Genomic DNA, 92,658 nt, shown 5'->3' with positions numbered 1-92,658 from the left:
GCAGCCACCACATCCAAGCCTGCCAAACCAGCCTGAACACAACCCATTAGGCCTCCTTGAGGGACCCAGAGTCCCTCAAGGAGGCCTTCACGGACCGGAGCGGGGTGGCGGGTACTTCGTTGGCGGTCTGCGTGCAGAGCACCACCGGCTCGTCGGCGAACCAGTCGAGTGCCGCCGCGCAGGCCTCGGTGGCGTATCCGCGTCCCCACGCCCGCGGCAGGAGCAGGTATCCGAGTTCGGTCTCCCCGGCATCCGGACGGAGATGCCCCGGGCGCTCCGCGTCACGCTGATCGAGCGTGATCATGCCGATCAGCGACCCGTCGAGCTCGATGAACGCCGAGCGGTCACGGGCTTCGGACCCGCGGAGGACGAGCCGCTCGGTCTTGATCGGGGCAGGTGCCAGACGACGTGACCGAGTTGGGTCATGGCCGGCAACCTATCGCACGCCGTCGCCCGGCGACTCGAAGCCGCCGATCTCCCGTTCGAGCAGTTCGGCCAGTCGCAACGGGGTGCGGTCTTCGAACATCGGACCGACGAGCTGCACCCCGACCGGCAGGCCCTCGGGAGACCGGCCCGCCGGTATGGCGGTGGCAGGCAGTCCCGGCATGGTGGCCAGGCCCGCCCAGACGAGCTGATCGAAGTACGGGTACTCGACGCCGTCGATGTCGATGCGCCGTTCCATCGGATTGGGGTGGTGGTCGTGCGGGAACGCCGGGGTGGGCGTGATCGGGCACACCACGGCGTCGAACTCGGCGAACAGCCGCCGCCAGCCGTGGCGGTGGACCTCCCGGCGCTTGTCCGCCTCCAGCCAGTCGCGGTGACTGAACAGCATGGCGTCCAGCCGAACGGCGTCAAGGCTCTTGTCGCCCGCCTCGGCCCGCAGCTGCTGGAGCGATTCGATGGGAAAACGCGCTACAGAGCCCGAAATCAGCAACTCCATGTAGAGCTTCGCGGCCTCGGCCAGATCGGGCAGCAGCGGACTGCGCCACGCGACGCGGGCGCCGACGCCGACGAGCGCGTCGGCCACCCGGTGCACGCCCGCCCGGACGGCGGCCCCGGTCGGGATGAGCGGATGGTCGTCGATGACCAGGACCCGGAAATCGCGGAGCCGCTCGTGACGGGCGGGCGGCAGCGCCGCGCGATGGGCCACGCCGTACGTCAGCGGGTCCGGTCCGGCCATGACGTCGAGCAGGAGCGCGAGGTCGCGCGCGGTGCGAGCCATCGGACCGACGACGGCGAGGTCGAGGTCGGCCGGGAAAGCAGGCTCGGACGGCGGGACCATGCCGCGAGTGGCCGCGAGTCCGAGCGTCGGCTTGTGCGCGTAGACGCCGCAGAAATGCGCGGGCGTGCGCAGCGAGCCGGCGAGGTCGGAGCCGATGGACAGCGCGCCGAACCCGGACGCCAGGGCCGCCGCCGACCCGCCGGAGGAGCCGCCCGGCGTGCGACCGTGATCCCACGGGTTGACGGTGGTGCCGTAGATGTCGTTGAAGCTCTGGATGTCCTGCAGTCCCAACGGCACATTGGTCTTGCCGAGCACCACCGCGCCCGCGGCCTTGAGCCGCGACACCTGAACCGCGTCTTCGGCGGGCACATGGTCCCGGTGCGGCGGCATGCCCCACGTCGTGGGCAGCCCGGCCATGTCGTATGACTCTTTGACCGTCACCGGGACGCCGAGCAGCGGCCGGTCCTCACCACGCGCGCGTGCCCGGTCGGCACCGTGCGCGGCGGCCCGCGCGCGGTCGAAGTCCGGCACGCAGATCGCGTTGATCACCTTGTCGTCGCGCTCGATCCGGGCGATCGCCTCGTCCGTCAGTTCCGCCGATGTGACCGCACCGGCGCGCAGCGCGGCGATGATTTCTTCGGCCGTCCGAAAGCTCCATTCCATGAATTCGACGCTATCGGCGTGCTTTCGGGGGCACGAAATTCCGGGTCATGCAACAGAACGGGGCCTATGCGGACTCGTTCTGTCGTTTCAGGTTGATCGTCGCAGGTCACGGCGCTGATGGCGAGTCAGCATGGCTTGCGCAGGCCATGAATTGCCGTCTTGTGCAACGGGATGGATGTCTCAGTTCGCGTCGAGTGCTTCCAGAAGTCGTGCATATGACTCGTCCTCACCGGCGCCGGTCGTGTCGAGCTGGATCGCGTGCGGACGCTTGGCCAGATACTCGTCGAGGTGACCGCGGATCCTGTCGACCAGGTCGGAAGCGGGATCTTCCAGAACGGCCTGGAGCTGTGCCTCGACAGCGTTGATCGGACGCTTGGCTCCGACCGCACGGGCTGCCGCTTCGAAAGCCGGATCCGGATCGCGGTCGTGAACGGTCACCAGTTGCGGGAGAACCACGTCGTATCCACGACGCAGGTGCCGCGTGGCCAACTCCCGCCCGTGGCCGCGGGCCATCTCCAAGGCCGCGAAGAAGTTTTCCTGCCACCCGCCGATCAAGCCCGCGAGTACGTCCAGATCGAGTGCGAGCGTTCCGGGATGCTCGTGGGCGTAGCGGCGGGCGAGAGTCGACTTTCCCACGCGTGAAGGACCGTTGAGATGGATCAGGCGCGCCATGACGCGACCCTACGTCGACACGCCAGGGGCAGAGAACGTACACGTGGTTGGCATGACCGATCGTGTTCCGTGGCAAGCCGCCGCCTATCTCGACCTCACCCGCCGGGCCTGTTTCGTTTGCGAACTTCTCGCCGGCAACGCCGAATACCCTCATCACGTCGCGTACCGGGATGCCGACGCCGTGGTCTTCGCCAGCCGTTTCCCCGCCGTGTTCGGGCACTTCCTCGTGGCCCCGGTCGAGCATCGCGAGCACGTGGTCGGCGACTTCACCGTCGACGAATACCTGGCCATCCAGCGGATCGTGCACCGTGCGGGCAGTGCTTTGAGTGCCCTGCTGTCGATCGAACGGCTCTACGTGCTGTCCTTGGGCAGTCAGCAAGCCAACCGACATGTTCACTGGCACCTCGCGCCTCTGCCGCCCGGCGTCCCTTACGACCAGCAGCAGACCGCGATATTCGACCCTGCGCGCGGCTACCTGGACATCCCTGGAGAAGACCTGGCAGACCTCGCGCGCCGCCTCGGCGAACGTATGACCGGCCAACCGTGAGCGGGTGCGGGGAAAGGGCTTCCCACACACCCGTCACCCAGCGGACCTCAGAGCGGGTTGTGCGCCCCCAGCGGCGCGGTGCAGAACGGCCCGCCGACGTACTCCGCCGCGACCCCGGTCGGCGCGGGCATGTCCGCGAGCTGGTCGGCGTAGGTCTCCGCGTTGTCGAGCGACTTGTAGCCCAGGGCCTCGGCTTCGGCGAGCGAGTAGACCCGGCGCGTGTTGTCCGAGACGCCCCAGATCAGCCGGTAGCCGGGGGAGGGGTAGCTCAGGCACGCCTCGAACAGGCGCGCGCCGTCGTCGGGGGAGAGCCAGGTCGTCAGGCCGCGTGGGCCGAGGACGAGCGGGCTTTCGAAGCAGGAGCCGATCCGGATGACGATCACGTCCATGCCGAACCGCGAGTGGTACAGGCTGCCGAGCGCTTCGATGGCCGCCTTGCTGACGCCGTAGTAGGTGTCGGGCCGGGGCGTGGAGTCGGCGGGGAGGCCGTCCTCGCCCGCCTCGTCGTTGCGGCGGAAGCCGACGGAATGGTTGCTGGAAGCCAGGATCACGCGCGGCACACCGGCGGCCCGCGCGGCTTCGAGGACGGTGTGCGTGCCGTTGATGTTGACGTCGAGGGTGGCTTCCCACGAGTTCTCGCGGCTGTGCCCGCCGAGGTGGATCAGCGCGTCGACGCCGGCGCAGGCATCCGCCATCGCCTCCGGGTCGGTCACCGACGCGGTGATCAGCTCGACGTCCTCGCCGCCCGCGGCTTCGGGTTGCGCGGCCAGGTCCAGCAGCCGCAGCACCCGGCCGGAACGGCGCAGCCGCGACCGCATCAGGGTGCCGACGATACCCGCCGAGCCGGTGATCAGGACGCGCTGGTCTGCCATGGGAACCCCTTGTCAGTGAAGGAAAGTACGAAACAGGTCAGCGGATGCCGGCGCGGCGCAGTTGCTGGCCGAGTTCCGCGGTGATTTCGGCGAGGAGCTCGCCGACGCGCCGGGCGTCGGCGTCGGTGACCTCGGTGACCGGCATGGAGCAGCTGATCGCGTCGGTGCCGGGGATGCGATACGGGATCACGGCCGCGACGCATCGCACGCCGAGGCTGCCTTCCTCGATTTCCGCCGCATAGCCGCGTTCGCGGGTCTTCGCGCATTCCGCGTGCAGCGCCTCGACGGTGGTGATGGTGTTCGGGGTGAGCGCCGACAGCTCTCCGGTCAGGAGCCCGTCGATCTCGTCGTGCGTCAGTTCGGCCAGCAACGCCTTCCCCAGCGCGGTCGCGTGGGTGGGCAGCGTGCGGCCGACGCGGGACACGAGATGCGTCGAGTGCCGTGACTCGCGCGTCTCCAGGTAGACGACGTCGGTGCCTTCGCGGCGCGCGAAATGCGCGGTGTAGCCGGTCTTCTCCCGGATCCGCTCCAGTGCCTCGGTCGCGTACGGGACGACCGGGTCGCGGTCCAGATAGGCCGTGCCGCAGATCAGCGCGCGGACGCCGAGGCGGTAGCGGGCGGTGTTGGTGTCCACTTCCAGCCAGCCGGCTTCGAGCAGCGTACGAAGCAGGCCGTGCAGGCTCGACCTGGGGAACCCGGTGCGTGCGTGGAGATCCGAAAGCGAGAGCCACACGTCGTTCGCGGCGAAGGTCTCGATGAGATCGATCGCCCGCCGGGCCGATTTGACCCCGGCGGGTTCGGCGGCTGGCGCGCCGTTCGCCACGGTGACAGCGGCTTCCTGCTGTGGCATCCGCGCTCCTCCATCCGGCCGTTGACTTGTGACTCCGGCCATATTAGCGTCCCGAACAGCGTTCTTATGGATGAACATAATCACTATAACAGACTCCGTTCATGGATGTGAACAGGTCGGGCTGGGCCTTCGTGAACGCGGAAAGGAGTCAGCGGTGCACGTACTCGACTGGGCGATGGTCTGCGCGTATTTCGCGTTGATGGTCGTGATCGGCTGGTGGTCGCACAAGCGGATCCACGATGTGAAGGACTTCTTCACCGCCGGGGGCCGGATGCCCTGGTGGCTGACCGGGATCTCGCATCACATGTCCGGCTACAGCGCGGTGCTGTTCGTCGCCTACGCGGGCGTGGCTTACACGAGCGGGATCACCGTCTACTTCTGGGGCATGGCCAGCATCGGCATCGGCGTCGGTATCGGCAGCTGGCTGTTCGCCGCACGGTGGAACAGGCTCCGGTCGAAGCTGGGGGTGGCCTCCCCGCTCGAGTACCTCGCGCGGCGGTTCAACGTCCCGACGCAGCAGGCGCTCGCGTGGAGCGGCAGCCTGCTGAAGATCTTCGACATCGCGGCGAAGTGGTTCGCGATCGCCACGATCCTCAACGTCTTCGCCGGGGTGGACTACACCTGGGGCATCATCATCACCGGCTCGGTCACGCTGGTCTACTGCACCGTCGGCGGTCTCTGGGCCGACGCGCTCACCGACTTCGGCCAGTTCGTGATCCAGGCCATCGCGGCCATCGCCATGCTCTGGGTGGTGCTGGGCAAACTCGGCGGCGTCTCCGGTCTGTGGACGATGTGGGGCGACCTCCCGCCGAGCCACCTCAACCCGACCACGTCGAAGTTCACCACCGTGGTGTTGCTCGTCTACGTGCTGGTGAAGACCCTGGAGTACAACGGCGGTATGTGGAACCTGGCGCAGCGCTACATGGCCGCGCCGGACACGCACGCGGCACGCCGGGGCGCGCGGCTCTCCTCGATCCTGTACCTGGTGTGGCCGCTGTTCATGATGTTCCCGATGTTCGCGGCTCCGCTGCTGATCCCGAACATCGAGAACCCGGACAACGCCTACGCGATCATGACGACGACGTTCCTGCCGCCGGGCCTGATCGGGCTGGTGCTGGCCGGCATCTTCTCCCACACGATGGCGATGGTGTCGTCCGACGCGAACGCGATCTCCGCGGTCATCACCCGCGACATGCTGCCGGTGCTGATCAAGAAGACCCGGCGGTGGACCGAAGCGCAGGGCCTGCTGGCCGCCCGCATCACGACCGCGATCTTCATCGTGCTGACCATGGCCGTCGCCACGCAGGCCCCCAAACTCGGTGGTGTGCTCGGGATCGTGGTGCTCTGGGTCGCCGCCTTGATGGGCCCGATCTCGGTACCGCTGCTGCTCGGCATGCTCCCGTGGTTCCGCCGTTCCGGCTCCCGCGCGGCACTGATCTCGTGGGCAGGCGGTCTCATCGCCTACGCGATCGCCTACTACGGCTACAACGCCACCCTCGCGGTCACCGTGTCCACCCCGATCCTGGTCTCGCTGGGGTTGTTCATCGGGCTCGGCTTCCTCATGCCCGAGCGCACGGCCGCCACCGACGAGATCATCGACACGATCGACCGTGACGACGACGTCACACCCAGCAAATCGCAGGACGGCACCACCGTGCCGGTCTGACCGGGGCCCTACCCGGGACCATCCACAGAGAACGAAAGAGAAATCCATGGCACAGCCCAAGATCGAACTCGACGGCCTACTGGCGTTCCCCTTGACCCCCTTCACCGAGGGCCTGGAACTCAACCTCGACGCGTTCGCGGAAACCGTCGAGAGCCACGTGGCCGCCGGAGCCGGCGCGCTGTTCGTCGCCTGCGGTACGGGCGAATTCAGCTCGCTGTCCCCGGACGAGCACGCAGCGATCCTGCGTAAGGCTCGTGAGGTCGTCGCCGGGCGGGTGCCCGTGTGGGTCGGCGCGGGCGGAGGCGCGGCGTCGGCCCGCGCCGGGATCGCGGCGGCGGAGGCGGGCGGCGCGGACGGCGTCCTCCTCCTGCCGCCGTACCTGGTCACCGGACCGCCGTCCGGCCTGGTCGAGCACGTCCGGTACGCCGTCGGGGACTCCTCGATCCCGGTGATCGTCTACCACCGATCCACCGGCGTGTTCACCCCGGACTCGGCCGTGGACCTGCTCGGCATCCCGTCGGTGGTCGGCATCAAGGACGGCTTCGGCGACGTCGAGCTGATGAGCCGGATCATCACCACGATCCGCTCCGCCGGCACCGACCGGGCCAAGGATTTCCTGTTCTTCAACGGTCTTCCGACGGCGGAGGTCTCCGCGCGCGCCTACGCCGCGGTCGGCGTGGCGCGGTACTCCTCGGCCGTGCACTGCTTCGCCCCCGAGATCGCGGCCCGCTTCCACCGCGCGCTCGCGGAGAACGACGACGCCGTCATGGAGGCGCTGCTCGCCGGGTTCTACCTGCCGCTGGTGGCGCTGCGGGACGAAGGACGGGGCTTCGCCGTGTCGCTGGTCAAGGCCGCCGCGCGCCTGCGGGGTGACAAGGTCGGCTCGGTCCGGCCGCCGCTGGTCGAGCCCACCGCGGACCAGATCGCCCGCCTGGAGAAGATCATCGACGACGGGTTCGCCGTCCTCAAGTCCGTCGAGGCCGGTGCCTGAAGATGAAGGTTCTCGACGTCGTCCTGACCCCGGTCGCCTTCGCCGACCCTCCGCTGCTCAACGCGATGGGCGTGCACGAGCCCTTCGCGCTGCGCGGTGTCGTCCAGCTGATCTGCGAAGACGGCGTGGTCGGCCTCGGCGAGTCCTACGGTGACCTCGCGTTCCTCGAACAGGTCAGGAAGGTGCTCCCGGAACTCAAGGGGCACGACGTGTTCGACCTGCCAGGCCTCCGCCGGAAGGTCGCGACCACGCTGGGCGAGGTCGTCTTCGCCGACGCGCACGGGCTCACCGGCGGCTTCTCCGTCAGCAAGACCGTCGCCAGCGTGTACTCGCTGTTCGAGGTGGCCGCGCTCGACGCGCAGGGCCACTACCTCGGCAGGCCGGTGGTGGACCTGCTCGGCGGCAAGGCGCGCGACGCCGTCGACTTCTCCGCCTACCTGTTCTACAAGTTCGGCGCCCACATCGGTGCCGAGGAGGATTCGTGGGGCGAGGTGACCACGCCGGACGCGCTCGTCGGCGAGGCACGCCGCATGGTGGAGGAGTACGGCTTCGGCTCCATCAAGCTGAAGGGCGGCGCCTTCGACCCCGGCCAGGAGATGGACGGGATCCGCGCGCTCGCGGACGCGTTCCCCGACCACCCGCTCCGCATCGACCCGAACGCGGCGTGGACGGTCGAGACCGGGATCCGGGTCGCCGAAGAACTCGACGGCGTCCTGGAGTACCTCGAAGACCCCACGCCGGGCATCGAGGGCATGGCGCGGGTCGCGGAGAAGGCGAACATGCCGCTGGCCACGAACATGTGCGTCGTGCGCTTCGCGGACATCGAGCCGGCGTTCCGGCAGCGGGCGGTCGGCGTAATACTTTCGGACCATCATTATTGGGGAGGTCTGCGGGACACCCAGGCCCTCTCGACCACGGCGGAATGCTTCGACGTGGGGCTTTCCATGCACTCGAACAGTCATCTCGGGATCAGTCTGGCCGCTATGGTGCACGTGGCCGCGGCGACGCCGCACCTGACCTACGCCTGCGACACCCACTGGCCGTGGAAGACGGCCGACGTCATCGCCCCGGGTGCGCTGGAGTTCGCCGACGGTGCGGTCGCGGTGCCCGACAAGCCCGGGCTCGGGGTCGAACTCGACCCCGACGCGCTGGCGCGGGCCCATGAAGACTATGTCCGGAGTGGACAGACCAAACGGGATGACGTGACCTATATGCGGAAGTTCGTCGGAAGCTTCGAACCGAACACGGCACGGTGGTGACGAGGTGAAGGTCACCGGATACGCCTACCCCTGGGACGTCGTCGACGATCCCGGCTTCGTCGAGCGCGTGCGGGAACTCGGCGTCGACGAGGTCGCCGTCGCCGTGTCGTACCACAGCGCCAGGGCGGCGACGCCCTGGTCGCCCGAGCGCACCTCGGTCGTCGCGCGCCACGCGGCGCTGTACCGGCCGGTGCGCGAGGAGGCGTGGGGTGAGCTGAAGCCCGCCGAGCCGGACTGGGTCGAAAGCCGTGACAGCGCGGGCGACGCCGTCCGGATGCTGAACGACGCGGGGATCCCGGCCGCGGCGTGGCTCGTGCTGACCCACAATTCGCAGCTGGGCACGGAGTTCCCGGATCTCACCGTGCGCAACTGCTTCGGCGAGCGGTACCCGTGGGCGCTGTGCCCCGGCCAGCCCGCGGTCCGCGAGTACGCGGCGAACGTGACGGCGGAGAGTCTCGCCGGGCTCGACTTCGCCACGGTCGTCCTCGAAGCCTGCGGTCCGCTCGGCGCCGTGCACCAGCACCAGCACGAGAAGACCGACGGCGTCTGGTCGCCCGCGGTGGCCCGGCTGCTCTCGATCTGCTGCTGCGACGAGTGTCTCGACGCTTGGGCCGCGGCGGGGCAGGACCCCGCGAAGGCGCTGGGCAAGCTGCGGGCCGAGGTCCGGCGGTTGATCGACAGCGGGGACCTCCGGGCGACCGAGGACAAGATCCTGCCCACCCTGCGGCAGGTCCTGCTCGACACGCGGCAGCGGGCGACCGACGCCCTCCGGCGCGAGGTGCTCGCGAAGATCCCGTCCGGGCCCCGGATCGTGCTGCACGGCGCGATGGACCCGTGGGTCACCGGCGCGTTGCCGGGGCTGACGCCGTCGGCGCCGGACGACGTCGACGCGGTGGTGCTGCAGAACTGGGCACCCGGCCGTCCCAGCGTGGGCGCCGTCGCGGCGGCACGGGCGAAACTGCCGGAGAAGGTCGCCGTCGGCAGTTACATCACCGCGGTGGCGGCCAGCCCGGTGCCCGACATCGAGGCCTACACCATCGAACTCGGCAAAGCAGGCGCCGCCGAGCTGCACCTGTACCACCTCGGCCTCGCCGGCCCGGGGCGCTGGGCGGATCTCATCGCCGCCGTCAGCGCCGCGCAAGAACTCTAGGAGACGCAAGAAAATGAGCCAGGCAACGGATCCCGCCACGCTCGACCAGATCCTCGCGGCCGCCGCCGATGCGGCAGGCACGACGGCGGCCGCGACCCCAGCCCAGCGCGCCGGATGGCTGAACGCGGCGGCGGACGCCCTCGACGCGGCCGCCGACGAGCTGATCGCGCTGGCCAACCGGGAGACGCATCTCCCGGCCTCGCCGCGACTGCAGGGCGAGCTGAAGCGCACGACGTTCCAGCTGCGCCTGTTCGGCGAGGTGCTGGCCGACGGAGCGTTCCTCGGCGCCACGGTCGACCACGCGGACGCCGCGTGGCCGATGGGACCGCGGCCGGACATCCGTCGGCTGCTGACCCCGATCGGGCCGGTGCTCGTGTTCGCCGCCAGCAACTTCCCGTTCGCGTTCAGTGTCGCGGGCGGGGACACCGCGTCGGCGCTGGCCTCGGGCTGCCCGGTCGTGCTCAAGGCGCACTCGGGGCATCCGGAGCTGTCCGCCCGCACTGGCGAGGTCCTGCGTGAAGCGCTGGTCGGGGCCGGTGCGCCGGAAGGGATCTTCGCGGTCATCTATGGCCAGCAGAACGGTGTCACGGCGCTGAAGGACCCGCGGATCCAGGCGGCGTCGTTCACCGGTTCCGTGCCGGGTGGGCGCGCGCTGTTCGACATCGCGACCTCGCGGCCGTCGCCGATCCCGTTCTACGGCGAACTCGGCAGCGTCAACCCGGTCGTCGTCACGCAGGCCGCGATCGACGCGCGCGGTGAAGCGATCGCCAAGGGCTACGCGGGCTCGTTCACCCTCGGTGCCGGGCAGTTCTGCACCAAGCCGGGGCTGCTGTTCCTGCCCGAGGGCCACGGCCTCGAAGACACGCTGCGCGAGGCCGTCGCGGCGATCCCGGCGCAGCCGATGCTCAACGAGCGGATCGCGGCCGGATTCGCCGACGGGCTGGCGAAGCTGAGCGAGGTCGCCGGTGTCGAGGTGCTGTCGGAATCCGGTGGTACGGAAGGGATCTCGCACGGCGCGACCCTGCTCGCCACCACCGCCAAAGCCTTCCTTGCCGACGCCGGCACCGTCCGCGAGGAATGCTTCGGCCCCGCTTCGCTGATCGTCACCTACGCCGATCAGGACGAGCTGATCAGCCTGCTCGGCGTGATGGAACCGGGGCTCACCGCGACCATCCAGGGTGAAGAGTCCGATGTGGACTGGATCCGCCCGGTGCTCCCGTCGCTGACCCGCGTCGCCGGCCGTCTGCTGTGGAACGACTGGCCGACCGGCGTCACGGTCACCTGGGCACAGGAACACGGTGGTCCCTACCCGGCGACCACCGCGCCGACCAGTACCTCGGTCGGCACCGCCGCGATCGAGCGGTTCCTGCGACCGATCGCCTGGCAGGGCTTCCCCGACGCGCTGCTGCCGGAACCGTTGCAGGAGAACAACCCGTGGGACCTGCCCCGCAGGACCGACGGGAAACGCCAGTAAACCTCGTGAGTGGTAAGGACGGTTAGAACCGTCCTTACCACTCACGAGGCCCCAGCACCCGCCGCCGCCCTTGATCCCGTCTCGACCCCTTTGGGAGGCACTGTCATGCCCGGATTCGGTTACTTCGACAGGAGAACGGCTTTGCGGGGAGGCGCGGCAGCGGCCGCTTCGGTGGCGCTCACATCCGCCCTGGCGAGCCCTTCTTCGGCGCAGCCGGCGGCTCTGGGCTCGTCGTCCATCGTGAGCGGCTATCGCGAGCTGCAAACCGGTATCGACCGGCCGTCGGCGGAGCGCACGGCCGCGCTGGCGAATCTCGACAGGGTCGCGAAGGCGTACCACGACAGCATGACGGTCGGCGAAGGTCCACTGTGGAAGGATCTCCCGCTCGGCCCCGGCAGCGAGTTCACGACGTCGATGTACGCGCGGCTCCGCGCGATCGCCGTCAACTGGGGCACCCCCGGCGGCACGCTCGCGGGCGATCCCGCCGTCCTCGCCCGGATCAAGGGCGCGCTGGAACTGCTGTACACCAGCGATCAGTACAGCGAGAAGACCGCCGAGATCGGCAACTGGTACACCTACGAGATCGGTATCCCGCTCTACCTGCTGCACATCCTGTCGACGGTCGCCGGCGAGCTCACCCAGGACGAGCTCGGCAAGTACCTCAAGCCGGTGCTGAAATTCTCGGGCGACCCGAACCGCCGCACCAACAACCCCGGCGTCGTCGAGACCGGCGCCAACCGCGCGGACAAGTCGATGATCTCGATCGTCTCCGGCGCGATGCTGGGTGACGGCGAACGGATCCACCGCGGTGTCGGGGCGTTCACCGACGTCGAAGGCGGGGGAGCGGCGAGCGTCATCGCCAAGCTCCACCGGGCGGCGGGCGACGGTTTCCACACCGACGGTTCCTTCCTGCAGCACGATTCGGTGCCGTATCCCGGGCATTACGGGATCATCCTGCTCACCGCCGTCGCGTCCGCCATCCACGTCACCCAGGGCACGGAGTTCGCACTGCCCGCCGACGTGCGCGACGCCGCGTACGCGCTGGTCGCCGACACGTTCGCGCCGTTCGTCCACGCGGGCGCGCTGATGGAGTCCGTCCGCGGCAGGTTCCTTTCGAGGCAAGGGGAATCCGCGCACGACATCGGACACCAGCTCACCGGCGCCGTGGTCCTGCTGGCGCGGTCCGCGAGCGGGAAGCGCAAGGACGAGCTCGGCGGTCTTGCCGCGAAGTGGATCACCGAAGACACGTTCGCGCCGTACCTGGAGATCCCCGATCCCGAACGGTTCGCACCCGGGCCGGACCTCGTCGGCATCCCCGGTATCGAGTTCGCGCAGGAGCTGCTGGCGACCGGGATCCGGCCGGCGCGGACGGTCGCGACGCATCGCGTGTTCGGCCAGCAGGACCGGATGGTGCACATCACCGAAGGCTGGTCGGCCTCGCTCGGCGTCGCCTCGACCCGGATCTCGCGGTACGAGTCGATCAACTCGATGAACCTGCACGGCTGGTATGTCGGCGACGGTTCGCTGTATCTCTTCCTGCCCAAGGCGAAGGGGCACTTCACCGACGCCTATTGGCCGACGGTGGACCCGCTGCTGCTGCCCGGCACGACCACCAAGACCGGTCCGACCCCGAAACTGGAGTCGGTGCCGCTGACGAGCAAGGATCACTGCGGGGGTGTCCGCTGGGACGCGCGGCACGGCGCGCAGGCCCTGGACTTCGTTTCGCAGGACGGCACACTGACCGCCAAGAAGTCGTGGTTCTTCACGCCGTCGGGCGTGCTGTGCCTCGGCGCCGGGATCACCGACACCTCCGGCGAGCGGATCCGCACCACGATCGAGAACCGCAATCTCGGTGAGAACGGCTCCGGTGTCCTGCTGGCCGACGGTCATCTCGTCGGCGGCTCGGAGTCCTTGCGGCGCAAGCGATGGCTGCACCTGGAGAAGGTCGGCGGCTACGTCCTGCTCGACGACGCCGAGGTCACCGCGCTGCGCGAGGACCGGACGGGGACCTGGCGCGACATCGACAAGGGCGCCAACACCAAGGGCACGACCGTGCCCTACACCCGGCGCTATCAGAAGCTGGTCATCGAACACGGGGCCAAGCCCTCGAACGCGAGCTACGCGTACGCCGTCCTTCCCGCCGCGTCGGTGCTGGAGACGATCGCTTCGGCCTGGTCGTGGCGCGTACGGTCCAACACCGCGACCGTGCAGGCCGTCCGGCTCTGGGACGCGACGCTGCTGGCGAACTTCTTCGCCGCCGGCTCCGTCGACGAGGTGTCGGTCTCCGGTCCGGCGTCGGTGGCGTTCGGCCGGACCCGCGACGGCTGGCGGCTGGCCGTTTCGGACCCGACGCAGCGCCAGGAAGTCCTGCGCGTGACCGTACGGCGCAAGACAGTCGAGGTGCCGGTCAAGGACACCTTCGGCGCCACGCAGGTCGTCCGCGTTTAGTCGACTAACTGCGGGGGCCATTTAGGTCAAGAAGTGACCTGAATGTCCCCTACGGTCGCCTCATGACCGACATCGAGCAGTTCCGTATCGACATCCCGCAGTCCGATCTGGACGATCTGACCGGCCGGCTGGCCCGCACCCGCTGGCCGTCGGCGCTGCCCGGTGCCGAGTGGAGCAGGGGCGTTCCCGTCGCGTACCTCAAGGAGCTGGCCGAATACTGGCGAGACGGCTACGACTGGCGCGCGTACGAGAAGCGGCTCAACGAGTTTCCGCAGTTCACCACCGATATCGACGGGCAGCGGATCCATTTCCTCCACGTCCGGTCGCCGGAACCGGACGCGATCCCGCTGATCATGACGCACAGCTGGCCGAATTCGATCGCCGAGTTCCTGAATGTCCTGGGACCGCTCACCGATCCGCGGGCCCACGGTCTCGACCCGTCGCGGGCCTTCCACGTCGTCGCGCCGTCGCTGCCGGGTTTCGGCTTCTCGCCGTTCCCGGAGCCGGCCGACCAGCGCCCGTGGGACATCGCGCGGGTGGCGCGGACCTGGGCGGAACTGATGAGCCGTCTCGGTTACGAACGCTATGGCGCGCACGGGAACGACGCCGGAGCGCTGGTGACACCCTGTCTCGCGGTGCACGCGCCCGAGCACGTCATCGGCTCGCACATCACGTCCGGGCTCGGCGTGCCGACCGGCGATCCGGCCGAGTTCGAGGGGCTCACCGAGCGGGATCAGGCTGATCTCGCGGGGCTGTGGGAACGCTTCGCGGGCGGCAGCGAATACGCGCCGTACCTGACGAAACGGCCGCAGACGCTCAGTTTCGGCTTCCTCGATTCGCCTGTCGCGCAGCTGGCCTACCTGGTCGAACGGTTCAAGGAGTTCGACGGCTGGCCCGAAGGCACGGAGCCCGCCGAGCCGATCGACCGCGACCTGCTGCTCACCAACGCGACGTTGTACTGGCTGACCGGCACCGGCGGCACCTCGCTGTGGCCGTACTACGAGGGCGCCGCCGCGATGCCGATCGACCAGACCGTGGTGCCGACCGGTGTCTCCCACGGCGGGCCGTCCGCGCTGCGCACGATCGCCACCCGCAAGAACGACATCGTGCGCTGGGCTGATCACGAAAGCCCCAGCCATATGGTCGCGATGGCCGTCCCGGACGACGTGGTGGCCGAACTCCGGGAATTCTTCGGAAATCTCGTGAAGTGATGTCGAGCGGTGGTCGTCGGCTCCGACCCAGGGACGAAGCTAAAGTGCGAAAGACCCCTTGGAGGACCTGATGACCACCTCGTTCGAGACCGTGACCTCGGCCGACGGCACTCCGATCGCGTTCGATCGCACCGGGCAGGGCACGCCGGTGATCCTGGTCGGCGGCGCGTTCAACGACCGGACGACCGTCGCCGGTCTGGCCGCGACGCTGGCGCCGCACTACACCGCGATCGCCTACGACCGGCGCGGACGGGGCGGCAGCGGCGCTGGCGCGGTCTATTCGGTGGAGCGCGAGGTCGAGGATCTCGCCGCGCTGATCGAGCACGTGGGCGGTTCGGCGGCGGTGTTCGGGCATTCGTCGGGTGCCGTGCTGGGGCTGGAGGCCGCGGCCAGAGGCGTCGCCATGACCAGCCTCGCCGTGTACGAGCCGCCGTATGTCGTCGACGACAGCCGTACACGGCCCGCCGCCGATCTCTTCGATCGCGTCCGGGCCCTGATCGCCGACGGCGACCGCGACGGCGCGGCCGAGCTCTTCCTGGTCGAGGGAACAGGCACCCCGGCGGAGGTCGTGAAGGGCATGCGGGACGACGCGATCTGGGCGTGGTTCACCGGACTCGCCCACACACTGCCCTACGACCTCGCGCTCTGCGGCCCCGGCAACGTGCTGCCCGCGGACAGGCTGGCCAAGATCCAGGTCCCCACGCTCGTCATCGACGGCGGCGAGAGCGACGCCTGGATGCGGGCGGGCACCCGCGCGGTCGCCGACACGGTCCCCGGCGCCCGCTACGCCACCGTCGAGGGGCAGGACCACGGCGTTCTCCACCAGCCGGACACCTTGCGCGACCTGCTCACCGGATTCCTCAGGTGACGACCTTCAGTGGCTCGGGGGACAGGCCCATCGCCGCGTAGTGGTCTCGCGCGGCGCGGGTCTGTCCCAACCCGGCCAGCGCCCGGGCCTCCTGCAGCCGGTAGCCGATCCGCCTCGCCGTTTCCAGCGCGAGCCGGTGCCGGCCGAGGCCCGCCGCCGTCTCGCCGAGGGCGAGGAAGGCGGTGCCCAGGCTGTTCGCCGCCATGGCCAGCAACAGCGGATGGTTGAGCCTGGTGAGGATCGCGCACGCGCGTTCGGCCTGGTCGCGCGCGTCGCCCGGCCGGCGGGCGAGCAGCAGCGCCTCGGCGAGGTCGATCCGGCTCCACGCCTCGCCGAACAGGTAGCCGAGATCCCGCGAGGTGGCGATCGAACGCTGGATGGTCTCGAAAGCTTCGTCGAAGTGGCCGAGCCGGGCGAGGACGAGACCGAGCTGGGCTGAACTCAGGATCGTGCCGCGGTCGTCTTCGCGCAGCGCCACCGACCGCCGGGCCGACTCGAGCGCGTCGTCCAGGTCGCCGAGGACCTCCTGCGTGTTGCTGAGGTTGGTCCACAGCGTCGCGGCGGCGTCGGTGCCGCCGTCCGAGACGGCCAGGCCGTCCCGATAGAACCGGATCGCTTCGGCGTAGTGGCCGAGCATGCTGTGCAGGGCACCCGCCCGGGACAGCGCGAGCGCTTCGGCCGCACGATCGCCGGATCTCCGGACGACGTCGAGCCGCTCCATGGCGCAGTCCATCCCCTCGGTGAGCCGCCCGTTCTCCCAGCACGCCAGGGTGAGGTTCGCCAGGCTCAGCTGGATCGCGTGCGGATCCCCGATTCGGCGGGCGGCGGCGATCCCGGTCCGCGCCACGGCGAGCAACTCGTCGAGATACCCGTTCTCCCGGAGGTGTTCCGTGGTGTCCCCGGCGATCCGCCAGGCGTACTCGTCGAGACCGGCGTCGAGCGCGTGGCGCGTCACCGCGACCAGGTTCGCTCGTTCCCCGCGGTACCAGCCGGGGCCGCCACCGTCGCGGTAGTGATCGAGCAGCCTGGTCATCGCCGGGCCCGATTCCTCGTCGCGCGCGACGCTGCGGGCGTGCTCGGCGATCAGGTCGTGGAACGCGTAGCGGCCCAGCGCGGGCTGCCTGAGCAGATGCGCGTCGAGCAGGTCCTCCAGCAGCCGTTCGGCCTCGGGTTCGCCGGTGCCCGCGAGCGCGGCCGCCGCGGGTACCCCGATGTCGGTGCCGGGATTCCGCCCCAGCAAACGGAACATACGCTGCTGCGCGGCATCGAGCTCCCGATAGGACAGTGCGAACGCCGCGGCCACGTCGCGTCCGGCGACCTTCAGTTCGGCCAGCCTGTCGTGTTCGGAGCCCAGTCGCTCGGCCAGGGTCTCCACGGTCCACTGTGGACGATTCTGGAGCCGTGCCGCGGCGATCCGGATCGCCAGCGGCAGGTTTCCGCACAACGCGGCCACACCCGAATCGGGGCGTCCGGACGCGGTCGCGAACAGGGCGCCCGCCTGTTCGTCGGGCAGGACTTCGAGACTGATCGACGCGGCACCGTCCACGGCGGAGAGGCGGCGCCTTCCGGTGACCACGAGCGCGACCGTGGCGGAACCCGGCAACAACGGCCTCAGCTGTTCGGCACTCGCGGCGTTGTCGAGCACCACGAGCAATGACCGGCCCGCCGTTCTGGCGCGCCAGAGCTCGGCCCGGCGGTCCACGCCTCCGGGGAGTCTGCTCGCCGGAACGTCCAGCTGGCCGAGCAGCGCTTCGAGCGCGGCCTCGGGCGAGAGTGGTTCTCGCGCGGGGGAATGTCCGTGCAGATCCACGAACAGCTGCCCGTCGGGGAAGTCGGCGGCGAGCCGGTGCGCGACATGGACGGCGAGCGCGGTCTTGCCGACGCCGGCCATCCCGTCGACGGCCACCGGGCGGCCGAGGCGGAGGGCGTCGAGCAGACGGCCGATCTCGGCCTCCCTGCCGGTGAAATCCGGGACGTCGTAAGGGAGGAAGCAGCGCGTCTTGCCGTATTCCGGCTCGTCGCGGAGGATCCGTTCGTAGAGTTCGCGGAGCTTCGGCCCGGGTTCGATCCCGAGTTCCTCCACCAGCCGCGTCCGCGCCTGCCGGTAGACATTGAGCGCGTCGGCCTGCCTTCCTTGCTGATGCAGCGCGCGCATGAGCAGTCCGGCGAACGGCTCGCGGAGCGGGTGTTCGGCGACCAGCGCCGTCAGTTCCGCGACGGTGTCCTCCCCGGCGGAGATCTCCTCGTCGAGGCAACGCTCCACAACGGACAGACGACGCTCGTCGAGCTCTTCGGCCTCGCCGCGCAGCGCCATACTGTCCACACCGGACAGAGCCGGTCCACGCCAGCATCCGAGCGCTTCACGGAACTCGCCGCGCGAGACGTGCTCCTCGAACGAGCGCAGATCGAAGGCTCGCGGGTGCAGGACGAAGCCCGGCCCCTCGGCGGTCAGGACGTCATCGGCGGCACCCTCGGCGACGAGTGCGCGTTTCAGCGCGGTGGTGAGATTGCGGATCTGCCGGACGGCGGTGGCAGGCGGGTCCTCGTCCCAGACGACGTCCACCAGCCGTGAGACCGAGACGACGCGATCGGCGCCGAGCAGGAGCGCGGCCAGGATCCGCTCCTGCCGTGAGCCCGCCAGTTTCAGCGCCCGCGCGCCGCTGCGGCACTGCACCGGACCCAGAATCCGAAACTCCATCGCACCCCCTCCCGCGAGGTTAACCGTCCGCACGCGGGCGCCGGTGCGGAAGTGATGCAGCTGTGATGCGCCGTCCGGCGAACCTGCTGAGGACGGAATACGGGACGTGATGAGGAGAATCCCATGCGCAAGCGGTATTACGCGGCGTTGGCCGGGGTGGTCGTGGCGGCGGCGGGAGTCGCCGTGCCCGCCGCGGCGGCGGCCAGTGACCAGCGGGCGGAGACGGAGCGGCAGGCCTGCCAGCGCGCGTTCGACCGTGCGGTCTGGGAGGACATGGACAGCTTCAACAAACGCGACGAGGCTCGTTACCGGGCGATCATCCACCAGAACATGGTGACCGTCGGGCGCCGGGGTCAACTGTTCATCGGCTACGACGCCAACGTCGACCCGGTGGTCAACGAGCAGTTCAAGGTCCCGTACGAGTACAGCATGCCGTGGACGGTGACCCACACCGTCGTCGAGGACTGCAAGATGGGCTTCGCGATCCTCGACGCTTACTACAAAGTGCCGTCGCAGAACATCAACAGGCACTACACGATCAGCCTGACGCTGGTACGCGAGCACGGTAAGTGGCAGGTCATCAAGGACACCGTGACCGACGTGCTGCCCTGAGGGGGGTCGTGAGTGGTAAGGACGGTTCTAACCGTCCTTACCACTCACGAGGGTGCCTCAAGGTTTCCGGCCCACCCCGGCGTACGGCAACGCGTTGATCTCCGGGTCCTCGGACATGTCGCCGGCGCCCTGGGGGTTCCACATCGCGCAGCCGACGACGCCGGGTTCGATGACGTCGAATCCGGCGAAGAACGAAAGCACCTCGTCGTGGGTGCGGGGGATGGGGTCGTTCTGGGTGCTCTTGTACGCCTCGATGGCCTCGTCGAGGCCACTCGAGTTCGCGTCGGCGGCGACGTGCGAAAGGGCGAGGAAACTCCCGGGCGCGACCCGCTCCCGGTAGCGGGCCAGTATCGCGTGGGGATCCCACGAGTCCGGCACGAAATGCAGCAGTAGCAACATGAACAGGCCGACCGGCTGGTCGAGGTCCAGCAGTTCCCTCGTTTCTGGCGCGTCGAGGATGTCGTTGACGTCGCGGAGGTCGGCCTGGATCGCCGCGCACCGGTCGTTGCCGCGCAGCAGCAGTTTGGCGTGGGCGACGGCGACGGACTCGCGGTCGACGTAGACCACCCGGCAGGACGGGTCGATCCGCTGGACGATCTCGTGGAGGTTGCCGACGGTCGGGATACCGGAGCCGATGTCGAGGAACTGCCGTATGCCCGCGTCCACCATGTGCAGCGCGGCGCGCCGGAGGAACGCGCGGTTGAGCCGGGCGGCGTCCCGGATGCCCGGCATGATCTTCAGGATCTGGTCGCCGAGGACCCGGTCGGCCTGGAAGTTGTGGTCGCCGTTGAGCCAGTAGTCGTAGACCCGGGCGGGATTCGGCACGGTCGTGTCGACCTCGGGGGGTACCCAGCTCGGGTTCGAAGTCACCGTCGTCGCCGCCGTTCGGGTTGGGATCCGTTGGGGCACAGGAGTCTAGCGGGCTCACGGGAGCGGGCCGCCATCGTCCGATCGTGTGGATGTCCGGCGGTGGAACCCCGTCCGCGGTCCCGCGGCCCTAAAGTGGCCGGGTTCAGCGCCCAGGCACCGGGAGACGAGCACGATGGCACCACCTCCGGACGTCGCCGTCGCACCAGGCCGCTGGCCGGTGCTGGGGCATACCGTGCCGATGCTGCGTGATCCGGTGGAACTGTTGTCCTCGCTGCGATCGCACGGTGACGTCGTGCGGCTCGACTTCGGCCCGATGCCGGTCTATCTGGTCACCACACCGGAACTGGCCTGGCGCCTGCTCGCCGTCGACGCGGCGAAGTTCGACAAAGGCATCGTGTTCGACAAGATGCGGCCGTTGTTCGGCGACGGGCTCGCGACCTCCAACGGCGCCTTCAACCAGCGGCAACGACGGATGATGCTGCCCGCCTTCCAGCGAAGCCGTCTCGAGCTCTACGCCGAGACGACGATGACGAAGGCCGCTGTAGAGCTTGCGGACGCGTGGAAACCGGGCGAGGTGGTCGAATTCGACCGGTGCATGCAGGATCTCGCGCTGACCGTCTCCGGGCGCACGCTGTTCTCCACCGAACTCGGCGACGACGCGCTCACCGAGATCCAGCGATCGATCCCGATCATGCTGAAGTACGTCATGGTCAAGGCGTTCTCGCCGAAGTTCGTGGAACGCCTGCCGATCCCGGCCAACCGCGAGTTCGACGCGGCGGCCGCGCGGCTGCGGCGGGTCGTCGGCGACTCCGTCGTCCGGGCACGCGAGAAGGGCGGCGATCAGGGCGATCTGCTGTCGATGTTGCTGCTGGCCGAAGACGACGAGACCGGCGAGAAGATGACCGACCGCCAGGTGGCGGACGAGGTCATCACGATCCTCACCACCGGCGCCGAGACGACGGCCGTCGCGCTCGCGTGGTTCTTCCACGAAATCGGGGCGCGGCCGGAGATCGAGCGCCGCTTCCACGCCGAGGTCGACGAGGTGCTGGCAGGCGGGCCCGCGCGGTTCGACCACCTGCCGCGCCTGGTCTACACGCACCGGATCATCAACGAGGTCGTCCGCCGCACCCCGCCGGTGATCCTGATGCGACGGGCGCGGGAGGACGTCGAACTCGGCGGCGTGCGGATCCCCGCCGGGGCCGAGGTCGCGGTCAGCCAGCACACGCTGCACCGCGATCCGCGCTGGTTCCCCGATCCCGGCCGCTTCGATCCGGATCGCTGGGTGCCCGAGCGTGCCGCGGAGCTGCCGAAGGGTGCGTTCATCCCCTTCGGTGCCGGGGCCCGGCTGTGCCCCGGACATCAGTTCGCTCCCACGGAGATCGCGTTGGTGGCGGCGACGATCGGCGCCCGGTGGCGGCTGGAACCGGTGCCGGGCGTGAAGGTCTTTCCCAAGATCAAGGCGACGATGCAGCCGAACCGGTTGCCGATGATCGCGCGGCCGAGAACCTCGGGCTGATGGTGAACGCTCGTTCACCGCGTGTAAGGTTCATCCTCCTTCCGAGCGTCCCGATTCCGGAGAGGGTTCTGTGAGAATGCCGCTCAAACTGGCCACGGCGGTGGCCGCCTGCTGCGTGCTCCTCGGTGGTTTCCTTGTCGCGGCCCCGGCCGAAGCCGTCGACGTCCGCTGTTCCGATCTGGATCTGCCGGTCACGGGCCCGCTCGGCGAACCCGCCACGGTCCACGGCCGGTTCTGCCTGCCCGCCGGTCCGGCGCCCGACGCGGTGCAGCTGCTGGTGCACGGCGGTACCTACAACAGCGCCTACTGGGACCTGCCCTACGACCCGGATCGCTATTCGTACCAGCGGGACATGGCCGAACACGGTTACGCGACCTTCGCCGCGGACCAGCTCGGCACGGGCGGGAGCAGCAAACCGCCCAGCCTTCCGCTCTTGCTGCCGGTGCTGGCACGCTCGATGCACGAGGTGATCGGCCATCTGCGTGCCGGCCGGGTCGGTGGCACGCCGTTCGGGAAGGTCGTCATCGTCGGGCATTCGGTGGGTTCGGGCATTGTCGCGGCCGAGGCCTCGACGTACCAGGACGTGGACGGCGTGATCCTGACCGGAATGACGCATCTGCCGTCGGTCCCCGCCTTGACCCTCGGCGTGCTTTTCGGCCTGCAACCCGCGTTCACGGACGGCAGGCTCGGTTCGCTCGGCAGCGATCCGCTGTATTTCACGACGAAACCGGGAGCGCGTGCCGGACTGTTCTACGCGACGGAAAATACCGACCCCCGGGTCATCGAAGCCGACGAGGCGACCAAGGATCAGGTTTCGGTCCCGGGAATGGGAACGGTCGCCGTGTTCGGGATCGTGCTGCCCGCGACGAAAGCGATCCGGGTCCCGGTTCTCCAGGTGGTCGGATCGAAGGACGTCCTGTTCTGTGGCCTTTTCGCGCTTCGGGACTGTTCGAGCGCCGAGACGCTGCGGCCGGCGGAAGCGCCGTTCTACGGGCCCGAGGCGCAGCTTTCCACGTATGTTCTGTCCGGTGCCGGACATTCGCTGGCCTTGCATCGCAACGCGGGTGACTACCGGGACGCCACCCGCGTTTGGCTGAGGGACAAGGTGGGAGTTGCAGTACCGTAGGGTGACCACCCGATTGGATGATCGGTGAACCGTGAATACGGTTAGAGAATCGTGGAAGATGTTTCTCCACCACGGAATACGAAAGCGACCCCAGGACCGGCGGACGTGACTGCCCCACTTCCGGACGGCGATGAGTTCCCCGTATCGCCGGACGCCCCGAAGAGAACTTCCTCATCCGCATCCCCGAAGCGGAAGAACACCGCGCCGAGCCGTGCCACGCTGGCCCGCAAGTGGGCCTACCTGGTCACCGGTACGGCGTATCTTCCGTATACCCACGCGCAGATCGAAGAGCATTTCGCCGCTCTGCTGGACGAGGTCTTCGCGGCGGTGCTGAGCGAAGACGCCGAGCCCGCGCAGGCATCCGAAGCCGGCGCGCGGCTCGTGGCGCTCAGATGCGTCGGCCCGGACAGCCTCCGCCGCACGATGGAGGTACTCGGCAAGGGACTCTTGCACGAACCGGAGTTGCGGAGCGTGAAGTCTCTCCCCGAACGGGTGTTGCAGGTGCTCGGCGCGCTCGCGGCCGGTTACGGCGAGGCGTTGCGCGAGAGCATCCAGACGCAGCAAGAGGATCTGAGCCGCACCGTGGTCACGCTCGAACGCGAGACCCGGCGTGAACTGGTGCTGACCCAGGCACGCTTCGAGCAGCTCTTCACCGGTTCGGCCACCGGCGTGGCCGTCACCAGGGTCGATGGCCGCGTCCAGCGGGTGAACCCCGCGTTCGCCGAAATGCTGAACCGGCCCGTCGCGGACCTGACCGGGCTCAACCTCTACGACCTCGTGCACCCGGACGACGCCGACGGGCTGCGCGAGGGCTACCGGAAGCTGCTCGAAGGCGAGAGCCAGCGGCTCGAGCTGTCGCGAAGACTGGTGTCCGAGGACGAGGAACCGACGTGGGCCGGATTCACCGGCGCCGTCATCCGGGACCCGGCCGGCGAAGCCCAGCAGTTGATCACCCTGGTCTCCGGCGACACGGACGTCTCGTTGCTGCAACGCCAGCTGAGCCGTCAGGCTCTGCACGACCCGCTGACCGGCCTGCCCAACCGGCAGTGCTTCGGCACCCGCCTGGAACGGGCGCTACGGCACGCCGACCCGTCCTTCGGTGTCACCGTCTACCACCTCGACCTGGACGGTTTCTCCCTGATCGCGGGCGGGCTCGGCCAGAAACAGAGCGACGACCTGCTGAAGAACGTCGCCGCGAAGCTGCGGGCCGTCGTCGGCGGCGAGGACGCGCTCGTCGCCAGGATCGGTGGCGACGAATTCGGCATCCTCATCCAGAACACCGCGGCCAGCCCGGACGTCGCCACCGTCATCGGCATGATCAACCAGGAGCTCTCCGAACCGGTCTACCTCGAAGGCGGCAGCGGGGTGGCGGTCTCGGCCTGTATCGGGGTCGTGCACCGGCCACCGAGGGACATCGCGCCGAACGAACTGCTGCGCGTCTCGGGTATGACGCTGCGCCGGGCGCAGGCCAACGGCTACCGCCAGTGGGCGTTGTCCGACTCCGTTCTCGACACGAGGGAACGGCACGAGTTCGGCCTGGCCGTCTCCATGGCGGGTGCCTGGGAGACGGGCCAGCTCGAGGTCGGCTTCCGGCCGTTGACGTGGCTTGCGGACAGCAGGCCTGCGGGTATCGAGGCGAGACTCGCGTGGAACCACCCGCGCCACGGCCGGATCGGTCACGACACCTGCGTCCGCTTCGCCGACGAGACCGGTCTCGTCGTGCCGCTGGGTGAATGGCTCATCCGCACCGCCTGCGAGGAGTCCGACGACCGGCTCCCGATGGTCGTGGGACTGACCCCGCACCAGGCCGCGGACCCCGATCTCGTCGGGTCGGTGCGGACGATCCTGACCTCGACCGGGCTCGGGCCGTCGCGGCTGCGGCTGGGCTTCCCCGCCGGCGCCGTGCTCGCCGAACTCGGCGAGACGGTCGACAACCTGCATCTGCTCGCCGAGATCGGCGTGGACGCGGAACTGCAGGACTTCGGCGCGGCCGGCGATGTCGTCTGTCTCGTCGACGTGCCCGTGCGGGCGGTCCGGATCGCGCCCCGGCTGGCGGAGCGGCGGACCGAACCACTGGCGGAACGGTCGCTGCGGAACCTCATCGACACCGCGACCATGGCGGGCGCGGCGGTGATCGCGGACGGGATCGACTCGACCGGCGACGCCGGATGGTGGCAGAACGCCGGTGCCCACATCGGTGCCGGACGGTATTTCGGTTGAGCCTTTCGGCCGAACTCGCGTGATCAGAGCCGTAACTCGCGTGATTGGAGCCGTAACTCACGAGTTACGCCTCTGATCACGCGAGTTACGTGTTTGATCACGCGAGTCACGAGTTCGGTTAGGCCGTTTGCCGCAGCGGAGGGCGCTAAGTTACCCGAGGGTTGACGTTCGCGGGCGGATTGGGCAACATCCCAGGTCCTCACCCCGCACCTCGGAGGCATGCACATGCAGGTAGGCCCGAGGCGTGGCGGGCGTTTCAACGCGCCCGTCGTCGTCTTGAGCCTGTTGCTGGTGATCGCGCTCGGCGCCTGGTGGGGCGTGGACTATCTGCGGGCCCGGTTGGCGGGCAACGGTTGTGACGCCCTGACGCCGGTCGAGATCACCGCGGCGCCCGACGTGGCACCAGTGCTCACGCGGCTCGCGAAGACCGTGCCGCAGGAAGAATGCTTCAGCGTCAACGTGACCGCGAAGGAATCGGCCGCAGTCGCCGATCTGCTCGGGACCACCGCCTCCGGCGGGCCCGACGTCTGGGTTCCCGAGTCGAGCACGATGTTGTCGCAGGCGAGGGACGCCGGCGCGTGGAACCTGCCGGAATCCGGTCAGTCGGTGGCGAATTCCCCGGTGGTGCTGGGACTTTCCGACGAAACGGCGCGGCGGTTCGGCTGGCCGGGGAAAGCGCCCTCATGGCAGGAGATCCTCGATGGTTCCCCGGTCGGGATCCCGGATCCGGCGCGTGATCCGCTCGGCGTCGGTACCCTGCTCGCCCTGCGGAAGCTGACCGAGAAGGAGCCCGATCCGGCCGCGGCCTTCACCGCCGCCATGCGAAAGCTGACCCCTGCGTCGGGGCAGGCCCCGATGACCGAACAGGCGGTACTCGCGCGGAACCTGGTGGCGGCCTACCCGGGCGTCCCGGTGCAGGGGTTCGACTATCCGTATGTCGTGCTGCCCAAGGCCTCCGAAGCGTCGAGGACCGCGGCGGAACGTTTTCTGCGGCTGTTGCTCGATCCGCTCGCCGGCAGCATCTTCGCCGACGAGGGATTCCGGTCGCCCACCGGTCAGTTCGCCTTGCCGCGGGCGAAGGACAGCCGGACCGACCCGGCGCCGCAGCCGCCGGGGCCTCCGCCGGTGACGGATCTCTATGCCGCGCTCCAGGCCTGGGCGGGGACGAACCTGAGCGCGCGGGTCCAAGTGCTGCTCGACGTTTCCGGTTCGATGGCCGCCGCCGTGCCGGGGGCGGGGAAGAGCCGGATGGAGCTCACCCTGGAGGCCGCGACGCAAGGCCTCGGACTGTTCAAACCCTCCACCGAGCTGGGATTGTGGCTGTTCTCGACCAAATTGGACGGTGACAAGGACCATCGGGTCCTGCTGCCGATGAAGACGATCGCCGAGCAGAAGTCGTCGGGCGGCGTCGAGCGGCTTCAAGCCGTGCGGCCGAAACCCGGCGGGGCGACCGGGCTCTACGATTCGATGCTCGCCGCGTACCAGAACGCCAGGCAGAACTGGAAACCCGGCCGGATCAACCTGGTCGTCGTCCTCACCGACGGCCGCAACGAGGACGGCGAGACGATCGGGCTGCCGCGATTGCTGGAGGAACTGGGGAAACTCCAGGACCCGAGGAAACCGTTGCCCGTCATCGGGATCGGCATCGGGCCGGATATCGACGCGTCCGAACTACGACAGGTTTCCACCGCCACCGGCGGGGATTCGTTCACCACCCCCGATCCGAGGAAGATCTCGGACGTCTTCTACCAGGCGCTGAGCAAGATCATGTGCCAGCCGCCGACCTGCAAGAATTGAGGCGATCCGTGCTCCTCCGGGGGAAAAGACCTTCGCCGGTCACGCTCACCGCGTTGGCCGCCGGCGTGCTCCCGTTCGTCCTGCACGCGTGGGCCGCGCTGCGTGGCAGCCTCGCACAGGACGATTTCGTCATCACCTACCACGCCGCGAAGTCGGGACCGTTCGACTTCGGCTACCTCTTCCAGGACTACCACGGTCATCTCGCGCCGGGCGGATTCCTGCTCGCCGATGTGCTGACCGCGTTGGCGCCGCTGAACTTCGCCGTGCTGATGGCGCCGGTCCTGGTGATGCAGGCGGCGTCCTCCGTGCTGTTGTGGGCGGTGCTGGTGCGCTGTTTCGGGCGCCGGTGGGGGATTCTCGTCCCGTTCACGGTGTTCACGACGTCGACCTTGCTGCTCGTCCCGACGCTGTGGTGGGCGTACGCCATCCAGATCGCGCCCGTGCTGCTGGCCGCCACCGCCGCCCTCCACGCGCACGTGCGGTATCTCGCCGAAGGCGGGCGCTGGGCGATCGCCACCGTGGCCTGGACCGTGTTCGGGCTGGCCTTCTACGAAAAGGCCGTGTTCATCCCGGTGCTGATCGCCGGGATCACCGTGCTGCTCGGGATTTCCTTGCGCCGCCACCTCGTGCTGCTGGGCGTGCTGGCCGCCGTCCTGGCGGGCTACGCCGTCGTCTTCCTGGTCCTGACCACGAGTCAGGTCGGCCAGGGCGGCGGCGCGGTCACCGTCGGCACGGTCGCGGACATGACCGCCCGGATGCTCGGCGACACCTTGATCCCCGGACTCGTGGGCGGGCCTTGGTCGGGTCCGGGTCCCGGTGCGACGTTCGCCGCTTCACCCGTGGCGGTGCGGATTCCGCTGCTGCTCGCGGCGGCCGCGGTGCTGGTCTTCGGAATCCGCGTGGGCGGGCTCCGGGCCAGGAAGGCGTGGCTGCTGCTGGGGCTGGTGTTCGTGGCGGACATCGGGCTTTCGGCGTCGACGCGGCTCACGGAGGTCGGCCCGGAATTGGGCAGCGATCCTCGCTACGTCGCGGATCTGGCGCTCGTCGTCGCGCTGTGTCTCGCTTTCGCCTTCCTCGAGCCCAAACCGCTCGACCGGCCTTCCGATACCGTGGCGTCCACGGCGAAACGCCCGGTCGCCTTGGCCTTGTGTCTTGCCCTGCTCGCGAGTTCCGCCGTGGGGTTCTCCCGGCTGGCGCCCGGGCTGCGATTCGACCACTCCCGGGAGTTCCTCGCCAACGCGCGGGCGTCGATCGAACGGGATCCCGATCTCGTGCTGTTCGACACTGCGGTGCCGAACGACGTCCTGCACGGCTGGTTCGGCGAAAACGCCAGCACGTCAAGGGTGGTGGGCCTGATCCCCGGCTTCCGGTTCGACCAGCCGGCGAGCCGGATGTCCCTTTTGGACGATTCGGGCACCGCGCGGACGATCACCGGCGTGGAGCCGGTCTCCAGGGGCGTGCCCGGTCTGGTGGCGGGCTGCGGGTACGCCGTCGGCGAGCAGCTGGTCCGCGTTCCGTTGGACACCCCCGTTCTCGGCCGCTACTTGCTGCGGATCGACTACTTCACCGCGGACGGCGGCGAAGGGTTCGTGGACCGCGACGGCGCACGCGTGCCCGTGTGGTTCCAGCCCGGCCTGCACACGATGTACCTGCCGATCGAGGGACTCTTCGACAAGATCGGCTTTCAGCTGTCCGCGAAGGGAGCTCCCGTCTGTCTCGCGAAGGTCGACGTCGGCAAGCCGCTGACTCAGTAGGGGTCGTACGGGCTGTCGTGGCCGAAGACCCTCGCGACGGGTGCCAGCCGGAGCCGCAGCAGGATCTTGATCCCGACGTTGCGCAGGAACCACGGCAGTTGGGCGAGCACACGCAGTCTGTCCTTGAACGACGGCGGAGAGAGCCGGAACCGCGCCAGCGACGTCGCGCGGTCGAGATAGGTGTAGCGCCGTCCGAAGAGGACTTTCGCGATCGTGCCGAGGGTGACGCCGATCGAGGAAAAACAGTCGTGGACCAGGATTTCCCCGCCGTCCACCAGGTCGGCCGACCAGCGCAGGTCGTCGGTGTAGGTCCAGTAGTCGTGTTTGCCGTCGATGTAGAGGAGCTGGATCGGACGATCCCAGCTCGGGCGGAGCTTCGTGCTGTACTCCGCCACGAGCTCCACGACGTCCTCGACGCCCGCCTTCCGCAGGTTCGCCTCGAACCGTTGGCGTGTCGGCGATCCGCCGAACAGGCGGCCGTCGACGAACGGGTCGACGGCGACCACCCGCGCGCCGACCGTGCGGGCCGCACTGGCGAGCACGATCGTCGAACGGCCCTGGTGGCTGCCGATTTCGACGACGAGGTCGCCCTTGTCCAGCCGGCACGCCGCGTTCCACAAGGCAAGGCCCTGTTCCCGCGTCATCCAGCCCTTGACGGGTTCGGCGAGCGACCACGCTTCTTCGAAACCGTCTGTCATAGGGCGCATAGTAGCCACGTTTCCGCCTAGTATCTACCGGATGGTAACCCCCGGGGCGCTTGCGAAACGGCCGAGCACGTGGATCGTGCTGGCGCTCACCGTGCTGTCCTTTGTGCAGCGTCCCGGCAGGACGACGTTCGACACGAAACTCGATCTCGCCGTGGATCCGCTCGCCTTCCTCGGCCGGGCGCTGCACCTGTGGAATCCCCAGGCGACGGCGGGGGAGTTGCAGAACCAGGCGTACGGCTACCTGTTCCCGATGGGGCCGTTCTTCGCACTGTGCCAGGCGGCCGGGATCCCGGTGTGGATCGCGCAGCGGTTGTGGTGCGCGATCCTGCTTTCGGTCGCCTTCGGGGGCGCGCTGCTGGTGGCCCGGGCGCTGAAAATAGGGAACGAACGGACTCGGCTGATCGGAGCAGTCGGTTACGCCCTCGCGCCGAGGATGGTCACCGAAATCGGTTCGCTGTCCTCGGAGATGCTGCCCGCCGTCCTGCTGCCGTGGGTGCTGCTGCCGCTGATCCTCGCCGACCGCATCGGTTCGCCGCGCCGTGCCGCCGGGCTGTCCGCGCTCGCCGTGCTGTGCATGGGCGGGATCAACGGCGCGATGGTCGTGATGGCGCTCGTGCTCCCGGGATTGTGGTTGCTGAGCCGGAAATGGCGGAGCACGCACGTCGCGCTGGTCATCTGGTGGTTCGTCTTCGTCGTCGGCGTGGTGCTGTGGTGGTTCCTGCCGCTGGTGCTGCTCGGCCAGTACAGCCTGCCGTTCCTCGACTACATCGAATCCGCGACCAACACCACGGCGCCGATGTCGCTGTTCGAAGTGCTGCGCGGCACGAACCAGTGGGTCGCCTACGTCGTGCAAGGCACGCCGTGGTGGCCGTCGGGCTGGGCGCTGATCGACAATCCCGTGCTGATGACGGCCACCGGGCTGGTGGCCGCGGTGGGGCTGCTCGGTCTCGCGCGGCGTGGCCTGCCGGAACGCCGTTTCCTGGTGCTCGGCGTCCTGACCGGGTTGACGCTGCTGACCGTCGGCTATGTCGGCACGCTCGACAGCCCGCTGGCGGAACCGGTGCGGCATCTGCTCGACGGGCCGCTCGCGCCGCTGCGGAACGTGCACAAATTCGAGCCGGTGCTGCGGCTGCCGTTGATGCTGGCGTTCGTGCACGGCATCACGAGCGCCGCGCCCGCGCTGCGGCGAAATCTGCGGCCCGCGCTGGGCGCCGTGCTGGTGGTGGCGATGGCCGCGCCGGTATGGCTGCTGACCTTGCGGCCCGGACCGGGCTGGGACGAAGTGCCGGGATATTGGTACGACGCGATGGGGCATGTCGCCAAGGCCGACGCCACGGCGCGCACGCTGCTGCTGCCCGCGACCGGGTTCGGCGAGTACGACTGGGGCCGCACGGTGGACGAACCGGCGCAGGCCATCGCGGACAGTCCGTGGGCGGTGCGCAATCAGGTCCCGTTGGGTTCGGAGGGCAACACCCGCCTGATGGACTCCGTCGACGCCGCTTTGGCCGACGGCAGAGGGGATCCCGGGCTCGCGGCGCTGCTGGCGCGGTCGGGCTACCGGTTCCTGGTGCTGCGCGGCGACATCGACCGCGCCAGGGTCGGCGCGCCCGACTTCACGACGTTGCGGGCCGGTCTGGCGGGGTCGCCGGGGATCGAGAAGTCGGCCCAGTTCGGGCCGCTGGAGATCTTCGAAGTGAAGCGGCCGGTTCCGCTCGTCACCGCGACGTCCGCGAAGGACGTCCCGACGGTGAGCGGCGGCCCGGAGAACCTGCTGCCGCTGATGAACTCCGGGCAGCTCGACCCCGGCACGCCGACGGTGCTGACCGGCGACGGCGGCTCGCCGACCGGGCCGCGGCTGGTCACCGACGGGCTGCGGCGTGCCGAACGCAACGTCGGCGGCGTGCGGGACAACCTGAGCCAGACCCTGACGGCCGGGGAATCCGCGCGGCAGCAACGAGCCGCGCTGGACGTGTTGCCGTTTCCCGGAGAGCAACATCAGACCGTGGCCGCCTACCGGGGGATCCGTTCGGTCGACGCGTCGACGGCGGCTTCGTTCGCGGACGCGTTCGGCGGTTCGGACCCGAGCCACCAGCCGTTCGCCGCGCTGGACGGGGATCCGCGTACTGCTTGGCATTCGTCGAGTTTCACCGGTCCGATCGGCGAATGGCTCGAAGTCGAACTCGATACGCCGAGGCTGGTGAACTCGGTCGATCTCGCGATGGTCGACGACATCCGGGTCGGCTGGCCGCCGACCCGGATCCGGATCACCACGGACAACGGTTCCGTCGATCACCAGGTCGTCCGGGGTGCGGGGGCGCACACCTACCCGGCGCCCGCGGGGGTGACGCGCAAGGTGCGGATCACGTTGCTTTCGCTCGTGGTCGGCAGGCAGGACGGCAACGTCGGGATCTCGGAACTGAAGATCCCCGACGTCGACCCGCAACGCGCGCTCGAAGTCCCCGCCGACCTCGGCCCCGGTGCGGCTCCGGGCTTCGCGTTCACCCGGGGCCCGCAACCGCGTTACGCGTGCGTGCCCGACGGAGGACGCGTCCGCTGCGATGCCAACGCGGGCCGCGACGGTGAAGAACCGGACGGCATCCGGCGGCTGTTCTCGACGACGTCGCGGAGCGCCTACGAGTTCGGCGGCACCGTGCTGCCCGCGGTCGGCGGCCGGTTCCCGGTGGCCCTGCCCGGCGTGCAGGTTTCGGCGACTTCGCAACTGGGCGGGGATCCCTCGGCGAGCGGCTTCGCCGCGGTGGACGGGAATCCGGCGACCACGTGGCTGCCCGACGTCACCGATCTGCGGCCGACGTTGACCCTGGACTGGGCGAAACCCCAGACGATCTCGGGGATCCGCGTCGCCGCCGACACGGCCGCGCCCGCGCGGCTGGAACTGACCACGCCGACGTCGAGCCGTTCCGTGGAACTCGACTCCTCCGGCGCCGCGACCTTCGCCCCCTTGGAAACCTCGCAGCTGAAGATCGCGTTCGCCGGTCTCGACGACGACCAGCGGACACGGCACTCGCTGGGCATCGGGAGCCTGTCCCTGACCGGTGCCGAACTTCCCGCCCCGGCCTCGGAATTCACCCTGCCGTGCGGATCGGGTCCGAACGTCCGCCTGGACGGCTTCGACTATGACACGTCCGTGCGCGGCACCCTCGCCGATTTCGTCGCACACCGGCCGCTGACGCTCTCCGCGTGCCCTGATTCGGCGGGCGGCGTCGACCTGGCGGCTGGTGGACACGAACTGCGGACCGACCGTTCCGAGTCCTTTGTGGTCCAAGACCTCTGGCTGAAGCCTGTCGGGCGGGTTTCTGGAGTCGCCGGACACCGTGCCGTCACCGTGGACTCCTGGGACGCGACGTCCCGCTCGGTCACCGTCGCGGGCGGCGACGAGTCCATTCTGGCCGTTCCGGAGAACGCGAACGCGGGCTGGACCGCTTCGCTGAACGGGACTCCGCTGGTGAAGACACGCGTCGACGGCTGGCAGCAGGCGTGGATCCTGCCCGCCGGCTCCGGCGGTGTCGTACAACTGGAGTTCACCCCGGACTGGAAGTACCGCTCCGGCCTGCTGATCGGGGCGGTCGCGATCCTGCTGGTGCTGATCGGCGCCCTGTGGCCGGTCCGGCGGCGACGTATTCCGGTGGAGGCGGGCTCCGGGCGGGTGGTGCCGATGGTGCTCATCGGCCTGCTGGCCGTCCTGGGCGGGATGCTGCCGATCGTGCTGCTGATCGCCGTCTTGCTGGCACGGCAATTCAGCGAACGCGCGCCGCGCTACCTCGCTTTCGGCGGCATGGTCGTGGGAACGCTCGTCGCGGTGGTGGGACGGCTGCTGGGGCACGGGCAGGAGTGGGCTTACGGTCCGGTGACGCAGGCTTCGCTGCTGCTGGCGGCGGCGGCGATGGTGGCGACGTGTGTGCCCTGGTTCGCTGGACGCGAGCCCGAAGGTGACAGAACGTGAGGGGTGTGTGGAAATAGGGACGTTGAATGTCCCTATTTCCACACACCCCCGCTTCACCGGACCGGTCACGACATGAACCTGCGGTTTCTGTCGGTGGCCGGGTTCAAGCTGATCAGGTGCGAAGAGGGGAGTGGGCACAGCACCCACTGATGACGAGCGGCCCGGCAGTGGCGGGGGTCAAACGACTCGAAGAGCTCGGCGTGCCCAGGAGGACCATCTGGCGCCGATGTGAGCCCGGTGGTGTCTGGCGGATGCTGCTGCCCGGAGTCGTTCTGCTCGGAAACGGCGAGCCGACCGACGAGCAGCGGATCGAAGCGAGCCTGGTTTTCGCTCGTGAAGGTGCGGTGCTCACCGGAGTGCCAGCGCTCAGGCGCTACGGCATGCGAAGACTCCCGGATTTCGGCGACGTGCATGTCCTCGTCCCGGCGGGACGGGCTATCACCAGTACCGGGTTCGTCCACGTCGAACGGACGCGGCGCCTGCCCACGCCACTGAGCAGAGCCGGTGTTCCCACCGCTCCTGTGCCGCGGGCGGTGATCGACGCGGCACGCCGAACACGCGATTCGGACTCGATCGTGGCGATGATGGCCGAAGCGACGCAAGAACGTCATTGCCTGCCGCAGGCACTCGCCGCCGAAATCGACGGGCGGTCCCGGTTCGACGGGAGACTGCTACGGGCGCTGGTGCCGATCCTGGGCGGTGCGCATTCGGTCGCCGAGGCCGACGCGTGGCACCTGTGGCGGCGTTCGGGCTTGCCGGAGTTCCGATGGAACGTGAAGGTCTTCGATGCGGAAGGCCGGTTCGTCGCGAAACCGGACGGGTGGTGCGACGAGATCGGGTTCGCCTGGGAAGTCGATTCCCGTGGCTATCACGCCGACGGCGACCACTTCCGCGCGACCCTCGCGCGAAACGCGCGCTACGCCGCCGCCGGGATCGTCGTTCTCCAAACCTTGCCGTCCCGTATTCGTACCGAACCGGACGTGGTCCTGACCGAACTCAGGGCGGCTTTTCGCAGTGCCCAGCGACGTCCTCGACCTGACGTGCACATCGGATGAGCCGGTCACGCCCGCCGCGACCGCCACTCCAGCACGGCTCCGGACAGAGCCAAACCCCCGGCACAACAAGCGGCCACGGTCACCACCTGAACGGCCGAAGAGTGCAGCCAAGCCGTCACCAGCACCGTCTCCACGACGACGGTCGTCCACATCAGCACGGTCACCCGCCGGTCGCCGGCGGCGAGGCGCGAGAACAGCAGGATCTGCACCAGCGCGAGCATCGAGCCGGCGAGGGCGAACGGCCAGACCGGCATGGTGCTGGCGGCATAGCCGGAGCCGCCGATGAACGAGAGCAAACGGGGGCCGAAGACCAACGAGACGAGAAGGACCAGGGAATCCAAGGCGGCGCAGACGGCGAGGGCGGCGGGCAGGATGCGGCGCCGGTCGTCACCGTTCGCGAAACGGGGGAGCACCAGGACGCCGACGGCTTGGGGGAGCCAGTAGGCGATCTTCGTGACGATCGCGCCGAGCGCGTATTCACCGGCCTCGGTCGCGGGGAGGGTGTGGCGCGCCAGCACGAGGTCGAGGTTCACCAGCAGGACCAGCGCCAGCATCGCCTGCGCCGCGTGCAGGACTTCGCCCGCGTGCCAGCCCGTCTTCCGCGGGCGCTGCCGTCCACAGAGGATCCAGCCGCAGAAGATCACCAGGTACGAGCCGAGCGCGGTCCCGGCAAGCGCGCCGGTGGCGTCGCCGCCGATCAGCAGGCCGATCAGCGAGCCGCCGACCTTGCCCGCGCCTTCGAGTGCCATGAGCCCGGCCAGGCGGGCGAAACGGCCGCTGCCCTGCAACAGGCCGTGGAACAGGCCGAGCAGCGTCAGCGGGCCGAGCGTGACGGCGAGCAGCAGCGCGGGCACCACGGAATCCAGGTGCAGCACGAAGACCAGCACCGGCGCCAGGAGCAGGCCGATGGTCGCGACGATGGCACTCGTGGTGAGGCCGAGCGCGAGGAGTGTCCCGCTGTCCTGCGGTTTGCGGGCCACCCGCAGCGCGACGACGGTTTGCAGACCCATCGCGGGGACGACGCCGATCACCAGCACCGCCAGCAGGGAGCTCAGCTCACCGAACGCGCTCGGCGCGAGCAGCCGGGCGGCGATGATGCTCAGCGCGTAGGCGCCGGCGTTGTTGGCCGCCAGTGCGAGGGAAACGAGGATCGCCGCGACACGCTTGTCGGTCCTGGTCTCGCCGACCTCGACGTCTACGCTCAACGGTGCTCCCATTACCGGCGGGTAATCTCCGCGACCATAACCGCGATCGAGGCGGAAAGGGAAGAGCAGTTGGACGCACGGCGCGCACGTCTCGTACTGGCCGCGGCGTCGGCCGGGCTGGCGACGCTGGTGTTCCTTCCCGTGCTCGGACGCGGCTTCGTCCTGAGTTACGACATGGTGTTCGCCCAGCGTCAGTCGCTGATCCCGGACGCGCTCGGGCTCGGTTCGGCCCTGCCGCGCTCGGTCCCCGCCGACGCCGTGATCGCGCTCGCGACCACGGTGGTTCCGGGCGACATCGTCCAGAAAATCGTCTTGCTGCTCTCGCTGTTCCTCGCGGCATACGGCGCAGGACGGCTGGTCCCGACGGAGCAGCTCGGTACGCGGATCGTCGCGGCCACCGGTTACGCGTGGACGGCCTATTTCGCGGAGCGGTTGTTCATCGGGCATTGGCCGCTTCTGCTCACCTACGCCTGCCTCCCGTGGATCGTGCGCGCCGCGCTTTCCCTGCGCCGGAACGAACCGAGGGCGCTCGCGGGACTGGTGCTCGCCTGCGCGCCGGCGGTGCTCACGCCACCCGGTGGTGTGTTGGCCGCGCTCACCGCGATCGCATTGGCCGGCCCACGGAAACTCGGCCACACCCTCGGTCTCGCCGTCGTGCTCAACCTGCCGTGGCTCGTCCCGACGTTCCTGCACGACGGCGGCACGCTGTCCGATCCCGCCGGGGTGGCCGCCTTCAGCGCCCGCGCGGAAAGCTGGGGCCCGGCGATCCTGAGCGTGCTCGGGCTCGGCGGGATCTGGAACGGCGACGTCGTTCCTGGCAGCCGGGGCGCGCCGATGGCCCCGGTGCTGATCCTCGTCACGGTCACCGTGGCCTTGGCCGGGCTCCGCCCGCTGGCGCGAAAGTGGGGGACGCCGCCGGCGAGAGCGTTGCTGCTGCTGGGAGTTCTCGGTGTCGTGCTCGCCGCGCTGGCGACCCTGCCGTTCGGCGAACCCGTGCTCTCCTGGGCGATGGGGCACGTCCCCGGCGCGGGACTGCTGCGGGACGCGCAGAAATGGGTGGCCTGGTGGGCGCTTCCGGTCGCGCTCGGGTTCGCGCTGGCGGTCGAGGCCGCCGCCGCGCGCCTGCGGACGGGGGCGGCGCGCGGGGCGCTCGTCGCGGCCGCCGCGCTCTTTCCCTTGCTCACCATGCCCGATCTCGCCTGGGGCGGCTGGGGAAGGCTGGAAGCGGTGCGCTACCCGGACGACTGGAACGCCGTCCACCGGATACTCGCCGACGACGACCGGCCGGGCGACGTCGTCACGTTGCCGCTGTCCACATTCCGGAGTTTCGCCTGGAACGACCACCGGACACAACTGGACCCGGCGCCACGTGCACTCCCGGAAACCGTGCTCGTCGACGACACACTGCGCGTCGGCGGCGAGGAGATCACGGGCGAGGATTCCAGAATGGACCGTGTCCGCGCCGCGAGGTCGCCGGAAGACCTGTCCGCGGCGGGAATCGGCTGGATCCTGGTCGAACGCGGGACGCCGGGGCGGGTCGATCCGCGGTTGCTGACCGGCGCGGAACCGGTGTGGTCCGGTGACTGGCTCACGCTTTACCGCACTCCCGGTGAGCCCGCCGTGACCGGAGTGCGATCACCGATCCCCGTGGTGCTGGCAAACGGAGTAGCGCTGGTGTCGATCGCGGTCGCACTGTTGTGCCTCAAGTTACCGGTGCGTACATTGAGCCGACGCAGGAATTCCCTGTCTCGGAAGGAGTAGGTCTTGGGCACCCTCATCGGCGCGGCAGCCGCCGTCATCATCGGGCTCGCGACGGCCGCGGGCGGGAGTTACGCGCTGACGAACACCGCGGATCCGGACGCCGCACCCCAGGTGCAGGCGAAGATCAAGGAGCAGTTCAACCCGAACTCGAGCCCCGAGCACGTCATTTACGGCAACCGCTGAGCCGGTGTCCGAGCTCGCTTCCGACCATGCCGGCCGGGTCGTCGGGCTCTACGGCGACCCCACCGTTTCCTGGAGCATCCTCCTGGAAGCGAGACTGGCTTCGTCGCTGACGCCGGAAAAGGCGCGCATGCGGCTCGCGGTCGCGGTCGAGGAGCGGCCGTGGCTCGGCGCCGCTCCCGAAGTCGTGGCCGTTTCCGGTGAAGAACTTCCGGCGATCCGCGATCGTTTCGCCGAGACCTCGTACGAGCGCGGCGCGCCGTTGCTCCGGGTCGCGGTCGGCGTCGACGAGCCCGTCGTGCTGATCGCCGCGCACCACGGCGCCCTCGACGGTCTCGGCCTGCTCGCCGTCCTCGGGCTGGCCCTGGACATCCCGATCTCGTCCGCCGCCAAGGGAATCGGCGCGCGCACGGCCGATCGATCCTTTCTCGTTTCCGCCTTCCAGCGTCTCGCTGAAGCGCTTTTCACGCCTCCGGCGAGGATCACCCCGGAACGAGCCGAAAGTCGCCCAGGAGACGTGTTCGCCGCCAGGATGCTCCCTCGCTCACGGCTCGGGTCCTCGGCCTTCGCCGCGGCAGCCGCCAACCTGACCGAGACGTGGAACGCCCGGCACGGCGAAGAAGCCGCCAGGGTGGTGGCCGCGGTCGGCGCGTCCTGGCGAAGTGGAGCCGCGCCGGAACCCTTGCACGACAGCGCGTTCTTCCGGTTGCGGCTCGGCGCGAAACCCACGGTCGCCGAAGTGGGCGCGCTGCTGGCCGCCCAGCCGCCGGAACCCGATTTCCCCGCCCGCAGCAGCAGGATCGCCCGGCTGGGTACCCGGCTGCTGGCGAGCAGGCTCGGTTCGACCTATCTGGTTTCCAATCTCGGCGTCGTTTCTGCGGCGGACGCGGTCACCTCGATCGCTTTCTATCCCGCCGCCAGCGGCCGCTCAGGCGTGGCGTTCGGCGCCGTGACCGTCGGCGAGACGAGCACCGTCACCGTGCGCGCACGCCGCAAGGACTTCGACGACGCCGCCACGGCCGACCTGGCCGACGGGCTCGTGGAAACGCTGCGGTGTCAGGACCCTGGGATGGGGGATGGCCACCCCGGCCACGTCGCGCACGAGTGATTCGAAGCGATTCACGCTGTGTTCCCAGTCGAACAGGCTCGCCCAGGTGATGCCGGCCTTGCCCATCTCGTCCCGCCGTGCGTGGTCGGCGAGCAGCCCGTCCACCTGTGCGGTGAAATCGGCGAAGTCGTCTGCCAGCAATCCGGTCTTGCCCTCCACAATGGATTCGGCCACCCCGCCGGCCGCGCGGTAGGCCACCGAGGGCACGCCGTGCGCGGCGGCTTCCATGATGACGATTCCCCAGCCTTCCTTGACCGACGGGCACAGGTGCAGCCAGGACCGTTCCAGGATCTCGTGTTTCTCGTGCTCGCCCACCCAGCCGTGCAACCGGACGCGGTCTTCGACACCCCGGTCGCGGGCGTGCCGGCGCAGGACCTCTTCCCACGGGCCCTGGCCCACGACCTCGAGCCGCAGCGTCGGCCAGCGCCGGCTCAGCTCCGCGACGACGTCGATCGCGTGCTCGATCCGCTTGTGCGGCACCAGCCTGCTGACCGCGACCAGCGTCGGCTCGGTTTCGCGGACGGCGTTGCCGCGCGGGGGAGTGTCCAAGCCGTTGGGTACCACGGTGATCCGCGAGCCTTCGACACCGAGCCCGGCCAGTTCGCCCTTGGTGATCTCGGAAACCGTGACGTAGCGGCAGTGCCGGAACAGCCACGGCGCCAGCCGCGACTCGATCCACCAGCCGATACGGCCCAGTGTCTCGCCGAGCGCGCTGATCCACTGTTCCTTGTGGACGTGGTGCACCAGCACGAGAACCGGGCAGCCCGCGACCAGCCTGGCGAAGAACGGCATCCCGTTCTGGACGTCGACGACGAGGTCGGCGTGCGCCTTCCGGATCGCCCGGAGCGCATGGAGATAGACACCGAACTTGTTGCCACGACGGCGATAGCGGACCCCGTCGCGCCATTCCCCGGCGTTCGCGCCCGGGTACGCGGCGCACTGGATCTCGACCCGGTATCCGGCCTTGGCGAGCCCTTCGGCCATCCGCTCGACGTACCGCTCGGAGCCGCCGCCCTCCGGATGCCCGGTGTCGCGCCAGTTGACGAGCAGCACACGTGGCCGTTCCATCGTGGTTCTCCCAACCTGTTAGCGACAATGCTAGGTTACCGGTGCGTACACGGTAGATGAATCATTCTCGGAAAGCGATGGTTCGATGGTCGGTAATCGGTCGGTGACCCCAGCAACGATGCCTCATCGCGCCACTTTGCGCAGATCGGTGACGCTGTTCCGGGCCTTTCTCACCGAACAGACGGATCCCGACGGTTTCTACTCGGTGCTCGCCGACGACTCGGTCCGGCAATTGGCGCAGCACACTCCGTTGAACGGCCGAACCATCGTCGACGTCGGTGGTGGCCCTGGCTATTTCTCCGACGCGTTCCGCGCCGCCGGAGCCACGTACCTTGGCATAGATCCCGACGTCGGAGAGCTGACGGCGCGAGGAGAGGCCGGGGAGAACATGGTCCGCGGCAGCGGGACGAAACTGCCGGTGCGCACCGCGTCGGTGGACGTCTGCTATTCGTCGAACGTCCTCGAACACGTTTCCGAACCCGATGTCATGCTGGCCGAGATGTGCCGGGTGACCAAACCCGGCGGCACGATTTTCGCCTCGTTCACACCGTGGTATTCGCCGTGGGGTGGGCACGAGACGGCGCCGTGGCATTTCCTCGGCGGCCACTACGCCCGGCGGCGTTATCTCGGAAAGAAGGGCAAGGAGCCGAAGAACAAATTCGGGGAGAGCCTTTTCGCCTTTTCGGCGGGCGCGGCCATCCGGTGGGGGAAGGCCGCGCCGCACGCCGATCTCCAGGAGGTCTACCCGCGCTACCATCCCTCCTGGGCCCGGTGGATCGCACACGTCCCCGGCGTCCGGGAAGTCGCGTCGTGGAATCTGGTGATGGTGCTGCGCAAGCGTCAGTGACGCGAGGGGGCGGGGCGCCGCTTCACCAGCAGGAAGACCCCGAGCGCCAGGAAGGCGGCGCCGCCGATCCCGAGCACGATCGGCCCGGTGCTGCCGATGAAGTCCAGCTTTCCCTTGTTCTCGTCGACCTGCTTGACCATCGCGTCGACGGTCGCGTCGGTGAAGGCCAGCTTGCCGTCGAAGACCACCGTGGGCGTGGGGTTCGCGGCCGACCGCAGTTCCTGGTGCGACCGCTGTTCCTGCTTGACCTGGATCCCCGTCACCGGCTCGATCCAGCTCGTGATGGTGCCCTGGTAGAACTGGCCTGCTTCGACGGAGTCGCCGGTGGCGCCGATGAGCGAGCCCGGCACCTTCTTCGTCGAGATCTTCGTGGCGGGGATCTCCTGGACGAATTTGTAGACCTCGACGCCCTTGATGTCCTCGACGCCCTGGAACCGGGCCTGGACGGCGCGGCCGGTGTTGTCGTCGTAGACCTGGTAGTCCTTCTTTTCGGTGCCGAAGGGGAACTTGAAGTTCAGGCCGGGCTGCGGCTTGTACTCCTGGATCTCCTCAGGCTTCTCGCCCTCCTTTTCGGGCTTCTCCTTGAGTTTGGTGACGAAGCTGCTGTTGGCCGAGCACTTCGCCTCCTGGTCGCCGCCCGGCGGGACATAGCCCTCCGCGGTGCGGCGGTCGAAGCAGACCTGGCGTTTGCTCGCGCTGACCACGGTCTGGTCGCTCGTGTCGACGACCGAGACGGCCATCAGCCACACGGCGACGTCCGTGCCCTCCCGCATCTCCGGCGGCGAGAAGTTCGCCACCACGCGGGCGGTCGCCCTCAGCTTGGCGTCGTCGCGGATCTCCGTGACGGTCTTGCCGTCGACGGTCTTCACCGCGAGCACCTTGGACGCGGTGCCTTCGAGGACCGACGTCGATTCCTGGTTCAGTGGCACCTTGGCGAGTTCGGGTTTGACGTAGGTCGGCAGCAACACCGCGCCGGCGATGGCGAACACCCCTAATGCCAAGAAGATCAGGCTCAACGCTCGACGCAACGGTCCTCCTGGTGAGACACATTACCCATCGGTAATCAGTCGCCAGATAGTGGCCCGCGGGCAGGTCGGCGTCAAAGGTGTGACCGAGGGTCACAGGTACGCCGTGCGACCGGAAGGCGGTACGTGCGCCGCCGTTCGGCGCAGGCAGCCAAACATGTTTGTTCCCGGGAACAAGGTTAGCGGGACCACCATCGGACGACTTCCGGTGCATGGAAAGGAACTTTGTGCCGCAGGACCCGAACGATCCCCGCGCGCTGGACATCGGCGCCTACTCGGATTCGATCACCGACGTCGAGCTCCGCGACGCCGTCGCCGACGTCGCAACGCTGCTTTCGTTGCACGGCAACGTGATCCGTGATCTCGACGCCAGGAGATCACGGTGGCGCCCCGGGCGACGGTCCCCGCATCCCGATATCGTCCTGTCGGCGGCCGGAAGACGTCCACAGTGGACGAGATCGGCGAATCCCGAGGTGACCCTGCCGGTCGCCACGACCGCGCGCGGCCGGACCCTCGCGGTGCGGCTCACCGCGCGGCCCGGTCTCGGGCACACGCTGCTGGACCTAGCGAGGATCATCGACGCCGACATGGCGCCGGAGAGACGGAGCTAGGCGCCGTCCGGCAAGTCGTGTTCGCGGTCTTCGCGCCCAGTCGGCCCTGACGGCGCCTAGGCGTCGCCCGCCAGCCGGACCGCCTCCAAAGCGACGTAGAGCTCGCCGACGTCGACCGGATCGGACAGGTCGCGTCTGGTCAGTTCCTGCACGCGGCGCAGCCGGTACCGGACCGTGTTCGGGTGGACGATCAGCCGGTCCGCGGCCTCCTTGGCCGAGCCGTGTCCGGCGAACCACGCGACCAGCGTGTCGAGCAGGACCTGCCGCTCCGGCTTGGGCAGCACCAGGAGCCCGGTCAGCACCGAGCGCAGGACGTCCCGCGACGTCTCCGGTGCGCTCGCGACCAGCGTGGTGACCGGGGAGTCGCCGAAGACGGCGACCCCGGCGGCGCCGGTGGTCAGTGACCGGCGGGCGATCCTGGCCCGGTGGACCGCGTCCGGCACCTCGAGGAACCCGTTGAACGGTCTGCTCATGCCCACCGCCAGCGGCAGGGTGCCCAGTACGTCGCGCAACCGCCGGACGTCCTCGACGCGGTCGATCACGACCAGGCCGACCTCGGCACCGGGCCGCCAGGCCGACTTCCAGCGCCGGGCTCGCAGCAGGGCTTCGACGCCGGGCCGTTCGTCCGGATCGACGGACTCGGTCACGACGGCGACGAAAGTGCCCGCCGCCGGGAGATCGAGTTCCTTGGCCGCGTTCTCGAGTTCGGTCTGGGTGGCGAACCGGCCTTGCAGCAGGCCGTCCAGCAGGGCGAGCTTCTCCTGGGAGAGTTCGGCGGCGACCTCGCTGTACGCGGTGGTCAGCGCGTCGGAGTAGAGGTCGATGGTCTTCCAGACATTGGAGTTGATCTCCACCGTGCGGGCCGGATTGATGAAGCCGGGGCCGGCCAGCTCCAGCAGGCGCTCGTAGACGAAGATCCCGCCGATGCGGAACGCGCGGAGCACGGACGGCAGCGGAATACCCTGCCTGGCCTGGGCAAGCCCGGTCTTGCGGGCCGCGTCGAGCGGGAGCCCCCGCCCCTCGACGAGCGCGGTCAGCGCCCGTTCGAGATTGGCCCGGCAGACCTTGCGCAACTCGTCCGGCGCGGTGCTGTCCACCTGGTGGTAGAACTCGTCCTCGTCGCTGAGGAGCTGGGCGAGGCGGTCACTGAACTCGGGCAGCCGGGTGAGCATCGCCTGCATGAGCACACGCTGCTCCCGGGGTGCGGGAGTAGCGAGAGCTTCGGTGCCCATCCGTCAACTCTAACCCGCATCCGTGGCCGCTTTTTATCACGATGCGACGAAAGGGCGGTTTCACGAGCTGAGCGCGGTTGACAACCTGCGCAGGGTGTCTCGGGCTTGCCGCAGCTCATCGGGGGTGACGCCGCTGTCGGCGAGCATGTCGCGACGCCGGGATCCACTCGCGTCCCACAGTCGCTCCAGCAGCCGTGCGCCCTCGGGCGTGATGGCGTACAGGGGTGAGCGGCGATGGGCGGGATTCGGCTCCGCGCGAAGCTGGCCCGCCTCGGCGAGGTCGTCCGCGACGCGTTGCACGGCTTGACGGACCTGGCCGAGCCGTCGCGCGATGGCGGGAACGGCGAGCGGTTCTTCGGACACGGTGCTGAGCACGTGCCAGCGGGCGACCGTGGTGTCCTGTCCGGCGGCCTCCCGCTCGCTGATCCGGCGGCTCAGTCCCGCCAGTTCGTAGACGTCGGCGATGAGCAGCCGGTAGTCGCGGACGAGGTCGGTCATATTTGACAGCATACTGTCAAATAGTCATCCTGGCCGGATGGACGTCATGGAACGGATCGCCGCCGTCTTCACCGCCCCGGGACCGCGTCCCGAACTCGCCGGACGGCTGGCCGTGTTCGAGCCGCTGATCGGTAGCTGGGACCTCGTGGTGCACAACTACGCCGAGGACGGGACCGTCCGGACCGTCGACGGGGAATGGCATTTCGGCTGGGCGCTCGACGGCCGCGCGCTGGCCGACGTGTGGATCAGCCCCGCCAGGCCAAGCCGGGGTGACGGGGTGGACGGCGAGTGGGGGATGAGCCTGCGCTTCTACGACGAAAAGATCGACGCGTTCCGGTCGACCTGGCTCGGCCCCGGCAACGGCTGGGTGATCCCGTTCCTCGGCAAGCGGACCGACGACGGCTTCGAGATCGAAGCCGACACCGACACCGACGGCGTCCGGCGCCGGTGGATCTTCTCCGAGCTGACCCACGAGAGCTTCTCGTGGCGGGCGGAGGAAACGCTGCCGGACGAGGACCCCTTCGTCCGGCAGCGTTTCGAGGCCACTCGTGCGGTCAGTGGTTGATCTTGAACCACGGCTGCGACCAGCCGAGATAGGTGTAGCCCCAGGTGTTCTTGATCTCCGCGATCGTGGTCTCGGTGAAGCTGCCGGGGCCGTGGATGTCGTTCGACAGGAACTTGCCGCCGCCGATGGAGAACATCGCGTGCCCGGTACCGCCGTTGCTGAAGAAGGCGAGCCCGCCCGCGGGGACCTGGGTGTCGCCGGGGTGCTTGAACGAACCGGGGATCTGGGTCCAGTGGACGTAGGCCGTTTCCGAACCGCTCGCGTTCCAGCCGTAGGCCCACGCGTTGATCCGGTCGCACCAGCGGTAGTAGTCGGGGTCGTTGTGGGTGTGCACGTGCGCCTTCGCCCATGCGATGGCTTCGGCGCAGGTCCGCGGGTTGCCGGTGCCGGCGGTGGAGCAGGCGAGGGTGCCGCCGGCGCAGTCCGGGGCGACCCTGCCGTCCGAACCGGTGTAGACGTAGGCGTCGCTGATGTAGCCGCCCTTCGACGGCACGTAGTCCCAGATGTCGGTGGTGCCGTACTTCCCGGTCACGGTCGAGCCGTTCGTCTGGCAGTCGATCGTGACGGCGGTGCCGCTCGCGACGGTGCCGACCGAACTCGCGCTGGTGCTCGGGCTCGATCGCACGGTCACCGCCACCCCGGAGTCGGTGTTCACCGTGCCCGTCGCCGCGAGCGCCTCACCCGCGCCGCCGAGCATGATCGCCCCGGCCAGGGCGATCGTGCCCACCGCGCCCTTCAAGCCGCCGGCGATCCTCGATCGGATCTTCATCTCTGTCCTCCAGTGGTTTCCCCGAATAGGGGGACAGGATGGTGGATCCCCGTACAAGGCGCGTACAAGAACTCGATCGTCCTAAGTGGACGGTTCTATACCGGGACGAGCTCCGGTTCGGCGACCTGTCCGATGATCGGGACATCGGTCGCGTACCGGGCGTTCCGCTCGGTGAGCAGCGCCCGAAGCCGCGCGAGCGCGCGGAACTGGGCCGCGCGGACCGCTCCGGCACCGGGCAGGCCGAGCCGTTCGGCGGTCTCCTCGGCCGAGAGCCCGAAAACGAACCGGAGTGCGAGCACCTGCCGGTGCGGCATCGGCAGTTTCGCCAGCAGGACGCCGGCCTGCAACCGGTGTTCCAGGCGTTCGATCTCGTCCGGGTCGCGGCGGGCCCAGAGCGGCAGCCCGTCGCCGATCTCCGGGACGGAGGCGACCGGTTCGCGGGAGCGGCGCCGCTGCAGATCCGCCACCTTGTGCCCGGCGATCCCGAGGACGAACGCGAGGAACCGGTCCGGGCGATACCGGTAGCGGGGCAAGGCGATCAGGACCGCCTGCAACACCTCCTGCGCGCAGTCCTGCGCGTCGCAAGCGCCCGTTCCGCCGCTCCCGAGCCTGCTCGCGCAGTAGCGGAACACGTGCGGGCAAAGGAAACGGGCCAATTCCCGGATCGCGTCCGGATCACCGGCCACGGCCGCCCGGACCACCCGGCTGTCCGGGTTGGGCAGCCGTCCCGCCGTGGCCGCGGCACGGGAATCCGCGGGGACCGTCGATGGCGCTACCTCGTCCAAGTCTGCACTCCTGGTTCGGGGGAACTGGCCGCCAAGGTGCGCCCGTCATCGGGGACTGGGACTTCGTGCGCGGTGGTCCAGCTTGCCGTTCCCCGCGAGGGATGTCCACACGACGGGCCGGAAGTCATCCGAACCGCTCAATGTCTACTGTGGACTCTGGTCGGAGGTCACCCTGAAGCAGGACAGCACCGGGGGATAGGCGGTGGTGTCGGTGCTGAGCAGGTCCGACGTCCAGACCAGGCAGTGCGCGAGAACCCGGATCCGCTGGTCGAGATCGGCGTTCTCGCAGGCCTCGCCGATCTGGTCGGCGCAGGTGTCCCGGTCGTCGCGGACGTTCGCGGCGATCGCGCGGACGATCGCGGCCACGCCCGGATCGAGCCGGTCCGGCCGCACCGTCATGCCCGCGTGATCGCGCAGGCGCAGGGTGAACGGCTCACCGATCCGCAGCGACCGGCGACGATCCTTGGCCGCCAAGGAGAACGTGTCGACCAGCCGTCCGACGACGTCGCCGAGCGCCGGTGCGCGCCGGGTGGAGGAAGCGATGGACACCAGCGCGGTGGCGAGGCGGTCGGCTTCGCCCGATCTGGTGAGCGAAAGGAGGTCGCGGGCGACGGTGTGCGCGCGTTTGGCAGTGGGTGTCATGTCGGGCCCCTCGTTGGTCGGTGCCGACTCCCGATACCCCGGGGGACGAGCGGTAAACCCGGATTGGGGCGGGCAGCGGTCCGGATTGCTCCGTTCGGCTCAGCCCGTTGGACCCTCTCCGACGCGCAAGTAGCCGCCCACGGCGGCGACGACCTGATCCGCGCGGGACGGCTGGAGGTTCCGCACCCATGCCCGGAGCGCGTCGAGAAAACCGGCGAGGTCTCGGTGCACACCGTGGAGAAGGCCGGAGAGGTCCTGACGCCGGATCTCCAACCGCCGTCCTGCGGGGGACTCCCAGTCCTCGTCGTCCACGTCCGGCCAGAACCGGATGATCTCGCCGTCGAACTCGAACATCGTCCCCGGCCCATGCCCGAGGTCGGGTCCGTTCCCGTCCGGCAGCCCGTGCCAGTCCGGCCAGTCGGTCAGGTCGCAGCAGCAACCTGGAGTCACGGCGATGTCACCGACTTCGAGCAGTAGACCGCCGGAGAGGAAGGGAGTCTCGAGCCGCACCAGCTCGTCGAACGCGGTCCCGACGTCGGGCTGGGTGAGCTCGCCGCTCGCGCTGTTCCCGAGCAGGGAGAGCACGACCGCGCCGACGTCGTCGGAGGGCATTTCGCGGTGCAGGGGGATCCACTCGCCGTCGTGGCCGCGAAACGGCCACAGCGCGAAGGACGAATAGCTGGGCGGCAAGGATTCCACCACCGGGAAGAGCTCGGGCATGCGATGACGATAGGGGCCGTGACCCTGCCGGAGCCACGGCCTTTCCACCTAGCGTGTCAACAGGTCCCGCAGCGCCTTCACCACCTCCGCCGGTGATTCCTCGGCCATGAAGTGGCCCGCCGTCACGGTCCGGTGGTCCAGATCCGTCGCCCACGCCTGCCAGAGCGCGACGGCGTCGTAGCCCAGCGCGGCGCCCCAGTCCTGCTGGAGCACGGTGAGCGGCATCGTGAGCCGGTTGCCCGCCGCGCGATCCGCCTGGTCGTGCTCGACGTCGATGCCCGCCGACGCGCGGTAGTCGGCGACGATCGAGGTCACCGCGTTCCGGGACGCCTCCAGGTACGCGGCCCGGACGTCGGCGGGGATCGCGTCACCGCGCTGGGTCCACGCGTCGAGGAAGTGACCGAAGAAGGCGTCGGGCGCGGCGCCGATCAGCTGTTCGGGCAGTCCGGGCGGCTGAGCCATCAGGTAGAGGTGGAAGCCGACCGCGGCCGTGGTGCCGTGCAGGACGTCCCACATGTCCAGCGTCGGCAGCACGTCGAGGATCGCGAGATGGCTCACCTTGTCCGCGTGGTCGAGGCCGGCGCGCAGCGCCACCAGCGCGCCCCGGTCGTGCCCGGCGAGGGCGAACCGGTCGTGACCGAAGGCCTTCGCGACGGCGACGACGTCGGCCGCCATCGACCGCTTCGAGTAGGTCGCTCCGGTGTCGGCGGGCTTGTCGCTCTCGCCGTATCCTCGCAGGTCAGGGCAGAGGACGGTGTGATCGGCCGCCAGATCCGCCGCGACGTGCCGCCACATGAGGTGCGTCTCGGGGAAACCGTGCAGCAGCACGATCGGGCTGCCCGTCCCGGCGACGGCGACGTTGACCGCCACGCCGTCCGCGACGGGTACACGCTGGTAGTCGAATCCGGTGATGCGCATGGGTACCTTCCTGGTCGTTCCGTGACGATCGCCAGCGTCCCCTGGCCGAATCAGCACCCGGTCAGCGGCGACCGAGCGGCCGGGGCACGATGATCACCGTCTGTGAAGCGAGGAGGTGACGATGCGGTTCGGGGTGCTCGGCCCGCTCGTGGCCGAGGACGCGCGGGGTGAGGTCGGGCTCAAGGGCCCGCGGCACCGCGCGGTGCTGGCCAGGCTGCTGATCGCCCGCGGCCGGGTCGTGCCGGTGGAACGCCTGGTCGACGACCTGTGGGAACGCCCGCCCGAGGGCGCGGTCGGCGCCGTCCAGACGTTCGTCGGTGCCCTGCGCCGGGCGCTGGAGCCGGAGCGCGCGCCCCGTGAGCCCGCGCGGCTGCTCGTCACGGTCGCCCGCGGCTATGCCCTGCGAGCCGAATCCGTCGACGCGTGGGACTTCGAGGCCGCCGTCGCCGCGTCCCGTGAACTGCTCGACGCCCGGCGGCCGGACGCCGCACTGTCGCAAGTGGACACCGCGCTCGCGCTCTGGCGTGGTCCCGCGTACGCCGACTTCGCAGAGGAGGGCTGGGCCGTCGGCGAAGTCTCCCGTTTGACGGAACTCCGTTCACTGGCGGGAGAACTCCGTGCCGAGGCGCTCCTCGCGCTCGGGCGCGCCGCCGAGGTGATCCCGGAACTCGAACCGCTGGTGCGGGCACATCCGTTGCGCGAGAACGGTTCCCGGCTCCTGGCGCTCGCGCTCTATCGCTCCGGGAGACAGGGTGACGCGCTGGCGGTGTTGCGAACGGCGCGCGACCATCTCGCCGACGAACTCGGCGTCGATCCCGGAGCCGGCCTGCGGGATCTGGAAGCCGACATCCTGGCGCAGGCGCCCCGTCTGGAACAGGTCGCGCCCAAGATCGCCGAGCGGCCGCTGATCGGGCGCGACGCGGAGTTGGCCGAGCTGGAAGAAGCCGTGACGCGATCGCGGCTCGTGCTCGTCTCCGGTGACGCCGGGGTCGGTAAGACCGCGCTCGCCGAAGCGTTCTCCGCCCGTCTCGCCGCGCGGGGCTGGACGACGGCTTGGGGAAGCGATCCCGACGACGAGGGCGCGCCGCCCGCCTACGCCTGGACCCGGATCCTGGCTGCACTCGCCGAAGCCGGGTACGGCCCGGCGCCGACGGCGGAGCAGGGGACCGAAGACCCGCTGGCCGCCCGCTGGCGGTGGCATCGCGCCGTCGCGTCTCATCTGTCCGGTGCGGCGCCGCTCCTGCTCGTCCTCGACGACCTGCATTGGGCGGGCGAAGAGACCTTGGCACTGCTGACGTCCGTGCTGGCCGAGCCGGTGTCGATCATCGCGACCTATCGCGGCACCGACCCGCCCGCACGGCTGACGGACTTCCTCGCCAGGGCCGCTCGCCACGAGCCGGCACGGATCTATCTCGGCGGCCTGCCCGAGAGCGAAGTCGCCGACCTGGTCCGTGCCACGACCGGAGAAGAGATCGATCCGGGAACCACCGCGGTGCTTCATCGACGCACCGGCGGGAACGCGTTCTTCGTCCGTGAACTCGCCCGTCTGCTGGCCACCGACGGCGCGGCCGCCTTGGATTCGGTGCCGCCGGGAGTCCGCGACGTCGTCCGGCACCGCGTGGACGCGCTGCCGGACGGGGTCCGCGGTGTGGTGCGGCGGGCGGCGGTGATCGGGACGGACGTCGATCTGGACGTTCTCGAAGCCCTGGTGGGGAAAACCGCGCTCGATGCCGCCGAGATCGCGGTCCGGCGCGGATTTCTGACCGAACGGGCGCCGCGCCGGTTCCGGTTCGCGCACGCGCTCGTGCGGGACACGCTCTACCACGATCTCTCCCGTTCGCGGCGCGCCCGCGAGCACGGGGAGATCGCCGAGGCGCTGGAAGACCTTCGCCCGGACGACGTCGATGCCCTGGCGCACCATTTCCTCCTGTCGGAGGAGCACGACGACCGTGCCGCGCGGTACGCGCGGGCCGCCGCCGAGCGCGCCGAAAGCCGTTTCGCGTCAACGGAAGCGGCACGCCTCTGGGACGCGGCACTCGCCGCTTACGACCGCTCCGGCGGCTCCGATACGGCGAAGCGGCTGGAGCTGATCATGGGCAAGGCCCGGGCTTCGGCCGTCGCCGGCGGGCTCGGCCAGTCGCGGCGGCATCGGGCCGAAGCGTTGGAACTGGCGGAAAAGCTGGACGATCCACTGCTGACCGCGCGGGTGATCGGTGCCTTCGACGTCCCCGCCAACTGGACCGAAAGCGACGACAGGGAACTCGCTTCCCGGATCGCGGAAACCGTCGGGCGCACCCTCGCCGCCTTGCCCGCTGAACGCGTGGCCGAGCGGTGCCGCCTACTGGCCGCACTCGCTGTCGAAACGCGGAACGCGGGTGGACAGTGGGCACGCGAGGCGGCCAGGGAAGCCGAAGCGATCGCGCGGACGCTGGAAGATCCGGCGCTCCTGGCGTTCGCGCTCAACGCCCGGTTCCTGCAGTCCTTCGATCGCGCCGGTCTCGCTCCGGAGCGGGCCGCGATCGGGGCCGAGCTGGTCGACCTCGCCACACGGCACGGGCTGGTGACGTTCGAGGTGCTCGGGCATCTCGTGCTGTTGCAGGCGAAGAGCGCGCTCGCGGAACTCGGCGCCGCGGACCGGCATGCCGCGGCGGCGGACGAACTCGGCGAGCGCTACGGCCTGCCGCTCGTCGGCGTGTTCACCCGGTGGTATCACGCGATGCGGACCGCGATGACCGGCCCCGGCGGGGAAGCCGCCTATCGTGCCGCGGCGGCGGGCCTCGCGGGAACCGCCATGTCCGGTGTGGACAACGGGATCCTCGCGCTCGCCCTGTACTGCGACCGGCTCCAGCGTGGTTTGCCGCAGGAAGCGCTGGAGGACGACTACGGCGCTTACGAAAGCTGGTGCCGCCCGGTGCTCCCGATCCCGGATTCGCCGAGGGACCTGCTGTTCGAGGCCCGCACCTGCCTGCACGCCGTCGTCGCGATCGAACTCGGTGAGCGGACCACGATGGAACGCCTGTACGACGAACTCCTGCCCGCCGAAGGAGAGATCGCCGGTGCCGGGAGCGGGATGCTCACCCTCCGCCCGGTCGCGTACTACCTCGGCGAGCTGGCCGCCGCCCTCGGCCGGCGGGAAGCGGCCGCCGAGCACCATCGGAAGGCACGGGCCATCGCGGTGAAGGCCGGTTCACCGCATTGGGGTTAGCTCACTGCTCCCGCATCGCGCGGCGGATCTCGGCCAGCTTGTCCTTGGCGGCCTTGTCGCGGTCGGCGATCTTCTTGTCCAGCGACGCGACGTCTTCCTTGCCGCCGAGTCCGGCGAGCTCGGTCGAGCCCAGCGAGGTCGTGTACCGCTGCTCGATGCGGTCCCGGACGTGGTCGAACGAGGGCACGCCGCCCTCGCTGTAATCCGGCTCCGGGACCTCGACGGGCGCCGTCGGGGGCTCTTCGACGATCTCGGCGTCGAGGATTTCCTTGTCCGGTTTCTTCTCGGTCATCGTCCACTCCGTCCTGCGTGCCACGGCACGGCTTCGGTCATCAACCCGAGCATGCCCGAAACCAGCCGCATCTGGTCGACTGTGCGGATGTCGGCCTCGACCAGCCGTGGCGAGCAGACCACGACCGCGAGCGCCTGCGCCCGCGAGAGCGCCACGTTCAGCCGGTTGCGGGAGAGCAGGAAGTCCAGGCCACGAGGCAGATCGACCGCCGAGGACGAGGTCATCGTGGTGATCACCACCGGCGCCTCCTGCCCCTGGAACCGGTCCACGGTGCCTACCCGGACATCGGGGTGCCCGGCCTCGTCCAGCGCGCGGGCCACGACCCTGGCCTGCAGGTTGTACGGCGCCACGACCAGGATGTCCTCGTCGCCGAGCGGCCGGGGCTCGCCGTGATCGGTCCAGGCGCGGCCGTGGAGTTCGGAGACCAGGGCGGTGACCGCCTCGGCCTCCTCGACCGACCGCGTCGTGTTGCCGTGGTGGTCGACCTCGGCGAGGTACAGACCCGCCTCGACCCCGTCGATCGCCCGCTCGGCGGCCGAGGGGTGCGAGTGCAGGCGGCCCGCGTAGGACAGCCGCGACACCGGCGCGCAGACGGCCGGATGCATGCGGCGGGTCTCGTCGAGGAAGTATCCGAGCTCGGCCGGGATGATGTCCGCCTCGCCGATCAGGTGCCCCAGCGCGGAGGCTTCGGCTCCTGCGGGATGCGTACCCTGCACGACCTGCGGCAACTGCTGCGGATCGCCCAGCAGCAGGAGATTCTTGGCGCACATCGACACCGCGAGCGCGTCGGCGAGGGCGAACTGGCCCGCCTCGTCGATGATCAGCAGGTCGAAGGGCTCTTCCCGGATCGCGGCGTTCGCGAACGTCCAGGCCGTCCCACCGACCAGATGGCCGGTGTCGTGCTCCTCGCGCCATTTCACCAGCGCGGGATTGGTCTTCGGCTGCTCCCACGGCGCCGCCGGATCCGGGGTCCGCTTGGCGCGTTTGGCGCACGGCAGGTCCGGCGCGTTCTTGAGCGCGGCGGACAGGACGTTCTCCACGGCCTTGTGGCTGGTCGAGGTGACGGCGATGGTCTTGCCCGCGCGCACGAGTTTCGCGATGAGCCTGCCCGCGAGATACGTCTTGCCCGCGCCGGGCGGGCCCTGGACGGCGAGTGTGGAGCCGTCGAGCGTCTCGACGGCCTCGATCACCGTGTTCACCAGGTCCACCCCGGGTTCGGGCAGGTTCCGGTCGTCGCGCAGCCGCGGCGTCGTACGCCGGAGCAGATCGACGCCGGGATGCGCGGGCAGCGCCGGCAGGGTGTCGACGACGAGGCGGGCGAGATCCGCGACCGCGTCGTCCTTGGGGGAAGGCCGGACCGGGCTCCCGGGCAGCACGGCGACCGGCCGGTCCGCGGTGGTCTCGTCGGGAGGGCAGCTTTCTTCCAGGGTCAGCTCGACGGCGGTGGCCGAGACGACCTTGGCGTCCCGTGCGGCCGCCCCGTACCGCAGGCGGACATCGTCGCCGGGGGCGAAGGGATGCGGCCGGTCCGGGTCGCAGCGGAGCACGAGCGAGCGTTTCGCCTTGCGGACCCGGCCCGACGGCGGCACCCAGTCCCCGGCCTCCAGTGAAATCGGGACGGTGCAGGCGTTGTCGGTCTCCAGATCGCCGAGCGGGGCGGCCAGCTGGCGGAAGTACTCCCACCACGCGGGGTTCGTCTCGCGGCGGTGGTAGCCGACGGACGCCGCGAGCAGCGCGCGGGCGCGATCCTCGCCGGTGAACTCGGCCGGATCGTCGGGTAGCCCGTCCAGCAGCGGATCGACCAGCGCGGCCAGCTGCGCGGCGCGTTCGGCGCGTTTCTGCGCGGCGACGTCCTCTTCGGTCTGGCGGAGCAGAGCGTCCACATCGGACTCTTCGGGCGGCTCGGCGAGCGCGATGCCTTCCTCCGCGCGGACTTTGTGCAGGAATTCGAACAGCCGCAGCGTGGAGACGCAGTCGTATTCGTTGTAGTCGCTGATCCCGCGCAGCACTTCGTCCGCGTGTTCGGTCTCGCCGGAGGCGGTGAGCGTCAGGTACTCCTCGTAGGCCTCGATGCTCGAAACCGCCGTCTTGACGTCGCCGTCGCGGGCCTCGGGCATGTAGAGCGGTTCGAGGTACTTGATGGAGTACGACCGCTGCGAGACCCGGAGTGCCTTGCGCACCACGGAATACAGGTCCACCAGGCCGCCACTGCGCAGCAGATGGTCGACGGCGTCCTCGCGGGTCCCGTGCACGGCGGCGAGCCGTTTGATCGCGGTGACCTCGTACGGGGCGTAGTGGTAGACGTGCGAACCAGGATGTTCCGTGAGCCTCGCGCTGGCGAAGTCGACGAACTCCTCGAAGGCCCGTTTCTCCTGCGACCGGTTGTGCGCCCAGAACGGCGTGAACTTCGTGCCGTCATCGGCGGTCACGGCGCCGAAGAGGTATTCAAGCCCTTCGCCCGCCAAGGCGTACGGGTCGCCTTCCATGTCGAAGAAGACGTCCCCGGGCGCGGGCGGCGGAAGTTCGGCCAGCGCGTCCGGATCGATGACCTCGTAGGCGATCTGCCCGGTGGCGTCCTGCCGGACCTGGATCGCGGCCTGGGCCCGCAGCGTGGTGAACGACGTCGCCGAAATGTCGCGCGGCCGGTCTTCCGGTGCGGCGGCCGCGAGCGCGTCGATGGTGCCGAGGCCCGCGGCGACGAGTTTGCGCCGCTGGTCGCCACGCATGCCCGCGACCAGTGAAAGATCGCGATCGGCCTCGCGGGCGCTCGCACAGTGCGCGGCGTAGGAGCAGCCGCCGCACGCGGGCCGCTCGTCGGCCCACAGCGGGACCGGCAGGGTGGGTGGCCGGTTCTCCAGCCGAGCGCGGAGCCGGTCCACCAGCGGAAGGAAGTCGTCGACGCGGAACGAACGTGTGCTGTGATCGCCCAGCAGCAGATGCATCCGCGGACCGGCGGGCCAGCCCGCCCGGCGCAGCGCGTCGGCGTACGCGGTCAGCTGGACGACCGCGGCGGGCTTCGCGTGCCTGGCCAGCTTCGTGTCGTAGACCTCGTAGCGGCCTTCGTCGTCCCGCATCAGGAAGTCGGCGCGGCCGGAGAACTCACCGTCATGGAAGACGGCCTGGTAGATCACCGGCGCACCGGCCCGTAGCGCCTCTTCGGTGGCCTTCGCGGCGACGACCGGGTCGCGTTCGTCGATCTCGACGACGGTGCTCCGTTCGCCGCGCAGCTTGTCCAGCGTCGCGGCCTCGTGCGCGCGCCCGTGCGTGACCGCCAGCTGATCCGGTCCGGAGCCCGGCCGCGGCGCTCCCGGCAGGCCGGCGGCCAGCGCCTGGTTCAGGAGGCTGCGGTGCTCGCATTCGAGCAGGTCGGCGAGATCTGACGGGGTGTACATCGCCCGGGAGTCTCGCACGGACTCCCGGATGGACGGTCCCGGCGCGCCGGAGTCAGCCGGAGGTGTGGTCGAACTTCAGATGCGAGGTGATGCGGTACCGGTCGCCCCGGTAGATCGAGCGGGTGTACTCGATCACGCGGCCGTCCGTGTCACGCGTGGTGCGTTCGAACAGCAGCGCGGGGGAGTGCTGCGGGACGCCGAGCAGCCCGGACTCGTCGGCGTCGGTGACGGTCGGCTCGATGACCTGCACGGCCGTGGCGGGGACGACCTCGTACCGGGTGCGGAGCAGTTCGTAGAACGAACCGGACTCGAAGCCGGCGGCCGTGATGTCCGGCACGACGTCCCGGGGTACCAGGATCCGTTCGATCGCCATCGGCGCGTCTTCGACCACCCGGACCCGGGTGACGGCCACCAGGGTGTGGCCGGGGGAGACTTCGAGCCGCTTGCCGAGCCGGGCGCCCGCCGGGGTGGTGGCGAACTCGATCACCCGGCTGGTCCAGTGCCCCTCGGCGGGCGGGGCGAACTGCTCGCGCCCGGGGGTGGACACGAGGTCCTGGGAGATCTTGCGCGGCGCGGTGAAGGTCCCACGGCCGTGCTGACGGACCACGAGACCGTCTCGCTCCAGCTCGTCGATCGCGGCCCGCAGAGTGGGGCGCGAGACGCCGATTTCACTGCTCAGCGCGCGTTCCGAAGGCAGGACCTCGCCCGGCTGCCGCCGCTCGATGAGCTGGCGTAGCCGGTCCTTGACCTCAGTTCGCCGCATGACCACAGCCTACCCAGTGGTCGGCGCGAATTGGCTGGTGGACAAGTTGTCTAGACCTATTGACTTTACCACTTCACCGGGTGACGGTGGAAAGAAACTGACCAGTGGTTAAGGAGACGACGATGTCGAACACAGGGAAGTTCCGAGCCGCCGCCGTCGCCGCGCTGTCGGTCGCCGCACTGGCGGTGGCGCCGGGTGCCGCTGCCGGAGCGGCCGCTTGCGGGGCACTGTTCGACGATTTCCACTACGGCTCCCACACCGACGGGCTCCTCGCCCAGCACGGCTGGCAGGTGCGCTCCGGCGCCGGTGGCCCCGGCGTCGGCGGTGCGCGCTGGGCTCCGGAGGGCATCACCTTCCCGACGTCCGATGGGGACAAGGTCCTGCAACTCGCCTCCACCACCGACGGCACGCCCGCGGGCACGACGCAAACCGAGATCATCCAACCCGACCGGCGGTTCTTCGAGGGGACCTACGCCGCCCGGATCCGCTTCTCCGACGCGCCGGTGTCGGGCCCGGACGGTGACCGGATCAACCAGACGTTCTTCACCATCAGCCCGCTTCGCTACGACAACGATCCGATCTACAGCGAGCTGGACTTCTCGGAGTACCTGCCCAACGGCGGCTGGGGCGAGGCGGGCCCGGTGAACTTCCAGACCAGCTGGCACACCTACACGCCGGATCCGTGGTACGCCGAGAACAAGAGCGACAGCCAGCGCCGCAGCATCGACGGCTGGCATTCCGTGGTGGCGACCGTGTCCGGCGGCCATGTGCGGTACTACATCGACGGCGCGCTGGTGGCCGACCACGACCGGAGCGGGCCGTTCGACGTGTACCCGCGGCAGAACATGTCCCTCAACGTGAATCAGTGGTTCATCGACCTCACGCAGCACAGCGGCGGCACGAGCACCTACCTCGAACAGGTCGACTGGGTCTACTACGCGAAGAACGAGGTCCTGACGCCGCAGGCCGCCGCCGGACGGGCCGCGTCGTACCGATCCTCGGGTGTCCGGTTCGCCGACGACCTCGGTGGCTGTTAGATATGAGCCGTGGATCGGCTGACTGAGCGTTTCGAGGAACACCGGACCAGGCTGCGGGCGGTGGCCTACCGGATGCTGGGCTCGGTCAGCGAGGCCGAGGACGCCGTCCAGGAGACATGGCTGCGGCTCGACCGCACCGACGCGGCGGAGATCGAGAATCTCGGCGGCTGGCTGACCACGGTGGTGGCGAGGGTGTGCCTGAACGTGCTGCGCTCGCGTGACTACCGCCGGGAAGAACCGCTCGACGATCGGCTCGCCGAACCGGTCGACACCTCGGCCGATCCGGCCGCCGACGCGGTGCTCGCCGACACGGTCGGGCTGGCGATGCTGGTCGTCCTGGACACGCTCGCGCCCGCCGAACGGCTCGCGTTCGTCCTGCACGACATGTTCGCGGTGCCGTTCGACGAGATCGCCCCGCTGATCGACCGCACCCCGGCCGCGGCCCGGCAACTCGCGAGCCGCGCCCGGCGCCGCGTCCAGGGCCGATCCGTCGCCACGGAACCGGACGTCGCGCGACGGCGCCAAGTCGTCGACGCCTACCTTGCCGCGGCCCGCGGCGGCGACTTCGCAGCGCTCCTCGAACTCCTGCACCCCGACGTCGTCCTCCGCGCGGACAAGGCGGCGGGCCCCTCGCGCGAGCCGATCTTCCTGCGGGGCGCCAATGTGGTGGCTCGTGGTGCGGCGGCCGCTTCGGTGCGGGCGGCGGTCACTCAGCTCGCGCTGGTGAACGGCGGCATCGGTCTCGTGATGGCCGACGAGGGAAGGCCTTCGGTGGTCCTCGCGTTCGCCTTCGTGGACGGGAAGATCAGCGAGATCGACGTCATCGCGGATCGGGAACGGTTGCGGGGGCTGGATCTGGTGATGGTGGACTGACCCGGGTCGCGGTGAGCGTGACGACTTCGAGCGCACGAGGGAGAAACGCGTTGGTGAGCTGAGATCCGCGAATGTGGTCCAGTTGGACACCGTCGCTGACGGAGTCGACGAGGTCTGCGTCGGGGGTGATCGGCCACGATCATCGATGAGTTCTCCGTGATCGACAGGCCGCCGCCGGCGATACCGCAGGAAGGTCAGAAGAGGATCTTCGGCTCGCTCGAGCCGAAGATCCCTATCCAGCTTCGGATTCATCTATCGCGACAACGCATGTGACGGCACGGCCAAGGGTTATTCAGAGACCTGATGCGCTCGGGCGGTCACCGACCACATCTGTCTGCTGACCGAGGCACTGGCCGTCGACCTCGGGAAGCGGCTGGCCGGGCGGTCGGAGAGCTCGATGTTCGGTACGCGGTTCAACTGAGCCGAAGATACGGGGAGGGTGGTTCCCTGGAAGTGAGGACGGACTGCGACAACTTGGTGCTTCGTGTGGTTGGTGTCGTTCTCCGGGCATGCCGAAGGGCCCGTCGCCGGTGGGGCGGCGGGCTCGTCGGGTTCAGCGGTGGTTGTGGCGTGGTGTTTGTAGTGGGTCGAGGTATTGGGGTGGGATGAATTCGGGTCGTCCGTTGGTGATTTGGACTTTCCAGCCGGATTGGCCGTGGATGACCATGTGGTGGTAGCGGCAGAGCAGGCAGAGGTTGTTCAGGTCGGTGTCGCCGAGTTGGCCCCACGGCAAAATATGGTGGGCCTCGCAATGCTTCGGTCTTCGTCGGCAGCCGGGGAAGGCGCAGCCGTGGTCGCGGAGGTTGAGGGCTCGGCGTTGGGCGGGGGTGACGCTGCGGGCGGCGCGGCCGATGTCGAGGGGTTCGCTCTCGGTCCCGAGGACGGCGGGGATGATTTTCGCGTCGCAGGCCAGCATGCGGGCGTGGCGGGCGGTGATCTGGGAAATCCCGTCCACGCAGGCGGACCCGAGCCCGGAGGTCAAAGTCTCCAGGGGGATGGTGACCACGACGGTGGTGCGGTCCCCGGACAACGTGGGCGCCTTCTCGTTGGTCATCGCGTAATGGATCGCGTCGAACAACGCGTCGCCATTGCGCTCGCCCGGGGTTCGGGGGTCGCGGTTGCCGTCCTGGTCGATGGGTCTTCGTTGTCCCCAGGTTTCGAACAACGCGTTCGCCCGGGCCCCGAACTCCGGATCCAGTAAACCGTTGAGCCGCCACCAACCGTCGTCGCGTTTGCGCAGATGCACCTCGCGTGACGGGGGTTTCAGGTCCTCGTCCTTCGGTTCGTTCCCGTCGGGGTCGAGGTGGGCCAGGAGTTCCGCGCCGACGTTGGTGATCTCCTGCGGGCCGGCGTGGCGGGCCAGGTCCACCAGGATCTGCTCGGCGCCGGACCGGTCCTCGGCCGAGGCGTCGGCGGGGATTTTCTTCAGCACCGCGAGGATCGGGTCGAGTTGCTGGTGCCCGAGGTCGCCGTCGGCCGCGGCGGCTCCGGCGATGGGAGCGAAGGCGGGTGCGGGGGTGCCGTCGAGGTTGCGGCTCTCGTTCACCGCCAGCGCACGCGTCACGGTGTCGCGGGCTTCGTTGGGAGTGATCCGGGCGGTTTCGGCGAACCAACCCGCCGTGGAGCCGTGCCCGAACAGTTCCATCGGGCCGCGGGACTCGATCTCCGCCAGGTACTGCCCGACCTCCGCCAGCGCCTGCCGCGCCACCGACAACCGCTCGACCACGCCGTGCGCGAGTTCCCGCGCACCGGCGCGCCACAGCTCCTGCGGCGGTTCGAGGATTCGTTGGCTGGACACCCTGCAAGAATACCATCACTCGAACAAGTGTACGAATGTGAAAATTGCTCTGCTTGGACTCGGATGGTCAGTGCACCGACCGTGGATAATGCTCGTTCTGGGTGGCGAAAGGGCGTTTCGTTGCGGTCGGTGGGGCGCGAGTTGATCCTTGGAGTCGGACGGTCGGCCGCCTGGGGATAATGGCTGTAATGTAGGGAATTGGCGATGGCCGGCACCTGGTGTTGTTGAAAAGAAAGGAAAACGTGAAGGCGCGAGGTCATGAGCCGGACGGCGACCCGATGTCAAGGCGCAGAATGGTTTCTTCGATTTCGGCGTCCCTGGCCGACGCGTAGGCCGTCTCGGTGCCGATGACACTGAAGCCTGCCTTCCGCAGGACCCGAAGCGATCCGAGGTTGTCGCTGGCGGCGCGGGCGTACAACGGCCGATCCTCGACCAAGTCCAGGAAAAGTGCGAGGGCTCGGCCGGCGACTCCTCGCCCCCAAACCGAGCGGTCGATCCAGTAGGTGATTTCAGCGTCGCCTTCCACGAAGAACCTGCCGATGGTGCCGAGGAATCGTCCGTCACCCGTCACCGCGCGCAGGATGAGCTCCGGAGAAGTCCTCAACCTCGCCAGGTGGAGGTCGAAGGCTTCGCGATCGTCGGGATCCCTGGCGATGAACGCGGCCATCCGGACCGACTCGGGGTCACGCATCAGCTCGAACAGTGCGTCGAGGTCACGATCCTCGACCGGCCGCAGTGCCACCTCGACCATCGATCTCCTCCTCAGCGTATCGGCGACGTACCCGGCAGCCATCAAACCCGAAATCCGCCTAAGGTGACCGAAGACGCCGCAGTCCCCGGGAGGCACGCATGTCGTTGTTGGCCCAGCTGAACACCGCGATCACCTCGGGCACGATCGAGGTCGTCGACCTCACCGCCCCGTTGAGCGCGAGCACCCCGATCCTTCAGTTGCCGGAGCCGTTCGCGAACACGATCCCGTTCGGCCTGGAGGAGATCAGCCGCTACGACGAACGCGGGCCCCGCTGGTACTGGAACAACATCCACACCGGCGAGCACACCGGGACCCACCTCGACGTTCCCGTGCACTGGGTGTCGGGAAAGGACGGCCACGACGTCTCCGAGGTGCCGCTGCGCACGCTGGTCGCCCCTGCCGTGGTGCTCGACGCGACGGCCCGCGCGGCCGAGGATCCGGACTTCCTGCTTTCCATTGAAGACATCCGCGAATGGGAGCGCGTGAACGGGCCGCTGCCCGACGGTGGCTGGCTGCTCTACCGCACGGGCTGGGACGCCCGTTCGCATGATCAGGAGTCCTTCCTCAACAACGACGAGAACGGTCCGCATTCGCCGGGCGTCTCGGGGGAGTGTGCCCGCTGGCTCGCGGAGGAGGCGCCGATCACCGGGTTCGGGGTGGAGACCGTGGGCACCGACGCGGGGCAGGCGCTGGCACTCGAACCGGCCTTTCCCTGCCACGAACTCCTGCTGGGCGCGGGAAAACATGGCCTGACCCAGTTGCGGAACCTGGCGAGCCTGCCGCCCACCGGAGCACTGCTGGTCGTCAGCCCGCTCCCGATCGTCGGCGGTTCCGGCAGCCCCGCCAGGGTGTACGCGCTGGTCGAGCGGGCATGAGGGTCGCGGAGCTGGTCGGCCGCACGCTGGCGGAACTCGGCGTGGGTGCCGCGTTCGGGGTGGTGGGCAGCGGCAATTTCGAGGCCACCAACGGATTACGCTCCGGAGGGGTGCGGTTCGTCGCCGCGCGGCACGAGGGCGGCGCGGCGAGCATGGCCGACGCGTACGCGCGGATGAGTGGCCGTGTCTCGGTGCTGAGTCTCCATCAGGGCTGCGGGCTGACCAACGCGCTCACCGGGATCACCGAGGCCGCCAAGAGCCGGACACCGATGATCGTCCTGGCCGGCGACACCGCGGCGTCGTCCGTGCTGTCGAACTTCCGGGTGGACCAGGACGCGCTCGCGGACGCCGTCGGTGCCGTGCCGGAGCGCGTGCACGGCGCGCGCACTGCGGTCGCGGACACGATCCGCGCCTATCGGACGGCGGTGCAGCAGCGCCGCACCGTCCTGCTCAACCTGCCGCTCGACGTTCAAGCCCAGGAAGCGCCCGAAGCGGTCCGAATCCCGAAGATCCCCGGTCCGGCGTCGATCCGGCCGAACGCCGAGGCAGTGGCGACGCTGGCCGACCTCCTTGTCGAAGCACGGCGACCGGTGTTCATCGCCGGCCGCGGCGCACGGGCGAGCGCGGCATCTCTCACGGCGCTCGCGGAAGTGTCCGGCGCGCTGCTGGCGACTTCGGCGGTGGCGCACGGCCTCTTCCGCGACGATCCCTTCTCGATCGGGATCGCGGGCGGCTTTTCGTCGCCACCGGCCGCGGACCTCGTCAAGGGCGCCGACCTCGTGATCGGCTGGGGCTGCGCGCTGAACATGTGGACCACCCGGCACGGCACGCTGCTCGGCCCGGACGCCCGGCTCGTCCAGGTCGACGTCGACCAGGCCGCGCTCGGCGCGCACCGGCCGATCGACCTGGGCGTCGTCGGAGACGTCACCAGCACGGCCGTGGACGTTCACGCCGAACTCGCAAGGCGTGGCCACAGCGCCCAGAGACAACGAACCGGAACACGGTGGAACGACGTGCCGTATAACGACCTATCCGGCGACGGGAGGATCGATCCGCGCACGCTCAGCCGCCGGCTCGACGAGATCCTGCCCGCCGAACGGGTGGTCTCGGTCGACTCCGGCAACTTCATGGGCTACCCGAGCGCGTACCTGTCCGTTCCCGACGAGAACGGCTTCTGCTTCACCCAGGCGTTCCAAAGTATCGGGCTCGGTCTCGGAACGGCGATCGGCGCGGCGCTGGCCCGGCCGGACAGGCTGCCGGTGCTCGGAGTCGGTGACGGCGGCTTCCACATGGCCGTCTCCGAGCTGGAAACCGCCGTACGACTGGGCATCCCGCTTGTCGTCATCGTCTACAACGACGCGGCGTACGGTGCCGAGATCCACCACTTCGGCGCCGCGGACATGACGACGGTCCGGTTCCCCGACACCGACATCGCGGCGATCGGACGCGGTTTCGGCTGCGCCGGGGTCACCGTGCGGTCGGCCGAAGACCTGGCCGCCGTCACGGAATGGCTCGGCGGGCCGCGGGACGCGCCACTCGTCGTCGACGCCAAGATCGCCGACGACGGCGGCTCGTGGTGGCTCGCCGAAGCCTTCCGGCATTGAGTCCGCTAAACGCCCCAGTCCGGCCTCAGCGGCATGCCCGAGTCACCGTCCGGACCGACCTTCACCCCGAGCACCTGGTGCAGTTCTATCTCCCGCCGCTCGAAGGCGAGACGGCACGCGGCCATGTACAGCGCCCAGACGCGGCTCCGCCCGGCGCCCGCTTCGGCGACGGCCGCGTCCCAGTTCGCGTCGAGGTTGGCGCACCACGCGCCGAGGGTGGTGGCGTAGTGCTCGCGGAGGTTCTCCGAATGCCGCACCTCGAGCCCGCTGTCGTGCATCGCGGTGGTGATCTCCCCGACGGCCTCCAGCTCTCCGTCGGGGAAGACGTACCGGTCGATGAACCCGCGTGACCGGTGCGCGACGGAGGTGTCCGGATTGGTGATGCAGTGATTCAGCATGCGCCCGTGCGGCTTCAGTTTCCCGGCGAGGAAACGGAAGTACGACGGCAGGTTCCGCGCGCCGATATGCTCGGTGAGCCCGATCGACGACACCGCGTCGAAACCCGTTTCGGTGACGTCGCGGTAGTCGAGATGCCGTACTTCGGCCTTGTCCGCGAGCCCCTTGGCCACGATGTCCTTCTGCGCCCATTGCGCCTGCTCGCGCGAAAGGGTGACGCCCAGTGCCTCGACGCCGTAGTTCGCGACGGCGTGCTCGACCATCCCGCCCCAGCCGCAGCCGACGTCCAGCAGCCGCATCCCCGGCCGGAGACCGAGTTTCCGGCACACCAGGTCGAATTTGTGCGCCTGTGCCTCTTCCAGCGAGGCGTCGGGGGACGGATAGGCGGCGCAGGTGTAGGCCATCGACGGCCCGAGCACCAGCTCGTAGAACCGGTTCGAGACGTCGTAGTGGTTGGAGATCGCGTTGCTGTCCCGCGCTTTCGAGTGCCGCAGCCCGTCGACGGTGCGCTTGAGGCGGCTCGGCAGCTCCTCGGCGGGCGGGGTGACGCGCCGCAAATGCGTGGGGCCGAGTTTGCGCAGCAGCCACAACCGGTCGGCGGCGCTGAGCTGATCGACCTGGGAAACGAGCGCACGCAACGCCGTGTAGAGGTCACCGTCGACGTCGAGCGCGCCGGCGACGTAGGCCCGCGCGAGACCGAGGTCCCCCGGGGACGACATCAGGTACGTCAACGCCAGCGGCGACCGCACCTCGATCGACACGGGTGCGTCCGCGGGCCCGCTCGTGCTGCCGTCGTAGGCGGTGATGGACACTTCGGTGCTCGGGCCGAGCAACCGCTCGAAGATCTCGCCGACGGTCGTCGTCTCAGCCATGGTCGTCTCTCTTCTTCTCGCCCGGGTCACCGCCGCCGCACGCATTTCGCGTACAGGTCGAGCAAGCGGCCGTCGGGGTCGTAGGCCGTCTTCAGTTTTCGGTAGGTGTCGCCGTTGTACAGCCGCCAGAACTCGTCTTCGGTATAGAAACTGTCGGAATACAGCGACTTCCGCCCGCCGAGCCGGGTCACTTCGGCCTCGATCAGCCGATTGTGCGTATCCGGTGCCTCGCCGGGGTCCAGCGGGACCGCGGACCAGAACCCGAAGTTGACGTACAGCGTTTCGGGGTCCAGTTCGTACAGCGGTGAGTTCACGCCGCCCGGCCGCTGCTTCAGTGGGCAGATCCACACCGGGCTGATCGGGATCTCGCGGCGGAAGAAGTCCAGGAACTCCGCCGCCCGCGAGAGTGGTACTTCGATGTCCTGGACGATGGTCTCTTCCGGGGGAAGCCCGCGCAGCTTGAGCAGTTTCGCGGCGATCCCGAACCGGCGGTCGAGCGCCACGACCTTCCAGTAGACCGACGACCGGAGCAGCCGCCTGCCCAGCAGCAGCCGGGGGAGCCGGTGCTGCACGCCGAACGCCCGCGAGCACCAGAACCAGTCCGTGTCCCAGCGCCACAGGTAGTCCCGGACGCTCAGATGGTCCGTCTCGCGGGAGCGGATCGACTTGTAGTAGATGTCGAGCCAGGTGTAATCGCTGGTCGCGGGCGCCGAAGTGGTGAACGTGCCCAGTGTCAGATACTGCTCGCCCGGTCCGAAGACGGTCCCGTCCACGAAGTCGGCCGAACCGCTACGGCAGGCCTCGCCGAGCGCGGCGAAGTACTCCTCGGTGTCGTCGTACCGCACGTGGTCGAGCCGCACGTACGGTTTGACCGGCTCCAGTTCGATCTTCAGCCGCAGCGCGTAGCCGAGCGTCCCGTAGGAGTTCGGGAAGCCGTGGAACAGGTCGCTGTGCTCGTTGTCGGGCCGCGCGAGGACGATCCTGCCGTCACCGGTGAGCAGCTCCATCTCCAGCACCGACTCGTGCACGAGCCCGTTACGGAACGAGGACGACTCGATGCCGAGGCCGGTGACCGCGCCGCCGAGCGTGATCGTCTTGAGCTGCGGCACGACAAGCGGCATCAACCCGTGGGGCAGGGTCGCGTCCACCAGTTGCTCGTAGGTGACCATGCCTTCGACGTCGGCCGTGCGCGCCAAGGGATCGACGTCGAGCACGTGGGTGAATCCCGAAACGTCCAGACCCGGAGTGCTGGTCGCCTTCCGTGCCCGGAACAGGTTCGATGTCCGCTTCGCCAGCCGGATCGTGCCGTGGAGATCCGCGAGCTGTGCCCGGAGCGTTTCCGCCCGCGCCTCGTGCTCGGCGAATCGGACCAGCCGCGCCGTCTCCCGGATACCGCTGTCACCGCTCGCCATCAGTTCATCGTGCCCCACCGAACCGGCCGGCGCAGCCCTTATTCGTGCCGGAGTCCGGGCAGCGGGACGGCGTTCGCCATGGCGGTGAAGCCCTTGTCGCCGGGATGGAGGTGATCGCCGGAGTCGTACTCGGGCTTGATCCGCTGCGGGTCGGCGGGATCGCGGATCGCCGCGTCGAAGTCGATGTACCCGTCGAAGAGCCTGCTGGTCCGGATGAACCGGTTCACCGCCTGCCGGGTCTCCTCGAGCTGCGGAGTGTACGAGCCCCAGCCCTTCCACGGCGTGATCGTCGCGCCCAGTACCCGCAGGCCGCGGTCGTGCGCCCTCGTCGCGATCTGCTTCAGCGCCGAGATGATCTTGTCCGGATCGGCCTGGTGCGGGGTCTGCTGGATGTCGTTGATGCCCTCGAACACGATCGCCGTCCGCACGCCGGACTGGTTCAGGACGTCCCGGTCGAGCCTGGCCAGCGCGTTGACCCCGTAGTTGCCGCCGTCGAGCAGCAGCCGGTTCCCGCTGATCCCCGCGTTGAGCACGCCGAGCCGCGCGCTGATCTTGTCGGCGAGCTGATCGGGCCAGCGCAGGTTCGCGCCCCAGGTCGAGTACGCCCCGTCGGTGATCGAGTCGCCGATCGCCACGACGCTGCCCCGCAACCCGGCGCCACGGACGTCCACTCCGGACACGTAGTGCCACACCGCGGTCTTCTCCGGGAACGCGGCCGCCGACTCGTCGGCCGCCTTGTCGCCGTTCCGGGTGAAGTACGAGTTCTGCATCGCGAGCGGGTGGTAGGTGACCGGACCCGACGGCGCCGGGGTGTACGTGGTGACCAGCAGGTCGCCGTCCCTCGGCACGGTCAGCGGCGCGCCGTCACTGACGATGTCGGCACCCGGCGGCACGGTGACCTCGCGATCCCCGCCGAAGGTCAGCGTGCGCATCGTGCCGGGCACGGCCTGCGGGGTGTCCGGGCCCGCGGCGACCGCGACGGTCACCCGGCCGAACAGCACGGGAGTCCGGCCGAAGGCGTTGGACAGCCGCACGCGGACCTCGTGCCCGCCGGCGCTGGTGTGCACGATGTTGCGGATCGAGAAGTTCGGGTAGCCGTTGTCGGTCCCGGCCACCCCGGCCGCGGGCGCCGCCGCCCAGGTGCCCACCCAGCCCCTGGTGACGGCGCTCTCCACCGGGGCCGCCGCGGCGCTCGGCACCAAGCCCAGCACCAGGATTCCCGCTACGGCGAGATGCTTCACGCGCATGTCGGTTCGCCTCCACCCAGTCGGCTCCACTCATCGTCAAGGAATCACCGAGAGGCGGTCAACGGCCCGGACAGGACAGGTTTCTGTCGGTGGGCGCGGTTAGCCTGAACGCCATGAAACCCGCCGTGCTCGCGAAGCTCTGCCTAGGCCTCCCCGGCGCCCGGGAGGAGTTCCCGTTCGGGGAGGACATCAACGTGTTCAAGGTCGCTGGCAAGGTCTTCGCGCTCGGCCCGCTCAAGGCGAAGCCGCTGCGGATCAGTCTCAAATGCGAGCCCGATCTGGCGGTCCGGCTGCGCGCCGAGTATCCGGCGATCATCCCCGGGTACCACCTGAACAAACGACATTGGAACACCGTCGAGCTGGACGGCTCGCTGACCGACGACTTCGTGCGGGAGATGATCGAGGACTCCTACGACCTCGTCGTCGCGGGCCTGCCCAAACGAGAACAGGAGAAACTGAACTGGGTGGCGCTCAGCCACGAATGACCGGCCCGGGTTTCATCCGGATTTCATCCCACCGTGCTCGTCCGGCCTCCTACCGTGGGCGGAGACGGGTGCCGCCCGCCGCACGATGACTCGCTCATCGGGACTTCCTAGGCTGATGCCGTGCTGGAGATCTTGCGGGACCGGTTCCGGGCACGGGTGCAGGCGAGTCTCACCCGGGCCGGGCTGACCCTGCCGTGGTGGGGGGCGTTGTGCGCGAGCGCGGTGAGCTTCGTGTTCACGGTGGTCGCGCTGGTGCAGCGCGACGCGCTGCTGCCGCCCGAGCCGATCGCGCTGGCCGGTCTGATCGTGATCGCGCCGTCGGTGATCTGGACGATCACCGACTGGATCATGCCGTGGGTGAGGATGACGGCGCTGATCATCGCCGCCTCGGTGCTGCTCATCGAGCCGGTGCTGCCGGATTTCGCGCCGTTGCTGTTGCTGGTCGCGGCCACCGAAGCGGGCAGTGTCCTGCGGACGACGTGGGCGATCGCCATCGTCACCGTCGCGAGCGAGGCGGTCCTGATCGTGGCCGGGATCTGGGGCGGGCTGATCGGCGGGCCGGTGTACATGGTCGCGATCCTGCTCGGCCTCAGCGGCGGGCTCATGGTCCGCTGGTACACCAGGGTGCTGGACGCCGAACGCGGCAACCGGGACGCCTCCCGCGACAAGGCCCTGCTCGCCGAGCGGCAGCGCATCGCGCGTGAGGTGCACGACGTCGTCGGTCATTCGCTCAGCATCACGCTGCTGCACCTGACCGGCGCCCGGCACGCGCTGCAGCAGGACCGCGACGTCGACGAGGCGATCGAAGCGCTCACCGAAGCCGAGCAGGTGGGTCGGGCCGCGATGGCCGACATCCGCCGCACGGTCGGCCTGCTCGCCGACTCCCCGTCGGGCAGTGCCCCGCTGCCGGGGGTGGAGGACATCGCGACGCTGGTGGAACGCACTCGCAGCGCCGGACTGGCGGTGCGCTATACACAGGAAGGCGACCTCGGCCGGGTAGGCGCCTCTGAAGGATTGGGCCTCTACCGGATCGTGCAGGAATCACTGGTCAACGTCGTCAAGCACGCCCCCGGCGCGGCCGCCGAAGTCCGGCTGAACGCAGGCCGTTCGGGGCTGAAACTCATCGTCAGCAACACCCTCCCGGCGACCGTCCGGCGCGCGGCGGAGGACGGTTCGGGACTGGCGGGGATGGCCGTCCGCGCGGCCCAGCTCGGCGCCGATCTCAGCGCCGGGCCCAGTGGCAGGCAGTGGATCGTGCAGGTCACCGTGCCGGGAGTCAAGCTGTGACCGCCGCCGAGATCCAGGTACTGCTGGTCGACGACCAGGAGCTGGTCCGGTCCGGGCTGCGGCGCATCCTGCGGCGCCGCGACGGGTTCGTCATCGCGGGGGAATGCGGCGACGGTTCGGAAGTGCCGTCGGCGCTGGCCGCGCACGAGGTCGACGTCATCGTGATGGATCTGCGGATGAAGAACGTCGGCGGGGTCGAAGCGACCAGGCGGCTGCGGCGGTCCGGCGGGCATCCGCCGGTGCTCGCGCTGACCACCTTCGACGACGACAACCTCCTGGCCGACGCGCTGCGTGCGGGCGCGGCCGGTTACGTCCTCAAGGATTCCCCGGCCGAGGACCTGATCCGGGCCGTACGGGCGGTCGCCGACGGCGACGCGTGGCTCGACCCCGGCGTCACCGGGCGGGTGCTCGCCGCGTACCGGCAGGCCGCCGGGAACGGCAGCGGCGGACGCTCGCCGGAACTGCTGACCCCGAGGGAGCAGGACGTCCTCAGGGCGATCGGCCGCGGGCTGACCAACGCGGAGATCGCCGCGGCACTCGTCATTTCGGAGGTGACCGTGAAAAGCCATATCGGCCGGATCTTCACCAAACTCCAGCTGCGGGACCGGGCGGCGGCGATCGTGTACGCGTTCGACCACGGGATCGTGGTGCCGGGCTGATGCGCAACGATGGGGGGATCATGCCGGACTCGCGACTTCGCTTCGAACTACTCGGCCCGTTGCGGGCCTGGCACGGGGAGACCCGGTTGGACCTGGGGCCGGTCCGGCAGCAGGCCGTGCTGGCCGCGCTGTTGCTGCGCCCGGACGTGACCGTCAGCCACTACGAACTGACCGACGGGCTCTGGGAGAAGCCGCCGGAGTCGAACGTGCTGCCGGTGTACGTCCGGCGGCTGCGGCAATGCCTGGACACCTCTGGCCAGAAGCCGCGGGACTCGGTGATCGTGTCCGATCGGGGCGGCTACCGGTTCGCCAGCGGCGGGGTCCGGCTGGACGTGGTCCGGCTGGAGGAGGTCGCCGCCGTCGCGGCCGCCGCCGAGCAGTCGGGCGACCTCGTCGCCGCGGTGGACACCTTCGCCGACGCGCTCCGGCTGTTCCACGGCGAGCCGCTGACCGGGCTGCCCGGCGCGTTCGTCCAGGGCGAGCGGCGACGGCTGGAGGAACGCAGGCTTCTGTTGCTGCGCCGGAAACTGGGGGCACAGCTGAAGCTCGGGCGGTTCGACGAGGTGATCGGCGAACTGTCGGCGCTGGTGTCCGCCGATCCGCCGAGCGAGCCGCTGGCCGCGTTGCTGATGAAGGCGCTCTACGGCGGCGGGCGGCAGGCTGAGGCACTGGAGGTGTTCACCGACGTCCGCGAACGGCTGATCGAGCAGCTCGGCGTCGAGCCGGGTGAGGAGCTGCGGCAGGTGCAGGAGGCGGTGCTGCGCGGGGACGAAGCGCTCCTCGGTGTCGCGCCGCGCCGTGAGCCGTCCCGCCGGATCCGCAACGAACTGCCCGCCACCAACGGCGAACTCGTCGGCAGGGACCGGGAACTCGCACTGCTCGTCGAAGACGGCGATCCGGAGTCGGTCTCGGTCGACGCCGTCGACGGTGTCCCCGGAGCGGGGAAGACCACGCTCGCGGTGCGCGCGGCCCACCGGCTCCGCGAGTCCTATCCGGACGGTGCGCTGTTCGTGGATCTCCACGGCTACACCGAAGGCCGCGAGCCGGTGACGCCGGAGCGCGCGCTGCGGCGGCTGCTGCGCGCGGTCGGTGTCGAGGACGGGGCGATGCCGGATGATCTCGACGAACTGGCGGCGTCGTGGCGGGCGGCGACCGCGCAGCTGCGGTTGCTGCTGGTGCTCGACAACGCCGAGTCGGCCGGGCAGGTACGGCCGCTGCTGCCGTCCGGGCCGGGCAGCCGCGTGCTGGTGACCAGTCGCCGCCGTCTGTCCGGATTGGACGCCGACCGCCGCGTTTCCCTTGGCGCGCTGGGTCTCGAAGCCGCCGAGCGACTGCTCAGCCGCATCGTGGGGGCGCCAAGGGCAGAGGGGGAGCGGTTCGCCGTGCGCGCGCTCGCCGGACTGTGCGGGCGGCTGCCGCTCGCGCTGCGGATCGCGGGCGCCCGGCTGCAGAACCGTCCGATGTGGACGTTCAAGGACCTGGTCGACCGGATGTCGGACGACGAACGCAGGCTCGGCGAACTGACGGCCGAGGATCGCAGTGTAGAGGTGGCACTGCGCCTGTCGTACGACCAGCTGAGGCCCGCCGAGCAGGCCGCGTTCAGCGTGCTCGGCCTGTCACCGACGACGGAGTTCGACCGGCTGACGGTCGCCGCCCTGCTGGACTGCTCGCCGGCCGAAGCCGAGCGGCGGCTGGAAAGCCTGGTCGACGCCAGCCTCGTGCAGGAGCCCGCGAGCGGCCGCTACCGGCTGCACGACCTCGTGGCGGTCTATGCCCGCCGGCTCGCCGGGGAGATGCCGGAAGACGCCGCCGACGCGGCTCGGAAACGGGTGTACCGGCTCTACCTCAGCGCTGCTCGCCGGGCGAGCGAGTGGGGTGTCGCGCGATTCCCCTTGGAGACCGGGGGACCGTTCACCGGGCAGCGTGACGCTTCCGCCTGGCTCGACGCGGCCGGCGATCTGCCGGAGGTGGTGTCGCAAGCGGCCGAAGCCGGGCTGGCCGACCTCGCGTGCTCGGTCGCCGAGGGCCTGGTCGACTATCTCGCGCGGCAGCAGCGGTACCACGAATGCCGGACGGCGTTGCAGGTCGCGTTGCCGCTGGCCGAACAGGCCGAAGACGAACGACTCGTCTCGTCGCTGCGGTTCTGTCTCGGCTACGCCTATGCCATGCAAGGCCAGCTCGACCGGGCGCGCGGCTGGTTCGACGACGCGCTGCGAGCGGGCCAGGCGTCCGGAGACCGCGGAGTGGAGGCGCGGGCGCTCGGCGGCCTGACCATGGCGGATCTGATCGCGGGACGGCACGATCTCGCCATCCCCGGGATGCGGCGGGTGATGGTTCTGGCCGAGGAGGTGGGGGACCGCTGGCTCGCCGAACGGTCGCTTTCCGCGCTCGGCTATCTCGCTTACCTGCAGGGCGAGTACGAGGAAGCACTCACCCATCTCAGCCGGGCTCGTGAGCTGAGCGAGGAGATCGGCAGCCCGGGGATGCTGGCCAGGGTGCTGTGCCACTGTGGCACCGTCCGGCTGGAGACCGGCAGGTTCGCCGAAGCCGCGCTGGATCTCCGGCGGTCCGTCGAACTCGCCGAGGAGACCACGGACGGCCTGCTGACCGCCACCAGCCTCGCCAGGCTGGGCGCCGCGGAGCTGGAGCTGGGAAATCTCGACGCGGCTTTCGAACTCCAGCGGCGGGCGCTGACGGCGGTCACGGAGGAGACGATCGTCGGGATGGAGTCCGAGATCCGCAACCGGCTCGGCCGCACCCATCTCGCCGCCGGCGATCCGGTGGCCGCCAGGGAACACTTCGAGTGGGTGCTCACCACCATCGGGCCCGACGGTGATTCCCTTCAGCGCACCCTCGCGCTGGAAGGTCTGGACCTCACCAGACAGTCGGTACGCCGGCGTTGACGATGGTGAAGCGGTGCCCCGCCATGCTCGTCTTCCAGCGCGCGAAGTAGGCGTCGGCCGCGTCGGCCAGGTGCACCCCGGCGCGGATCTCGTGGACGACGTAAGCCCATTCCGCGCCGTCGCACAGCACCAGTTCCCGCGGCGCCCCACGCGTGCGGAGCACGGAGGAGCAGAGAGCGCCGCGCCTGCCGACGGTGCTGTTTTCGAGGCAGCGACGGAGGTCTTCGACGGCGTGGTCGGCCGTCTCGAACAGCGTCCAGCGGTACCTCGGCGACGGGCGGCCGTCGGCCCACGGCGTGGAGAACGCCGCCCAGCTCCAGCCCGGCCCGACGAGCCCGTCCCGTTCCCCGGGACTCGGCGCGTCGTCTCTGGGCACCACCATGTTGTACGGGGTCCGGCTCGCCGGGCTCATGCACGTCTCCTCGTGGACCAGCGGTCCGCGGCCGCGGATCCGTGCCGGAACCGTAAAGCGGAGCCATGAAATCCCGATGAAACGCCGGTGGCCTTCACGGACCTGCGACCAAGTGGCCATCTCAATCAGGAGCCACCTGGGACGCCCTCGGCTCTAACCGTCCTTGCCGCTCACGAGAACTGGGGTACGACGGTCAGCCGCCGTCCGTTGAGCGGCTGGGGAGCGCGGGCGTTGCCCGCACCGAACAGGCTTTGGAACCGCGCGATCGTCGAGGGTGAGACGGTCTGTTCGGCCATCAGGAACCACTGCACACCTTCGGTGAACGGGGCCGTCGTGAGCGACCCGTCGTACCGCAACGTGCTCCGCTCGCGAGGCAGGAGCGTGGCGAGGTCGAAGTCCCCGAGCGCCACGGTTCCGCCGCACTCAGGCGCGAGCTTCGCCAGGATACGGTCCAGTGGCGACCCGGCGCCCGAGCGCACGGGCACGCCGATCACCAGTAGTTTCCCGGCGGCGCTCCGGTGCACGAAATGCATTTCCAGCGGAGCGGTGCGGCCCTGGAAACGGTGTTCGGACGGGGTGTGGAAATGGAACTGTTCGAGTTCGTACCGGACCCCGGCGAGTGTGACATGCCCGGTGCCCGGCCTGACCACCGCCTCTTCGGTTTCTTCGTGATTCCTCGTACTGCATCCGTTGGTGTCCGAGGCGTCCTTTCGGATGTATTCGAGGTCCAGCTCCGAATGGCCGTAGGAGATCTCCAGTTTCGGCAGGGTCGGATCGAACCTGATCGCACCGGGCGAGATGTCGACCGGGCTCTGCGACGGTTGCCGCGAGTGGGCGGTGCCGCCCGCGGTGAGCAGGAATCCGGCTAGGGCGAGGGGAACGACGAATGCGACAAGGCGCCTGCGCGTCACGCTCTGAACCTTTCGAAGAGCCGCACCCGATGGAGTGGTGCGCGCGAGAAGAACACATCTTTTTCCGCTGCCGAAGAATGTGCAAGTCCCCTGAACAGGGCAATTTCCGACATATTCTCTCCTTTCGTGCGAAACGGAGCGTGATTCATGTCGCCTCGCACCGAAAGATTCACTGTGCGCAGCCGGGAGGACACCCGTAGTATTCGAAGATGTCGATCTTGTCGATCCTTCTCGGCCTGGTGGCCCTTTTGCCCGCCGTGGACCCCGTCGCGCGAACGGGTGCCTGCGAGGGAACGGAAGGGGTGACGGTCGCGGTCGGCGTGGAGGCCGAAGTACTCGTGCGATGCGTGTCCGGCTCACCCGGTGACGCGCGGACCGCGCTAGAACACTCCGGGCTCGCGGTGCGGCTGGGGGACGGGCCGGGGCCATATGGCGATTTCCGCTACGTCTGCCGTGTCGAAGGCCTGCCCGCCGGTGATCCCTGTACCGGCCATCGGGACGGAGCGTCGTTCTGGAAGGTGTGGCGCGCCGGGCTGGATCCGGTCGCCTGGCGCGAATCCGGGACGCGGGACGGGCCCGGCGCGGTGCCTGTCTGTCCCGGCGGGCTCGTCGGCTTCGTCTTCGGGCCGAAGACCTCGCGGATGCCCGTGGCGCCCGAGCGGGTCGTGACCACGCCCGGCTGGCTTCCGTCCCGGTGCTGACGGGTCAGCCGGCCGGGAGTTCGCTGCCGTCCAGCAGCGACCAGGGCGAGCGCGGCGTCGTCCGCGGAGATCGTCGGCCGCCTGCCGAGCCGGTCGCGGATCTCGGGTGGGGAGAGGTATTGCGGTCAGTCCGAAGTGGACGGACCGGCGCCGTGTCCGGCGGAGCCGTCCCCTGGTGCGCGGTTACCCCTTGGGGGTATGTGACGAGCGTCGCTCTCTAGTACCCCCCTGGCGTATATATGGTGGGTCCATGAACACAGCAACGCACGGCACGCACGGCCACGAACCCGCCGGGCTCGCGTCGACCAAGGGCGGCTACACCCTCGTGCCCACCACTACGAAGCTCGTTCCCGGGGAGACGGCTTCGTTCACCTTCCGGATCCTCGGCGCCGACGGTGTGCCGGTGACCGCCTACGACGTCGAACACGAAAAGCGGATGCACCTCATCGTCGTCCGCCGTGACACCGCGGGCTTCCAGCACACCCACCCCGAACTCGGCGACGACGGCACGTGGTCGGTCCCGCTGACCATCGCCGACGCCGGGGTCTACCGTGTCTTCGCCGACTTCAAGCCCAGTGGTGGCGAGGCGGCCACCTTGGGCGCCGATCTCTTCGCCGCCGGGGACTTCCGTCCCGTCGAATACCGGACCTCGCGCGTCGCGGAGGTCGACGGCTACGAAGTCCGCCTCGACGGCGAACTCGTGCCAGGGATGCCGTCGAAGGTGACCCTCACCGTCACGAAGGACGGCCGTGCGGTCACCGATCTCCAGCCGTACCTGGGTGCCTACGGGCACTTGGTCGCGCTGCGCGGCGGCGACCTCGCGTATCTGCACGTCCACCCCGACGGTGCGCCCGGTGACGGCCGGACCGCGGCCGGTCCCGAGGTGACGTTCTTCGCCGGGTTCCCGACGGCGGGAACCTATCGGCTGTTCCTGGACTTCCAGCACGACGGCAAGGTCCGTACCGCCGAATTCGCCGTCACCGCTTGACGCGGGGGGCGGACTCCGATCACTATGAACACGTGTTCATGAACGTGTGTTCATAACGAGGAGGTTGTGGGATGTCCGGCATCGTCAACACCGCGCAGTCGGAGGCGTGGAACGGCTACGAGGGGCGGCACTGGGCCGAGCACGACGAGCGCTACGACGCGGTGAACAGCGGCTTCAACGAGTTCCTGTTCGACGCCGCCGGGATCGGCGAGCGGGACCGGGTGCTCGACATCGGCTGCGGCAACGGACAGGTCACCCGGCTCGCCGCCGTCCGTGCTCCGCTCGGGGGCGCGACCGGGATCGACCTGTCCGCGCCGATGCTCGCCACGGCGCGGGCCCGAGCGGAGGCCGAAGGCGTGGCGAACGTCGAGTTCGAGCAGGGCGACGTCCAGGTCTTTCCGTTCGGGGACGGGGTTTTCGACGTAGCACTCAGCCGGTTCGCGGTGACGTTCTTCGCGGACCCGGTCGCCGCTTTCGCGAACGTGCGCCGGGCGCTGAAGCCGGGAGGCAGGCTCGCGTTCCTGTGCATGACCGGGCTCGCCGGAACCGACCTCGGTGCCGTTTTCGGTGCACTGGCACCGTTTCTGCCGACCCCGACCGGCGAGGACGGCACCGGCCCGACGGCGTTCGCCGACCCCGAACGGGCTCGCTCGGTGCTGACGGACGCCGGATTCCTCGACGTCACGGCCGCTCGCGTCGAGGCGGATCAGGTCTGGGGAAGCGACTTGGCCGACGCCGCCCGGTTCATCGCGGACTGGGGCCCGGTCAAGTATCACCTCGGCCAGGTGAGCACCGAAGCCGCGAACAGCGCGCGAGAAGCGCTTTCGGCCGCCCTACGTCCCTTCGAAGGGCCCGGCGGTGTCCGGCTGCGTGGCGCGGCCTGGCTGGTCAGCGCGAAATCCTGATGTCACCGAGGAAAGCGGCCGCCCTGCGGCACACGGAGGACGGCCGGAGCCTGCGCGAGCACTTGATCGATACCGCCGCGGACCTGATTTCCGCGCACGGCACCGCGGAACTCACGGTGCGGGCGATCGCGCGCGCGGCGGGAGTCGCCGATGGCGTGTTGTACAACCATTTCGCCGACAAGGAGGAGTTGCTGGCCGACGCCTTGGCCGAGCACGTACGGAGAGTGGAAGCCGGGCTCGGCGAGCTGCCCGAGCCCGGTTCGGCTACGGTCGAGGCCAATCTCCGCGCCCAGCTGGTGTACGGGTTGGCTCTGCACAAAGAGATCCTGCCCGCGTTCGCCGGGCTGCTCGCCCGCCCCGCAGTGCTCGCGCGCTTCGGGGGACAGGACGGTGAGACCTGGCGAGATCGCCTCGCCGGATACCTGCGCGCGGAAAAGGAACTCGGCAGGCTGGACGGCGATGTGGGCGCGGCGGCGGCCATGCTGGTCGGCGTCTGCCATGAAACGGTGCTCTCCGGTCTGCTCCCGCACGGCCCGGCGGTGACCACTTCGCCGGAGGTGGAAGCCGTGGTCAAGACGGTGCTCGAGGGTATCGCGGTCCGATGAACTTCGACACGGGTTGATCGGCGGGCGTTCTGGGTAACCCGGATGTGCGACTTCAGCAGGGAGGTCGCGCGCGCGACGGGAAGGGTGGCTCCATGATCAGTATCGCGGAGCATCCGGTGCCGGGAACCTGGGTGCTCGACCTGCGAGCCACGACGCCTCGGGCGTTGCCGGACATGCGTGCCTGGGTGGTCAGATGCCTTCCCGATCTCGGCGAGGGGCATCGCGACGACGTCCTGCTGGCCGCGACGGAACTCGTCGCCAACGCCTACGTGCACGGGGGTGGCGCACGCCACATCCAATTGTGGCGTGGCGTGACACCCTGCGCGGTGCGTATCGAGGTCGCGGACGTCAGCGTCGAGCAACCCCGGGCGCGGAGTTCGCAGTTCGAGGATCCCCGCGGCCGCGGACTGCTCGTCGTCGACGGGGTGGCGGTGCAATGGGGCGTCCGGCGTGAGCCGGTGCGGGGCGGCAAGATCGTCTGGGCGCATATCCGGTGCGACGGCCGTTGCCCGGAAGCGCTCCCGCGCGTGCGCACGAGGCGCTCCCGGAACTGACCGGACTCAGACCGCGCGGCGCGCGGTGAACAGGCCGAGCGCGGAGACAGCCGCGAAACCGAACAACAGCCACCTCGCCGACGTGACCACCGAAGCGCCGCCGAAGTTGACCAGCAACCCGGCGACGGCCGCGCCGAACGCGGTCGACATCGTCAGGATCGTCGCGATCGCGGCCGCCGCCTGCCCGCCCTCGCCGTCCGGGGCGGAGGTCATCGCCGCGACGGACAGATGAGGCATCGCGATGCCGATTCCGGTGCCACCGAGGAAGAGCACCGGCAGCCAGGCGAGTACGACGGGCAGCGACGGCTGCTCGGTCTGCAACAGCCCCAGCAGCGCCAACCCGGCCGCGAGGCAGGCGGGCCCGGCCAGTACCAGCCGTCGTGCCTTACGTGCCGAAGCGCTGACGAGCTGGCTCACCGACCAGCCCAAGGACAGCGCGGCGGCGAAGAATCCCGCCGCCGCGGGCGGGAGCCCGCCCAGCCGCTGGCCGAACAGCGGCAAGAACGTCTCCACCGCGACGCCGGACGCCAGGACCATGATGGTCAGGTAGATCCACCGCAGCCGTGAACCCCGCCGGTAGACCGAAGCGGGCAGAACACTCGCCGCCGCACGGTTTTCCGTCACCAGGAACGCACCGGCGAGCACGAGACCCAGTGCGATGAAGGCCGCCGTCGCGAGGACGCCGGACAGGATCCCGGCCACGCTCACCGCCCCGGCGGCGCCGACGATCAGGGCCAGCGAAACGACCGGGACCGGCGGCGACTGGGCCGGGCGTTCGACGGCGGGGAGCGCGCGTGGCACGAAGAACGCCAGCACACCCGCGGCTACCGCGAGGGCCGCGAACGCCGCGCGCCACGAACCGAACTGTGCCGAGAAACCGCCGAGCGCGGGACCCGCGAAGTTCCCCACTCCGAACATCGCGGAGATCAGGGCGCTGCCCCGGCTCCACAGCCGAGGCGGCAACGCCGAATGGATCAGGGCGAAGCCGAGCCCGGTCAGCAGGCCGGCGCCGAGCCCCTGTGTCCCGCGCCCGATCAGGAGGATCGGCATCGACGGGCTCGCCGCGCACAGGACCGAGCCGGTGGCGAAGACACCGAAACCGATCAGATAGGAAGCCTTGCCGCCGAAACGGGAAAGAGCCCGGCCCACCAGCATGGTCGCGACGACCTGGGCGCCCAGGAACGCCGTCATGGTCCAGGCGTACAGCGGCCGTCCACCGATTTCCTGGATGGCGGTCGGCAGGAGGCTCGCCGCCACGTAGATGGTGATCGCGCCGACGAGCACGCCGCCCGCCAGTACCGCCGCCGTGCTCGTATGGCGGCCCAATTCCCGCCACGATCCGACTTCTTGCCCGATGCTCACGCGGTTCTCCTCGTTGTCGAAAGGATTGCGCTTCGCATCCTGTCGGTGCGGGGAGTCCCGGTAATCGGACAAATCAGACGTGAATCACGTCACATTCTTCGTGCGGCCCTCGATGGCGGCGCGGGCGGCCTCGACCGACTTCCGGACGACGACTTCCGTGGAGTAGCCCTGTTTCGTGAAGACGCCGTCGAGGTAGAACGTGCCGTAGCCGTGCGCCTGGGTGAACAGCTGCTCCATCAGTTCGAGCCCGTCCTGCGGCCGGTCCGCGACGGTCAGGCAGAGCATGACGAACTGGTCGGTCAGTCGGCGGGTCTGCTCGTGCAGTGCGGCGTGCTCCGGGCCCTGCAAACCGTCCGAGTAGATGATGTTCATCCCGGCCCGGCGTTCGATGAGGTATTCCGTGTACGCGCCGGCGGCCGCGGCGAGTGCGGCGATGGGTTCGCTCTCGGCCTCGATGGCGCCTTGCACCCTGTCCGCCAGCTGGCAGGCGACGGTGGCCGCGATCGCGGCCAGCAGGCTCTCCTTGTCTGGGAAGTGCCGATAGGGCGCGCCTGGGCTGACCTTCGCGCGCCTGGCGACCTCGGCGACCGAGAACGCGCCGAGCCCCTTTTCGGCGATCAGGTCCAGTGAGACCCGCACGAGTTCGGCGCGCAGATCGCCGTGATGGTACTTGCCGCCCATGTCGTGGATCACACCGTCCCGGTCGCGGAATATGTAAGAGCCCTCTTACGCTGGTTGTAAGTGACCTCTTACATGGTCTCACTGTTTCTCGGAGGGTTTCATGACGACGACCACGCACGCCATCGCCGCGCCGTCCCCGGGCGCCGCTCTGTCGCCGACGACGATCGAGCGTCGCGACCTGCGTCCGGACGACGTGCTGATCGACATCGCGTACGCGGGGATCTGCCACAGCGACATCCACCAGGTGAAGGAGGACTGGGGCACCGCGATCTTCCCGATGGTGCCCGGGCACGAGATCGCCGGCGTCGTCGCCGCGGTCGGTTCCGGCGTGACGAAGTACCAGGTCGGGGACCGCGTCGGGGTCGGCTGCATGGTCGATTCCTGTGGTGAGTGCGAATACTGTGTCGCGGGCACCGAGCAGTTCTGCGTCAAGGGCAACATCCAGACGTACAACGGTGTCGGTTTCGACGGCGAGAACACCTACGGCGGTTACAGCCGCCAGATCGTCGTGAAGGACGCCTTCGTCTGCCGCATCCCGGAAGGCATCGGCCTCGACGTCGCCGCTCCGCTGCTGTGCGCGGGCATCACCACCTACTCGCCGCTGAACCGCTGGGGTGCCGGGCCGGGCAAGAAGGTCGCCGTCGTCGGCCTCGGCGGACTCGGCCACATGGCGGTCAAGATCGCGGTCGCCATGGGCGCCGAGGTCACCGTGCTCAGCCAGAGCCTGAAGAAGCAGGAGGACGGCCTGAAGCTGGGGGCGAAGGACTACTTCGCGACCGGTGACGCGTCCACGTTCAAGACGCTGCGCGGCCGCTTCGACCTGATCCTCAACACCGTTTCCGCGACGCTGCCCGTCGACTCCTACCTCGGCATGCTGCGCGTCGGCGGGGCGATGGTGAACGTCGGCGCACCCGGCGAACCGTTGTCCTACAGCGCCTTCTCGCTGCTCGGCGGGAACAGGGTGCTCGCCGGTTCGATGATCGGCGGGATCGCCGAGACGCAGGAGATGCTCGACTTCTGCGCCGAGCACGGGATCGGCGCGGAGATCGAGACGATCTCGGCCGGCCAGGTGAACGTGGCCTACGACCGGGTCGAGAACAGCGACGTCCGGTACCGGTTCGTCATCGACGCGGCGACCATCGGCGCCTGACCGCCCGGCCGTCTCGTGAGTGGTAAGGACGGTTCTAACCGTCCTTACCACTCACGAGACCATCAGCAGCAGGGGCACGGTGTTCATCGCGGTGTGCGCGGCGATCGGTGCCCACAGGTTGCGGTAGCGCGACCACAGGTAGCCGGTGAACAGGCCGAAGAACCCTTGGAAGGCCACGATCGCGCCCAGGGTGAGCGGGAGTGATCCCTGTCCGTGCGTCGGCAGGTGCAGCCACGCGAACAGCAGGGCCGCCAGCAGGATTCCCGGCCACCGCCCGAAAAGCGCCTCCAGCCGGGTCTGCAGCATGCCGCGGAAGAAGACCTCTTCGAGGACGTTCGCGGTGAAGAAGGTCAGTGTGGCGCCGACCGCCAGATACACCGGGTCGGGGTAGTCCTCGGAGGTGGGGAGCGGCGGCGCGAGCGGACCGAGGACGGAGAGCCAGCCGAACACGAGCACGGCCGGGATCGGCGCGAGCCATCGCCAAGTCTGCCGGGGCCACCACGTGAGCCGGAACGGATCGGGTTCCCCCCGCGTGCGCAGGAGAATCAACGGCAGCACCAAGAACACGAGCGGCTTGGCGAGCGCCCAGACGTCTCGGACGAGCGCATGGTGTCCCGCCGCCGAAACCAGGAACAACGCCAGCGGCCATAGGAAGGCGATGAGCACCAGGGCCATCGCCTGTTTTCGGAGCCTGCGACGATCGGCCGCGTCGGGGAGCAGTTTCGGTGCGTGTAGCGGGATCCCGTGGACGAGCAGCATCCCGGCCAGCGCCGGAAGCAGGGCTCCAGCCAGGGAAAGCGTCTTGTCCGAATCCGCGGACGGCTTGATCGTGTCGTGCCCGGTCGCCAGCAGCAGAGCGGGTGCGGCCACGAACGCCGCCAGTCCGCCGAAGAGGATTCCCCAGGCGGGTACCGGTTTTTCTGTCACCGGGACAGGATCTTCGAAGAAGCGCGTGTCCGCGTCATCACTTCGGAGGACTTCAGCCGACCGCGATGACCTTTTCCAGGCTGCGCAGGCACAACGTGAGCGCCTCGTGCTTCGGTGTCTTGTCGCGCACCAGCTCCCAGGCCGTATAGAGCATGCTCCAGAGCAGCTGCAGCAACCACTCCTTGCTCATCGCCGGATCGATCGAGCCCTCGGCGTGCCCGCGTTCGATGAGCCGCAGCAGGAGCCGGTCGTCGTCGCTCTCCTCCGCCCATTCGGGCCGGGTCATCAGCTCCGGCATGGTGAACAGCAGCTGGAAGACGTCGGCGTGCTCGAAGTACTCCTGGCACAACCGCGCCAGTACGACGGGGACCGGGCCGTCGTCGAGCCTGGCCCGCCGGGTGCTCAGCGTGACCTTGTCGAGGGCGTCGTGACTGATGGCGTCGATCAGGTCCGAACGCTCCGCGAAATACCGGTGCACCGTGGTGCGCCCGACGTTCGCCGCCGCCGCGATGTCGGCCAGCGAGGCGCTCGGTTGCTTGGTCAACGTCTCGATGGCCGCGTCCAGGATCGCGCGCCGGGTCCTCGCCCGGACACCCGTCTCGGTGACCACACCCTCACTCATGGCCGGTACCGTACCTCGCTCCCGATATGGAACTCGTTTGACGGTTTTAGAACACTCGTGTTCCATTGGGAACCATGAATACTCCACGATTGAAGGTGCTGTGGTCGTTCGCGAGACCACACAAGGGGGCACTCGCGATCGGCCTGGTGCTCGCCCTGCTCGGTTCGGCGGCCGGTCTCGCCACGCCCATGGTCACGAAGTGGGTGCTCGACTCGCTCGGTTCGTCGGCGTCGCTGGCCGGTCCGGTGCTGGCGTTGGCCGGCCTGATGGTGATCGGCGCGGTGATCTGGCTGGCGCAGTGGATCCTGCTCGGCACCGTCGGCGAGCGGGTGGTGCTGAAGGCGCGGGAATCGATGGTGCGGCGGTTCTTCCGCGCGACGATCCCGGCGATCACGAAGCGGCCGACGGGGGAGCTGGTCACCCGCGTCACCTCGGACACGGTGCTGCTGCGCGAGGCGGCGTCGTCCAGTGTGATCGGCCTGATCAACGGCGTGGTGATGCTCGTCGGCACCCTGGTGCTGATGAGCGTGCTCGACCCGGTGCTGCTGGCGACGACGGTGGCGGCCGTGCTCGTGGTGATCGCGCTGTTCACGTGGCTCATGCCGGCCATCGCGAAGGAACAGGAGAAGGCGCAGGACCGCGTAGGCCGTCTCGGCGGTGTCCTCGAAGGCGCGCTGCGGGCGATCCGCACGGTGAAGGCCAGCCGGGCCGAAGCCCGGCAGTCCGACCGGATCCTGGTCGACGCGGAAGCCGCCGCCGCGCACGGCGTCCGCGCGGTGCGACGGGAGGCCGTCGCCTGGGTGGTGGCCTGGACCGGTATCCAGGCCGCGACCCTGGTGATCCTCGGCCTCGGCGCCTGGCGGGTCGACGCGGGCCTGCTCGAGGTGTCGAGCCTCATCGCGTTCCTGCTGTACGCCTTCGCGCTGATGGAGCCGATCACCGAGCTGAGCCAGAACATGACCGCGCTGCAGGCGGGGATCGCCGCGGCCGGGCGGATCCGGGAGATGGACACGCTCGAGGTGGAAGAGGACCGCGCGTCCACCGGGACGACGCCGGCGGGGAAGGCCGGTCCCGTACTGGAACTGCGCGGGGTGACCGCGGGCTACGGTGGCGATCCGGCACTGCGGGACGTGTCGCTGAAGATCCCGAGACGCGGGCACACCGCGATCGTCGGGCCGTCCGGCGCGGGCAAGACCACGATGCTGTCGCTGATCATGCGGTTCGTGCGGCCGGAGTCCGGTTCACTGCTGCTGGACGGACGCGCGTACGCGGACCTGCCGTACGCGGACGTGCGGGCCCGGCTGGCCTACGTCGAGCAGGAGACACCGATCGTGCCGGGGACGATCCGGGAGAACCTGCTCTTCACCCATCCGGACGCGACCGAGGAAGAGGTGCGGCGGGCTCTCGGTGAAGTCCGGCTGAGCGACAAGATCGCCGCACTCGACGACGGCCTGGACACGCCGCTTTCGTCGACGTCGGTGTCCGGCGGGGAACGGCAGCGGATCGCGCTGGCCAGGGCGATCCTGCGTACACCGGACGTGGTGCTGCTGGACGAGGCGACCGCGCAGGTCGACGGCCGGACCGAGAGCGCGATCCACGACTGCATCCGGCGGCTGGCGCGCGAGGGCGCCGTGGTCACCGTCGCGCACCGGCTGTCCACGGTGATCGACGCCGACACCATCGTGGTGATGGAGGAAGGCCGCGTCCGGGCGAGCGGCAGCCACGAGCATCTGCTCGCCACCGACACGCTGTACCGGGAACTGGTGGAGGCGCTGCGGATCGCGGGGGAGGGCGCCCCGGTGCCCGGCTGATCTCCTAGGCCGAGACGGCGCGGACACCCGGCGGCATCTCGCGGTTGACCTCGTCGAGCCGGGTGGCGACGGTGCGGCAGGGTTCGCAGCCCGCCAGATGCGCGGCGATCAGGTCCGCCCGGCGGCCCGGCACGCCGCCGCGGAGCCACGCGCCCATCCGGCGCCGCGCCTCCTGGCAGCACGGCGTTCCCGTTTCGGGCACCTGCGCCTGCAAGAACGCCTGGCGGAGTCCTTCGCGGGCTCGCAGGGCCAGCACGGAGGCGCCGTTGGGCGAGACTCCCAGCAGCGGAGCGACCACCTTCGGCGAGTCGCCTTCGGCTTCGGTCCGCCAAAGCACCGTCCGCCAGCGGCCGGGGAGCGCGCAATAGGCGGTCCACGCCAGCCGGGCGTTCGCGCGGAGGATGACGAGTTCTTCCGCACCCACGACCCCGGCGGCCTCTTCGACCGCCGGGGTCGTGCCGTACAACTCGACCCGTTTGTGGTGGTGGCTCCACTTGGCCGCGAGATTCCGGATGGTGACCGCGAGGTAGGGGCGGAGGTTCTCCCGCGGGCCGCCGCCGTCGCGGATGACGCTCAGCACGCGCACGAAGGCTTCGGCGACGAGGTCGTCCCGTTCGGCGGGATCGGCGACCCAGCCCGCGGCGATCCGGCGGAGCGGCTCGGCGTGCCGCCGGAAAAGTGTCTCGCCGGCGGCGATGTCACCGGCGCGGAAGGCATCGAGCAGCGTGGCGTCCGCCGTGGTGTCGACGTCTTCCCTCATCGCGGTCTCCCGGACGGGCCGATTTGCATACCCAAAGTAACGGGTACGGCAGTGTACCCGTTAACCGGCCGCCGATAAACTCTGGGGGATGACGCCTGAAGCCGACGTGCCTCGGCCGGACGGCCGCGCGGCGCGCTGGGCGGGACAGCGTGAGCGCCGCCGACGGGATTTCGTCGACGCGGCGCTGCGCGCGATCGCCGCGCACGGTCCGGAGGTCTCCACCGAACAGATCGCCGACGAGGCGGGGGTGGCGAGAACGCGGGTGTACAAGCATTTCGACGACGCCGCCGACCTGCAGCGCGCGATCGCCGACCGTGCCGTCCGGCTCATCACCGCCGAGCTGGCCCCGCTGTGGGACCCGAGCGGGACGCCGATGCAGCTGATCACCATGGCGGTCGGCGCCCATACCGGCTGGCTCGCCGAACACGGGAACCTCTACCGCTACCTCGCCCGGCATTCCCAGGCCGGACGGCGCGGCGGCGATGCCATCACCGACGTCAGAACGGCGATCGCCCGGCAGTTGTCCATCCTGTTCAAGCATTACCTCGACACCTTCGACCTGGACGGCCGGATCGCCGAGCCACTCGCCTTCGGGCTGGTCGGCCTCGTCGACACGAGCGCCGCGCGCTGGCTGGAGAACCCGTGCGGTATCGAGCTCCCGGAGCTCGCGAGCCAGCTGGTGCGGTGGATCTGGCGGGTCATCGACGACACGCTCCGGGAACGCGGTATCGAACTCGACCCGCATTCGCCGCTGCTCGTGCCGGGCGGCTGAGCGCTCAGGATGTGGGAGCGGGAATGAAAGCCCGCCGGCCGGTGTCGGAGCCGTCATGGTCACCCCTTTCGACGACCCGGCGTGGGCTTCGCTGACCGGGCCGCACGCCCACTTCGCGGAACGCTCCGGCCAGGTGCTGCGCTATCAGGTCGACGTCGCGCCCTTCTTCGCGCTGCCGCCCGAGCCGGACGACGGTGTGTGGGCCGATGTCGCCGCGCTGGCGGGTCCCGGCCAGACGGTCACCGTCCACAACGCGCTGCCCGTCCCGGCCGACTGGGAAGTCCTCGGCAGGATCGCCGGGGTCCGGCTGGTCGACGTCGCGCTCGAAGCCGCCGAAGAGCCCGAAGCCGTCGTGCTGGGGCCGGACGACGTCCCGGAGATGCTGGAGCTCGTCGAGCGGACCAAACCGGGGCCGTTCCGGAAGCGGACCATCGAATTGGGGACATACCTGGGAATCCGGCGCCACGGCGAGCTGGTCGCGATGGCCGGGGAGCGGATGCACCCGCCCGGCTGGACCGAGATCAGCGCCGTCTGCACCGACCCGGCGTATCGCGGCCAAGGACTGGCGGCCCGGCTCATCCGCGCGGTGGCGGCGGGGATCCGGGCCCGCGGCGAACGCCCGATGATGCACGCGGCGGCGACGAACACCTCGGCCATCAGGCTCTACCGGTCGATCGGTTTCGAGGTGGTGCCGAAGCCGGACTTCGTGTCGGTCCGGGTCCCGGGCTCCTTGTGAAGTTGCTCTAACGAGGGATTTCAGAAACTCGCGATGGACTGAACAGCACGGTCGGGCCAGACTTCGCGCCATGAAGGCATTGGTCAAAGCCGACCGAGCACCCGGGCTGGAACTCACCGACGTGCCGGACCCCGCCGTCGGCCCCGGCGACGTCGCCGTCCGCGTGCTGCGCGCCGGGATCTGCGGCACCGATCTGCACATCGACTCCTGGGACGACTGGGCGTCGCGAACCATCGCCGCGCCGCTGGTCATCGGGCACGAGTTCGTCGGCGAGGTGGTCGAGATCGGCCGGTCGGTGACCACGGTCAAGGTGGGCGACCTGGTCAGCGGCGAGGGCCATCTGGTCTGCGGAAGCTGCCGCAACTGCAAGGCCGGGCGGCGGCACCTGTGCGCCAGGACCAAGGGCCTCGGCGTGCACACCGATGGCGCCTTCGCGCAGTACGCGGTGCTGCCCGAGATGAACGCCTGGGTGCATCGCACCAAGGTCGACCTCGACATCGCCGCGATCTTCGACCCGCTCGGCAACGCCGTGCACACCGCGCTGTCCTTCCCCGTCATCGGGGAGGACGTGCTGGTCACCGGGGCCGGCCCGATCGGCATCATGGCCGCCGCCATCGCGCGCCACGCGGGCGCGCGCAACGTGGTCGTCACCGACGTCAGCGAGCACCGGCTGGAACTGGCCCGCAAGGTCGGCGTCGACCTCGCGCTGGACGTCTCCTCCTCGACCATCGCCGACGCGCAGGAGCGGCTCGGCATGGCCGAAGGCTTCGACGTCGGCATGGAGATGAGCGGGCGGCCCGAGGCGCTGCGCGACATGATCGCGAACATGTCGCACGGTGGCCGCGTCGCGCTGCTGGGACTCCCCGCTTCCGAGGTGTCGGTCGACATCGCGTCCGTGGTGCTGAAGATGATCCAGATCAAGGGGATCTACGGGCGCGAGATGTTCGAGACGTGGTACTCGATGTCCGTGCTGCTGCAGGCGGGGCTGGACATTTCGCCGGTGATCACCCACCGGTTCGGCTACACCGAATACGAGAAGGCGTTCGCGACGGCCAGGGAAGGCCGCTGCGGCAAGGTCATTCTGGACTGGACGGAGAACTGATGTACGGCGCGATGCGCGACGACCTCAAGGCCGGGCTCGCCGAGATCCGGGAAGCCGGGCTGTACAAGGGCGAGCGGGTGATCCAGGGGCCGCAACGGGCTTCGGTCAGTGTCGGCGACGGCGACGTCCTCAACTTCTGCGCCAACAACTACCTCGGCCTCGCCGACCACCCCAAGCTGATCAAGGCCGCGCAAGAGGCGCTGGACCGCTGGGGCTTCGGCATGGCGTCGGTGCGGTTCATCTGCGGGACCCAGCAGCCGCACAAGGAGCTCGAGGCGAAGCTGTCGGAGTTCCTCGGCACCGAGGACACGATCCTCTACAGCTCCTGTTTCGACGCCAACGCCGGGCTCTTCGAGACGCTGCTGACCGATCAGGACGTCATCATCTCCGACGAGCTCAACCACGCGTCGATCATCGACGGCGTCCGGCTCTGCAAGGCGAAGCGGATGCGCTACCGCAACCGCGACGTCGCGGATCTGGAAGCCCGGCTCAAGGAGGCGTCCGGCGCGCGCTACCGGATGATCGCCACCGACGGCGTGTTCTCGATGGACGGCTACCTCGCGCCGCTCGACGAGATCTGCGAGCTGGCCGAGCGTTACGACGCCCTGGTGATGGTCGACGACTCGCACGCCGTCGGCTTCACCGGGCCGACCGGTCGCGGTACGCCGGAGCTGTTCGGCGTGCAGGACAAGGTCGACGTGCTGACCGGCACCCTCGGCAAAGCGCTGGGCGGCGCGAGCGGCGGCTACACCTCCGGCCGTGCGGAGATCGTCGAGATGTTGCGGCAGCGTTCGCGGCCGTACCTGTTCTCGAACTCGCTGGCGCCGTCGATCACCGCGGCCGCGCTCGCCACGCTGGAACTGCTGGACTCGTCGAGCGACCTGCTGGGCAAGCTGCGCGCCAACACCGAACTGTTCCGGCGCCGGATGACCGAGGCGGGTTTCGACCTGCTGCCGGGCGAGCACCCCATCATCCCGGTGATGATCGGTGACGCCGCCAAGGCGGGCAAGATGGCGGATCTGCTGCTCGACCAGGGCATCTACGTGATCGGCTTCTCGTACCCGGTGGTGCCGCACGGCAAAGCGCGGATCCGGACGCAGATGTCGGCGGCGCACTCGACCGAGGACGTCAACCGGGCCGTCGACGCGTTCGTGACCGCTAGGTCCATGATGGACGAATGATCGATCCGCGACGGCTGCGCGTGCTGCGTGCCCTCGCCGACCACGGCACCGTGACGGCGGCGGGCCAGGCGCTGCACCTGACGCCGTCCGCGGTCTCCCAGCAGCTGGCCGCCCTCGAAGCCGAGTGCGGCCAGCAGCTGCTTCGCCGCCGGGGCAGGCGTGTTTCGCTGACCCCGGCGGGGGAACTGATGGTGGTGCACGCCAACGCCGTCGCCGCCGAACTGGAACGGGCGCAGGCCACCCTGGCCGCGCTCGATTCCGGCGTACAGGGCATGGTGCGGCTGGCGAGTTTCGCCTCCGCGATCACGATGGTCGTCGCGCCGGCGATCGCCTCCCTGCGGGCCGGATCGCCAGGGGTGTCCATGCAGGTGCAGGACGTCGAGGGGCACGCGAGCATCCCGCTGCTGCTCGACGGCGAGGTCGATCTGGCGATCACCGAGGAGTACCGGCTCTCGCCACGGACGGATGAAAGCAGGCTCACCCGGTTCCCCCTGTACGTGGAGCCCTTCGACGTCGTGCTGCCCACCGCGCACCGGCTCGCGGAAGCGTCCGAAGTGGACATCGACGAACTCGCCGACGATGAGTGGATCGCGCCGAAACCCGGGAATCCGTGCCGCGACGTGCTGATGATCGTGTGCGCAAACCCGGCGATCCGGCACGTCTCCGACGATTTCCACGCGATCACCACCCTGGTCGCCGCGGGCGAGGGCGTGGCGCTGGTGCCGCGCAACGCTTTCGCCGCCGTCCCCGGAGCCGTCGCCGTCCCGTTGCGCGGCGAACCGCCGCTGCGCCGCGTGTTCGCCGCCGTCCGGCGGGGGAGCGCGGACCACCCGTTGCTCAAGACCGTGCTCGCCGCGCTGCTGGACGCGGCGCCGGGTCATGCGAATGCGGACCGGGGAAGTCGCGCTTAGGATCGTGGCATGCTCCAGATCGATGCTCTCACCTGGATCGTCACGATCGGTCTGGTGCTCGGGCTGCTGGCACTCGATCTCATCATCGCGGCCGTGCGTCCGCACAAGGTCGGCTTCGGCGAGGCGGTGGCCTGGTCGGTCGGCTACATCCTGGTCGCGGTGGCGTTCGGTGTCTGGCTGACGCTCGCGCACGGTGGCGACTTCGGGCAGCAGTACTTCGCGGGGTACATCGTCGAGAAGAGCTTGTCGGTCGACAATCTCTTCGTCTTCGTGATCATCATGAGCACCTTCGCGGTACCCGAGGAACATCAGCACAAGGTGCTCACGTTCGGCATCGTCGTCGCGCTGATCATGCGCGCGATCTTCATCGCGCTCGGCGCCACACTGCTTTCCTTGTTCTCCTTCATGTTCCTGCTGTTCGGGCTGCTGCTGATCTACACCGGCGTCCAGCTGTTCCGGCATCGCGACGAGGATCCGGACGTCGAGAACAACGTGGTGGTGCGGTCCGCGCGGAGGCTGCTGCCGCTGTCCACCGAATACGACGGCGGCAAACTCCTCACCCGAGTGGACGGGAAGCGGGTGGGCACGCCACTGGTCGTGGTGCTGCTCGCGATCGGCGGGATCGACCTGCTGTTCGCGCTGGACTCGATCCCCGCGGTCTTCGGTGTCACCGACGAGCCGTACCTGGTCTTCGCGGCCAACGCCTTCGCCCTGTTGGGCCTGCGGGCGCTGTACTTCCTGGTGAAGGGCCTGCTCGATCGTCTGGTGTACCTGTCGGCCGGGCTCGCGGTGATCCTCGGGTTCATCGGGATCAAACTGATCCTGCACTGGGCACACGTGGACATCGACGAGAGCGTTCCGGAGATCTCGACGCCGGTCAGCCTCTCGGTGATCATCGGCATCCTTGTGGTGGTGACCGTGGCGAGCCTGCTCAAGACCCGCAAGGATCCCTCCGCCAAGGCGCATCCGGGCTCGCTGCGCGGTTCCCGTCCCGACGAGGACTAGCGCCAGCCGCGTTCGAGGAGGTCGAAGATCCTCTCGACGTCCTCCCGCGGGTCCGGGCGGCCCCGGGTGAGGGCCGGAATGTCCAGCACGAAGCGCGCGAGCGCCTGGCAGGCGATGTCGTCGGAGGCCGCGCCGGTCTCTTCGGCGATCGCGACGCCGAGGGCCGCGGCGTGCCGGGTCCACATGCGCTCGCCGTATTCCTGAAGCGCCGGGGTGCCGGTCACCAGCGCGGTGAACTCGGCGTACTGGGGACGCGTCGTGAGTGGAACCCACGTCGCGAGCACGTACTCGCGGAGCGCCTCGACGATGCCCTGGCCCTCTTCGCGCTTCCGGACGGCGGCGACCAGGCGTTCTTCGCGGTCCTGCGATTCGTCGAAGACCAGTGCCTCCTTGCCGGGGAAGTGCTTGAACAGCGTCGTCGTCGAGACGTCGGCCGCCTCGGCGATGTCGCGGATGCTCACCTGGTCGTAGCCCCGCTCCAGGAACAACTTCAGCGCGGCGTCCGCCAGCGACTGGCGGGTGGCCGCCTTCTTGCGTTCACGCCGTCCCGGTGTCTCCATGAACGCACCCTACCGCATGAGTTGTCACGGTCACTAAGTTGACTCGTTGCACTTTTTAACTCGTTCTGCTTTTCTGGGGTCATGACGATCAGCATCATCGGAGCGGGTCCTGGAGGTCTGACCTGTGCCCGCATCCTGCAGAAACACGGCGTTCCCGTGACGGTCTACGACCGCGATCCGCATCCCCGGGCGCGGAACCAGGGCGGCACCCTCGACCTCCACGCGGACGACGGTCAGCTGGCCCTGCGCGAGGCCGGCCTTCTCGACGAGTTCCTCGCGCTCGCCCGTCCGGAGGGGCAGGAGATGCGCAAACTGGATCTCGCCGGACGTCTCCTGGAGCACCATGTCCCTGCCGAAGGGGAGATGTTCAGGCCGGAGATCGACCGCGGCCAGCTCCGCGGCCTCCTGCTCGACTCGCTGGAGCCGGGCACCGTCCACTGGGGACGGACGCTGGAGCGGGTCGAGGCCCCTGGACGTCTGCGCTTCACGGACGGCGCGACGATCGAGACCGATCTGGTCATCGGCGCCGACGGCGCGTGGTCGCGGGTCCGCCCGGCGGTTTCGGCGGCCGTGCCCGAATACGCCGGGATCACCTTCCTGGAGGCGTGGTTCGACGACGTCGAGAACGCGCACCCCGAACTCGCCGAACTCGTCGGCCAGGGCAGCGCGATGGCGGCCGACGGCGAGCGGTGCCTTTTCGCGCAGCGCAACAGCGGGGACCACATCCGGGTCTACATCATCCAGCGGCTGCCCGCGGACTGGGCCGGGTCGGGTACGGATGTCCGCGGCCGGCTGCTCGACGCGTTTTCCGGCTGGTCGCCGTCGATGTTGCGGATGATCACCGACAACGACGGGCCGTACGTCGACCGTCCGTTGTACGTTCTGCCCGTCCCGCACACGTGGGAGCACACGCCTTGGGTGACCCTGCTCGGCGATGCGGCTCACCTGATGCCGCCGCTCGGCGTCGGCGTCAACCTGGCCATGGTCGACGCTTGTGAGCTCGCCCTCGCGCTGGCCGGTTCTGCTTCGGCCGGTGATGCTGTGGCGCTTTATGAGAAGACCATGTTGCCACGGTCGGAGGAGATCGCGCGGCGGCTGGAGAATGGTGCCGAGGGGTTGCTCGACGTCGATTAGTGTTGCTGTGTAAGGGAAAATGTCTTTTTGTCGGTGGTCGGTTGTAGTTTCGGTGTGTGGATACACGTAACGCCCTTGTGGCGCTTCTCAAGGAAATCACCTCGGCTGGTCTGTTGGAGGAGGTGAATGCCGGGCTGGATGTGTTGGAGGACGGTGATGCTGTGGCTGTTGCGGTGGCGGCGTCGGAGGGGATCGCGCGGTTGGAGGCGGTCCGGTTCCGGGCGCTGGGGCAGTTGAACCGCCACCGTGATGGTGCGGCGAGTGTGGTGCAAGAGGTCGCGTTCGCGTTGTCGGTTGTGGACGGTCACGCGGCCGGGCTGGTGTCCACCGCCGAGGCGTTGACCACCCGGCTGCCGTGCACTCTGGGGTTGCTGGACCGTGGCCAGGTGGGTGGTTACGGGGCGATGAAGGTCGCTGCCGCGACGGCGTGGTTGTCCGATGACGACGCGCGTGCGGTGGACGCGGTCCTGGAAGACCGCCTGCCGGGCCGGAACTCGGATCAGGTTCGGAAGGCGGCGCATCATGCGGCGATGATGGCTGATCGTGACGGTGCTGCTCGTCGGGTGGAGCGGCATCGCGCTGGTCGGCGGTTGTCGATCCGGCAGGGTGAGACGGGGGTGGCGTCGATCGAGGTCGAGGACGGGCCGGTGGAGAAGGTCGCCGCCGCCTACACCCGGATCGACCGCGAAGCCCGCGCCCTCAGAACGGGTGGGGAGACCCGCACTCTGGATCAGCTGCGCGCCGACGTCGCCCTCGACCTGCTGCTCGGTGGCCAGGGTGGGAAGGGTGAGCGGTCCGAGGTGTTCCTCTACATGGATCTCAACACCTACCTCGGGGCGAACGATGATCCGGCGGAGTTGGCGGGGCATGGGTA

General features: G+C 69.4%; 80 protein-coding genes. 46 read left to right on the top strand and 34 right to left on the bottom strand.

Features of this window, described 5'->3' with window-relative positions; translation table 11 throughout:
* Window positions 1-46: 46 nt before the first annotated feature.
* From ACZ3HL_RS41200 to ACZ3HL_RS41190, 3 genes are all read right to left on the bottom strand, one after another.
* Window positions 47-304: a GNAT family N-acetyltransferase gene (locus ACZ3HL_RS41200; RefSeq protein ID WP_465537195.1), complete on the bottom strand. Its 258-nt coding sequence runs from the start codon at window positions 302-304 to the stop codon at window positions 47-49.
* Between the two features lie 132 nt (window positions 305-436).
* A complete protein-coding gene (locus ACZ3HL_RS41195) occupies window positions 437-1,885 on the bottom strand; it encodes an amidase (RefSeq protein WP_465537194.1) in 1,449 nt (482 codons plus the stop codon).
* A 180-nt stretch (window positions 1,886-2,065) separates the two neighbouring features.
* The gene (locus tag ACZ3HL_RS41190) at window positions 2,066-2,557 is read right to left on the bottom strand and encodes an AAA family ATPase (protein ID WP_465537192.1); all 492 of its coding nucleotides are present in this window, start codon (window positions 2,555-2,557) and stop codon (window positions 2,066-2,068) included.
* Between the two features lie 52 nt (window positions 2,558-2,609).
* On the opposite strand from ACZ3HL_RS41190, the gene ACZ3HL_RS41185 reads away from it, so the two are divergent.
* Window positions 2,610-3,104, top strand: a complete 495-nt coding sequence (locus tag ACZ3HL_RS41185; RefSeq protein ID WP_465537191.1) for an HIT family protein — start codon at window positions 2,610-2,612, stop codon at window positions 3,102-3,104.
* Window positions 3,105-3,151: 47 nt separating this feature from the next.
* Here ACZ3HL_RS41185 and ACZ3HL_RS41180 read toward each other — a convergent pair whose 3' ends face one another.
* Both ACZ3HL_RS41180 and ACZ3HL_RS41175 read right to left on the bottom strand, forming a co-directional pair.
* Window positions 3,152-3,976: an NAD-dependent epimerase/dehydratase family protein gene (locus ACZ3HL_RS41180; RefSeq protein WP_465537189.1), complete on the bottom strand. Its 825-nt coding sequence runs from the start codon at window positions 3,974-3,976 to the stop codon at window positions 3,152-3,154.
* A 37-nt stretch (window positions 3,977-4,013) separates the two neighbouring features.
* Complete coding sequence (locus ACZ3HL_RS41175) at window positions 4,014-4,826, bottom strand: IclR family transcriptional regulator (RefSeq protein ID WP_125684987.1); 813 nt, start codon at window positions 4,824-4,826, stop codon at window positions 4,014-4,016.
* A gap of 154 nt (window positions 4,827-4,980) precedes the next feature.
* Here ACZ3HL_RS41175 and ACZ3HL_RS41170 point away from each other — a divergent pair, with 154 nt between their 5' ends.
* From ACZ3HL_RS41170 to ACZ3HL_RS41135, 8 genes are all read left to right on the top strand, one after another.
* The gene (locus ACZ3HL_RS41170; protein WP_465421183.1) at window positions 4,981-6,492 is read left to right on the top strand and encodes a sodium:solute symporter family protein; all 1,512 of its coding nucleotides are present in this window, start codon (window positions 4,981-4,983) and stop codon (window positions 6,490-6,492) included.
* Between the two features lie 46 nt (window positions 6,493-6,538).
* On the top strand, window positions 6,539-7,483 hold the full coding sequence (locus ACZ3HL_RS41165) for a 5-dehydro-4-deoxyglucarate dehydratase (protein WP_465421181.1): 945 nt from the start codon (window positions 6,539-6,541) through the stop codon (window positions 7,481-7,483).
* A gap of 2 nt (window positions 7,484-7,485) precedes the next feature.
* On the top strand, window positions 7,486-8,742 hold the full coding sequence (locus ACZ3HL_RS41160; RefSeq protein WP_465421179.1) for a glucarate dehydratase family protein: 1,257 nt from the start codon (window positions 7,486-7,488) through the stop codon (window positions 8,740-8,742).
* 4 nt (window positions 8,743-8,746) lie between these two features.
* The gene (locus ACZ3HL_RS41155) at window positions 8,747-9,892 is read left to right on the top strand and encodes a hypothetical protein (protein ID WP_465537187.1); all 1,146 of its coding nucleotides are present in this window, start codon (window positions 8,747-8,749) and stop codon (window positions 9,890-9,892) included.
* A 13-nt stretch (window positions 9,893-9,905) separates the two neighbouring features.
* Complete coding sequence (locus ACZ3HL_RS41150; protein ID WP_465537186.1) at window positions 9,906-11,366, top strand: aldehyde dehydrogenase (NADP(+)); 1,461 nt, start codon at window positions 9,906-9,908, stop codon at window positions 11,364-11,366.
* Window positions 11,367-11,471: 105 nt separating this feature from the next.
* Entirely contained in the window at window positions 11,472-13,814 is a 2,343-nt protein-coding gene (locus tag ACZ3HL_RS41145) for a polysaccharide lyase family 8 super-sandwich domain-containing protein (protein ID WP_465537184.1), read from the top strand.
* A 62-nt stretch (window positions 13,815-13,876) separates the two neighbouring features.
* On the top strand, window positions 13,877-15,025 hold the full coding sequence (locus ACZ3HL_RS41140) for an epoxide hydrolase family protein (RefSeq protein ID WP_465537182.1): 1,149 nt from the start codon (window positions 13,877-13,879) through the stop codon (window positions 15,023-15,025).
* A 70-nt stretch (window positions 15,026-15,095) separates the two neighbouring features.
* Entirely contained in the window at window positions 15,096-15,893 is a 798-nt protein-coding gene (locus tag ACZ3HL_RS41135; protein WP_465537180.1) for an alpha/beta fold hydrolase, read from the top strand.
* Here the strand turns inward: ACZ3HL_RS41135 and ACZ3HL_RS41130 are convergent.
* Entirely contained in the window at window positions 15,886-18,591 is a 2,706-nt protein-coding gene (locus ACZ3HL_RS41130; RefSeq protein ID WP_465537178.1) for an AfsR/SARP family transcriptional regulator, read from the bottom strand. The two genes, ACZ3HL_RS41135 and ACZ3HL_RS41130, sit on opposite strands and share 8 nt — an antisense overlap.
* 123 nt (window positions 18,592-18,714) lie before the next feature.
* Here ACZ3HL_RS41130 and ACZ3HL_RS41125 point away from each other — a divergent pair, with 123 nt between their 5' ends.
* Window positions 18,715-19,203, top strand: coding sequence for a hypothetical protein (locus ACZ3HL_RS41125; RefSeq protein ID WP_465537177.1), 489 nt, complete (start codon window positions 18,715-18,717; stop codon window positions 19,201-19,203).
* A 57-nt stretch (window positions 19,204-19,260) separates the two neighbouring features.
* On the opposite strand, the gene ACZ3HL_RS41120 is transcribed toward ACZ3HL_RS41125, so the two are convergent.
* Entirely contained in the window at window positions 19,261-20,073 is an 813-nt protein-coding gene (locus ACZ3HL_RS41120) for an SAM-dependent methyltransferase (RefSeq protein WP_465537175.1), read from the bottom strand.
* Window positions 20,074-20,245: 172 nt separating this feature from the next.
* Here ACZ3HL_RS41120 and ACZ3HL_RS41115 point away from each other — a divergent pair, with 172 nt between their 5' ends.
* From ACZ3HL_RS41115 to ACZ3HL_RS41095, 5 genes are all read left to right on the top strand, one after another.
* Entirely contained in the window at window positions 20,246-21,589 is a 1,344-nt protein-coding gene (locus ACZ3HL_RS41115) for a cytochrome P450 (protein WP_465537173.1), read from the top strand.
* A gap of 76 nt (window positions 21,590-21,665) precedes the next feature.
* Entirely contained in the window at window positions 21,666-22,715 is a 1,050-nt protein-coding gene (locus tag ACZ3HL_RS41110) for an alpha/beta hydrolase (protein ID WP_465421158.1), read from the top strand.
* 105 nt (window positions 22,716-22,820) lie between these two features.
* Window positions 22,821-24,935, top strand: a complete 2,115-nt coding sequence (locus ACZ3HL_RS41105) for an EAL domain-containing protein (RefSeq protein ID WP_465537172.1) — start codon at window positions 22,821-22,823, stop codon at window positions 24,933-24,935.
* Between the two features lie 219 nt (window positions 24,936-25,154).
* Window positions 25,155-26,732, top strand: coding sequence for a substrate-binding and VWA domain-containing protein (locus ACZ3HL_RS41100; RefSeq protein WP_465537170.1), 1,578 nt, complete (start codon window positions 25,155-25,157; stop codon window positions 26,730-26,732).
* A gap of 8 nt (window positions 26,733-26,740) precedes the next feature.
* Window positions 26,741-28,486: a hypothetical protein gene (locus ACZ3HL_RS41095; protein WP_465537168.1), complete on the top strand. Its 1,746-nt coding sequence runs from the start codon at window positions 26,741-26,743 to the stop codon at window positions 28,484-28,486.
* On the opposite strand, the gene ACZ3HL_RS41090 is transcribed toward ACZ3HL_RS41095, so the two are convergent.
* Window positions 28,480-29,184: a class I SAM-dependent methyltransferase gene (locus ACZ3HL_RS41090; RefSeq protein ID WP_465537167.1), complete on the bottom strand. Its 705-nt coding sequence runs from the start codon at window positions 29,182-29,184 to the stop codon at window positions 28,480-28,482. The two genes, ACZ3HL_RS41095 and ACZ3HL_RS41090, sit on opposite strands and share 7 nt — an antisense overlap.
* Before the next feature lie 40 nt (window positions 29,185-29,224).
* Between ACZ3HL_RS41090 and ACZ3HL_RS41085 the strand changes: the two genes are divergently transcribed.
* Together ACZ3HL_RS41085 and ACZ3HL_RS41080 are read left to right on the top strand one after the other, a co-directional pair.
* Window positions 29,225-33,154, top strand: coding sequence for an alpha-(1->3)-arabinofuranosyltransferase (locus ACZ3HL_RS41085; RefSeq protein ID WP_465537166.1), 3,930 nt, complete (start codon window positions 29,225-29,227; stop codon window positions 33,152-33,154).
* A gap of 200 nt (window positions 33,155-33,354) precedes the next feature.
* Window positions 33,355-34,209 (top strand): hypothetical protein, encoded by an 855-nt coding sequence (locus ACZ3HL_RS41080; protein ID WP_465537164.1) that lies wholly within the window; start codon window positions 33,355-33,357, stop codon window positions 34,207-34,209.
* 5 nt (window positions 34,210-34,214) lie between these two features.
* Here the strand turns inward: ACZ3HL_RS41080 and ACZ3HL_RS41075 are convergent, their stop codons facing one another.
* Window positions 34,215-35,414, bottom strand: coding sequence for a lipopolysaccharide biosynthesis protein (locus ACZ3HL_RS41075; RefSeq protein ID WP_465537162.1), 1,200 nt, complete (start codon window positions 35,412-35,414; stop codon window positions 34,215-34,217).
* Window positions 35,415-35,483: 69 nt separating this feature from the next.
* On the opposite strand from ACZ3HL_RS41075, the gene ACZ3HL_RS41070 reads away from it, so the two are divergent.
* Together ACZ3HL_RS41070 and ACZ3HL_RS41065 are read left to right on the top strand one after the other, a co-directional pair.
* Complete coding sequence (locus tag ACZ3HL_RS41070) at window positions 35,484-37,175, top strand: MmpA family trehalose lipid delivery protein (protein WP_465537160.1); 1,692 nt, start codon at window positions 35,484-35,486, stop codon at window positions 37,173-37,175.
* A 3-nt stretch (window positions 37,176-37,178) separates the two neighbouring features.
* Entirely contained in the window at window positions 37,179-37,358 is a 180-nt protein-coding gene (locus ACZ3HL_RS41065; protein WP_016335312.1) for a hypothetical protein, read from the top strand.
* Between the two features lie 925 nt (window positions 37,359-38,283).
* Here the strand turns inward: ACZ3HL_RS41065 and ACZ3HL_RS41060 are convergent.
* Window positions 38,284-39,516, bottom strand: coding sequence for a glycosyltransferase family 4 protein (locus ACZ3HL_RS41060; RefSeq protein ID WP_465537198.1), 1,233 nt, complete (start codon window positions 39,514-39,516; stop codon window positions 38,284-38,286).
* 163 nt (window positions 39,517-39,679) lie between these two features.
* On the opposite strand from ACZ3HL_RS41060, the gene ACZ3HL_RS41055 reads away from it, so the two are divergent.
* Window positions 39,680-40,378: a class I SAM-dependent methyltransferase gene (locus ACZ3HL_RS41055; protein WP_465537197.1), complete on the top strand. Its 699-nt coding sequence runs from the start codon at window positions 39,680-39,682 to the stop codon at window positions 40,376-40,378.
* On the opposite strand, the gene pgfA is transcribed toward ACZ3HL_RS41055, so the two are convergent.
* On the bottom strand, window positions 40,372-41,406 hold the full coding sequence (gene pgfA, locus ACZ3HL_RS41050; RefSeq protein ID WP_465537158.1) for a cell envelope lipid trafficking protein PgfA: 1,035 nt from the start codon (window positions 41,404-41,406) through the stop codon (window positions 40,372-40,374). The two genes, ACZ3HL_RS41055 and pgfA, sit on opposite strands and share 7 nt — an antisense overlap.
* 224 nt (window positions 41,407-41,630) lie before the next feature.
* Here pgfA and ACZ3HL_RS41045 point away from each other — a divergent pair, with 224 nt between their 5' ends.
* Window positions 41,631-42,014 (top strand): hypothetical protein, encoded by a 384-nt coding sequence (locus ACZ3HL_RS41045; RefSeq protein ID WP_465421140.1) that lies wholly within the window; start codon window positions 41,631-41,633, stop codon window positions 42,012-42,014.
* A 56-nt stretch (window positions 42,015-42,070) separates the two neighbouring features.
* Here ACZ3HL_RS41045 and ACZ3HL_RS41040 read toward each other — a convergent pair whose 3' ends face one another.
* Both ACZ3HL_RS41040 and ACZ3HL_RS41035 read right to left on the bottom strand, forming a co-directional pair.
* A complete protein-coding gene (locus tag ACZ3HL_RS41040) occupies window positions 42,071-43,246 on the bottom strand; it encodes a PucR family transcriptional regulator (RefSeq protein WP_465421138.1) in 1,176 nt (391 codons plus the stop codon).
* Between the two features lie 60 nt (window positions 43,247-43,306).
* Window positions 43,307-43,744, bottom strand: a complete 438-nt coding sequence (locus ACZ3HL_RS41035) for a MarR family winged helix-turn-helix transcriptional regulator (RefSeq protein WP_465537157.1) — start codon at window positions 43,742-43,744, stop codon at window positions 43,307-43,309.
* Window positions 43,745-43,781: 37 nt separating this feature from the next.
* On the opposite strand from ACZ3HL_RS41035, the gene ACZ3HL_RS41030 reads away from it, so the two are divergent.
* Window positions 43,782-44,309, top strand: coding sequence for a hypothetical protein (locus ACZ3HL_RS41030; protein WP_465537156.1), 528 nt, complete (start codon window positions 43,782-43,784; stop codon window positions 44,307-44,309).
* On the opposite strand, the gene ACZ3HL_RS41025 is transcribed toward ACZ3HL_RS41030, so the two are convergent.
* The 5 genes from ACZ3HL_RS41025 to ACZ3HL_RS41005 all read right to left on the bottom strand — a co-directional run bounded on the left by ACZ3HL_RS41025 (window position 44,299) and on the right by ACZ3HL_RS41005 (window position 48,143).
* The gene (locus tag ACZ3HL_RS41025) at window positions 44,299-45,078 is read right to left on the bottom strand and encodes a hypothetical protein (RefSeq protein ID WP_465421131.1); all 780 of its coding nucleotides are present in this window, start codon (window positions 45,076-45,078) and stop codon (window positions 44,299-44,301) included. The two genes, ACZ3HL_RS41030 and ACZ3HL_RS41025, sit on opposite strands and share 11 nt — an antisense overlap.
* Window positions 45,079-45,173: 95 nt before the next feature.
* Window positions 45,174-45,863, bottom strand: coding sequence for a sigma-70 family RNA polymerase sigma factor (locus tag ACZ3HL_RS41020; RefSeq protein WP_465421129.1), 690 nt, complete (start codon window positions 45,861-45,863; stop codon window positions 45,174-45,176).
* A gap of 144 nt (window positions 45,864-46,007) precedes the next feature.
* Window positions 46,008-46,505 (bottom strand): hypothetical protein, encoded by a 498-nt coding sequence (locus tag ACZ3HL_RS41015; protein ID WP_465421127.1) that lies wholly within the window; start codon window positions 46,503-46,505, stop codon window positions 46,008-46,010.
* Window positions 46,506-46,604: 99 nt separating this feature from the next.
* Window positions 46,605-47,225 (bottom strand): hypothetical protein, encoded by a 621-nt coding sequence (locus ACZ3HL_RS41010; RefSeq protein WP_465537154.1) that lies wholly within the window; start codon window positions 47,223-47,225, stop codon window positions 46,605-46,607.
* Window positions 47,226-47,273: 48 nt separating this feature from the next.
* The gene (locus tag ACZ3HL_RS41005; protein ID WP_465537152.1) at window positions 47,274-48,143 is read right to left on the bottom strand and encodes an alpha/beta fold hydrolase; all 870 of its coding nucleotides are present in this window, start codon (window positions 48,141-48,143) and stop codon (window positions 47,274-47,276) included.
* A 121-nt stretch (window positions 48,144-48,264) separates the two neighbouring features.
* Between ACZ3HL_RS41005 and ACZ3HL_RS41000 the strand changes: the two genes are divergently transcribed.
* On the top strand, window positions 48,265-51,348 hold the full coding sequence (locus tag ACZ3HL_RS41000; protein WP_465537149.1) for a BTAD domain-containing putative transcriptional regulator: 3,084 nt from the start codon (window positions 48,265-48,267) through the stop codon (window positions 51,346-51,348).
* 1 nt (window position 51,349) lies between these two features.
* On the opposite strand, the gene ACZ3HL_RS40995 is transcribed toward ACZ3HL_RS41000, so the two are convergent.
* The 3 genes from ACZ3HL_RS40995 to ACZ3HL_RS40985 are packed head-to-tail and all read right to left on the bottom strand — an operon-like array spanning window position 51,350 to window position 55,795.
* On the bottom strand, window positions 51,350-51,640 hold the full coding sequence (locus ACZ3HL_RS40995) for a hypothetical protein (protein WP_465537147.1): 291 nt from the start codon (window positions 51,638-51,640) through the stop codon (window positions 51,350-51,352).
* Window positions 51,637-55,032: a TM0106 family RecB-like putative nuclease gene (locus tag ACZ3HL_RS40990; RefSeq protein ID WP_465537145.1), complete on the bottom strand. Its 3,396-nt coding sequence runs from the start codon at window positions 55,030-55,032 to the stop codon at window positions 51,637-51,639. Before ACZ3HL_RS40990 ends, ACZ3HL_RS40995 begins: the two co-directional genes overlap by 4 nt.
* A 52-nt stretch (window positions 55,033-55,084) precedes the next feature.
* A complete protein-coding gene (locus tag ACZ3HL_RS40985) occupies window positions 55,085-55,795 on the bottom strand; it encodes a GntR family transcriptional regulator (protein ID WP_465537143.1) in 711 nt (236 codons plus the stop codon).
* A 122-nt stretch (window positions 55,796-55,917) separates the two neighbouring features.
* Here ACZ3HL_RS40985 and ACZ3HL_RS40980 point away from each other — a divergent pair, with 122 nt between their 5' ends.
* On the top strand, window positions 55,918-56,832 hold the full coding sequence (locus ACZ3HL_RS40980) for a glycoside hydrolase family 16 protein (protein ID WP_465537141.1): 915 nt from the start codon (window positions 55,918-55,920) through the stop codon (window positions 56,830-56,832).
* Window positions 56,833-56,841: 9 nt separating this feature from the next.
* The gene (locus tag ACZ3HL_RS40975; protein ID WP_465537140.1) at window positions 56,842-57,705 is read left to right on the top strand and encodes a sigma-70 family RNA polymerase sigma factor; all 864 of its coding nucleotides are present in this window, start codon (window positions 56,842-56,844) and stop codon (window positions 57,703-57,705) included.
* 553 nt (window positions 57,706-58,258) lie between these two features.
* On the opposite strand, the gene ACZ3HL_RS40970 is transcribed toward ACZ3HL_RS40975, so the two are convergent.
* Window positions 58,259-59,503, bottom strand: a complete 1,245-nt coding sequence (locus ACZ3HL_RS40970) for an HNH endonuclease signature motif containing protein (protein WP_465537138.1) — start codon at window positions 59,501-59,503, stop codon at window positions 58,259-58,261.
* A 256-nt stretch (window positions 59,504-59,759) separates the two neighbouring features.
* On the bottom strand, window positions 59,760-60,254 hold the full coding sequence (locus tag ACZ3HL_RS40965; protein WP_465421103.1) for a GNAT family N-acetyltransferase: 495 nt from the start codon (window positions 60,252-60,254) through the stop codon (window positions 59,760-59,762).
* A gap of 98 nt (window positions 60,255-60,352) precedes the next feature.
* Here ACZ3HL_RS40965 and ACZ3HL_RS40960 point away from each other — a divergent pair, with 98 nt between their 5' ends.
* Together ACZ3HL_RS40960 and ACZ3HL_RS40955 are read left to right on the top strand one after the other, a co-directional pair.
* Complete coding sequence (locus tag ACZ3HL_RS40960; RefSeq protein WP_465537137.1) at window positions 60,353-61,129, top strand: cyclase family protein; 777 nt, start codon at window positions 60,353-60,355, stop codon at window positions 61,127-61,129.
* Window positions 61,126-62,733: a thiamine pyrophosphate-binding protein gene (locus ACZ3HL_RS40955; protein WP_465537134.1), complete on the top strand. Its 1,608-nt coding sequence runs from the start codon at window positions 61,126-61,128 to the stop codon at window positions 62,731-62,733. The genes ACZ3HL_RS40960 and ACZ3HL_RS40955 overlap by 4 nt, the downstream gene beginning before the upstream one ends.
* 5 nt (window positions 62,734-62,738) lie before the next feature.
* Here ACZ3HL_RS40955 and ACZ3HL_RS40950 read toward each other — a convergent pair whose 3' ends face one another.
* The 3 genes from ACZ3HL_RS40950 to ACZ3HL_RS40940 are packed head-to-tail and all read right to left on the bottom strand — an operon-like array spanning window position 62,739 to window position 66,660.
* Window positions 62,739-64,001: a class I SAM-dependent methyltransferase gene (locus ACZ3HL_RS40950; protein WP_465421096.1), complete on the bottom strand. Its 1,263-nt coding sequence runs from the start codon at window positions 63,999-64,001 to the stop codon at window positions 62,739-62,741.
* Between the two features lie 26 nt (window positions 64,002-64,027).
* Window positions 64,028-65,413, bottom strand: a complete 1,386-nt coding sequence (locus ACZ3HL_RS40945; protein ID WP_465421094.1) for an FAD-binding oxidoreductase — start codon at window positions 65,411-65,413, stop codon at window positions 64,028-64,030.
* Window positions 65,414-65,451: 38 nt separating this feature from the next.
* A complete protein-coding gene (locus ACZ3HL_RS40940; RefSeq protein WP_465421091.1) occupies window positions 65,452-66,660 on the bottom strand; it encodes an SGNH/GDSL hydrolase family protein in 1,209 nt (402 codons plus the stop codon).
* A 113-nt stretch (window positions 66,661-66,773) separates the two neighbouring features.
* On the opposite strand from ACZ3HL_RS40940, the gene ACZ3HL_RS40935 reads away from it, so the two are divergent.
* From ACZ3HL_RS40935 to ACZ3HL_RS40920, 4 genes are all read left to right on the top strand, one after another.
* On the top strand, window positions 66,774-67,145 hold the full coding sequence (locus ACZ3HL_RS40935) for an MmcQ/YjbR family DNA-binding protein (protein WP_465537133.1): 372 nt from the start codon (window positions 66,774-66,776) through the stop codon (window positions 67,143-67,145).
* Between the two features lie 120 nt (window positions 67,146-67,265).
* Window positions 67,266-68,432 (top strand): sensor histidine kinase, encoded by a 1,167-nt coding sequence (locus tag ACZ3HL_RS40930; RefSeq protein WP_465421087.1) that lies wholly within the window; start codon window positions 67,266-67,268, stop codon window positions 68,430-68,432.
* Window positions 68,429-69,091 carry a response regulator transcription factor gene (locus ACZ3HL_RS40925; RefSeq protein ID WP_465421085.1) on the top strand — a complete coding sequence of 221 codons (663 nt, stop codon included), beginning with the start codon at window positions 68,429-68,431 and terminating at the stop codon, window positions 69,089-69,091. The genes ACZ3HL_RS40930 and ACZ3HL_RS40925 overlap by 4 nt, the downstream gene beginning before the upstream one ends.
* A complete protein-coding gene (locus ACZ3HL_RS40920) occupies window positions 69,091-71,994 on the top strand; it encodes an AfsR/SARP family transcriptional regulator (protein WP_465537131.1) in 2,904 nt (967 codons plus the stop codon). Before ACZ3HL_RS40925 ends, ACZ3HL_RS40920 begins: the two co-directional genes overlap by 1 nt.
* Here the strand turns inward: ACZ3HL_RS40920 and ACZ3HL_RS40915 are convergent.
* Both ACZ3HL_RS40915 and ACZ3HL_RS40910 read right to left on the bottom strand, forming a co-directional pair.
* Window positions 71,966-72,406 carry a hypothetical protein gene (locus tag ACZ3HL_RS40915; RefSeq protein ID WP_465537130.1) on the bottom strand — a complete coding sequence of 147 codons (441 nt, stop codon included), beginning with the start codon at window positions 72,404-72,406 and terminating at the stop codon, window positions 71,966-71,968. The genes ACZ3HL_RS40920 and ACZ3HL_RS40915 overlap by 29 nt on opposite strands.
* A gap of 170 nt (window positions 72,407-72,576) precedes the next feature.
* Window positions 72,577-73,317: a carbonic anhydrase family protein gene (locus tag ACZ3HL_RS40910; protein ID WP_465537127.1), complete on the bottom strand. Its 741-nt coding sequence runs from the start codon at window positions 73,315-73,317 to the stop codon at window positions 72,577-72,579.
* A 209-nt stretch (window positions 73,318-73,526) separates the two neighbouring features.
* On the opposite strand from ACZ3HL_RS40910, the gene ACZ3HL_RS40905 reads away from it, so the two are divergent.
* The 5 genes from ACZ3HL_RS40905 (at window position 73,527) to ACZ3HL_RS40885 (ending at window position 77,070) form a co-directional block, all read left to right on the top strand.
* The gene (locus tag ACZ3HL_RS40905; RefSeq protein WP_465537126.1) at window positions 73,527-74,018 is read left to right on the top strand and encodes a hypothetical protein; all 492 of its coding nucleotides are present in this window, start codon (window positions 73,527-73,529) and stop codon (window positions 74,016-74,018) included.
* Window positions 74,019-74,268: 250 nt separating this feature from the next.
* Window positions 74,269-75,006 carry a hypothetical protein gene (locus ACZ3HL_RS40900; protein ID WP_465537124.1) on the top strand — a complete coding sequence of 246 codons (738 nt, stop codon included), beginning with the start codon at window positions 74,269-74,271 and terminating at the stop codon, window positions 75,004-75,006.
* A 71-nt stretch (window positions 75,007-75,077) separates the two neighbouring features.
* The gene (locus ACZ3HL_RS40895; RefSeq protein WP_465537122.1) at window positions 75,078-75,911 is read left to right on the top strand and encodes a class I SAM-dependent methyltransferase; all 834 of its coding nucleotides are present in this window, start codon (window positions 75,078-75,080) and stop codon (window positions 75,909-75,911) included.
* Window positions 75,911-76,516 carry a TetR/AcrR family transcriptional regulator gene (locus ACZ3HL_RS40890; RefSeq protein WP_465537121.1) on the top strand — a complete coding sequence of 202 codons (606 nt, stop codon included), beginning with the start codon at window positions 75,911-75,913 and terminating at the stop codon, window positions 76,514-76,516. Before ACZ3HL_RS40895 ends, ACZ3HL_RS40890 begins: the two co-directional genes overlap by 1 nt.
* Before the next feature lie 92 nt (window positions 76,517-76,608).
* Window positions 76,609-77,070 (top strand): ATP-binding protein, encoded by a 462-nt coding sequence (locus ACZ3HL_RS40885; protein WP_465421069.1) that lies wholly within the window; start codon window positions 76,609-76,611, stop codon window positions 77,068-77,070.
* 6 nt (window positions 77,071-77,076) lie between these two features.
* Here ACZ3HL_RS40885 and ACZ3HL_RS40880 read toward each other — a convergent pair whose 3' ends face one another.
* Together ACZ3HL_RS40880 and ACZ3HL_RS40875 are read right to left on the bottom strand one after the other, a co-directional pair.
* Entirely contained in the window at window positions 77,077-78,432 is a 1,356-nt protein-coding gene (locus ACZ3HL_RS40880) for an MFS transporter (RefSeq protein ID WP_465537119.1), read from the bottom strand.
* An 84-nt stretch (window positions 78,433-78,516) separates the two neighbouring features.
* Window positions 78,517-79,125: a TetR/AcrR family transcriptional regulator gene (locus ACZ3HL_RS40875; RefSeq protein ID WP_465421065.1), complete on the bottom strand. Its 609-nt coding sequence runs from the start codon at window positions 79,123-79,125 to the stop codon at window positions 78,517-78,519.
* Between the two features lie 88 nt (window positions 79,126-79,213).
* On the opposite strand from ACZ3HL_RS40875, the gene ACZ3HL_RS40870 reads away from it, so the two are divergent.
* Window positions 79,214-80,263 carry an NAD(P)-dependent alcohol dehydrogenase gene (locus ACZ3HL_RS40870; RefSeq protein WP_465537117.1) on the top strand — a complete coding sequence of 350 codons (1,050 nt, stop codon included), beginning with the start codon at window positions 79,214-79,216 and terminating at the stop codon, window positions 80,261-80,263.
* Between the two features lie 51 nt (window positions 80,264-80,314).
* On the opposite strand, the gene ACZ3HL_RS40865 is transcribed toward ACZ3HL_RS40870, so the two are convergent.
* Complete coding sequence (locus tag ACZ3HL_RS40865) at window positions 80,315-81,190, bottom strand: lysostaphin resistance A-like protein (RefSeq protein WP_465537115.1); 876 nt, start codon at window positions 81,188-81,190, stop codon at window positions 80,315-80,317.
* Between the two features lie 52 nt (window positions 81,191-81,242).
* Window positions 81,243-81,812: a TetR/AcrR family transcriptional regulator gene (locus tag ACZ3HL_RS40860; RefSeq protein WP_465421059.1), complete on the bottom strand. Its 570-nt coding sequence runs from the start codon at window positions 81,810-81,812 to the stop codon at window positions 81,243-81,245.
* 74 nt (window positions 81,813-81,886) lie between these two features.
* Between ACZ3HL_RS40860 and ACZ3HL_RS40855 the strand changes: the two genes are divergently transcribed.
* Window positions 81,887-83,623, top strand: a complete 1,737-nt coding sequence (locus ACZ3HL_RS40855; RefSeq protein ID WP_465537113.1) for an ABC transporter ATP-binding protein — start codon at window positions 81,887-81,889, stop codon at window positions 83,621-83,623.
* A 4-nt stretch (window positions 83,624-83,627) separates the two neighbouring features.
* On the opposite strand, the gene ACZ3HL_RS40850 is transcribed toward ACZ3HL_RS40855, so the two are convergent.
* Complete coding sequence (locus tag ACZ3HL_RS40850) at window positions 83,628-84,383, bottom strand: sigma-70 family RNA polymerase sigma factor (protein ID WP_465537111.1); 756 nt, start codon at window positions 84,381-84,383, stop codon at window positions 83,628-83,630.
* Between the two features lie 88 nt (window positions 84,384-84,471).
* Between ACZ3HL_RS40850 and ACZ3HL_RS40845 the strand changes: the two genes are divergently transcribed.
* From ACZ3HL_RS40845 to ACZ3HL_RS40820, 6 genes are all read left to right on the top strand, one after another.
* Complete coding sequence (locus tag ACZ3HL_RS40845; protein ID WP_465421053.1) at window positions 84,472-85,155, top strand: TetR/AcrR family transcriptional regulator; 684 nt, start codon at window positions 84,472-84,474, stop codon at window positions 85,153-85,155.
* 55 nt (window positions 85,156-85,210) lie between these two features.
* Complete coding sequence (locus ACZ3HL_RS40840; RefSeq protein WP_465537109.1) at window positions 85,211-85,891, top strand: GNAT family N-acetyltransferase; 681 nt, start codon at window positions 85,211-85,213, stop codon at window positions 85,889-85,891.
* Window positions 85,892-85,961: 70 nt separating this feature from the next.
* Window positions 85,962-86,993: an L-threonine 3-dehydrogenase gene (tdh, locus tag ACZ3HL_RS40835; protein ID WP_465421049.1), complete on the top strand. Its 1,032-nt coding sequence runs from the start codon at window positions 85,962-85,964 to the stop codon at window positions 86,991-86,993.
* Window positions 86,993-88,174, top strand: coding sequence for a glycine C-acetyltransferase (locus ACZ3HL_RS40830; RefSeq protein WP_125736137.1), 1,182 nt, complete (start codon window positions 86,993-86,995; stop codon window positions 88,172-88,174). Before tdh ends, ACZ3HL_RS40830 begins: the two co-directional genes overlap by 1 nt.
* The gene (locus ACZ3HL_RS40825) at window positions 88,171-89,085 is read left to right on the top strand and encodes a LysR family transcriptional regulator (RefSeq protein ID WP_465537107.1); all 915 of its coding nucleotides are present in this window, start codon (window positions 88,171-88,173) and stop codon (window positions 89,083-89,085) included. Before ACZ3HL_RS40830 ends, ACZ3HL_RS40825 begins: the two co-directional genes overlap by 4 nt.
* 9 nt (window positions 89,086-89,094) lie before the next feature.
* Window positions 89,095-90,090: a TerC/Alx family metal homeostasis membrane protein gene (locus ACZ3HL_RS40820; protein WP_465537105.1), complete on the top strand. Its 996-nt coding sequence runs from the start codon at window positions 89,095-89,097 to the stop codon at window positions 90,088-90,090.
* Here ACZ3HL_RS40820 and ACZ3HL_RS40815 read toward each other — a convergent pair.
* Complete coding sequence (locus tag ACZ3HL_RS40815; RefSeq protein ID WP_465537103.1) at window positions 90,087-90,650, bottom strand: TetR/AcrR family transcriptional regulator; 564 nt, start codon at window positions 90,648-90,650, stop codon at window positions 90,087-90,089. The genes ACZ3HL_RS40820 and ACZ3HL_RS40815 overlap by 4 nt on opposite strands.
* An 81-nt stretch (window positions 90,651-90,731) precedes the next feature.
* Here ACZ3HL_RS40815 and ACZ3HL_RS40810 point away from each other — a divergent pair, with 81 nt between their 5' ends.
* Entirely contained in the window at window positions 90,732-91,784 is a 1,053-nt protein-coding gene (locus tag ACZ3HL_RS40810) for an FAD-dependent oxidoreductase (protein WP_465537102.1), read from the top strand.
* Window positions 91,785-91,840: 56 nt separating this feature from the next.
* Window positions 91,841-92,658 (top strand): DUF222 domain-containing protein (locus ACZ3HL_RS40805; RefSeq protein WP_465537101.1); only part of this gene is annotated, 818 nt, incomplete at its 3' end.

Source organism: Amycolatopsis sp. NPDC000009 (assembly GCF_055563465.1).
The sequence above is the reverse complement of the archived record's forward strand: the minus strand, read 5'-3'. Positions and strand labels throughout refer to the sequence as shown.

Excerpts from the sequence above, each read along its gene's own strand:
- ACZ3HL_RS40815 (WP_465537103.1), bottom strand. The coding sequence starts at position 90,650 with ATGGAGACACCGGGACGGCGTGAACGCAAGAAGGCGGCCACCCGCCAG.
- ACZ3HL_RS41010 (WP_465537154.1), bottom strand. The coding sequence starts at position 47,225 with ATGCCCGAGCTCTTCCCGGTGGTGGAATCCTTGCCGCCCAGCTATTCG.
- ACZ3HL_RS40825 (WP_465537107.1), top strand. The coding sequence starts at position 88,171 with ATGATCGATCCGCGACGGCTGCGCGTGCTGCGTGCCCTCGCCGACCAC.
- ACZ3HL_RS40990 (WP_465537145.1), bottom strand. The coding sequence starts at position 55,032 with ATGTACACCCCGTCAGATCTCGCCGACCTGCTCGAATGCGAGCACCGC.
- ACZ3HL_RS41015 (WP_465421127.1), bottom strand. The coding sequence starts at position 46,505 with ATGACACCCACTGCCAAACGCGCGCACACCGTCGCCCGCGACCTCCTT.
- ACZ3HL_RS41175 (WP_125684987.1), bottom strand. The coding sequence starts at position 4,826 with ATGCCACAGCAGGAAGCCGCTGTCACCGTGGCGAACGGCGCGCCAGCC.
- ACZ3HL_RS40945 (WP_465421094.1), bottom strand. The coding sequence starts at position 65,413 with ATGGCGAGCGGTGACAGCGGTATCCGGGAGACGGCGCGGCTGGTCCGA.
- ACZ3HL_RS41140 (WP_465537182.1), top strand. The coding sequence starts at position 13,877 with ATGACCGACATCGAGCAGTTCCGTATCGACATCCCGCAGTCCGATCTG.
- ACZ3HL_RS41135 (WP_465537180.1), top strand. The coding sequence starts at position 15,096 with ATGACCACCTCGTTCGAGACCGTGACCTCGGCCGACGGCACTCCGATC.
- ACZ3HL_RS41195 (WP_465537194.1), bottom strand. The coding sequence starts at position 1,885 with ATGGAATGGAGCTTTCGGACGGCCGAAGAAATCATCGCCGCGCTGCGC.
- ACZ3HL_RS40915 (WP_465537130.1), bottom strand. The coding sequence starts at position 72,406 with ATGAGCCCGGCGAGCCGGACCCCGTACAACATGGTGGTGCCCAGAGAC.
- ACZ3HL_RS40995 (WP_465537147.1), bottom strand. The coding sequence starts at position 51,640 with ATGACCGAGAAGAAACCGGACAAGGAAATCCTCGACGCCGAGATCGTC.
- ACZ3HL_RS41190 (WP_465537192.1), bottom strand. The coding sequence starts at position 2,557 with ATGGCGCGCCTGATCCATCTCAACGGTCCTTCACGCGTGGGAAAGTCG.
- ACZ3HL_RS41165 (WP_465421181.1), top strand. The coding sequence starts at position 6,539 with ATGGCACAGCCCAAGATCGAACTCGACGGCCTACTGGCGTTCCCCTTG.
- ACZ3HL_RS41150 (WP_465537186.1), top strand. The coding sequence starts at position 9,906 with ATGAGCCAGGCAACGGATCCCGCCACGCTCGACCAGATCCTCGCGGCC.
- ACZ3HL_RS41115 (WP_465537173.1), top strand. The coding sequence starts at position 20,246 with ATGGCACCACCTCCGGACGTCGCCGTCGCACCAGGCCGCTGGCCGGTG.
- ACZ3HL_RS41005 (WP_465537152.1), bottom strand. The coding sequence starts at position 48,143 with ATGCGCATCACCGGATTCGACTACCAGCGTGTACCCGTCGCGGACGGC.
- ACZ3HL_RS40845 (WP_465421053.1), top strand. The coding sequence starts at position 84,472 with ATGACGCCTGAAGCCGACGTGCCTCGGCCGGACGGCCGCGCGGCGCGC.
- ACZ3HL_RS41035 (WP_465537157.1), bottom strand. The coding sequence starts at position 43,744 with ATGACCGACCTCGTCCGCGACTACCGGCTGCTCATCGCCGACGTCTAC.
- ACZ3HL_RS40935 (WP_465537133.1), top strand. The coding sequence starts at position 66,774 with ATGAAACCCGCCGTGCTCGCGAAGCTCTGCCTAGGCCTCCCCGGCGCC.
- ACZ3HL_RS41185 (WP_465537191.1), top strand. The coding sequence starts at position 2,610 with ATGACCGATCGTGTTCCGTGGCAAGCCGCCGCCTATCTCGACCTCACC.
- ACZ3HL_RS40980 (WP_465537141.1), top strand. The coding sequence starts at position 55,918 with ATGTCGAACACAGGGAAGTTCCGAGCCGCCGCCGTCGCCGCGCTGTCG.
- ACZ3HL_RS40870 (WP_465537117.1), top strand. The coding sequence starts at position 79,214 with ATGACGACGACCACGCACGCCATCGCCGCGCCGTCCCCGGGCGCCGCT.
- ACZ3HL_RS40985 (WP_465537143.1), bottom strand. The coding sequence starts at position 55,795 with ATGCGGCGAACTGAGGTCAAGGACCGGCTACGCCAGCTCATCGAGCGG.
- ACZ3HL_RS40955 (WP_465537134.1), top strand. The coding sequence starts at position 61,126 with ATGAGGGTCGCGGAGCTGGTCGGCCGCACGCTGGCGGAACTCGGCGTG.
- ACZ3HL_RS40810 (WP_465537102.1), top strand. The coding sequence starts at position 90,732 with ATGACGATCAGCATCATCGGAGCGGGTCCTGGAGGTCTGACCTGTGCC.
- ACZ3HL_RS41130 (WP_465537178.1), bottom strand. The coding sequence starts at position 18,591 with ATGGAGTTTCGGATTCTGGGTCCGGTGCAGTGCCGCAGCGGCGCGCGG.
- ACZ3HL_RS41025 (WP_465421131.1), bottom strand. The coding sequence starts at position 45,078 with ATGAAGATCCGATCGAGGATCGCCGGCGGCTTGAAGGGCGCGGTGGGC.
- ACZ3HL_RS40960 (WP_465537137.1), top strand. The coding sequence starts at position 60,353 with ATGTCGTTGTTGGCCCAGCTGAACACCGCGATCACCTCGGGCACGATC.
- ACZ3HL_RS40890 (WP_465537121.1), top strand. The coding sequence starts at position 75,911 with ATGTCACCGAGGAAAGCGGCCGCCCTGCGGCACACGGAGGACGGCCGG.
- ACZ3HL_RS40820 (WP_465537105.1), top strand. The coding sequence starts at position 89,095 with ATGCTCCAGATCGATGCTCTCACCTGGATCGTCACGATCGGTCTGGTG.
- ACZ3HL_RS40895 (WP_465537122.1), top strand. The coding sequence starts at position 75,078 with ATGTCCGGCATCGTCAACACCGCGCAGTCGGAGGCGTGGAACGGCTAC.
- tdh (WP_465421049.1), top strand. The coding sequence starts at position 85,962 with ATGAAGGCATTGGTCAAAGCCGACCGAGCACCCGGGCTGGAACTCACC.
- ACZ3HL_RS41125 (WP_465537177.1), top strand. The coding sequence starts at position 18,715 with ATGCGCAAGCGGTATTACGCGGCGTTGGCCGGGGTGGTCGTGGCGGCG.
- ACZ3HL_RS40860 (WP_465421059.1), bottom strand. The coding sequence starts at position 81,812 with ATGAGTGAGGGTGTGGTCACCGAGACGGGTGTCCGGGCGAGGACCCGG.
- ACZ3HL_RS40905 (WP_465537126.1), top strand. The coding sequence starts at position 73,527 with ATGTCGATCTTGTCGATCCTTCTCGGCCTGGTGGCCCTTTTGCCCGCC.
- ACZ3HL_RS41180 (WP_465537189.1), bottom strand. The coding sequence starts at position 3,976 with ATGGCAGACCAGCGCGTCCTGATCACCGGCTCGGCGGGTATCGTCGGC.
- ACZ3HL_RS41085 (WP_465537166.1), top strand. The coding sequence starts at position 29,225 with ATGGTAACCCCCGGGGCGCTTGCGAAACGGCCGAGCACGTGGATCGTG.
- ACZ3HL_RS40940 (WP_465421091.1), bottom strand. The coding sequence starts at position 66,660 with ATGCGCGTGAAGCATCTCGCCGTAGCGGGAATCCTGGTGCTGGGCTTG.
- ACZ3HL_RS40830 (WP_125736137.1), top strand. The coding sequence starts at position 86,993 with ATGTACGGCGCGATGCGCGACGACCTCAAGGCCGGGCTCGCCGAGATC.
- ACZ3HL_RS41040 (WP_465421138.1), bottom strand. The coding sequence starts at position 43,246 with ATGGGCACCGAAGCTCTCGCTACTCCCGCACCCCGGGAGCAGCGTGTG.
- ACZ3HL_RS41110 (WP_465421158.1), top strand. The coding sequence starts at position 21,666 with ATGCCGCTCAAACTGGCCACGGCGGTGGCCGCCTGCTGCGTGCTCCTC.
- ACZ3HL_RS41090 (WP_465537167.1), bottom strand. The coding sequence starts at position 29,184 with ATGACAGACGGTTTCGAAGAAGCGTGGTCGCTCGCCGAACCCGTCAAG.
- ACZ3HL_RS40920 (WP_465537131.1), top strand. The coding sequence starts at position 69,091 with ATGCGCAACGATGGGGGGATCATGCCGGACTCGCGACTTCGCTTCGAA.
- ACZ3HL_RS40965 (WP_465421103.1), bottom strand. The coding sequence starts at position 60,254 with ATGGTCGAGGTGGCACTGCGGCCGGTCGAGGATCGTGACCTCGACGCA.
- ACZ3HL_RS40900 (WP_465537124.1), top strand. The coding sequence starts at position 74,269 with ATGAACACAGCAACGCACGGCACGCACGGCCACGAACCCGCCGGGCTC.
- ACZ3HL_RS41145 (WP_465537184.1), top strand. The coding sequence starts at position 11,472 with ATGCCCGGATTCGGTTACTTCGACAGGAGAACGGCTTTGCGGGGAGGC.
- ACZ3HL_RS40950 (WP_465421096.1), bottom strand. The coding sequence starts at position 64,001 with ATGGCTGAGACGACGACCGTCGGCGAGATCTTCGAGCGGTTGCTCGGC.
- ACZ3HL_RS41000 (WP_465537149.1), top strand. The coding sequence starts at position 48,265 with ATGCGGTTCGGGGTGCTCGGCCCGCTCGTGGCCGAGGACGCGCGGGGT.
- ACZ3HL_RS41100 (WP_465537170.1), top strand. The coding sequence starts at position 25,155 with ATGCACATGCAGGTAGGCCCGAGGCGTGGCGGGCGTTTCAACGCGCCC.
- ACZ3HL_RS41160 (WP_465421179.1), top strand. The coding sequence starts at position 7,486 with ATGAAGGTTCTCGACGTCGTCCTGACCCCGGTCGCCTTCGCCGACCCT.
- ACZ3HL_RS40885 (WP_465421069.1), top strand. The coding sequence starts at position 76,609 with ATGATCAGTATCGCGGAGCATCCGGTGCCGGGAACCTGGGTGCTCGAC.
- ACZ3HL_RS41030 (WP_465537156.1), top strand. The coding sequence starts at position 43,782 with ATGGACGTCATGGAACGGATCGCCGCCGTCTTCACCGCCCCGGGACCG.
- ACZ3HL_RS40855 (WP_465537113.1), top strand. The coding sequence starts at position 81,887 with ATGAATACTCCACGATTGAAGGTGCTGTGGTCGTTCGCGAGACCACAC.
- ACZ3HL_RS40850 (WP_465537111.1), bottom strand. The coding sequence starts at position 84,383 with ATGAGGGAAGACGTCGACACCACGGCGGACGCCACGCTGCTCGATGCC.
- ACZ3HL_RS41200 (WP_465537195.1), bottom strand. The coding sequence starts at position 304 with ATGATCACGCTCGATCAGCGTGACGCGGAGCGCCCGGGGCATCTCCGT.
- ACZ3HL_RS40840 (WP_465537109.1), top strand. The coding sequence starts at position 85,211 with ATGGTCACCCCTTTCGACGACCCGGCGTGGGCTTCGCTGACCGGGCCG.